Source organism: Streptomyces rapamycinicus NRRL 5491 (genome assembly GCF_024298965.1).
Taxonomy (GTDB): Bacteria; Actinomycetota; Actinomycetes; order Streptomycetales; family Streptomycetaceae; genus Streptomyces; species Streptomyces rapamycinicus.
Map to the genome: position 1 here is coordinate 3,028,932 of NZ_CP085193.1, position 115,343 is coordinate 3,144,274.

The 115,343-nt window shown below is 68.1% G+C and carries 91 protein-coding genes and 13 pseudogenes (2 of these 104 cut by a window edge); 46 read left to right on the forward strand and 58 right to left on the reverse strand.

Annotation, left to right across the window (positions count from 1 at the left end):
* The 7 genes and pseudogenes from LIV37_RS12100 to LIV37_RS12125 all read left to right on the forward strand — a co-directional run.
* On the forward strand, positions 1–544 hold the 3' portion of the coding sequence (locus LIV37_RS12100; RefSeq protein WP_020867402.1) for an enoyl-CoA hydratase/isomerase family protein. Its footprint begins 302 nt before the window's first position; only the last 544 of its 846 coding nucleotides appear in the window; its start codon lies off the left edge, out of view; its stop codon occupies positions 542–544.
* Positions 545–848: 304 nt separating this feature from the next.
* Positions 849–1,310, forward strand: a complete 462-nt coding sequence (locus LIV37_RS52530) for a site-specific integrase (protein ID WP_121826088.1) — start codon at positions 849–851, stop codon at positions 1,308–1,310.
* A 555-nt stretch (positions 1,311–1,865) separates the two neighbouring features.
* Positions 1,866–2,261, forward strand: a complete 396-nt coding sequence (locus LIV37_RS12105) for a flavin reductase family protein (RefSeq protein WP_121825567.1) — start codon at positions 1,866–1,868, stop codon at positions 2,259–2,261.
* Entirely contained in the window at positions 2,258–2,647 is a 390-nt protein-coding gene (locus LIV37_RS12110) for a VOC family protein (RefSeq protein WP_020867405.1), read from the forward strand. The genes LIV37_RS12105 and LIV37_RS12110 overlap by 4 nt, the downstream gene beginning before the upstream one ends.
* Before the next feature lie 544 nt (positions 2,648–3,191).
* A pseudogene (gene acs / locus LIV37_RS12115) lies at positions 3,192–5,148 on the forward strand (acetate--CoA ligase).
* 100 nt (positions 5,149–5,248) lie between these two features.
* Positions 5,249–5,784: pseudogene (locus tag LIV37_RS12120) on the forward strand (helix-turn-helix domain-containing protein); the annotation flags it as partial.
* A 105-nt stretch (positions 5,785–5,889) separates the two neighbouring features.
* Positions 5,890–6,111: pseudogene (locus LIV37_RS12125) on the forward strand (IS701 family transposase); the annotation flags it as partial.
* Here the strand turns inward: LIV37_RS12125 and LIV37_RS12130 are convergent.
* From LIV37_RS12130 to LIV37_RS12150, 6 genes and pseudogenes are all read right to left on the reverse strand, one after another.
* Positions 6,108–6,971: pseudogene (locus LIV37_RS12130) on the reverse strand (IS701 family transposase); the annotation flags it as partial. The pseudogenes LIV37_RS12125 and LIV37_RS12130 overlap by 4 nt on opposite strands.
* 167 nt (positions 6,972–7,138) lie before the next feature.
* The gene (locus tag LIV37_RS12135; protein ID WP_121825566.1) at positions 7,139–8,968 is read right to left on the reverse strand and encodes an AMP-dependent synthetase/ligase; all 1,830 of its coding nucleotides are present in this window, start codon (positions 8,966–8,968) and stop codon (positions 7,139–7,141) included.
* A 46-nt stretch (positions 8,969–9,014) separates the two neighbouring features.
* Positions 9,015–9,743, reverse strand: a complete 729-nt coding sequence (locus LIV37_RS12140) for a flavin reductase (protein WP_121825565.1) — start codon at positions 9,741–9,743, stop codon at positions 9,015–9,017.
* Between the two features lie 83 nt (positions 9,744–9,826).
* Positions 9,827–10,033: pseudogene (locus LIV37_RS52535) on the reverse strand (hypothetical protein); the annotation flags it as partial.
* A gap of 12 nt (positions 10,034–10,045) precedes the next feature.
* Complete coding sequence (locus tag LIV37_RS12145) at positions 10,046–10,864, reverse strand: enoyl-CoA hydratase/isomerase family protein (protein WP_020867412.1); 819 nt, start codon at positions 10,862–10,864, stop codon at positions 10,046–10,048.
* On the reverse strand, positions 10,861–12,039 hold the full coding sequence (locus tag LIV37_RS12150) for an LLM class flavin-dependent oxidoreductase (protein WP_121825554.1): 1,179 nt from the start codon (positions 12,037–12,039) through the stop codon (positions 10,861–10,863). The genes LIV37_RS12145 and LIV37_RS12150 overlap by 4 nt, the downstream gene beginning before the upstream one ends.
* 105 nt (positions 12,040–12,144) lie before the next feature.
* Between LIV37_RS12150 and LIV37_RS12155 the strand changes: the two are divergent.
* Positions 12,145–13,124, forward strand: a pseudogene (locus tag LIV37_RS12155) (IS701 family transposase); the annotation flags it as partial.
* Positions 13,125–13,146: 22 nt separating this feature from the next.
* On the opposite strand, the gene LIV37_RS12160 reads toward LIV37_RS12155, so the two are convergent.
* From LIV37_RS12160 to LIV37_RS12170, 3 genes are all read right to left on the reverse strand, one after another.
* A complete protein-coding gene (locus LIV37_RS12160) occupies positions 13,147–13,749 on the reverse strand; it encodes an IS3 family transposase (protein WP_148717852.1) in 603 nt (200 codons plus the stop codon).
* Positions 13,742–14,023, reverse strand: coding sequence for a transposase (locus tag LIV37_RS52540; protein WP_243146352.1), 282 nt, complete (start codon positions 14,021–14,023; stop codon positions 13,742–13,744). Before LIV37_RS52540 ends, LIV37_RS12160 begins: the two co-directional genes overlap by 8 nt.
* Before the next feature lie 368 nt (positions 14,024–14,391).
* On the reverse strand, positions 14,392–15,075 hold the full coding sequence (locus LIV37_RS12170; protein WP_020867416.1) for a TetR family transcriptional regulator: 684 nt from the start codon (positions 15,073–15,075) through the stop codon (positions 14,392–14,394).
* A 384-nt stretch (positions 15,076–15,459) separates the two neighbouring features.
* Here LIV37_RS12170 and LIV37_RS52545 point away from each other — a divergent pair, with 384 nt between their 5' ends.
* From LIV37_RS52545 to LIV37_RS12190, 5 genes are all read left to right on the forward strand, one after another.
* Complete coding sequence (locus tag LIV37_RS52545) at positions 15,460–15,804, forward strand: Zn-ribbon domain-containing OB-fold protein (RefSeq protein WP_373920771.1); 345 nt, start codon at positions 15,460–15,462, stop codon at positions 15,802–15,804.
* A 390-nt stretch (positions 15,805–16,194) separates the two neighbouring features.
* The gene (locus LIV37_RS12175; protein ID WP_121825563.1) at positions 16,195–17,799 is read left to right on the forward strand and encodes an acyl-CoA carboxylase subunit beta; all 1,605 of its coding nucleotides are present in this window, start codon (positions 16,195–16,197) and stop codon (positions 17,797–17,799) included.
* A gap of 57 nt (positions 17,800–17,856) precedes the next feature.
* Positions 17,857–18,063, forward strand: coding sequence for an acyl-CoA carboxylase epsilon subunit (locus LIV37_RS12180; RefSeq protein WP_121825562.1), 207 nt, complete (start codon positions 17,857–17,859; stop codon positions 18,061–18,063).
* 156 nt (positions 18,064–18,219) lie between these two features.
* Positions 18,220–18,633, forward strand: coding sequence for a cobalamin-dependent protein (locus tag LIV37_RS12185; protein ID WP_020867418.1), 414 nt, complete (start codon positions 18,220–18,222; stop codon positions 18,631–18,633).
* A complete protein-coding gene (locus LIV37_RS12190) occupies positions 18,630–20,378 on the forward strand; it encodes an acetyl/propionyl/methylcrotonyl-CoA carboxylase subunit alpha (RefSeq protein WP_121826087.1) in 1,749 nt (582 codons plus the stop codon). Before LIV37_RS12185 ends, LIV37_RS12190 begins: the two co-directional genes overlap by 4 nt.
* A gap of 152 nt (positions 20,379–20,530) precedes the next feature.
* Here the strand turns inward: LIV37_RS12190 and LIV37_RS12195 are convergent, their stop codons facing one another.
* A complete protein-coding gene (locus LIV37_RS12195) occupies positions 20,531–20,974 on the reverse strand; it encodes an ATP-binding protein (protein WP_121825561.1) in 444 nt (147 codons plus the stop codon).
* Between the two features lie 400 nt (positions 20,975–21,374).
* On the opposite strand from LIV37_RS12195, the gene LIV37_RS12200 reads away from it, so the two are divergent.
* From LIV37_RS12200 to LIV37_RS12215, 4 genes and pseudogenes are all read left to right on the forward strand, one after another.
* Positions 21,375–22,067, forward strand: coding sequence for a FadR/GntR family transcriptional regulator (locus LIV37_RS12200; protein WP_121825560.1), 693 nt, complete (start codon positions 21,375–21,377; stop codon positions 22,065–22,067).
* A complete protein-coding gene (locus LIV37_RS12205) occupies positions 22,064–23,338 on the forward strand; it encodes an MFS transporter (RefSeq protein WP_020867421.1) in 1,275 nt (424 codons plus the stop codon). The genes LIV37_RS12200 and LIV37_RS12205 overlap by 4 nt, the downstream gene beginning before the upstream one ends.
* A gap of 341 nt (positions 23,339–23,679) precedes the next feature.
* Positions 23,680–24,726, forward strand: coding sequence for a Mu transposase domain-containing protein (locus LIV37_RS12210; RefSeq protein ID WP_243146351.1), 1,047 nt, complete (start codon positions 23,680–23,682; stop codon positions 24,724–24,726).
* Between the two features lie 19 nt (positions 24,727–24,745).
* Positions 24,746–25,494, forward strand: a pseudogene (locus LIV37_RS12215) (ATP-binding protein).
* Positions 25,495–25,528: 34 nt separating this feature from the next.
* On the opposite strand, the pseudogene LIV37_RS12225 reads toward LIV37_RS12215, so the two are convergent.
* The 6 genes and pseudogenes from LIV37_RS12225 to LIV37_RS12250 form a co-directional block, all read right to left on the reverse strand.
* A pseudogene (locus LIV37_RS12225) lies at positions 25,529–26,011 on the reverse strand (MarR family transcriptional regulator); the annotation flags it as partial.
* A 434-nt stretch (positions 26,012–26,445) separates the two neighbouring features.
* A complete protein-coding gene (locus LIV37_RS12230) occupies positions 26,446–27,108 on the reverse strand; it encodes an adenylate kinase (protein ID WP_020867424.1) in 663 nt (220 codons plus the stop codon).
* Between the two features lie 468 nt (positions 27,109–27,576).
* The gene (locus LIV37_RS12235) at positions 27,577–29,919 is read right to left on the reverse strand and encodes a transketolase-like TK C-terminal-containing protein (protein WP_020867425.1); all 2,343 of its coding nucleotides are present in this window, start codon (positions 29,917–29,919) and stop codon (positions 27,577–27,579) included.
* 171 nt (positions 29,920–30,090) lie between these two features.
* Complete coding sequence (locus LIV37_RS12240; protein ID WP_121825559.1) at positions 30,091–30,645, reverse strand: NUDIX domain-containing protein; 555 nt, start codon at positions 30,643–30,645, stop codon at positions 30,091–30,093.
* 160 nt (positions 30,646–30,805) lie between these two features.
* Positions 30,806–32,371, reverse strand: a complete 1,566-nt coding sequence (locus LIV37_RS12245) for an AMP-binding protein (protein ID WP_167525888.1) — start codon at positions 32,369–32,371, stop codon at positions 30,806–30,808.
* Positions 32,372–32,471: 100 nt separating this feature from the next.
* The gene (locus LIV37_RS12250) at positions 32,472–33,653 is read right to left on the reverse strand and encodes an LLM class flavin-dependent oxidoreductase (protein ID WP_121825558.1); all 1,182 of its coding nucleotides are present in this window, start codon (positions 33,651–33,653) and stop codon (positions 32,472–32,474) included.
* 318 nt (positions 33,654–33,971) lie between these two features.
* Between LIV37_RS12250 and LIV37_RS12255 the strand changes: the two genes are divergently transcribed.
* The 3 genes from LIV37_RS12255 (at position 33,972) to LIV37_RS12265 (ending at position 35,112) form a co-directional block, all read left to right on the forward strand.
* Positions 33,972–34,142, forward strand: coding sequence for a hypothetical protein (locus LIV37_RS12255; RefSeq protein WP_020867429.1), 171 nt, complete (start codon positions 33,972–33,974; stop codon positions 34,140–34,142).
* Positions 34,135–34,635, forward strand: a complete 501-nt coding sequence (locus LIV37_RS12260; protein WP_020867430.1) for a flavin reductase family protein — start codon at positions 34,135–34,137, stop codon at positions 34,633–34,635. Before LIV37_RS12255 ends, LIV37_RS12260 begins: the two co-directional genes overlap by 8 nt.
* A 111-nt stretch (positions 34,636–34,746) precedes the next feature.
* Positions 34,747–35,112 carry a VOC family protein gene (locus LIV37_RS12265; protein ID WP_121825557.1) on the forward strand — a complete coding sequence of 122 codons (366 nt, stop codon included), beginning with the start codon at positions 34,747–34,749 and terminating at the stop codon, positions 35,110–35,112.
* A gap of 223 nt (positions 35,113–35,335) precedes the next feature.
* Here the strand turns inward: LIV37_RS12265 and LIV37_RS12270 are convergent, their stop codons facing one another.
* Positions 35,336–35,509 (reverse strand): hypothetical protein, encoded by a 174-nt coding sequence (locus LIV37_RS12270; RefSeq protein WP_158634919.1) that lies wholly within the window; start codon positions 35,507–35,509, stop codon positions 35,336–35,338.
* A gap of 187 nt (positions 35,510–35,696) precedes the next feature.
* Between LIV37_RS12270 and LIV37_RS12275 the strand changes: the two genes are divergently transcribed.
* Positions 35,697–37,355: a sodium:solute symporter family transporter gene (locus tag LIV37_RS12275; protein ID WP_020867433.1), complete on the forward strand. Its 1,659-nt coding sequence runs from the start codon at positions 35,697–35,699 to the stop codon at positions 37,353–37,355.
* Between the two features lie 93 nt (positions 37,356–37,448).
* Here the strand turns inward: LIV37_RS12275 and LIV37_RS12280 are convergent, their stop codons facing one another.
* The 5 genes and pseudogenes from LIV37_RS12280 to LIV37_RS12295 form a co-directional block, all read right to left on the reverse strand.
* The gene (locus tag LIV37_RS12280; RefSeq protein ID WP_020867434.1) at positions 37,449–38,747 is read right to left on the reverse strand and encodes an MFS transporter; all 1,299 of its coding nucleotides are present in this window, start codon (positions 38,745–38,747) and stop codon (positions 37,449–37,451) included.
* Positions 38,748–39,304: 557 nt separating this feature from the next.
* Positions 39,305–41,134: an AMP-dependent synthetase/ligase gene (locus tag LIV37_RS12285; protein WP_020867435.1), complete on the reverse strand. Its 1,830-nt coding sequence runs from the start codon at positions 41,132–41,134 to the stop codon at positions 39,305–39,307.
* A 233-nt stretch (positions 41,135–41,367) separates the two neighbouring features.
* Positions 41,368–41,517 (reverse strand): annotated as a pseudogene (locus LIV37_RS52550) (IS630 family transposase); the annotation flags it as partial.
* 18 nt (positions 41,518–41,535) lie between these two features.
* Positions 41,536–42,084 (reverse strand): TetR/AcrR family transcriptional regulator, encoded by a 549-nt coding sequence (locus LIV37_RS12290; RefSeq protein ID WP_020867436.1) that lies wholly within the window; start codon positions 42,082–42,084, stop codon positions 41,536–41,538.
* 68 nt (positions 42,085–42,152) lie between these two features.
* Positions 42,153–42,920: a creatininase family protein gene (locus LIV37_RS12295; protein WP_020867437.1), complete on the reverse strand. Its 768-nt coding sequence runs from the start codon at positions 42,918–42,920 to the stop codon at positions 42,153–42,155.
* A gap of 198 nt (positions 42,921–43,118) precedes the next feature.
* Here LIV37_RS12295 and LIV37_RS12300 point away from each other — a divergent pair, with 198 nt between their 5' ends.
* The 17 genes from LIV37_RS12300 (at position 43,119) to LIV37_RS12380 (ending at position 69,442) form a co-directional block, all read left to right on the forward strand.
* Positions 43,119–44,297 carry an LLM class flavin-dependent oxidoreductase gene (locus LIV37_RS12300; RefSeq protein ID WP_121825554.1) on the forward strand — a complete coding sequence of 393 codons (1,179 nt, stop codon included), beginning with the start codon at positions 43,119–43,121 and terminating at the stop codon, positions 44,295–44,297.
* A complete protein-coding gene (locus tag LIV37_RS12305; protein ID WP_020867439.1) occupies positions 44,294–45,112 on the forward strand; it encodes an enoyl-CoA hydratase/isomerase family protein in 819 nt (272 codons plus the stop codon). Before LIV37_RS12300 ends, LIV37_RS12305 begins: the two co-directional genes overlap by 4 nt.
* Before the next feature lie 48 nt (positions 45,113–45,160).
* Positions 45,161–45,904 carry an enoyl-CoA hydratase/isomerase family protein gene (locus tag LIV37_RS12310; protein WP_020867440.1) on the forward strand — a complete coding sequence of 248 codons (744 nt, stop codon included), beginning with the start codon at positions 45,161–45,163 and terminating at the stop codon, positions 45,902–45,904.
* Positions 45,897–46,397: a flavin reductase family protein gene (locus LIV37_RS12315; RefSeq protein ID WP_020867441.1), complete on the forward strand. Its 501-nt coding sequence runs from the start codon at positions 45,897–45,899 to the stop codon at positions 46,395–46,397. Before LIV37_RS12310 ends, LIV37_RS12315 begins: the two co-directional genes overlap by 8 nt.
* Before the next feature lie 46 nt (positions 46,398–46,443).
* Positions 46,444–48,273 carry an AMP-dependent synthetase/ligase gene (locus tag LIV37_RS12320; protein WP_020867442.1) on the forward strand — a complete coding sequence of 610 codons (1,830 nt, stop codon included), beginning with the start codon at positions 46,444–46,446 and terminating at the stop codon, positions 48,271–48,273.
* Between the two features lie 100 nt (positions 48,274–48,373).
* A complete protein-coding gene (locus LIV37_RS52555) occupies positions 48,374–48,556 on the forward strand; it encodes a hypothetical protein (RefSeq protein WP_020867443.1) in 183 nt (60 codons plus the stop codon).
* 39 nt (positions 48,557–48,595) lie between these two features.
* Complete coding sequence (locus LIV37_RS12330; protein ID WP_121825552.1) at positions 48,596–49,567, forward strand: LysR family transcriptional regulator; 972 nt, start codon at positions 48,596–48,598, stop codon at positions 49,565–49,567.
* A 682-nt stretch (positions 49,568–50,249) separates the two neighbouring features.
* Entirely contained in the window at positions 50,250–51,038 is a 789-nt protein-coding gene (locus tag LIV37_RS12335; protein ID WP_121825551.1) for a DeoR/GlpR family DNA-binding transcription regulator, read from the forward strand.
* Between the two features lie 418 nt (positions 51,039–51,456).
* Positions 51,457–54,471: a TIM-barrel domain-containing protein gene (locus LIV37_RS12340; protein ID WP_121825550.1), complete on the forward strand. Its 3,015-nt coding sequence runs from the start codon at positions 51,457–51,459 to the stop codon at positions 54,469–54,471.
* A gap of 113 nt (positions 54,472–54,584) precedes the next feature.
* A complete protein-coding gene (locus LIV37_RS12345; protein WP_020867447.1) occupies positions 54,585–56,453 on the forward strand; it encodes a DUF4091 domain-containing protein in 1,869 nt (622 codons plus the stop codon).
* Positions 56,450–60,088, forward strand: a complete 3,639-nt coding sequence (locus LIV37_RS12350; RefSeq protein WP_243146350.1) for a beta-galactosidase — start codon at positions 56,450–56,452, stop codon at positions 60,086–60,088. Before LIV37_RS12345 ends, LIV37_RS12350 begins: the two co-directional genes overlap by 4 nt.
* Before the next feature lie 8 nt (positions 60,089–60,096).
* Positions 60,097–60,855, forward strand: a complete 759-nt coding sequence (locus LIV37_RS12355) for an alpha-amylase family protein (RefSeq protein ID WP_243146349.1) — start codon at positions 60,097–60,099, stop codon at positions 60,853–60,855.
* A gap of 9 nt (positions 60,856–60,864) precedes the next feature.
* Complete coding sequence (locus tag LIV37_RS12360; RefSeq protein ID WP_121825549.1) at positions 60,865–63,021, forward strand: GDSL-type esterase/lipase family protein; 2,157 nt, start codon at positions 60,865–60,867, stop codon at positions 63,019–63,021.
* Between the two features lie 11 nt (positions 63,022–63,032).
* Positions 63,033–64,466 (forward strand): alpha-L-fucosidase, encoded by a 1,434-nt coding sequence (locus LIV37_RS12365; protein ID WP_020867451.1) that lies wholly within the window; start codon positions 63,033–63,035, stop codon positions 64,464–64,466.
* A 5-nt stretch (positions 64,467–64,471) separates the two neighbouring features.
* The gene (locus LIV37_RS12370; protein WP_020867452.1) at positions 64,472–65,416 is read left to right on the forward strand and encodes a hypothetical protein; all 945 of its coding nucleotides are present in this window, start codon (positions 64,472–64,474) and stop codon (positions 65,414–65,416) included.
* On the forward strand, positions 65,413–66,312 hold the full coding sequence (locus tag LIV37_RS12375; RefSeq protein ID WP_020867453.1) for a hypothetical protein: 900 nt from the start codon (positions 65,413–65,415) through the stop codon (positions 66,310–66,312). Before LIV37_RS12370 ends, LIV37_RS12375 begins: the two co-directional genes overlap by 4 nt.
* A gap of 10 nt (positions 66,313–66,322) precedes the next feature.
* Entirely contained in the window at positions 66,323–69,442 is a 3,120-nt protein-coding gene (locus LIV37_RS12380) for an alpha-N-acetylglucosaminidase (protein WP_020867454.1), read from the forward strand.
* A 732-nt stretch (positions 69,443–70,174) separates the two neighbouring features.
* Here the strand turns inward: LIV37_RS12380 and LIV37_RS12385 are convergent.
* From LIV37_RS12385 to LIV37_RS12395, 3 genes are all read right to left on the reverse strand, one after another.
* On the reverse strand, positions 70,175–70,756 hold the full coding sequence (locus tag LIV37_RS12385) for a carbonic anhydrase (protein ID WP_309471193.1): 582 nt from the start codon (positions 70,754–70,756) through the stop codon (positions 70,175–70,177).
* 111 nt (positions 70,757–70,867) lie between these two features.
* Complete coding sequence (locus LIV37_RS12390; protein ID WP_020867456.1) at positions 70,868–71,101, reverse strand: IS5/IS1182 family transposase; 234 nt, start codon at positions 71,099–71,101, stop codon at positions 70,868–70,870.
* A 109-nt stretch (positions 71,102–71,210) separates the two neighbouring features.
* Complete coding sequence (locus tag LIV37_RS12395; RefSeq protein WP_020867457.1) at positions 71,211–72,527, reverse strand: DUF1254 domain-containing protein; 1,317 nt, start codon at positions 72,525–72,527, stop codon at positions 71,211–71,213.
* A gap of 132 nt (positions 72,528–72,659) precedes the next feature.
* Here LIV37_RS12395 and LIV37_RS12400 point away from each other — a divergent pair, with 132 nt between their 5' ends.
* The 3 genes and pseudogenes from LIV37_RS12400 to LIV37_RS12410 all read left to right on the forward strand — a co-directional run bounded on the left by LIV37_RS12400 (position 72,660) and on the right by LIV37_RS12410 (position 76,323).
* Positions 72,660–74,024, forward strand: a complete 1,365-nt coding sequence (locus tag LIV37_RS12400; protein ID WP_020867458.1) for a DUF1254 domain-containing protein — start codon at positions 72,660–72,662, stop codon at positions 74,022–74,024.
* Positions 74,025–74,194: 170 nt separating this feature from the next.
* Positions 74,195–74,719 (forward strand): annotated as a pseudogene (locus tag LIV37_RS12405) (transposase).
* 227 nt (positions 74,720–74,946) lie between these two features.
* Positions 74,947–76,323, forward strand: a complete 1,377-nt coding sequence (locus tag LIV37_RS12410) for an MFS transporter (protein WP_202979647.1) — start codon at positions 74,947–74,949, stop codon at positions 76,321–76,323.
* A gap of 350 nt (positions 76,324–76,673) precedes the next feature.
* Here the strand turns inward: LIV37_RS12410 and LIV37_RS12415 are convergent, their stop codons facing one another.
* The 5 genes from LIV37_RS12415 to LIV37_RS12435 all read right to left on the reverse strand — a co-directional run bounded on the left by LIV37_RS12415 (position 76,674) and on the right by LIV37_RS12435 (position 79,860).
* Positions 76,674–76,913: a hypothetical protein gene (locus tag LIV37_RS12415; RefSeq protein ID WP_020867461.1), complete on the reverse strand. Its 240-nt coding sequence runs from the start codon at positions 76,911–76,913 to the stop codon at positions 76,674–76,676.
* Positions 76,910–77,773, reverse strand: coding sequence for a prolipoprotein diacylglyceryl transferase (lgt, locus tag LIV37_RS12420; RefSeq protein ID WP_121825544.1), 864 nt, complete (start codon positions 77,771–77,773; stop codon positions 76,910–76,912). Before lgt ends, LIV37_RS12415 begins: the two co-directional genes overlap by 4 nt.
* Positions 77,774–78,045: 272 nt before the next feature.
* Positions 78,046–78,954 carry a M56 family metallopeptidase gene (locus LIV37_RS12425; protein ID WP_020867463.1) on the reverse strand — a complete coding sequence of 303 codons (909 nt, stop codon included), beginning with the start codon at positions 78,952–78,954 and terminating at the stop codon, positions 78,046–78,048.
* Positions 78,951–79,319: a BlaI/MecI/CopY family transcriptional regulator gene (locus LIV37_RS12430; protein ID WP_020867464.1), complete on the reverse strand. Its 369-nt coding sequence runs from the start codon at positions 79,317–79,319 to the stop codon at positions 78,951–78,953. The genes LIV37_RS12425 and LIV37_RS12430 overlap by 4 nt, the downstream gene beginning before the upstream one ends.
* The gene (locus tag LIV37_RS12435) at positions 79,303–79,860 is read right to left on the reverse strand and encodes a hypothetical protein (protein ID WP_121825543.1); all 558 of its coding nucleotides are present in this window, start codon (positions 79,858–79,860) and stop codon (positions 79,303–79,305) included. Before LIV37_RS12435 ends, LIV37_RS12430 begins: the two co-directional genes overlap by 17 nt.
* Before the next feature lie 675 nt (positions 79,861–80,535).
* On the opposite strand from LIV37_RS12435, the gene LIV37_RS12440 reads away from it, so the two are divergent.
* From LIV37_RS12440 to LIV37_RS12450, 3 genes and pseudogenes are all read left to right on the forward strand, one after another.
* Positions 80,536–81,240 (forward strand): DUF305 domain-containing protein, encoded by a 705-nt coding sequence (locus LIV37_RS12440; RefSeq protein WP_020867466.1) that lies wholly within the window; start codon positions 80,536–80,538, stop codon positions 81,238–81,240.
* A gap of 123 nt (positions 81,241–81,363) precedes the next feature.
* Complete coding sequence (locus LIV37_RS12445) at positions 81,364–82,230, forward strand: F510_1955 family glycosylhydrolase (protein WP_020867467.1); 867 nt, start codon at positions 81,364–81,366, stop codon at positions 82,228–82,230.
* 256 nt (positions 82,231–82,486) lie between these two features.
* Positions 82,487–83,539: pseudogene (locus LIV37_RS12450) on the forward strand (HoxN/HupN/NixA family nickel/cobalt transporter).
* A gap of 210 nt (positions 83,540–83,749) precedes the next feature.
* Here LIV37_RS12450 and LIV37_RS12455 read toward each other — a convergent pair.
* The 24 genes and pseudogenes from LIV37_RS12455 to LIV37_RS12570 form a co-directional block, all read right to left on the reverse strand.
* Positions 83,750–84,505: a glucose 1-dehydrogenase gene (locus tag LIV37_RS12455; RefSeq protein ID WP_121826083.1), complete on the reverse strand. Its 756-nt coding sequence runs from the start codon at positions 84,503–84,505 to the stop codon at positions 83,750–83,752.
* A gap of 60 nt (positions 84,506–84,565) precedes the next feature.
* Positions 84,566–85,324 (reverse strand): enoyl-CoA hydratase/isomerase family protein, encoded by a 759-nt coding sequence (locus LIV37_RS12460; RefSeq protein WP_020867471.1) that lies wholly within the window; start codon positions 85,322–85,324, stop codon positions 84,566–84,568.
* A 12-nt stretch (positions 85,325–85,336) separates the two neighbouring features.
* Positions 85,337–88,207 carry an FAD-binding and (Fe-S)-binding domain-containing protein gene (locus LIV37_RS12465; RefSeq protein WP_020867472.1) on the reverse strand — a complete coding sequence of 957 codons (2,871 nt, stop codon included), beginning with the start codon at positions 88,205–88,207 and terminating at the stop codon, positions 85,337–85,339.
* Positions 88,204–89,130, reverse strand: a complete 927-nt coding sequence (locus LIV37_RS12470) for a zinc-binding dehydrogenase (RefSeq protein ID WP_202979646.1) — start codon at positions 89,128–89,130, stop codon at positions 88,204–88,206. The genes LIV37_RS12465 and LIV37_RS12470 overlap by 4 nt, the downstream gene beginning before the upstream one ends.
* Before the next feature lie 69 nt (positions 89,131–89,199).
* Entirely contained in the window at positions 89,200–90,066 is an 867-nt protein-coding gene (locus LIV37_RS12475) for an enoyl-CoA hydratase (protein ID WP_121826082.1), read from the reverse strand.
* Between the two features lie 32 nt (positions 90,067–90,098).
* Positions 90,099–91,307: an acetyl-CoA C-acetyltransferase gene (locus LIV37_RS12480; protein ID WP_020867475.1), complete on the reverse strand. Its 1,209-nt coding sequence runs from the start codon at positions 91,305–91,307 to the stop codon at positions 90,099–90,101.
* Positions 91,308–91,339: 32 nt separating this feature from the next.
* Positions 91,340–91,804, reverse strand: a complete 465-nt coding sequence (locus tag LIV37_RS12485) for a MaoC family dehydratase (protein ID WP_020867476.1) — start codon at positions 91,802–91,804, stop codon at positions 91,340–91,342.
* Complete coding sequence (locus LIV37_RS12490) at positions 91,801–92,700, reverse strand: SDR family NAD(P)-dependent oxidoreductase (protein WP_121825542.1); 900 nt, start codon at positions 92,698–92,700, stop codon at positions 91,801–91,803. Before LIV37_RS12490 ends, LIV37_RS12485 begins: the two co-directional genes overlap by 4 nt.
* Positions 92,697–94,322 (reverse strand): class I adenylate-forming enzyme family protein, encoded by a 1,626-nt coding sequence (locus LIV37_RS12495; protein WP_158634918.1) that lies wholly within the window; start codon positions 94,320–94,322, stop codon positions 92,697–92,699. The genes LIV37_RS12490 and LIV37_RS12495 overlap by 4 nt, the downstream gene beginning before the upstream one ends.
* Positions 94,312–95,091, reverse strand: coding sequence for an SDR family NAD(P)-dependent oxidoreductase (locus LIV37_RS12500; RefSeq protein ID WP_020867479.1), 780 nt, complete (start codon positions 95,089–95,091; stop codon positions 94,312–94,314). The genes LIV37_RS12495 and LIV37_RS12500 overlap by 11 nt, the downstream gene beginning before the upstream one ends.
* A complete protein-coding gene (locus LIV37_RS12505; RefSeq protein WP_020867480.1) occupies positions 95,088–95,819 on the reverse strand; it encodes an alpha/beta fold hydrolase in 732 nt (243 codons plus the stop codon). The genes LIV37_RS12500 and LIV37_RS12505 overlap by 4 nt, the downstream gene beginning before the upstream one ends.
* Positions 95,816–96,787, reverse strand: a complete 972-nt coding sequence (locus LIV37_RS12510; protein ID WP_020867481.1) for a phosphotransferase family protein — start codon at positions 96,785–96,787, stop codon at positions 95,816–95,818. The genes LIV37_RS12505 and LIV37_RS12510 overlap by 4 nt, the downstream gene beginning before the upstream one ends.
* On the reverse strand, positions 96,777–98,063 hold the full coding sequence (locus tag LIV37_RS12515) for an acyl-CoA dehydrogenase family protein (RefSeq protein WP_020867482.1): 1,287 nt from the start codon (positions 98,061–98,063) through the stop codon (positions 96,777–96,779). Before LIV37_RS12515 ends, LIV37_RS12510 begins: the two co-directional genes overlap by 11 nt.
* A 32-nt stretch (positions 98,064–98,095) precedes the next feature.
* Positions 98,096–98,893 (reverse strand): enoyl-CoA hydratase/isomerase family protein, encoded by a 798-nt coding sequence (locus LIV37_RS12520; RefSeq protein WP_158634917.1) that lies wholly within the window; start codon positions 98,891–98,893, stop codon positions 98,096–98,098.
* A gap of 87 nt (positions 98,894–98,980) precedes the next feature.
* Positions 98,981–99,982: an acyl-CoA dehydrogenase family protein gene (locus LIV37_RS12525; protein WP_158634916.1), complete on the reverse strand. Its 1,002-nt coding sequence runs from the start codon at positions 99,980–99,982 to the stop codon at positions 98,981–98,983.
* A 5-nt stretch (positions 99,983–99,987) separates the two neighbouring features.
* Entirely contained in the window at positions 99,988–101,142 is a 1,155-nt protein-coding gene (locus tag LIV37_RS12530; protein WP_020867485.1) for an acyl-CoA dehydrogenase family protein, read from the reverse strand.
* Positions 101,143–101,240: 98 nt separating this feature from the next.
* Positions 101,241–102,863 (reverse strand): thiamine pyrophosphate-binding protein, encoded by a 1,623-nt coding sequence (locus LIV37_RS12535; RefSeq protein ID WP_020867486.1) that lies wholly within the window; start codon positions 102,861–102,863, stop codon positions 101,241–101,243.
* Positions 102,864–102,889: 26 nt separating this feature from the next.
* Positions 102,890–104,587: an ABC transporter permease gene (locus LIV37_RS12540; RefSeq protein WP_202979645.1), complete on the reverse strand. Its 1,698-nt coding sequence runs from the start codon at positions 104,585–104,587 to the stop codon at positions 102,890–102,892.
* Complete coding sequence (locus LIV37_RS12545; RefSeq protein WP_020867488.1) at positions 104,584–105,735, reverse strand: ABC transporter ATP-binding protein; 1,152 nt, start codon at positions 105,733–105,735, stop codon at positions 104,584–104,586. Before LIV37_RS12545 ends, LIV37_RS12540 begins: the two co-directional genes overlap by 4 nt.
* A 90-nt stretch (positions 105,736–105,825) precedes the next feature.
* Positions 105,826–106,989 carry an extracellular solute-binding protein gene (locus LIV37_RS12550; RefSeq protein ID WP_121825538.1) on the reverse strand — a complete coding sequence of 388 codons (1,164 nt, stop codon included), beginning with the start codon at positions 106,987–106,989 and terminating at the stop codon, positions 105,826–105,828.
* A gap of 410 nt (positions 106,990–107,399) precedes the next feature.
* Entirely contained in the window at positions 107,400–108,062 is a 663-nt protein-coding gene (locus LIV37_RS12555) for a GntR family transcriptional regulator (RefSeq protein WP_020867490.1), read from the reverse strand.
* A 137-nt stretch (positions 108,063–108,199) separates the two neighbouring features.
* The gene (locus tag LIV37_RS12560) at positions 108,200–108,592 is read right to left on the reverse strand and encodes a nuclear transport factor 2 family protein (RefSeq protein ID WP_020867491.1); all 393 of its coding nucleotides are present in this window, start codon (positions 108,590–108,592) and stop codon (positions 108,200–108,202) included.
* Between the two features lie 104 nt (positions 108,593–108,696).
* A pseudogene (locus LIV37_RS12565) lies at positions 108,697–108,856 on the reverse strand (acetyl-CoA C-acetyltransferase); the annotation flags it as partial.
* Positions 108,857–109,089: 233 nt separating this feature from the next.
* Positions 109,090–109,249: pseudogene (locus LIV37_RS12570) on the reverse strand (DDE-type integrase/transposase/recombinase); the annotation flags it as partial.
* A gap of 70 nt (positions 109,250–109,319) precedes the next feature.
* On the opposite strand from LIV37_RS12570, the gene LIV37_RS12575 reads away from it, so the two are divergent.
* On the forward strand, positions 109,320–109,571 hold the full coding sequence (locus tag LIV37_RS12575; protein ID WP_202979644.1) for a site-specific integrase: 252 nt from the start codon (positions 109,320–109,322) through the stop codon (positions 109,569–109,571).
* A 450-nt stretch (positions 109,572–110,021) separates the two neighbouring features.
* Positions 110,022–110,150, forward strand: a complete 129-nt coding sequence (locus tag LIV37_RS51735; RefSeq protein WP_020867494.1) for a hypothetical protein — start codon at positions 110,022–110,024, stop codon at positions 110,148–110,150.
* 184 nt (positions 110,151–110,334) lie between these two features.
* Here the strand turns inward: LIV37_RS51735 and LIV37_RS12580 are convergent, their stop codons facing one another.
* The 4 genes from LIV37_RS12580 to LIV37_RS12595 all read right to left on the reverse strand — a co-directional run.
* On the reverse strand, positions 110,335–111,141 hold the full coding sequence (locus LIV37_RS12580; protein WP_020867495.1) for a hypothetical protein: 807 nt from the start codon (positions 111,139–111,141) through the stop codon (positions 110,335–110,337).
* Positions 111,142–111,468: 327 nt separating this feature from the next.
* A complete protein-coding gene (locus LIV37_RS12585) occupies positions 111,469–111,999 on the reverse strand; it encodes a hypothetical protein (protein ID WP_020867496.1) in 531 nt (176 codons plus the stop codon).
* A gap of 151 nt (positions 112,000–112,150) precedes the next feature.
* Positions 112,151–114,199, reverse strand: coding sequence for a hypothetical protein (locus LIV37_RS12590; protein WP_020867497.1), 2,049 nt, complete (start codon positions 114,197–114,199; stop codon positions 112,151–112,153).
* A protein-coding gene (locus tag LIV37_RS12595) for a 5'-methylthioadenosine/S-adenosylhomocysteine nucleosidase family protein (RefSeq protein ID WP_020867498.1) crosses the window boundary here: on the reverse strand, positions 114,196–115,343 show its 3' portion. It continues 46 nt past the right edge of the window; 1,148 of the gene's 1,194 nt are visible here — the last part of the coding sequence; its start codon lies off the right edge, out of view; it ends in the stop codon at positions 114,196–114,198. Before LIV37_RS12595 ends, LIV37_RS12590 begins: the two co-directional genes overlap by 4 nt.

Here is a 115,343-nt window from a genome sequence, read left to right on the forward strand (position 1 = left end):
CATCTTTCAGCAGACCATCGATGCGTGGAAGCTGATCGAGAACTTCGTCAACAACCTCGACATCCCGACGATCGCGGCGGTAAACGGTCCCGGGATCCACACCGAGTTCGCGCTACTCTGCGACATCACTCTGGCTGCGGAAGACGCAGACTTCATTGACCCGCACTTCATGGCGGGCACCGCGCCGGGAGACGGACTCTCGCTCGCCCTGCAGCACCTGATGGGCACGAAGCGGGCAGCCTACGACATCTACAGTGGCCGCTCCATCCCCGCGCGGAAAGCACTCGACTATGGGCTCGTCAGCGACGTACTTCCGCGTGAGGAGCTCCTGCCGAAGGCGTGGGGGATCGCAGGCGACATCATGAAGCGCCCGCGGTTCGCTCGCTGGGCAACCCACAACATCGTGTCTCGCCCCTGGCGCAAGCTCGTTGCCGAAGACTTCGGTTTCCACTTCTCGCAACAGATGCTTGCCACCGTCGCTGCCAAGCGACAGGTTCCCGACCCCGACCTCGTCGTCGAGGCGCGCTCACGCAAAACGTGGTGAGAACCTGAGGGACGAAGCAGGTTGTCGGCCGCCGTCACGGACGGCGCCCGACACTTTGTTTACTGATCTCTTCAGGGTGTTGCCGGATGGCGACTCAGTGTCAGGCAAGCGCCGGTGACTCACCGCGCGTGGCAGCCGCTCTCACACGCCGCGCAGCCGAAGCCCCGGATTCAGTGCTGTCTGACCGCACCTCGGATTCCCTTCACCGGACTGGTCTTCTGCCGACCCGACGGCCGCTCACTGCGACCTCAGACCGTCCTGGACCGCTTCCGCCGACACGCCAAGGAAGCAGGCGTCCCCCCGCATCACCCTGCACGACCTGCGACACCTCGCCGCCACCCTGTCCATCACCGCGGGCACCCCGCTCACCGTCGTCTCCAAAACCCTGCGGCACTCCACCCTCTCCACCACCGCCAACCTCTACAGCCACCTCACCCAGCAAGCCGCCCACGACGCCGTGGACGCCATCGACACCTCACTGCCCCAAGCCGACCCCACCGCCGATAGCCATCCACACTGGCCAGCCTGGCTGCGACCACACCGCGACCACTCGAACAGGCCCCGGACACGCCTCACACTGCCCTACTCCACCGCCCCAGCCGCCAGTTCACCCAGCGCCTCCACACCCCAAGGCGCGCATGCGACCACCATGCGACCACCACCCCGCACAACACGAAGAAGGCCGCCTTCTCATCTCTGGAAAAACGGCATCCGACCTGCGAAAACGCTGGTCGGGACGACAGGATTTGAACCTGCGACCCCTTGACTCTGCTTGGCAACAAGGAGACATAGCCGATCGGCATGATCGCTGTCGCCGGTCAGCGGCAGATGCGCTCCCCCGCTGCTCCATCACGCCCAGCGGCTAGACCGCCGTGCCCACACTTCGTCGCAACGTCCGCGATATCAGGCGAGGTCAGGCACTCAACTCTCAACCCGCCCACGTGGAGCGACATCTCCCTTGCCTTGATCGATATCGACGTGTTAACGCAGATTGTCCGCCACTCCTCGCGCCCTGCACGCGTCACAGAGAGGAGCGGACCCTTCAGTCGGTTACCGACCACTAACGAATCTGGCCTCACTCTCGGGCCTCGACCTCGCTCGGGCCACCCCATACGTTATTGCAGAATAACATTCGACGGAAGGGTAGGTCGGTATGGACTTCATCCTCGTGAACACCTGCAACGCCCCTGCCTCCCAAGCTGCCCGCGAGGTGTGGAATGACTGAGCAACTGCAAGGGGTGGACGCAGCTGCCTTCCGCTCGGCGCTGTCCCGCTTCCCCTCAGGCGTAACAATCGCGACGACTCGCAGTGCCGGGGCACGTTGCACGTATTCACCGCGAGCTCCTTCGCGGCGTTGTCGCTGGATCCGCCACTTGTTCTCGTGTGTCTGGACCAGGGAGCGGACTGCTTCGCTGCTTTCATAGCGGCTGAGCAGTTCGTCGTGAACATCGTTACGCCCGCACATGAGAAGTTGGCGAAGAAGTTCGCCACGAAGGGCGCGGACAAGTTCGCCCACGGAACCTTCGAGTCTGACGAGGGCGGCTACCCGGCCCCGCCCGACGCAGCAGCGGTCATCCGCTGCGAGCTGGAGCAGGCTGTGCCCGGCGGAGATCACGTAATTCTTATCGGCCGGGTCCACGACGCACAGATAGGCAGCGGCGAGCCGGTGACATGGCACAAGGGCGACTTCCTCCGCCTTGGGGAGAGTGCTACATGAAGTACACCGGGCAGTGCGACCCTCCGCTCGGTCCGGTGAATGATCCCGTGAAGATCGGGAACGTGCTGCGCCCGGTAGCCGACGTCGACGCCGCTATGCGCTTCTACATCGAAACGTTCGGACTCGCTATGAAGTTCGTTGATGGCGACCGCTACGCCGCACTCGACGCTGGCGGCACAACCTTGGCCCTGGCCGGCCCGACCGAGGACGTTACGGGCGGCATGCCCGCCGCATCATTCAAGGTTCCCAATGTGAACTCCGCGCTCGGCGCCCTCGTCCAGGGCGGCGGGGCCATTGTTCGAGAACTGGAGCAGGGCGCTCACGAGGTTCGGGCCGTGGCTCGAGACCCATGGGGCAACACCGTGGTGATCTACGGGCCGCGGTAGGCGGTCAGTTCCGGTCCCCGGGGCCCGAACGTGCAAAGCCCAACGCGCTCAGCATTTCGTCCTCATGCATCTTCCCTGCGCTGATCTACACCTTCTTCTGGCCGAGGTTCAATCGCAGAGGGCTTCTCTGGATCGGTCTATGGAGGGCTGGCACTGTGTCTCCTGTTCACGATTGGCTCACCGGCCGTCTCAGGGACTGAGAGTTCGCTATGGCCGACACTGGACCTCAACTGGTACCCCTATTACAACGCAGGATTGTTTTCCACGCCAGCGGCACTCTTTCTCGGATGCTCGGAACTCTCACCTCGTCGAGGCACAACGGAACAAAATCGCGTGAAGCGTATAGGGCAGAAAGGGGGGGGCGGGGTCCGCGGCCACGGCTAGGAACTATTGATTCAACTCCGGGCTTGCGCGGATACGCGCTGCCCCAAGCAGCAAGAAGATCACGCCCTACTAGAGGCCGAACACCCTCCCTCATTACGGGAGGGCAAGTTGGCCTGGTCATACGGGACAATTGTTGTCTGCATGTCGGGAGAGCCATAAAGTGAACGAGCATCCGTCAATCGCCAAACTCAAGGAAGAGCGCAGGTTCGCACCCCCCCGCCGACCTGGCCGCGGGCGCCAACGTCACCGCGGAGGCGTATGAACAGGCCAAGGCTGACAGGCTCGGCTTCTGGGCCGAGCAGGCCCGCCGGCTGACCTGGGCCAAAGAGCCTACCGAGACGCTGGACTGGTCGAACCCGCCGTTCGCGAAGTGGTTCAAGGACGGCGAGCTCAACGTCGCGTACAACTGCGTGGACCGGCATGTGGAGGCCGGACACGGCGACCGGGTCGCCATCCACTTCGAGGGCGCGCCCGGCGACAGCCGCGCGATCACCTACGCCGAGCTCAAGGACGAGGTCTGCAAGGCCGCCAACGCCCTGCTGGAGCTGGGTGTCCAGAAGGGCGACCGGGTCGCGGTCTACATGCCGATGATCCCGGAGACGGCGGTCGCGATGCTGGCCTGCGCGCGTATCGGCGCGGCGCACTCCGTCGTCTTCGGCGGCTTCTCGGCGGATGCTATCGCCACCCGGATCCAGGACGCGGACGCCAAGGTCGTCATCACTTCCGACGGCGGCTACCGACGCGGCAAGCCGACTGCGCTCAAGCCGGCCGTGGACGACGCGGTGGCGCGCGTGGAGAACGTCGAGCATGTACTCGTCGTCCGGCGCACCGGTCAGGACGTGGCCTGGGACGACAGCCGCGACGTGTGGTGGCACGAGATCGTCGAGCGGCAGAGCGCCGAGCACACGCCTGAGGCGTTCGAGGCGGAGCACCCGCTGTTCATCCTGTACACGTCCGGGACGACGGGTAAGCCGAAGGGCATCCTGCACACGTCCGGCGGCTACCTCACCCAGACCGCATATACCCACCACTCCGTCTTCGACCTCAAGCCGGAGACGGACGTCTACTGGTGCACCGTCGACGTCGGCTGGGTGACCGGGCACTCGTATGGCGTGTACGGGCCGCTGGCGAACGCCGCGACGCAGGTCATGTACGAGGGCACGCCGGACGCACCGCACCAGGGCCGGTTCTGGGAGATCGTGCAGAAGTACGGCGTGACGATCCTGTACACGGCGCCGACCGCGATCCGTACGTTCATGAAGTGGGGCGACGACATCCCCGCGAAGTTCGACCTCGGCAGCCTGCGGCTGCTGGGTTCCGCAGGTGAGCCGATCAACCCCGAGGCGTGGATCTGGTACCGCAAGAACATCGGCGCCGACCGCACCCCGGTCCTCGACACCTGGTGGCAGACCGAAACCGGCGCAATGATGATCTCGCCGCTGCCGGGCGTCACCGAGACCAAGCCCGGCTCCGCGCAGAACCCGCTGCCCGGCATTTCCGCGACCGTCGTCGACGACAAAGGCAACGAGGTGCCCGACGGTGACAGCGGCTACCTTGTGCTGACCGAGCCGTGGCCGTCGATGCTGCGCACCATCTGGGGCGACGACCAGCGGTTCCTGGACACGTACTGGTCGCGGTTCGAGGGCAAGTACTTCGCCGGTGACGGGGCGAAGAAGGATGACGACGGGGACATCTGGCTGCTGGGCCGGGTCGACGACGTCATGGTGGTGTCGGGGCACAACATCTCCACTACGGAGGTGGAGTCGGCGCTGACGTCGCACCCTTCGGTCGCCGAGGCGGCCGTCGTCGGCGCGACGGACGAAACGACCGGGCAGGCGATCGTCGCCTTCGTGATCCTGCGCAGTTCGGCCGCCGGGACAGAAGACCTGGTCGCCGACCTGCGCAAGCACGTCGGCGCCACCCTCGGCCCGATCGCCAAGCCGAAGCGGATCCTGCCGGTGGCCGAGCTGCCGAAGACCCGCTCCGGCAAGATCATGCGCCGGCTGCTGCGGGACGTCGCCGACAACCGCCAGCTCGGTGATGTCACCACGCTGACCGACTCGACCGTCATGGACCTCATCCAGGCGAAGCTCCCGGCGACGCCGAGCGAAGACTGAGCGAGGAACGCGTCCGGAGGGCACCCGGCGACCGCGCCAGGTGTCCTCCGCGAACGTATGGCGGAGCCCGCCGATATAACGAGTTGGTGCGTGATAGCGGGGGGCCAGAAGGCGGGCCGCGGGAGCCGGCGCCCGCCACCAGCTGGTCTTCGTCGACCGACTGGTGGCCACGCTGATCCATCTGCGGCACGACCTGCCGCACTCGGTACTGGGGCTGCTGTTCGGCGTCGTCCGCTCCACCACCACCCGTGCGATCGCAGAGATACGTACGCTCCTGGCCGAGCGGGGGCGTGCAGCCCCCGACCGCCCCGACGTGCGATTACGGACTATGGCCGACGTGTTCGCCTACGCCCAGACCGAAGGCATCGAGCTGCGGCTGGATGCCACCGAGATCCAGGTACGCCGGCCACCGGCCGGCCGCGGCAGACGGCGGGTCCGGGCGCACTGCCCGGCAGAGTCGAGCAGTGGGAACGCGACCGCCACGGGCACTCCTCCGACCGCATCACGGTCGAACACGCCCTGGCTGACCACAAACGCTGGAAACAACGAACGCGCTGGACCCACCGACGCGACCACCTGCCCTACACCTACCGCGCCATCGCCAGCCTCGTCTCCGACCGCACCATCACCGCCTAAAAACAGGCCACGACCAGGCCAGACACGCCTCACCCGCTATCACGCACCAACTCGTTAGTACTGCAACGGTGCTTGCCGTGACTGCTGACCAGGTCGGTAGTCGGTGTGGTTAAGGGTGGGGACCTTGCTGATGCCAGGTTGTGGGCGAGTGAGCTGGACGCGGTGCACGAGCGGTTCGTGCACCGTTTCGGCAGGTCGGAGCCGCGGGAGTCGGCGCTGGCCTATATGCGGGGTCTGATCGCTCCGCTGCAGCGCAAGAACGGCTGGACCTTGGCGGAGGAAGCCGGTCACGCGGGCCCTGACCGCATCCAGCGGATGCTGAACCGGCCCGCGAGGCTGACGTGCAGGAGAACGAAGTGCGAGCTCATCGCGGCTTTGGAGCCCTTGCGCCAGGTCAGGGTCCGGCCGTGGTGGCGTCCGGCGGCCAGCACATGGCCGCGTAGGGACAGCGGGCGGGTGCGGTAGCGGGGCAGCGGACGGGGCCCGAGACCGCCGTAGGCGGGCTGGTGGGGTTCGCAGCCTTCCGCATGAGCAGTCATCTCGCCCTTGGCCTGAAGGACATAGGCCAGCCCGCGGTCTTCCAGACCGTGCCGGAAGTCGGCGTTCGCGCCGTAGCCGGTGTCGGCGACCAGTGCGGCGGGCCGCAGGCCATGGCCGTCGAGTTCGTCGAGCATCTCCAGCGCGAGTTCCCATTTGGGGCGGTGGCGCTCGCCATCGGGGATCCGGCAGGCCCTGCGGCGTGCGGCTGCCTTGGGGGTGTCCCATGCGGTGGGCAGGAACAGCCGCCAGGACAGTGGGCACGAGGCGGTATCGGAAGCGGCGTGGACACTGACGCCGATCTGGCAGTTGCCGACCTTGCCCAAAGTGCCCGAATACTGGCGGGCCACCCCCGGCGAGGCGGTGCCGTCCTTGGGGAAACCGGTGTCGTCCACCACCCACACCTGCGGACGGACCACCCGCACGGCCCGCCACGCCAGCCTGGCCCGCACGTCCCCGACCGGCCAGGTCGAGGACGTCATGAACTGCTGCAACTGCTGATGATCGATGCCCAGGCGCTCTGCCATCGGCTGCATCGACTTACGCCGGCCCGCCAGCAGCAGCCCCCGCAGATAGAAGGCGCCCTTTTCACGCTGATCCCGCCGCACCAACGGCGCGAACAACTCGTAGGCGATGAGGAAAGGTCGGATTCAGCACCGCTTGCCGGGGTACGACGACCAGATCGTCGGGCCATAGAATAGCCATAGGCAGGCCGCTGGAAGGGTGTTCGGTTCTTTGCTTGCACATCGAAGTGGAACGCCCTCCTCCAACGCCTTCAAGATCGCCTCCAATCAAGCGACTTTCATGAATGAGCCAGCTAATTCGACTTTGAGCGCACGTGGTTCGCGATCGCCTCATCGTCGTTAGCGCCGTACATTTCGTCGATCAGTGCTGCGAAAGAGCGGACGGCGGCATTACGCTTGATCTTTCCGTTCGCAGTCCGCTCGCCATGCTCGACTTGCAGGGACCGTGGTAGAACGCGAAAGTCCTTCAACTGCTCGACACGCGAAAGGTCTGCGTTGACCCGAGCAACCTCTGCTCGCAGAAGCTCAGCCACCGCCTCTGTCGACTGGCCGCCTGCTGGTGTGTTCGGCTCAATTAGGACGGTGAGGTACTTACGGGCGTCTCCGACGACGATGGCTTCGTTGATGAGCGAACTTTCCCTCAACCGGGTTTCGATGGGCTGAGGATTGATCGTTTTGCCGCCCCGAGTGATGATTACGTCCTTCTTCCGGCCAATAAGCCGGATATCACCATTCGGTGCACGCTCTACCAGGTCACCGGTGCAGAACCAGTCATCTTGGAAGACCGCTTCGGTCTCCGTGGGGTGGCGCCAGTATCCGTCGAAGAGCAGCGGCGCTCGGAGCAGCATTTCTCCGTCTTCCGCGATCTTCACCTGGAAGCGCGGATCCGGGAAAATCCTGCCGATGAAGCCTGGCCGGGGGAACGGCTGGTTGAAATGCGCGATAGGGGCTCCGGTGGTCTCGGTGAGGCCATAACACTCACGCAGATCGAGCCCCCAGATCTGCCAAATCGCGATGACGCTTTCAGGCATTGCCGCAGATGCCGTGTAGGCCACGCGGATGCGATCCATCCCGACCTTTGCCCGCAGCGGCAGAAACACTCCACGAAGTGCGGCAGCGTATGCGATCCGCAGCAGCACTGAGGGCGTGCGACGAGACCAGCGGTCCTCAGCCACCCTGCGGCCAACCCACATGGCAGCGTCATAGACAGCGCGGCGAAGTCGTGGCCAAGTCTCCGTCTGTGCGATCAGTTCGCCGGCGAGCTTCTCGTAGAACCGCGGAGGCCATAGCACTGCCGTTGGCCGGACTGAGCGCAGCACTCTCTCGTAGTCACCGATGCTGCAGTATGTGACCACCAGACGTGAGAGCAGAGGCGCGAAGATCGACACAAGGGCCGGCGCTACATGGGACAACGGCAGGAAGCCCACAACATCGTGCTCCTGGCGGCGGCTCTGCGGGTAGAGACCGACAAAGGTCTGGACCGCGTGCTGGAGTGTTCGATGCGAATGCGTGACGCCCTTTGGTACTCCCGTGGACCCGGACGTGTAAAAGAGCACGGCGGCATCGTCGAGGGATCCCGCAGCGACCGACTGAGCGAGGAGACCTGAGCCGTCCTCATGGTGTCGGGCGCCTTCATCGGACAGGGTCTGCCACCGTGTTCCTTTGACACCCTTGGGCAGTGTCGGCGGATCGGCATCGATTCCGACCACAAGCCGCAGATCCGGGGTGCGAGTGGCGACCTCAGCTACCTTGTTGAGCTCCGTGGCCGTCTCACCGACGAAGGCCACCGCTTCGCTATGTACAAGGGTCTGCTCTATCTCGGCAGGCGAGTTGGTGGGATACACGCCGATTACGACACCGCCGACACTCTGAACGGCAAGCGCTGCGCACGCCCACTCTGGGCGCGCGCTGCTCATCACTGCTACGCGATCGCCGTGCTTGACACCCTGAGCCACGAGACCGAGTGCAACCTCGCGCATACGATTGGCGTACGCGCGCCACGTGATCGCCTGTACAGATCCATCACGCCAGTAGCGCAGCGCAACGGCATCGGGATCCTTGCGCGCGCGATCGAGGAGCAGTCCCGGTAGCGTCCGGGTCGGCTGGAAATTGATCAGATCCATGAGACGGCCTCTCTTCCAGAGCAGGCAAGCCCGTGCTCAATGAGACTCATGCAGCTCGCTCCCCAAGGGGAAGGAAGCCACCCCGGTACCACGTCACCGGCTTGCCGGCACCTGTCCGTGCATCGCGTACGCGACCGATGAGGATTACGTGATCTCCGCCGGGCACGGCCTGCTCCAGCTCGCAGCTGATGACTGCTGCCGCATCCGGCAACAGCGGATTGCCTGCCTCATCGAGTTCGAAATTGCCGTCCGCGAACTTGTTCTCACCCTTGGTGGCGAACTTCAGCGCCAAGTCGGCATGGGCGTCCGTCACAATGTTCACGACGAAATGCTTAGCCGCCATGAAGACGGGAAAGCAGTCCGCTCCTCGGTCCAGACATACCAAGATGAGCGGGGGATCGAGAGACAACGCGGCGAAGGAACTCGCGGTGAATCCGTGCAGTGTGCCTGCCTCGCTTCGCGTCGTCACGATCGTCACACCTGAAGGGAATTGAGCCAATGCCGAGCGGAAAGCGGCAGGGTCCAGTTCCTGAAATTGATCAACCATTGTACCCCTCGTGGGCAGCTCGGGCGGCAGGGTCGTTGAAGACCGTGCGCGCATCAGCCAGTGTGACGCGAAGCTGCTCTTCGTCCCATGTTTGATCTCAGGGAAGACGAAACGCGCTCCCATCGCCGCGTAGACCACGCCGGTGAACAGGGCCATCTCGATCCCGCCGCCGACGCACCACCCGTTGACCGCACACACCAGCGGCCGGGATAGTTCTCCAGTGCGCAAAGCAGCGCGTGAAAGCCTGCCATCCGCTCGACCATGTCATTGGCGTCGAAGTCGACGGCTTCCTTTATGTCACCACCTGCGCAGAAGAAACGCTCGCCAGCTCCCGTCAGGACCACTGCGGGAGCGTTAGAGCCGGTAGCGAGCGTGACCAGCTTCGCTGTCAGCTCGCTGACGAGAATGTTACTGAGCGTGTTGGCAGGCTGGTGGCTAAGGGTAAGTACAACCACCCCGTCCACTTCGTCTGATGCGTGGACGAGGCTTAGTGCTTTGTTGTGCGAACCTGCGGTCATGCTCGTCTCCGGTTACTTCGCGGGTGCGCCGGCGGTGCGAGCGGAGGGGAAGTCCACGGGGCGCTTCTCCCGGAAAGCCTGGCGCGCTTCGGCGTAGTCGGCGCTAGCGAAGTCGAGAACCTCGAGCGCTGTAGACAGCTCGTGCTGGGGCGCCGCATTGGTGAGCCAGGTGTTGAGAGCGCGCTTGGTGAATCGGAGCGCCTGCTGGGAACCGCGGGCCAGCTGGGACGCGACCTCGAGCGCGCGGGGCAGTACCTGCTCGCGGGGAACGGACAGACTGACGAGACCAATCCGCTCGGCTTCGGCGCCCGTCAGCTTCTCGGAGGTAAGGACGTAGTACTTGGTCTTGGCCATGCCGACGAGCAGCGGCCAGATAAGTGCGGCGTGGTCGCCGGCGGTCACGCCGACCTTGGTGTGCCCTTCGATCAGCACCGCGTCGTCCGCGGCGATGCTGATGTCGGCGAGAAGCGCGGTCGACAGCCCGTAACCGACCGCGGGCCCATTGATCGCGGAGATGATCGGCTTCTCGATCCGCAGGATCGTTGAAGTTCGCTTGCGTTCGGTCTCCATGATCGCAAGCGCGTCTTCGTGCGTGGGATCGGGCTGGGCAACGTCCATCCCGGTACAGAAGGCCTTGCCGGCCCCGGTGATGACGACGACCCGGGTCTGGTCGTCGCGTTCGACGTCGGCCCAGATCCGGTTCATCTCTTCGAACATCGGCAGGGTGAGAGAGTTGTACCGGTCGGGTCGATTGATCGTGATCTGGAGGACGCCGTTGTCCTTGCGTTCGACGAGGATGTCACCGGTGCCGTGCTGGTAGAGGTCGCTCATCGAACCGTCTCCTTCTGCGCGAGGTTGTGGGTGTCGTTGAACTGGCGGAGTGCTTCTTCGTGGGCGGGGCGGGCGGCTCGGATCTCGGCGAGTACGTCGTCGGCCGGGCGCACGACGTTGCGGGGGTGTTTGAAGCGGGGGATGACGTACTTGCCGAAGAGTTCGATCGAGCGCATCAGCTGGTCGTGGGGCAGGCTGTCGACACGCAGGACGAGTGCTTCGACGCCCATGTCCGCGTATCGCTGTACGTGTTCGATGCAGTGCTCGGGGTCGCCGACCATGAAGCCCTGGGAGTGTTCGAACATGTACTCTTCGTCGTTGAAGTCGATGTCCTTGACGGCGCCCATGTAGGCGTAGTCCTTCGACAGCTTCGACAGGCGCTCGTATGCGTCGGTGGACAGCTTGGCCATCTCGAACAGGGGCTTCGCCTCGAGGCGGGCCTGGGCAGTGGTCTCGGCGCAGTGCATACCACCGGCGACCGCGACCATCTTGCGCGGCGTGATCGGGTGGGGGTGGTTGGTGGCGGCGAGAGTGTCGTCGTAGAGCTTGACCATGTTCTCGACGAGGTCGAACCCGAGGTAGAGGCCGCCCATGATGGCGCCGATACCCATCGAGGCGGCCGTCTCGACCGAGCTCGGGCTGCCGGCGGCAGCCGAAAGGGGCGGGTAGGGGCCCTGCAGGGGCTTGGGGACCAGGCTGCGCGGCGGAATCTTGTAGTGCTCGCCCACGTACGAGAACACGTCGTTGAGGAACGCGCTGCGGATCAGCTCGATGCCCTCACGCCACTGGGCCTTGTTCTCGGACGGGTCCACCTCAAACGCGCGCAGGGCGAGCGTGGTGTTGCCGCGCCCGGTACCAAGCTCGACACGGCCGTTGGACAGGATGTCCTCGGTCGCCACACGCTCCGCGACGCGCAGCGCATGGTTCATCCGCGTCGGCAGCAGCGTCACCAGGTGGATGAACCGCATCCGGCTCGTCAGAGCCATCAGGTACGGGTAAAGCACTTCCGGAGCGGAGACCGAAGCCGTACCCAGAGCAACATGCTGCTCGGAACTACCGAAGGCATCGAAGCCAACCCGCTCCGCAAGCAGAACCTCCTCCACAAGCTCCCGGTAGCGGTGCTCATGCGTAAGCCCGACCGGGGTGTCCCCCTCAGACATGAGGATGAAGTCCATACCGACCCTTCCGTCAAATGTTAGTGGGCGATAACGTAGGGCGTGGCCCCAGCCCAGGTCAAGGCCCAAAATCTGTTAGGTATTGGTAACTTCGTGGGGTTGGCCAGGTGCGCACAGGCCAATGAGCAGAACCTGTAGCAGTTCGTGAACCAGTCGCCGTGGGATCCGGCACCGGTGCGGCGGCGGATCGCGGAGCGGATGGTGCCGCGGATCGTTCCGGATGCCTGGGCAGTGGACGATGTGTCCTTCCCCAAGGACGGACGGATGTCGGTCGGTGTCGGGCATCAGTACTGAGTGCGCTGGGCAAGCAGGCGAACTGCCAGGTCGCCATCAGCGTGCACGCGGTGTCCGACACGGTCTCGTGCCCGCTGAACTGGCGGCTGTTCCTGCCCCGGGAGTGGGCGGAGGACGCCGTCCGGCGCCGGCGGACCGGCGTCCCGGAGGACGTCGGGCACCGGGAGAAGTGGCGGCTGGCCTTGGACGCCTTGGACGCCTTGGAGGCCTTGGACGAACTGGCCGCATGGCGCCTTGTGCCGCCGGTCGTGGTGGCGGATGCCGGCTACGGACAGAACGCCGACTTCCGCACCGGCCTGGCCGAGCGGGAGATCCGTTACGTGGTCGGCATCCGTGGCGATATCACCGTCCAGCCGCACGAAGCGGTCCCCGACGCCCCCGCTTGGGCCGGCACCGGCCGTCGGCCGGTTCCCCGCTGCCGGCAGCCACCGGTGACGGTGGCGGAACTGGCCGCGGCCGCCGGACGGGACGCCTTCAGCGAGGTGACCTGGCGGGAAGGCTCTCGCGGACCGATGACTTCCCGCTTCCTCGCGATGCCCGTCCGGCCCGCCGGGGTGCGCTCACGCCGGCTGGCCCAGGCCGCCGCGGTGGCCGAGCACGGCCGGTGGGACGGCGTCCTGCCCCAGGTGCGGCTGCTGGCCGAATGGCCCGACGGCGAGGAGGAACCGACCCGGTTCTGGCTGTCCGACCTGCCCGAGGTTACCCCGATCGCCGAACTGGTCCGCCTGGCGAAGATCCGCTGGCGGATCGAGCACGACTACCGGGAACTCAAGCACGGTCTGGGCCTGGACCCAAGCCAAGTTCAAGACGGACCTAACGGAGTCCTACTAGTGCAGTGTGGGTGGCCGCGGCCATGTGGAGGGCGGCGACGACCAGGCCGGCGTCGTGATGCTCTCCCATTTCATAGCCGAGCAGGCGGCGGGAGAAGGGGCCGATAACCGTGGCCGGGTACAGCTTGCCCTCGCCGGTCTCGATCTCCGTCATGTCCCCGCACCAGACGAGATCGGGCCCCTCTGCGGTGAAGTCCCGCTTCACGTGATCCGGTGCGGCGGGCCGTTTGCCCGGCCGGGTCAGCCCCCTGCGTCTGCGGACCCTCCGGGCGACCAGGCCGAGTTCGGCCATGAGTTTGGCGATGGTGTTGACCGACACCCGCCAGCCCTGCCGCATCAGCGTGATCCAGATCTTCGGCGAGCCGTATGTGCCGCCGGGCTGGGTGAACACCTCTTTCACCGCCTCGGCCAGCTGCTGCCGGCGGACCTCACGCCCGGTGGGCTTCCGGCTGCGGTGCTTGTAGAACCACGACTCGCTCACGCCCAGGGCGCGGCAGGAGACGCGGTGCGGGATGCCGTGCATGGTCCTTTGGCCGCCGATCGCCCCGACGACGGACGCCGGGTCCGCCACGGCTACTTCACCCACAGGACCATGCAGCGTTTGAGGACATCACGCTCCATCGCGAGTTCCTTGTTGTCCCGTTTGAGCTGGGCATTCTCCCGCCGCAGCCGCTCCAGCTCGTCATTCCCGCCGCCCGGCGCGGTGCCCGCGCGACGGGCCCGCGATACCCAACTGGCCAGCGTGGTCTCGTTGATCCCAGATCCTTCGCGACCTCGGCGACGGTCTTGCCGGTCTCGGTGACGATCCGTACGGCCCCCTCGCGGAACTCCGCATCGAACTTCCGTCGCTTCTCTGCCATGACTCCCAACTTCCCCTGCAGCCACGGTCTCTACGCTACGAGGGGAGGGACAAAGAATCGGGTCACCACGCGGTGCGGTCCGGGGTGGCTGGGAGTGCCGTTGTCGGCGAGCGCGGGTGGGAGGGCGAAGCCGGCCCGGGCGAGAATCCGCAGCGCCGCGACCGGGAGTGGGGTGACTGCCCGCAGAGCGTTGTAGGGACGGAACAGGGTCGGGTCGAGCAGTACCAGCCTCCTGAGCTGGTCCCGGCGGTTCCGCTATGGAATGGGAATGTGTTCGGGACCGGGGAAGCCACGGCCGGAAGCTCACACGCCACAGCGCGCCCCGGTCTCCGCTGTGCGCGGCATCACTCGATCAAGCGGAGCGGGCTTCAGCGCTCGGCACCGCCCTCGACGAGACGCCTCAACGAGGGAAGCAGGGTGTCGATGTCCTGCCCGGTCCTGAACGCGACAACGGTGGTGCCACCGCCGGGCTCCGGTGAGGAACCGGGCGCCGGAAAGAGGGCGAGCACCTCACGCATCGCCTCGTCCACCTCGGCGACCGGGTCGGACGACTCGCCCCGAAGCCAGCGACGCAGCACGTGGTTGTGGGCGGCGACCACCGCGGCGGCCATGAGTTCGGCCCTCAGCGACGCCGGTTCCGTCGGGCCCCCCAGCCAGTCCGCGATGAACTCCCGGAACAGTCGCTGATAGCGGCCCACGCTGGCGATCTCCCGGTCACGCAGGGCAGCCACCTTGCTCGTGAGGGCGTATCGCCGCCTCGCCAGGTCGCCCTCATCCACGTAGTGCAGCAGTACGAGTCGGACCGCGTCCGACACGGCGACCAGAGCGGTGCCGTGGCTCGAGGTCGCCAGCCGATCTCTGATCAACTCCAGGAGCCGGTCGTGGTCCGGAAAGATGACGTCTTCCTTGGTGCGGTAGTACCGGAAGAACGTCGTGCGCCCGAGCCCCGCTCGCTCAGCGATGTCGTCGACGGTCGTCTGCTCGTATCCGCGCTCGTCGAAGAGCGCGAATGCGGCGTCTGCCAGTCGGATCCGTGCAGGTGGCTTGCTCATGACCGCTCATCCTTCCCCGTCTCACCGCGCAGACGCCACTTGCCTCATCTAGATGGGATCGAACACCGCATTTCGAGCATCGGGCGCCGAGTGACGCAGTGAGGCTTCTATCACAGGGAGTCGTTTGGGACTGAGTACTTTACTTCCGGAACTGGATCCCATAGCTTGTGAAACACGCCGCCACAGCGGTGCCGACGTGCTACAGCCGTGATCGGTGAGCCCTCGCCTCCCGTCGCGGGTCATTTCGGGACGGGGACGGAGAGGGACACCGTGCTCCATACAGCGATCGAAACCACCGATAGCGCCCCCGTCGAACGGGAGGTCGATCCAAGCGCGAGCCCACTCCCGGAGGCGGACTGCCCCACGCAGGTGCCGCTGGGCGGAGTGGGGGGTGGAGAGCTGTACTTCCAGCGTTGCCGCTGGTGTCGGACCGCAGTCTTCCGCCGTCTGTTGTGTCCCGTCTGCGCCTCCACCGATCTCGTCTGGGAGCTCAGTTGCGGCACCGGGGTCATCCGTCATGTCCTGGCCATGGGCCGGAGCCCCGGGAGACAGTGCGCACTCGCCACCATCAACATGAACGAGGGATTCTGGCTGTGCTCCAGGGTCATCGGCGTGCCGCCGCTCACCGTGCGGGTCGGGGCCCCGGTGTGTCTGACAGAAGGCATCGAGTCCGGCCCTCAGGCACTCCTCTTCCGCCTCTGCGAGCCGCCACAGCCTCCGTGGCGATGAAGGTCGAGGCAGCACGCCCACTCGCTCCAGCGACGTCGGGGGTGTGTACGTCCCCCACCGCACCTTCTGACCTTGAGCTCGGTCCCGCAGGCCATTGCCCATCACCTCTGGAGTGCCTCCGATGATCCCTGCCTGCCACCTGCCACGCCGCCCTCCGCTGCCGACCGATTCGTTCCTGCCAAGAACGTTGAGCCGCAATGACGTAACGGTGCCTCCAGGCGCCGGTCTGACGGCCCCGCTTCACCAACCGGCCACCCTCATTCCGGGTTCCCCGGTGCGGATGGCAGTGCCGTTCCCGCTCGGAAACTCATTCACAGCTGCTTCGGCAACCGGGTTCTTGCTCACCACCTGGCACGCCACCAGCGCCAACGCTCAGAAGGGAACCAAGCAGTGAGCACCGAGCCCGCGCAGCCGACCGCCCCCGAGATTCCAGACCGCCACACCACCGCGGGGAAGCTCGCGGACCTGCAGCGCCGCATCGAAGAAGCGACCCACGCCGGGTCCGCGCGCGCGGTGGAGAAGCAGCACGCCAAGGGCAAGCTGACCGCGCGCGAACGGATCGACCTCCTCCTGGACGAGGGGTCCTTCACCGAGCTCGACGAGTTCGCCCGGCACCGCTCGACCAACTTCGGCATCGACCAGAACCGGCCCTACGGGGACGGGGTCGTGACCGGTTACGGCACGGTCGACGGCCGCCCGGTGGCCGTGTTCTCCCAGGACTTCACGGTCTTCGGCGGGGCGCTCGGAGAGGTGTTCGGCGAGAAGATCGTCAAGGTCATGGACTTCGCGCTCAAGACCGGCTGCCCGGTCGTCGGCATCAACGACTCCGGTGGCGCCCGCATCCAGGAGGGTGTGGTCTCCCTCGGCATGTACGGCGAGATCTTCCGCCGCAACACCCACGCCTCGGGGGTGATCCCGCAGATCAGCCTGGTCGTGGGCCCGTGCGCGGGCGGGGCGGTCTACTCGCCGGCGATCACCGACTTCACGGTGATGGTCGACCAGACCTCGCACATGTTCATCACCGGGCCCGATGTGATCAAGACGGTCACGGGTGAGGACGTCGGCTTCGAGGCGCTGGGCGGCGCCCGGACCCACAACACCACCTCCGGTGTCGCGCACTACATGGCCGGGGACGAGAAGGACGGCATCGAGTACGTCAAGGCGCTGCTGTCCTACCTCCCCTCCAACAACCTCTCCGAGCCCCCGGCCTTCCCCGACGAGGCCGATCTGGAGGTCTCGGACGAGGACCGGGAGATGGACACCCTCATCCCGGACTCGGCGAACCAGCCGTACGACGTGCGCAAGGCCATCGAGCACGTGCTGGACGACAACGAGTTCATGGAGACGCAGGCGCTCTTCGCGCCCAACATCATCACCGGCTTCGGCCGGGTCGAGGGCCACCCGGTGGGCATCGTGGCCAACCAGCCGATGCAGTTCGCCGGGTGCCTGGACATCGACGCCTCCGAGAAGGCCGCGCGCTTCGTGCGCACCTGCGACGCGTTCAACCTGCCCGTCCTGACCTTCGTGGACGTGCCCGGCTTCCTGCCCGGCACCGACCAGGAGTACAACGGCATCATCCGGCGCGGCGCCAAGCTGATCTTCGCCTACGCGGAGGCCACCGTCCCGCTGATCACGGTCATCACCCGCAAGGCGTTCGGCGGCGCGTACGACGTGATGGGATCCAAGCACCTGGGCGCGGACCTCAACCTGGCCTGGCCGACCGCGCAGATCGCGGTCATGGGCGCCCAGGGCGCGGTCAACATCCTCCACCGGCGCACCATCGCCTCCTCCGACGACCCGGAGACCACCCGCACCGAACTGATCGCGGACTACGAGGACACCCTCCTCAATCCGTATATCGCGGCCGAGCGAGGCTACGTCGACGCGGTGATCATGCCCTCCGAGACCCGCCGCCACATCGTCCGCGGCCTGCGGACCTTGCGGAACAAGCGCGAGGCGCTGCCCCCGAAGAAGCACGGCAACATCCCCCTCTGACTCCTCTGACCCCACTGACCCCACTGACCTCACGGACTTCAGAAAGGGCGGCCAATAGTGTTCACGGTCGTACGCGGCAATCCCACTCCCGAAGAGCTGGCCGCCGCGCTCGTGGTGGTCCAAGCCCGCGCCGCAGCGGCCTCGGCTGTCCCTGCGGCGCCGCAGCACCTGGACGAGTGGACGGTCAAAACCCGCAACATCTCGTGCGGCGCCCCGCTCCAGCCGGGCCCGGCAGCGTGGCGCAGCTCCTACTGGCCACGCTGAGGAACCCACGGGGCCAGCATCCGCGACGTCGTCGCACGAGCACGGCGAACTCCCTGACCCTGGCGGCCGGTGGGGTCCTCCTGCCTCGCTGACCATTCGAACGGAGAGACCGTGGAGACGCCGCAACAGCGGACAGTTCGTGCCGGTGCCGCGCCGGTGCCGGGCACCCGTACCGTCAAGCCCTGGCTTGACGGCCACGACCGCGGCGCCAACGTCATCGCTCTGTTCCCGCGCGACACCGGCTACGAGGTCATCGGCACCGACCCGCACCAGGCCCCGGAACAGATCGTCGCCATCGTCGTCGCCGAGGATGCACCAGTCCTGGGTCTCTCCGTCCTTTCAGGTGCCCACCTGACGATCGCGCAGAAGGTGATCAACCTTTCCGCGCCGGAGGACGCGGTCGATGTCCGTGCCCTTGTCGGCGACATCATCCCCGACGTCGACATTCCCTCCCTGGAGGCCATGGGCATCCGCGCGGTCTCCACCCTCGGCGCGGACATGGGCCAGATCCTCGAAAACATTGACCGGCTCTACGCCGCCCCGAACCAGACCCTGGAGCCGACATGCTGATGAAGGTGCTTATAGCCAACCGTGGCGAGATCGCTGTCCGTGTTGCCCGTGCCTGCCGGGATGCCGGGATCGCGAGCGTAGCCGTCTACGCCGATCCGGACCGGGACGCATGTCATGTGCGCGCGGCTGATGAGGCCTATGCGCTGGGCGGTGACACCCCGGCGGCCAGCTATCTCGACCAGGCCAAGGTCCTGGCCGCGGCCGCCGAATCCGGCGCCGACGCCGTCCACCCCGGCTACGGATTCCTCTCCGAGAACGCCGAGTTCGCCCAGGCCGTCCTCGACGCCGGCCTGACCTGGATCGGCCCCCCGCCACACGCCATCCGCGACCTGGGCGACAAGGTCGCCGCCCGCCACATCGCCCAGCGCGCCGGCGCCCCCCTCGTCGCCGGCACCCCCGACCCCGTCTCCGGGGCCGAGGAGGTCGTGGCCTTCGCCGAACAGCACGGCCTGCCCATCGCCATCAAAGCCGCCTTCGGCGGCGGCGGCCGCGGCCTGAAAGTCGCCCGCACGATGGAAGAGGTCCCCGAGCTCTACGACTCCGCCGTCCGCGAAGCCGTGGCCGCCTTCGGCCGCGGCGAATGCTTCGTCGAGCGCTACCTGGACAAGCCCCGCCACGTCGAGACCCAGTGCCTGGCCGACACCCACGGCAACGTCGTCGTGGTCTCCACCCGCGACTGCTCCCTCCAGCGCCGCCACCAGAAACTCGTCGAAGAGGCCCCCGCCCCCTTCCTCACCGAGGACCAGAACACCCAGCTCTACACCGCCTCCAAAGCCATCCTCAAGGAGGCCGGATACGTCGGCGCGGGCACCGTCGAGTTCCTCGTCGGCAACGACGGCACCATCTCCTTCCTCGAGGTCAACACCCGGCTCCAGGTGGAACACCCGGTCACCGAGGAGGTCACCGGCATCGACCTGGTCCGCGAGATGTTCCGCATCGCCGACGGCGAGGCCATCGGCTACGACGACCCGCCGATGCGGGGGCACTCGTTCGAGTTCCGCATCAACGGCGAGGACCCGGGCCGCAACTTCCTGCCCGCCCCGGGAACCGTGACCTCCTTCGTCCCGCCGACCGGCCCCGGTGTCCGGCTGGACGCGGGCGTGGAGTCCGGCAGCGTCATCGGCCCCGCGTGGGACTCGCTGCTGGCCAAGCTGATCGTCACCGGCGCCACCCGGAAGCAGGCCCTCCAGCGCGCGGCCCGCGCCCTGGCCGAGTTCCAGGTCGAGGGCATGGCCACCGCGATCCCGTTCCACCAGGCGGTAGTGAAGGACCCGGCGTTCACCAACGAGCCGTTCACCATCCACACCCGCTGGATCGAGACCGAGTTCAACAACACCATCGCCCCGTTCACCCCCACCGGGGCCGACGAGACCGAGGAACCCACCGGCCGCGAGACGGTCGTGGTCGAGGTCGGCGGCAAGCGGCTGGAGGTCTCGCTGCCCGCTTCCCTGGGCGTGGCCACCGCCCCCGCGGGCGGCTCGAAGAAGCCGAAGCGCAAGGCGGTCAAGAAGTCCGGCTCCGCCGCCTCCGGCGACGCCCTGGCCTCCCCGATGCAGGGCACCATCGTCAAGGTCGCCGTGGGCGAGGGCGACACCGTGGCCGAGGGCGACCTCGTCGTGGTCCTGGAGGCCATGAAGATGGAACAGCCCATCAACGCCCACCGCGCGGGTACGGTCAAGGGTCTGGCCGCCGAGGTCGGCGCGTCCCTCACCTCGGGCGCGGTCATCTGCGAGATCAAGGACTGACAGGAATGATCGCCGTGGTTCCACTCGGAGGTAAGCCCCAGGATTGACTGGCGCTTCCCCTTGACCGCCTCCACCAGATGCAGGTGACACGTCTGCCGCGCGACCGCACGCTGCCGTGCGGGGTGGACGCCGGGGCCTGGTCAGGGCGTGGGCTATTGGATTTCCGCCCATCGAGTGGTTCCGCCCTGGTAGGTCGTGGTTCCGGAGCGGGCGGACAGTGCGGCGACGATGGCGCTCCCGCGGCCGCTCTCCTCGGGTTGCCGAGGAGAGCGGCCGTGGTGGGGCAGCAGCGCCGGGCCCGCGTCCGTGACCTCGATGCGGACAGCGCACGCAGCCCGGCCACCCTGCCGGGACAAGCACAGCGACGCAGGGGGAAGGGCGTGAACGACCGCATTGGTGATCAGTTCGGAGACGACCAGAAGCGCATCGTCCGCAAGGTCCGCGGGGATGCGCCACTGTTGCATGGCGCGGGCGGCGCGTCGGCGGACGGCGGCAAGACCTTCTGGAATGTGCGGCAGAGGGAAGACCACATCTGTCCGAGCGGATGAGACTGTCTCAAGGCTGTTGCCGAGCTTCACGGGCAGGTTGTGATTCATGGCGCTGTCCTGGGGGTGTTCCCGGTGGGGTGGGGGACGGCGAGGCCGGAGAGGAACGTCTCGGGCGCGGTACGGCGGCGCCGGGCCACCGGGGATCCGGCCGGGACGGCGGGACGGTCCGACGATGACGTCCGTACCGACCCTTCCGTCGTTATCAACGACTAACGTTATGGGTGATTCACATTCAACGTATGTCGTGGTACTAGCGGAGTCAAGACACGGACGAAAAGGAAAAAAGTTACCGACTGCTCACCTAGGCCAAGACGTCAAGACGCTGCCCATCCGTGCCACCGCGATCAACGCATTCGCCGCGTCGAAACCCATGCACGCCAGGCGGACCAAGGCGGTTGGCGACCTACGTCACGTACAGATGTCAGACATTCGGTGTTAGGGTCGCCTTATGAAAGATCTTCGTGCGCCGCGCCGCGTCGCGAGCTTGTCGGCGCAACTGGTGGACACCCTTCGTGAGCAGATCACATCCGGCGCATGGCCTGTAGGGACGCGGATTCCGCCCGAACATGATCTGGTCGAGCAACTCGGTGTCGGGCGTACGACGGTGCGCGAGGCGCTCGGCGCGCTGGTGCATCTGGGCCTGCTGGAGGCTCGGAAGGGCGACGGGACGTACGTCCGGACATCGAGCGAAATGCACTCGGTACTGATGAGACGTGCCAACACCTCGAGGTGGAGCGACGTGCTGGAACTGCGCGCGGTGCTGGAAGAGTACGCCTCGGGCTTGGCCGCGTTGCGGCGTACCGAAGACGACCTGAATCGCCTGCGGCACCTCCTCGACGAGGCCGAGGCGACAGCGGATTCACCGGAGATGGCCGCCATCGCGGAGCGCGATACCCGCTTCCACCAGGCCGTGGTGAGTGCCAGCGGGAACACCCTTCTCACCGAGGTGTACGACGTCCTCAGCATCGCGGTCGCCGAACAGATCGGCGGCATGCTCTGGCCCAGCGCGACGGCCGCGGAGCACTGCCTTCTGCACAGGCGTCTCGTTGAGGCGATCGCGGCGCAAGACGAGGTCGGTGCACGCTACTGCGCCACCGAGATCGTGAAGCTCACCGAGACCGGAACGGAACGACAGAAGTGACCACCTCGAGGAACTCCCGCGCCGGCCTCACCACGGCTACGAAGGCCGACCGGATCACAACCCCGAAGACGCCGGTTACCACGCCCGCCCTTTCGGCCGGCCTCTTGATCGCGATCCTTTTGGTGGCGGCCAACCTGCGCGTGACCTTGACGGGCGTGGGCACACTGCTGCCGGCCATCGAGCACGACACCGGGTTGACTGCGTCAGAGGGAGGCGTACTGAGCACCCTGCCGCTGTTTGTGTTTGCTGTGACTTCGCCCTTTGTCGGGCGCACCTCGCACCGGGTCGGCACCACCCGCCTCCTCGTGGCCGCCCTCGCAGTGCTGGCAGCGGGCACCGTGATCCGGTCCTTGCCTTCGCTTGCCTGTTTGTTCCTCGGAACCGTGATCCTCTCGGTGGCGATCGCAGTTGGCAACGTCCTGCTGCCTACGGTGATTCGCACCCACGTGCCCGGCCCGCGGGTTCATACCGTCAGCGCTCTCTACGTCACCGCTATGGGAATGGTCGCCGCTCTGTCGTCCGGCATCTCCGTCCCGCTTGCCGAGGTCCTGCCCGGAACCTGGCATTCCGCCCTGGCCTGGGGAGTGGTCGTCGCCGTCGCCGCTCTCGCCGTGTGGTTGCCTCGGCTACGCGACTCCCGCCCGGACGGCGGCGTGCGGTCTCATGGGACACACGCTCGAACCCCATGGCGATCCTGGCTGGCGTGGCAGGTGTCCTTCTTCATGGGCCTGCAATCCCTTGCCTTCTACACCGCCATCGCTTGGCTGCCCAGCATCCTCAGTCAGCAGGGCATGAGCACCACATCTGCCGGCTGGATGCTGTTCTACTACCAGCTCGTCGCACTGGTCACGAGCATGCTGCTGCCTTTGATCACTCGAGGCCGCCACGACCAGCGCTTCGCTGCTGCCACGGGCTCAGCGATCGTCGCCGCAGGCTTCGCGCTCCTGCTCCTCTTTCCAGCGCTCGCACTCGCGGCATGCACTCTTCTCGGGTTGGGCGCCGGTGTCTGTCTCGTGCTCGCCCTGAGCTTCCAAAGCCAACGTGCCACTGGTCCCAGCGAGACCACAGCCCTGGCCGGGATGGCTCAGTCCATCGGCTACCTCGTCGCCGCGACCGGCCCCCTCCTTCTCGGCGTCCTCCACGACACCACCGGCAGCTGGACCGGTGCTCTCCTTCTCCTCACCGCATTGAGCCTGGTCATGGCCGCCGCCGGTTATGGCGCCGGACGCGACCGCCACGTTCGCACCCGGCCCGACCGCGAGACAGACTGACGCCGTCCAGAACACACCGGACCACATGCAGAGAACGCGAAGTCAGCCCCCTGAACCGAGGGCGCCTCCTTCGGCGCCCCGGAGGCAAAGCTCGGCATCAAGGGCTCCCCGACCCGCGAGGGGTCGCTCGGGCGAAGGAACGCTGGCGGGCCGGCCACCGTCGTACTTACCGGCCGTGGATCACCGAGCCCGGTCTCTGGTTGCAGTTCGACTGGGGATGGGGCCCGAAAGTACCTGGTCCGGGCGGTGGAAGTGAGCGCGAGACGCTCCTGTTCTGCGCGTGGCCGGCCTGGTCCCGCTTCCGGGTGGTGATCCCGGTCTGGGACCGGACCCTGCCCACGGTGATCTCGTGCCTCGACTCCACTCTGCGGGCGATCGGCGGGGCACCGACCTATGTACTCACCGACAACGAGAAGACGATGACCATCGACCGGGTCGCCGGGATCGCGGTCCGTCATCCTCAAGTCGTCGCCGCGGGACGTCATTACGGCCTGCAAGTACACACGTGTGTCCCCTTCGATCCCGAGTCCAAAGGGGGCAGTGAGGCCACCGTCCGTATCGCGAAGGCGGACCAGATCCCCACCACCGCGAACCTGCGGGAGAAGTACGCCAGCTTCGCCGAACTCCGCGGAGCCTGTGCGGTCTTCTGCCAGCAGGTCAACACCCGCGTCCACCGGGAGACGAGCAGGACCCCCGCCTCCGCGCTGGACGTCGAACGCACCCGCCTGCACCCACTTCCCGTGGCCCCTCACACCCTCGCGCTCGGTGAGTCCCGTCAGGTGCTGAGGGACCAAACCGTCCGTTTCGGCTCGGTCCGGTACTCGACCCCGCCGGGCCTGGTCGGCCAGGAAGCCTGGGTCCGCGCGGACGGCGAGGAACTCGTCGTGGTGGTGGACCTGTCCCGGCTCGCGCACCGGCCGGAGTGGATGCAGGGTCCGGCCGGGCTGATGGAAGTCGCCCGGCATCCATTGTCCCTGCCCGGACGGCCCGTCATCGACCTGGCGCACTATCCGAACCATCCGCAGGAGACGGACGGCTCCCCGCGCCAGCCCAGACCCAAGCCCGTCAACGATGCCGAGGAAGCCTTCCTCCGGCTCGGCCCCGGAACGAAGTCCTGGCTGATCGAGGCCGGCGCCGCGGGCACCACCCGGATCCGGGTGAGGATGGCCGCCGCCGTCGAGCTCGCTGCCCTCATCGGTCCTGCGGAGGTCGACCTGGGCCTCGGTCTCGCCGCGACCGCCGGCCGATTCGCCGAGGACGACTTGATGTCCATCGTCCAACACCGTCGGCACGGCGCCCGCCCCGCCGATCTCGTCGTCGCGGACGAGACACACTCCGTCCAGCCCGGCACCTCCGCCTGGGCCGACTTCGGCCGCCCGGCTTCCTGATCCACCGGTCCCCGCCGAGCTGGAGACCGTCCTGAAGCGGATGAGGTTTCCGTACTTGCGCCGGGCGGCCCCCGAGGTCCTCGCCACCGCCCGCTCGCAACGCTGGGACCCGGCCGAGGTGATCCGGATTCTGCTGGAGGAAGAGATCAAGGGCCGGGATGAGGCCACTCGCCGCAACCACCGATGGCTCGCCCAACTTCCGTCCGGGAAAACCTTCGACTCCTGGCGGGAAACGGATTCCTCGATCCCGGCGCCGACCCAGCACGCGCTGATGACGCTGGAGTGGATCTCCCGCGCGGAGAACTTGGCGGTTGACCGGCCCTCCGGCACGGGGAAGAGCCACCTCGCCGAGGCCCTCGCGAACAAAGCGATCGATGAAGGCATGAAGGTCTGCTGGTTCACGCTGGAATCACTGACCGCTCGCCTGGGCCGGGCAACCGTCGCCAAGGCCGTCGCGAAGATCACCCGGTGCGACCTCATCATCATCGACGACATCGGCATGCTGCCCTCCGGGCAGGCCGCCGCAGAAGCGTTCTACCGAGTCATCGATGCCGCCTACGAACGCCGCTCGGTGATCGTCACCTCGAACCTGCACCCCTCAGCTTCGACTCGATCATGCCCAGGACACTGGCCACCGCCGCCGTCGACCGGCTCCTTCACCACGCGCACATCGTCCTCACCGAAGGCTCCAGCCTGCGGCTGACCCAGGCCACCACCGGCCAGGGCGTCGTCCCACTGAACCAGCCGGGCCAGAGCGTGTCTCCTTGACGGGTTCGTCGGCCGACCAAGAACCTTGGGAGTCCCCGTTGTCCTCGACGTTGGTGACCATCCTGCGCAGCACCTTCAGCGCGGCCACGTACTCTACGTCGCTGATGCCCTCGTGGACCACGGCGCGCAGCTCGGTCACCAGCTCGCGCAGCCGCACCCTGGCAGCCTCCCCGGCATCGGTGAGCTGCAGGCGCTGCCCGGCATCGGTCCGGAGCCAGCCGCGGTGGAACAGCTGGTCGATGACACGAGCGATCTCGTGCGGTCCGTCCACAAGCGGCGTCAATTGGATGACGACCTCCTCGCGGCTCGGCGCCACGGACCCGCCGTTCACCCGGTTGAGCACCCAGTACTGCGGCTGCGTGACGTCGACCCTGGCCATGGCGTCACGCAGATGCCGGGTGACGGCCGCGTGGGCGAGGCCACTCCAGTATCCAATGGGCTGAGTGGCCAGCATGTCGTCGGTGGCGGCCGGATCAGCTGGCGCCTGGTCGGTGGTGGTGTCAGTCAGCGGTCTCATCATCGCGACGCTATATCCCCCATCGCACCGCCATCGCAACGGGGCCCCAACGCTCACACGTCCCCATCCGAGGGACGAGTAGTCGTACCGGGCAGGGAGGTCAACTGTCCGCACACAAGGATCTGAGATGTCCGCTCGCCCGGACGGCCTGCTGTCCCCCGTCCGCCCCGCCTTCCGCCACTGCTCATGCTGACTCCGGCCCTGCAAACGGCCCGACGGGAACGCGGCCCCGGACGTCCCTCCGGACCCGAACAACCCGCCCACAGCGGCGCCCAGAAGCACGGCCATACCTGCGTCCATCCCCGCAGTCTGGCAGTGACCTGCTACCAGTCGGCCAAAAGCTGCAGAAGTCGGCCCCCCGGACGTCAAGGGGCACTCCGCCCCGGGCACACGCCCGCCGCCGCCATTTGTGTTGGCGGAAGACGTGCTGGCGGCTACTTGCCGTCGTCCTCGCGCTTGAGGGCTTCCAACGCCCGCCGCGTGACCTCGTCCACAGGTCCCAGGGAGGAGATCGTGACCGCGAGGCCCTGCGTCTTGTAGTACTCGATGACCGGCTCGGTCTGCGTGTAGTAGACCTCGAGCCGCTTGCGGACGGTCTCCTCGGAGTCGTCGTCGCGCTGGTAGAGCTCACCGCCGCAGACGTCGCACACGCCCTGTTTCTTCGGCGGGCTGTACGACACGTGGAACACGTGTGCCGACCGGCCGCGGCAGATGCGCCGGCCGGCGATGCGCTTGATGACCTCTCCCTCGGGGACTTCGAGGTCAAGAACCGCGTCCAGCTTGATGGCCTCGGTCCTCAGCAGCTCGTCGAGCGCCTCGGCCTGCGAGACGTTGCGCGGGAAACCGTCGAGCAGGAAGCCGTTCTCGGCATCCGGCTGTTGCATGCGGTCCTTCGCCATCGCGATGGTGAGCTCGTCGGGGACGAGGTTGCCGGCGTCCATGGAGACCTTCGCGAGTTTCCCGAGCTCGGTCTGCCGACTGATGTTGGCCCGGAACAGATCGCCCGTAGAGATGTGCGGGATCGACAGCTTCCCGGCCAGGCGTGTGGCCTGAGTGCCCTTACCAGCGCCCGGCGGCCCGACGAGGACGATGCGCATCGGCGGAGGAACTTCGGCATTGCGCTGCTGGAGTTCATCGGCGACGGAGGCGCTTGCGGACGGCTTGGAGACGACCTCGCCGATCCTGCCACCCACGGCCTGATACCGACGACTGGCTGATGGTGCGGCTGGTCGGGGGACGGCCGGAGCCCCGGACCATTTTCGTTCGATTCCGCTCAGAGCCTTCATCACATGTCCAATCGTCTGGGTGGAGTGTCTGCTCGGCTCGCCGTGGGAAGGGCGGACAGGTTGGTTGCGACCGTCCAGCGGCAGGGCGCGGCTTGTCAGGGCGGGTGCCGCGCCGTGCCGCCGGACGGAGTGGGTGGGGAGCTGTTGCCCCATGGAGGGTGGTGCGGGTCGGCTGCACCGGGACCGTCCGGCGGCACGTCTTTTCGGCAAGACAGGGGCGTGCCGCCGGACGGGGTATGAGAGGCGAAGCCCCTGCACGCGGAGGCTCCGGGTGCTCGCTCAATCGATGAGGTCGAGGGCGGTGGTGACGATGCTGTCCGTGTCGATGCGGTGGTAGCGGTAGACGTCCTCGATCGCCCCGGACTGGCCGAACCGGGTCACGCCGAGGGTGCTGACGGGAACGTTCTGGATCGTGCTCAGGAAAGCCAGGGTGTGGGGATGCCCGTCCAGGACGGTGACCAGCGGGGTGGCCCGGTCGAGGGGAAAGACCTGGTCGAGGATCCAGGCCGGGTCGTCCGACAGGCCGCGACGGGCCTGGAGTGCGCGGAAGAGTAGGTCCGGGCTGGTCACGCACACAACGTCGGCGCCATGCCCGAGGGCGGCGAGCCGGTCGGCGGCGGCCAGGGCCTCCGGGACCAAAGCGCCCATCGCGGCGAGTGTCACCACGGGCTTCTCGTACTGCCGCAGCCGGTAGGCCCCGGCGGTCACATGTCGGCGACGGCGTTCGCGAGCGGCCGGGTCGCTGGGCACCGCGGCTGTCGACTGGTCGATGGGTCGGGTCGACAGCCGCAGATAGGCCGACGTGCCCTCTGGGCTGGCCAAGTTGCCGAGTGCGGCGAGCAGGCACCATTCGGTGTCGATCGCGAACGCCGGCTCATAGGTGACGCAGCCGGGCTGTTCAATGCCCAGCGAGGGGGTGGTGATCGACTGGTGGGCGCCGCCCTCCGGGGCGAGGGTGACACCGGAGGGGGTGCCGACCAAGATCGATTGGCCACCGGCATAGATGCCGAACGACCAAGGCTCCAGGGCCCGGTTGACGAAGGGATCGTAGACGACGCCGATCGGCAGCAGCGGCTGGCCCCACCGACTCCAGGTGGCGCCCAGCTCGCCGAGGAGACCGACCAGGTTGGTCTCCGCGATGCCCAGCTCCACGTGCTGACCGGTCGGCTGCTCACGCCACTGCAGGATGGTCTCGGCGTCGTCGGCGAACCAGTTGGGGCGCTCGGCCGGGGACCACACACCGACCTTGTTGAGCCAGCCGCCGAGGTTGGTGGTGGAGCTGACGTCCGGGCTGACGGTCACGATCCGGGCGGCCGCCTCCGGCGCCCGCCGGGTGAGATCCAGCAGGACGCGGCCGAGAGCCTGCTGAGTGTTCCCGATGCCGGTAGGGGCCGGGCGCGCGAGGTCGGCGGGAACGGCAGGGGGCTTTTGGGGCGCCTGTTCGGGGCGGTGCAGCCGCTGGGCGGCCGCCGCGCACAGGGCCGCTTCCGCCGAACCCGCACCGAAACGCGTCCACGGGTCGTCGAGATCGGTTCCCAGGCGGTCAGCCAGTGCACTCATCTGGTCGGCAGTCAGGAGCGAGGAGTGGTTTTGCGGGTGGCCCTCGGTGGGCAGCCCGTAGCCCTTCACCGTGTACGCGAAGATCACGGTCGGGCGGGTGTCGTCGACACCGGCGAACGCATCCGACAGCGCGCCGATGTCGTGGCCGCCCAGGTTGCGCAGCGCCGCCAGGAGCGAGGCGTCGTCCAGGGGGGCGATGAGGTCGGCGATCGGCCCGGCGGTCGAGCCGGTGCCGGGCAAGCGCTCGCGCAGCTCGTCGGCGGAGCAGCGCAGCAGGCGCTGGTATTCGGGGTTGCCCATGGCATCGATACGAGCGCGCAGGGCCTCGCCGCCGGGCCGGGTGAACAACCCCTGCAGGAGATGCCCGTACTTGAGGGTGATGACCTGCCACCCGGCCGCGGCGAACATACCCTGCAGCTTGTCCGCGGCGATGCCGGGGATGACCCGGTCGAGGGACTGCCGGTTGAGGTCGACGACCCACACCGCTTCGCCCAGGCCCGGCACCATCGGATCCTGGATGGCTTCCCAGATCGCGCCTTCGTCCAGCTCGGCGTCGCCGAGCAGGGAGTACTGGCGCCCCCTCCCGGCACCGCCGAAGCGCCCCTCCACGTAACGCCGGGCGAGAGCGCCCCACAGGGGAGCGGTGGCGCCGATACCGACCGAACCGGTGGAGTAGTCGGCCGGGTCGGGGTCCTTGGAACGACTGGGGTAGCTCTGCAGGCCACCGAAGGCGCGCAGCGTGGTCAGGTAGGACTCGTCCAGCTCGCCCAGCAAGTAGTTGATCGCGTGCAACACCGGTGAGGCATGAGGCTTGACCGACACCCGGTCCTCGGCAGTCAGCGCGTGAAACCACAGCGCCGTCATGATCGAGGTCATCGAGGCACTGGATGCCTGGTGACCGCCCACCTTCAGCCCCGAAGGGTTCGGTCGCACCCGGTTGGCGTGATCGATGATCGCGGTGGACAGCCACAGCACCCGCTGTTCGACCGACTCCAGCGCAACAAGCTCCTCCGCCTGGGCAGGACCGCCGCTGCCGCCGGCCGACCTTGGTTCCGCCACCATCACAGACCACCTCCGCATTCGGCACCATGCCTTAGGGAATTCGCGTTATGCTCCGCCAGAAGGCGGGCAACTCCGCGACTGCACAGGATGTGCCTTTTAGATCGAGCATTCTGCTTGAATTCGGGCCACCTGATCGGCTGGCCCAGGGCGCTGGACCGGTTCGCACCGGCCTTAATACGCGGCCCTGTCACGTGCCTTGGCTGACGGCAGAGAGTCGACTGCTCGCAGGACATCCGTCAGCCATACGACCTGCCCGTCGAACTGTGACAGCTTCCAGGGCCATACCCACCGGTATGCCTTGTGCTCCCAGTTGAGAGTGAGCCGGCGTTGACTCGTGCAGGCCAAAAAAGTGTGCACGGTCCAGTCCGGCCCGCCACGAGGGTCGGCGAGACGCAGCGTGGGGCCCGCGGTCAGCTGCTCCAGAGCGCGGGCGGGCAGCAGAGTCTCCTCCCAGATCTCCTGGATGGCTTGCCGTACCGGGTCGCTGTCAGCGTCCAGATATCCGGTGATGCAGTGCCACAAGCCCGCATCATGCTGGACAGTTCCACTGCGCTTGAACAACCCGATGCGCCCTCGCCACATGAGGATGACGGCGACCACCTGCCGCTGAGACCTGGGGCGACCGGACGCATTCAGGGACTGTGCCCCTTGTGAAGCCTGGGAGACCACCCCGCGACCACCGCCTTCGGTACGGACCCCCGGGGAGGGCCCGACGCGCTTCTTCATCTGGTGCCTCCTTCATGCGACGGCCTGGACCCTGCAAAAGTCCCCTTGCGGGCAGGAGCTCTTCGCGTTTCTGATCACCACCGGACGCCGTGCCCCGTGAAAGCACGAGGTGTGACACGCTCTGAGGCAACCTCGCGTGCCGCCGGTCCGTTCACGTCGTTCACCGGATGCGGCTCTCGCTCCCGGCCCATGCCTTGTCCCGCAACACAAACTTCTGGGTCTTTCCGGTGGAGGTCTTCGGCAACTCGGTGAACGTGACCGTCTTCGGCGCTTTGAACCGGGCCAGCCTGCCCCGCACATGCTCGATGATCTCCGCCTCGGTGGCTGTAGCGCCTTCCCGCAGGCTCACATAGGCGGCAGGGACCTCACCCCAGCGCTCGTCCGGCACGGCGATCACCGCCACCTCCAGTACCGCCGGATGATCCATGATCGCCTGCTCCACCTCGACCGACGCGATGTTCTCCCCACCCGAGACGATCACGTCCTTCGAGCGGTCACGCAGCTCCACGTACCCGTCGGGGTGCAGGATCCCGATGTCCCCGGTCCGGAACCATCCGTCCGGCACCGCTGCCAGGGTGGCCTCCGGGTCGTCGAGGTAGCCGAGCATGAGGTTGTTGCCCCGCAACGCGATCTGCCCCGTGGTGACACCGTCCGCGGGGACGTCCGTGCCGTCGTCCGCGATAACCCGCGGCACACACGAGATCATGTTCCCGACGCCCTGGCGCGCCTTGAGCCGCGCTTGTGCCGCGGCGTCGCGGTCGTTCCACTCCGGGCGCCAGTCGCACAGCATCGCTGGGCCGTAAGTCTCGGTCAGCCCGTACAGGTGCGTGACCTCGAACCCCAGCGCCGCCATCCGCCGCAGGATCGCCGGCGACGGCGGCGCCCCACCGGTGGCGATCCGCACCGTGCGGTCCAGTGGCGCGGCCTCTTGGGCGTACGCGATCATCGACAGCACCGTCGGCGCCCCGTTGAGGTGCGTGACGCCCTCCTCCCGGAGCAGTCGCCAGATCTCCGCCGGATTCACCTTCGGCAGGCAGACGTGCGTCCCAGCCGCCGCGGTCACGGCCCACGGGAACGTCCATCCGTTGCAGTGGAACATCGGCAGCGTCCACAGGTGCACGCTCGACGGCGTCAGTCCGGTGTGTCCCACCATCGCCACGGCCTGGAGGAACGCGCCCCGGTGGTGGTACATCACGCCCTTCGGGCGGCCCGTGGTCCCCGAGGTGTAGTTGATCGACAGCAGCGCCCGTTCGTCGGTCGGGGTCAGGTGCAGCGGCTCCGCCGCGGCCAGCAGATCCTCGTATTCCCGCCCCGCCCTGATCCGGTGCGGTGGGGCGTCCAGCCGGGCGAGGGCCTCGTCCACCAACGCGTCGAACGACGGGTCGTGGACCAGCACTGACACCTTGGAGTGCTCCAGGATGTAGGCCACCTCGCCCGCCGACAGCCGGGTGTTCACCGCGACCAGCGGCACCCCCGCCCACACCACCCCGTAGTGCGCCTCCAGCGACACATGCGTGTTCGGTGCCAGCACCGCCACCGGACGTCCCCCGGCCAACGAGGCCAACCCGCCCGCCAACCGCTGACACCGATCACGCAGCTCCGCATAGGTCCACCGGGACGGCCCATCCACCACCGCGACCCGATCCCCATGCGCCGCCGCAGCACGATCCAGATACGACGTCGGGGTCAACGGCTCGAAGGACAAGGAGCCCAGGTCGCGGGTCATCGCACCGCTCCGTGTACCGGGCCGCCGGTCGTGATCTGGAGGATGCCGTTGTCGTGGCGTTCGGTGAGGACGTTGCCGGTGCCGTGGTTGTAGAGGTCGGTCATCGGCTGGTCTCCTTGTGGTGGCTGGGGTTGTGGGTGTCGTTGAACTGGCGGAGTGCTTCTTCGTGGGCGGGGCGGGCGGCTCGGATCTCGGCGAGTACGTCGTCGGCCGGGCGCACGACGTTGCGGGGGTGTTTGAAGCGGGGGATGACGTACTTGCCGAAGAGTTCGATCGAGCGCATCAGCTGGTCGTGGGGCAGGCTGTCGACACGCAGGACGAGTGCTTCGACGCCCATGTCCGCGTATCGCTGTACGTGTTCGATGCAGTGCTCGGGGTCGCCGACCATGAAGCCCTGGGAGTGTTCGAACATGTACTCTTCGTCGTTGAAGTCGATGTCCTTGACGGCGCCCATGTAGGCGTAGTCCTTCGACAGCTTCGACAGGCGCTCGTATGCGTCGGTGGACAGCTTGGCCATCTCGAACAGGGGCTTCGCCTCGAGGCGGGCCTGGGCAGTGGTCTCGGCGCAGTGCATACCACCGGCGACCGCGACCATCTTGCGCGGCGTGATCGGGTGGGGGTGGTTGGTGGCGGCGAGAGTGTCGTCGTAGAGCTTGACCATGTTCTCGACGAGGTCGAACCCGAGGTAGAGGCCGCCCATGATGGCGCCGATACCCATCGTGGCGGCCGTCTCGACCGAGCTCGGGCTGCCGGCGGCAGCCGAAAGGGGCGGGTAGGGGCCCTGCAGGGGCTTGGGGACCAGGCTGCGCGGCGGAATCTTGTAGTGCTCGCCCACGTACGAGAACACGTCGTTGAGGAACGCGCTGCGGATCAGCTCGATGCCCTCACGCCACTGGGCCTTGTTCTCGGACGGGTCCACCTCAAACGCGCGCAGGGCGAGCGTGGTGTTGCCGCGCCCGGTACCAAGCTCGACACGGCCGTTGGACAGGATGTCCTCGGTCGCCACACGCTCCGCGACGCGCAGCGCATGGTTCATCCGCGTCGGCAGCAGCGTCACCAGGTGGATGAACCGCATCCGGCTCGTCAGAGCCATCAGGTACGGGTAAAGCACTTCCGGAGCGGAGACCGAAGCCGTACCCAGAGCAACATGCTGCTCGGAACTACCGAAGGCATCGAAGCCAACCCGCTCCGCAAGCAGAACCTCCTCCACAAGCTCCCGGTAGCGGTGCTCATGCGTAAGCCCGACCGGGGTGTCCCCCTCAGACATGAGGATGAAGTCCATACCGACCCTTCCGTCAAATGTTAGTGGGCGATAACGTAGGGCGTAGCCCAGCCCAGGTCAAGGCCCCAGGAAGAGTGACGGGCGTTACCTTGTGATAACAACAGAGGTCGACCGGGCGCGCACGGGAGGGGCCGCGACCAGAGCGACCCCGGTCACATCGCGATCGACAGCCACACAGGGCCGCACAGGCGGCCGCGGACTGACGCGACTCCCGCTTCGTTACTGCACACTAACGGATTCACCTCTTCATCCGGGGACTTGACCGCACTCAGGCCACGTCATATGTTATTCGCCAATAACATTCGAGGAAGGATCGACATGGACGTCATCGTCATGACTGAGGGGGACATCCCGACCGGGCTCGCACGTGAGCACCGTTACCGAGGGCCGGTCGAGGAGGCGCCACTCGCGGCGCACGTCGACGTTGATGCCTTCGGCGGCTACCACGACCCCGCCGTCCGAGCTGTCCGCGAGGTGTGGAATGGCTGATCAAGTCCAGGGGCTGGACGCGGCTGCCTTCCGTTCGGCGTTGGCCCAATTCCCTGCCGGCGTGACGATCGTGACGACCCGAAGTGCCGGGGGCACCCCGCATGGGTTCACCGCGAGTTCCTTCGCGGCGCTGTCGCTCGATCCACCACTTGTTCTGGTGTGCCTGGACCAAGGAGCGGACTGCTTCCCAGCTTTCATAGCGGCTGAGCAGTTCGTCGTGAACATCGTGACGCCCGCGCATGCGAAGTTGGCCAAGAGGTTCGCCACGAAGGGCGAGGACAAGTTCGCACACGGAAGCTTCGAGTCCGACGAGGGCGGACACCCGATACTGCCCGACGCCGCGGCGGTCATCCGCTGCGAGCTGGAGCAAGCCATCCCCGGCGGAGATCACGTCATTCTCATCGGTCGCGTGCACGACGCGCGCGTAGGCAGCGGCAAGCCGGTGATGTGGTACCGCGGTGATTTCCTCCACCTCGGGCAGAGCGTCAAATGAATGACATCGGCCCCGGCTCATCAGCTCCGGTGGATCGCACGAGTGGTTCATCCACGCGCGGCGCGCGGTGTGGTGGAACCCTCCGCTCGGGCCGTACTGCGGGGCCGTCCGGTGAGTGATTCCGTGGAGATCGACCTCGTGAAGATCGGGAACGTGCTGCACCCGGTGGCCGACATCGACGCCGCCGTGCGCTTCTACACCGACACCTTCGGCCTGGCCACGAAGTTCGTCGACGGCGACCGCTACGCCGCCCTCGACGCCGGCAGCACCACGTTGGCCCTGACCGGCCCGGCCGAGGACGTCACCGGTGGGGTGCCCGCGGCGTCGTTCAAGGTCCCCGACGTGACCTCGGCGCTCACCGCCCTCGTACAAGGCGGCGGATCCGTCGTCCGGGAGCCCGAGCAGGGCCCGCACGAGGTCCGGGCCGTGGCCCGGGACCCATGGGGCAACACCGTAGTGATCTACGGGCCGCGGTAGCGGTCAGCCCGGTAGCGGGTCGGCCTCCGCCGTGCCCCGGACCGAGACGTCGGGTGCCATGGACATTCCTGTTCGTGTCCCTCCCCGGCCGTCGGCCAGATCCCAGATCCTTCGCGCGCCGGAACGACCTGCGCGTCCGAGGCACCAACGCCGGCCGACCGCGTCACCCGCCCTCCAAGCCCGGAAGGTTTCCGTGCACCCCGTCTTCCCCTCACCCTCACCCTCACCCGATCACCCGCCGGCACCGGACCCATCGCTCGATGCCCTCCAACTGCGGCACGGTGAAAGTCTCCGCGAAACCACGCGTCGTGCCCGGCGTGCATTCGTTGCCGCCAACACCGTCCCTCTTGCCGTCGGCATCGCGCTGTCCTTGCTGACCGCCGTTCCCGCGGTTCATGTGTACGGGCACATCACCTTCGGCCTCGTCTGGGGCGTCCTTCAATGCGGCCTCTTCGTCGCCACCGTGTGGGTGTACGAGGCGCGATGCACAGCCTGCGATCCCGTCGAGCGGGCCCGGACCTCCGGCATGCCCCAGGCCGAGACGTCGGGTGCGTCCGCCGTCGATGATCCCTGGCGGTGAAGCGGTGACCGTGCACATCGTGGGCGCAGCTGTACTCGATCCGATCGGTTCAGACGCCAGAGGCCCCGTGATCGTCGCCTTCCTGGTATTCATCGGGCTGTCTGTCCTGTGGCTTTTCACGCTTGCCTCGAGTCAGGAACACGAGCCGGAGAGGCTCTACCTCGCGGATCGGTCGCTCTCCCCGGTCTTCAACGGATTCGCCATGGCGGGCGAGCAGATCACGGTCGTCACCCTGTTGGTGACGTCCGGGTTTATCGCTCTGTACGGCTACGACGGATTCAGCATCGCCATCGACCTCATGCTCGCCCTCGGTGTACTGCTGCTCCTTGCTCAAAAAATACGCGACAGCGGGCCTTACACGCTCGGTGACCTCTTCTCCCTGCGTGCCGCGGGGCGCGCGTCGCGGACTGCCGCGGCTCTGGTGACGCTCGTGATCACCATTCCCCTTCTCATGGTCCAACTGCGGGCCACCGGCATCAGCGTGGCCCTCCTGATCGGCCGGTCGAACCATGGAACCCAAGTGGTCTGCACGGTGCTGATGGGGCTTCTCGTCGGCTTCTTCGCCGTCGTGGCAGATCTGCGAGGCACCAGTTTCATGCAGGTCGTCAAGGTGGTCGTCACCTTGATCACGCTTTCGCTGATCACGCTGCTGGCCCTCAGCAGATTCGAGTGGAACCCCGGGTATCTGCTCTCCGCGGCGGCGGAGAAGAGCGTGTCGCCGAGCGGATATCTGAGCCCCGGACTCTGGCCGCGCATCGCGAACCTCGGATCACTCAACGCGATCGGCGAACACATCGTCGTCATCCTCGGTACGGCCGTGCTGCCGAACCTGATCCTGCGGGTGAGCGCCTCCCGCACCGGGCGCTCGGCACGCCGGTCCATGAGCATTGCCTCGGGACTGGGTGCTGCCTTTGTCGTCCTCCTGAGCGCGGCGGGCTTCGCGGCCGCGGCCGTGGTGGGAGGCGACGTCATCCGAGCGGTTGACGACGTTGGGCAGGGGTCCCCGATTCTGCTGGCTTCGGAAGTACTCCCGCACGGCTCAGTGGCGCGCGTCGCGCTCATCACGGCCATGGCGTCCGTGGCCTTCCTCGCCGCGCTCACGACCGTGTCAAGTGTGGCCTTCGCTGCCGCTGTCACCTTCGCGCGTGATGTGTTCGCTCAGGGCAAGGGACCGCGCACCCGAACCGGAGAAGCGCGAGTACTGCGTCTGACCCTCGTCGTCCTGGTCGCCGTGAGCCTGTCGCTGTCCACAGCCATCAGCCGGTACCCGGTCGAGTCCCTGGTCATCTTCGCTCTCTGCGTTGCGGCGTCGGGTGTGTTCCCGGCGCTGATCTACACTTTCTTCTGGCCCAAGTTCAATCGCCGGGGGCTTCTCTGGTCCGTCTACGGGGGACTGCTGCTGTCCCTCCTGTTCACGGCCTCCTCACCCGTCGTCACCGGTGCCGAGAACTCACTGTGGCCGGAGTTGAGTTTCAACTGGTATCCGTACTACAACGCGGGCATGGTGTCCGTGCCGGCGGCATTCTTCCTCGGGTGGCTCGGCAGCCTCACCTCACCAGAGAGTTCTCAACCGGTCGCCGGTGCGGTGCGTACGACGGGAAAGGACGTCGGGCGGAGGAGCACAGCCCGCCCGCGGACAGCACGCGGTCGGCATGCGGGCTGATTCGCCGCGGTTGTGGTATCCGCAGGCCCGACGATCTCCTGCACCCGGGCGGCTTCCGCGCGGGTGCAGGAGATCGTGGATCTGGCTGTCCGCTTAGGCGGGTAGCGGCTTCGACGCGGTCTTCGGCAGTCGCGCGACGGTGATCACTCCGATGAGCGTTACGGCGAGGATCCAGTAGACGGGGCTGGTTCTGCTTCCGGTGCCGGCCACGAGGGCAGCGGCGACGAGTGGCGTGATGCCGCCGATGATCACGCCCAGGTTGTAGCCGATCGCGATGCCTGAGTAGCGCACGCTCGCCGGAAACAGCTCCGTGGCCAACGGCCACGTAGGTACCTGCGCCCACCCGGTGAAGAACATGAAGACCAGATAGACGGCCCCGACGGCCCAGAGGTTGGTTGCCGCGATGAGGACTGCGAAGACCGGCCAGGCGATGACGGCGAAGATGATGTAGGACGCCAGCAGGATGGGCTTGCGGTCGTAGCGATCCGTCAACTTGCCCGCCCATGGGTAGGTGAAGGTGGACAGGGCGATGCACAACGCCGATGTCCAGGCGACGCCTGTGGCGGAGAATCCTTCCTCCTGCAGGAAGATGGCGAAGTAGGCGACGCCGAAGTAGCCGGTGCCGTTGAACGCGATGGCCAGGCCCGCCACGCGGGCGACCGACAGCGGGTGGCTCCGCAGAGCGGCCAGCATCGGGCTGCGTACGATCGCGGCCTTCTCCTTCAGCTCTTGGAATTGCGGCGACTCCTCGACCCGCAGCCGAGCCCGCAGACACACCACAGTGAGGACCAGCGAGAGGAGGAACGGAATCCGCCAGCCCCACGTTGCCATCTGGTCGGCCGGAACCAGCAGCCGGACCAGCCCTACGACGCCGGCGGCCACGGCGAACCCGAGAGTGGACCCCATGGAAACCGTCGATCCGTAGAAGCCCCGCTTGCCGGGCGGCGCCAGTTCGGCGATGTAGGTGGCCGCGCCACCGATCTCACCACCGGCAGCGAACCCCTGGGCGAGTCGCACAACGACGATGGCGATCGTCCCGGCGACTCCGACCTGTCCGTAGGTGGGCAGCAGGCCCATCACGCCGCACGCCGCGCCCATCATCACGATCGTCGCGACGAGGGCTGTCCGGCGGCCGCGGCGGTCGCCGAGGCGACTGAAGAACCAGCCACCGAGCGGACGGATGAGGTAGGACGACGCGAACACCGCGAGCGCGGACAGGGTTGAGACCGTCGGATTGTCGCTGGGGAAGAACAACGGTCCGATGGTGAGCGTCAGAAACCCATAGACACTGAAGTCGTAGTACTCGATCAGTGTCCCGACGCCGCCCGCCAGCGATGCGCGCCGGGCGGACCTCAAGCTGATCGTCTTTTCGGAATGTTGTACCGTCGTCATTGACTCTCCTTGTCACCCAGGATGGGAGACGCGCCGTTCGGCCGCCCTCGCCGCGCGAGGTCGACGCCGTCACGTTGCTCGGCGCGATCAGGGGGTGGGTCCTGACCGGACCCTTCCGTCGGGTCAGGCTCCGAGGCACTGTGGCGAGGTCGGCAGTCGCCGGTGCCCGGTGCTGCCTCAGGGGGCTGAAGCCCCGATCTCTCTGGATTCGAGCGGCGCAGTCGTCAGGGCTACCTCGTCGGTGACTGCTGATTCGACGACTGCGGAACGGATGGCCATCGGATGATGGGGCGCATTGATGGAGCGCCGCCGATCGCATGCCATACCTCGTGGGTCAGCAGGAACTGCGTACGCACACACTCGATGCACTTCGCATGTGCTGACTCTGACCCGTCGTACACAGACGCGCAATGCACTGATACGACTGGACTAATTCAAATTCCACAAGTATGGATGCAGAAGAGACATGATCCGGGAGTGGCGCGCAAGAAAGGTCTGCGCCGCGGCATCGGCTTGCACTGCTCGGCGCTGTTGTCGTGTCAGATCGGGAGCCTTCACTAATGCGACCGCGGCCGTAGGTGGTTCGCGATCACCGTGTCGTCATTTCCGGAGTACATTTCATCGATCAGCGTAGCGAATGAATCCACTACCGCGTTCCGCTTGACCTTGCCATTCGCGGTCCGCTCGCCGCGTTCGGCCTCGAGGGGCCGAGGCAGCACACGGAAGTCCTTCAGCTGTTGCGCGCGTGCGAGGTCGGTGTTGACTCGCCCCAGCTCGGCCCACAGGCGTTCGGACAGCGCCGTCGCAGTCAGCGCCTTGGCCTGTGTGCTCGGTTCGAGCAGCACGGTGAGGCACTTGCGCGCGTCGCCCACGACGATCGCTTCGCTGATCAGCGAGCTCCCCTTCAGCCGGGTTTCGGTCGGCTGCGGATTGATCGTCTTGCCGCCGCTGGTGATGATCACGTCCTTCTTCCGGCCGATGAGGCGGATCTCACCGTGCGCGGTACGCTCGATCAGGTCGCCGGTACGGAACCAACCGTCCTGCAGAACGGCAGCTGTCTCCTCGGGGTTGCGCCAGTATTCGCGAAACAACAGTGGTGCGCGGACCACCATTTCACCATCATGCGCGACCTCGACCTGGAAGCGTGGGTCCGGGAATTTTCGACCAATATATCCCGGGCGCGGAAACGTCTGGTCGAAATGAGCAACGGGGCAGCCTGCTGTTTCGGTGAGGCCATAGCATTCGCGGAGATCCAGCCCCCAGATCTGCCACAGCGCGATGACGTTCTCGGGCATCGCGGCAGAGGCGGTGAAAGCGACGCGCAGGCGGTCCAATCCGACGCTTGCCCGCAACGGCAGGAAGACACGGTGAAGCACTGCGGTGTATGCGATCCGCAGCAATACCGAGGGATGACCACCGGACCAACGGCGATCGGCCATTCGGCGACCGACCCACATCGCGCCTTTGTAGGCGTACCGGCGCACCCGGGGCCAAGCCTGCGTTCGTGCGATCAGCTCGCCGGCGGCCTTCTCGTAGAAGCGCGGGGGCCACAGCAGCGCCGTTGGCCGCACGGTGCGCAACGCGTCCTCGTAGTCCTCGATGCGGCAGTACGTCACCACGAGATGTGAGAGCAGCGGAGTGAAGATCAGCAGCAGCGCCGGCGCCACGTGGGCCAGCGGCAGGAAGCCGACGATGTCGTGCTCACGGCTGTCGAGTTCCGGATAGAGGCCGACGACGGTCTGGACCGAGTGCTGAAGCGTACGGTGCGAGTGTGTGACGCCTTTCGGAGCTCCTGTGGAGCCCGACGTGTAGAAGAGAACGGCGGGGTCGTCGAGTGTCGTGGCAGCGACCATCTCGACCAGACGGTCGGATACGACGCTTGGATGTCGCGCTCCTTCTGTGCGCAGCTTCTCCCACGTTGTCCCAGTGATTTTCTCAGGTAGCGCCGACGGGGCGGTGTCCATGCCGACGACGAGCCGCAGCTTCGGTATGCGGGCCGCGATCTCCGCCACGTTGTTGAGCTCCGTGGTTGTCTCGCCCATAAAGGCCACTGCCTCGCTGTGCGCCAGGATCTGCTCGATCTCGGCGGGCGAGTTGGTCGGGTAGACGCCCACCACCACGCCGCCGACACTCTGCACGGCCAGCGCGGCGAAGGCCCATTCGGGGCGTGCGCTACTCATCACCGCGACGCGATCGCCGTGCCGCACACCGTGGTCGACAAGGCCGAGCGCGATCTCGCGTACCCGATCTCGGTACGTCCGCCACGTGATCGCGTGCACAACCCCATCGCGCCAGTGGCGCAGCGCGACGATGTCGGGGTCGGAGCGCGCACGATCAAGCAACAGCTGCGGATGCGTCCGGATCGGTTCAAAATTCATCAGATCCATCGCACGGCCTCTCCGCGGACCCACCAGAGCTGACGAGCCGGGCTCGATACGTTTCATGTAACACCCTGCTCCGAGGTGGAGGAAATCACCGCGGCACCACATCACCGGCTCGCAGCGCATGGCAGCGCATGACCGCTGCGGCGTCGAGGGAAGCGGGCCCATACGCGGCTCATGGCGAGCCCGACCGGGGCGCCGGTCAGTCTGAAGTGACGAAGGAGGGAGGCGATGGCGTGTAGTGCCCGATCGCCCCCCGCAGCGCACGACGTGGAGGGCGACGCTCGCCGCCAGCGGTTCGCCGACATCCGGGTCATCCCGAAGCGCCGGGTCACCTCACGGTCACCAACCCCGGCCTGGATCAGGTCAGCGGCTACGAGCCGCGCCCTTGAAGACCCCCACTCCTGTCAGATCGCGTCCGCGGGGACGAGTAGCGCGTTGATCGCGGCGGTGCGGATGGTCGTCGCGACGATGTCGGGATCGAGGCCGCTGTTGAACTGGGGCACCGCGTTGATCATCGAGAAGACGGCGTGTGTGAGAACGCGGGTCTGCGCGTCTGACAGGTCGGGCCGCAGCCGGGTGACCAGTCCGCTCCACTCTTCGGCGTAGAGGCGCATCATGCGCCGCATGCGATGGCGCTCGTCTTCCGGGACGTTGTGTTCGTTCTTCAGGAACACCAGCGTGGACGGAACGTTCTGGAGACTGCGTTTGACGTGGTAATCGATCATCTCCTCGAGTGCCTTGCGTGGATCCGTCACCTCGGCTGCCGTCTTGCGGGCATGAACCAGCAGTTCGTTGAGCGGATCCTCGAGCACCGCGATCAGCAACGCCTGCTTACTCGGGAAGTGCCGGTAGAGCGCGGGGCCGGTCACACCGGCACGCGCGCCGATCATCTCAGTGGTGACCGCATCGAAGGCACGCTCGTTGAACAACTCTCCGGCGACCTTGATCAGCACCTGCCGGCGGGTGGCGCGGGGAGACGCGGTACGGGGGGAAGGTGAGCTCGACACATGTAGAGTCTAGTCTAGGTGAGCGGTCGATAACGTGCCCTTGCGTGTTCCGCGAGCAGGTCGGCCACCGCGGTCAGACAGGCGAAGCCCAGCTCGGACGACATGCCGCGCGGATCACCGAGCACCCCGCTGGGTGCGACTGCCTTGACACCGTCAGTGAATACGCGGGCCAGCAACGCGTCATCCATGGACCCGGTGAAACCTGCGGCGGCACGATCGTTCCTCACGGCGTCCGGCCGCACGGCTAGCATGATCGAACTTTCGGCGACGTCGGCATGGCCTCCGACGTGGTCGGCGAGGCCGGCGACGCGTTGAGCGGCGTCGCGCCATGCGCGGAGGACCGCTGCCGAGTCTGCGAACGCGACGACATCCAGGTCGGAGGGAAGCCGCGCGGCGAGCTTCGGCTCGATGTCGCCGAGCACCGGGTAGTTGCCGATATGCGCCGAGAAGATCAGCACCCTGCGGAAGCCGTGCCCGGCAAGGCTCGCACAGCAGTCGGCGCAGATCGCTTCGAGCGTCTCGGCCCGCAGCGAGAGCGTTCCGGCGAAGCCGAGGTGGTGCGACGAGCAGCCGATCCGCACCGTCGGTAGCACGAGCGCGTCGCCAAGCCGCTCGGCGACAAGAACACCCAGTCGATCGGCGTGATCACTGTCGACCGACATCGGCAGATGCGCACCGTGCTGCTCCGTGGCGCCCAGCGGCAAGACCGCCGTACGCATACCGCTCGCGATGGCACTCGCGATGTCAGGCGAGGTCAAACGCTCAATCCGCAACTCGCTCATGTGTAGTCACTCCTCCTCCTGTGCCTGCTCGACCCGTACCTCGCGGATGCGTCACTACTCGACGGATGGGGAGAGGCCCGCAGTCGAGGCTTACACATGTTACTCATAATTAACACGTTCACCATCCCTCGGGGGCCTTGACCTGGGCTGGGCCACGCCCTACGTTATCGCCCACTAACATTTGACGGAAGGGTCGGTATGGACTTCATCCTCATGTCTGAGGGGGACACCCCGGTCGGGCTTACGCATGAGCACCGCTACCGGGAGCTTGTGGAGGAGGTTCTGCTTGCGGAGCGGGTTGGCTTCGATGCCTTCGGTAGTTCCGAGCAGCATGTTGCTCTGGGTACGGCTTCGGTCTCCGCTCCGGAAGTGCTTTACCCGTACCTGATGGCTCTGACGAGCCGGATGCGGTTCATCCACCTGGTGACGCTGCTGCCGACGCGGATGAACCATGCGCTGCGCGTCGCGGAGCGTGTGGCGACCGAGGACATCCTGTCCAACGGCCGTGTCGAGCTTGGTACCGGGCGCGGCAACACCACGCTCGCCCTGCGCGCGTTTGAGGTGGACCCGTCCGAGAACAAGGCCCAGTGGCGTGAGGGCATCGAGCTGATCCGCAGCGCGTTCCTCAACGACGTGTTCTCGTACGTGGGCGAGCACTACAAGATTCCGCCGCGCAGCCTGGTCCCCAAGCCCCTGCAGGGCCCCTACCCGCCCCTTTCGGCTGCCGCCGGCAGCCCGAGCTCGGTCGAGACGGCCGCCTCGATGGGTATCGGCGCCATCATGGGCGGCCTCTACCTCGGGTTCGACCTCGTCGAGAACATGGTCAAGCTCTACGACGACACTCTCGCCGCCACCAACCACCCCCACCCGATCACGCCGCGCAAGATGGTCGCGGTCGCCGGTGGTATGCACTGCGCCGAGACCACCGCCCAGGCCCGCCTCGAGGCGAAGCCCCTGTTCGAGATGGCCAAGCTGTCCACCGACGCATATGAGCGCCTGTCGAAGCTGTCGAAGGACTACGCCTACATGGGCGCCGTCAAGGACATCGACTTCAACGACGAAGAGTACATGTTCGAACACTCCCAGGGCTTCATGGTCGGCGACCCCGAGCACTGCATCGAACACGTACAGCGATACGCGGACATGGGCGTCGAAGCACTCGTCCTGCGTGTCGACAGCCTGCCCCACGACCAGCTGATGCGCTCGATCGAACTCTTCGGCAAGTACGTCATCCCCCGCTTCAAACACCCCCGCAACGTCGTGCGCCCGGCCGACGACGTACTCGCCGAGATCCGAGCCGCCCGCCCCGCCCACGAAGAAGCACTCCGCCAGTTCAACGACACCCACAACCTCGCGCAGAAGGAGACGGTTCGATGAGCGACCTCTACCAGCACGGCACCGGTGACATCCTCGTCGAACGCCACGACAACGGCGTCCTCCAGATCACGATCAATCGACCCGACCGGTACAACTCTCTCACCCTGCCGATGTTCGAGGAGATGAACCAGATCTGGGCCGACGTCGAACGCGACGACCAGACCCGGGTCGTCGTCATCACCGGGGCCGGCAAGGCCTTCTGTACCGGGATGGACGTCGCTCAGCCCGATCCCACGCCCCAGGATGCGCTCGCGATGCTGGAGACCGAACGCAAGCGGGTCGCGACGATGTTGCGCATCGAGAAGCCGATCATCTCCGCGATCAACGGCCCCGCGGTCGGCTACGGGCTGTCGACCGCGCTTCTCGCCGACATCAGCATCGCCGCGGACGACGCGGTGCTGATCGAAGGCCATACCAAGGTCGGCGTGACCGCCGGCGACCACGCCGCGCTCATCTGGCCGCTGCTCGTCGGCATGGCCAAGACCAAGTACTACGTGCTCACCTCCGAGAAGCTGACGGGCGCCGAAGCCGAGCGGATCGGGCTCGTGAGCCTGTCCGTTCCCCGCGAGCAGGTACTGCCCCGCGCGCTCGAGGTCGCGTCCCAGCTGGCCCGCGGTTCCCAGCAGGCGCTCCGATTCACCAAGCGCGCTCTCAACACCTGGCTCACCAACGCGATGCCCCAGCACGAGCTGTCCTCGGCACTCGAGATCCTCGACTTCGCCGGTGCCGACTACGCCGAAGCACGCCAGGCTTTCCGGGAGAAGCGCCCCGTGGACTTCCCCTCCGCTCGCACCGCCGGCGCACCCGCGAACTGAGGGAAGGCGAGCATGAGCATTGCCTCGCACAACACAGCGCCCAGCGCTGTGCACGCGTCCGACGAAGTGGACGGCGTGGTTGTACTCACCCTGAACCACCCGCCGGCCAACACGCTCAGCAACTCGCTCGTCAGCGAGCTGACAACGACGCTGGAAACCCTCGCCGACGGCCCCGACTCCCCCGCGGTGGTCTTGACGGGAGCTGGTGAGCGCTTCTTCTGCGCGGGTGGCGACATCAAGGAAGCCATCGGCTTCGGCGCCGATTCGATGGTCGAGCGGATGGCGTCGTTTCACGCGCTGCTCTGCGCTCTGGAGGACTTTCCCCGGCCGCTGGTGTGTGCGGTCAACGGCTGGTGCGTCGGTGGCGGCATCGAAATGGCCCTGTTCGCCGACACGGTGTACGCGTCGACTGAGGCGCGTTTCGTCTTCCCCGAGATCAACCACGGGATGCTGCCGGCCGTGAAGGGGATCACTCGGGTGCGCGGGGTCCTGGGCGACCGCGCGGCCCGGCGCCTCCTGCTGGGCGGAGAGCCCGTCGACGCGTTCGACGCGGAGCGGATGGGCATCGTCGACCAGGTGGTCGAGCAGGACGACCTGCTCGCGATCGCGATGGCGGACGCGCGGGCGGCAGCGGCGAAACCACCTGCCGTGTTCGCGGCGCTGAAACGGGCCCTGCACTCAGGAACTTCCCGTTGGCCGGTCGAAGAGCAACTCCGCGTCACGGTCGCCGACGCGCGCACGGTCTTCAACGACCCTGCCGCCCGAGCCGCCCGCGAGGGATTTCATGGTTGATCGATTTCAAGGGCTGGACCCGGACGCCTTCCGCTCGGCGTTGGCCCGCTTCCCCTCAGGCGTGACGATCGTGACGACGCGAAGCGCGTCAGGCACGCCGCACGGGTTCACCGCGAGTTCCTTCGCGGCGCTGTCGCTCGATCCGCCGCTCGTCCTGGTGTGCCTGGACCGAGGAGCGGACTGCTCCCCCGTCTTCATGGCGGGCGAGCGGTTCATCGTCAACATCGTGACTCCCGCGCACGCCGAGTTGGCGATCAAGTTCGCGACAAAGGGTGAAAACAAGTTCGCGAACGGAGCCTTCGAATTCGACGAAAGCGGTCAGCCGCTACTGCCCGATGCGGCGGCAGTCATCCGTTGCGAACTGGAGCAAGTCGTACCCGGCGGGGATCATGTGATCCTCATCGGCCGTGTACACGACGCGCGGACAGGTAGTGGCAAGCCGGTGACGTGGTACCGAGGTGGCTTCCTGCGCCTCGGGGAGAGTGCCGCATGAATCTCATCGGGCCCGGGCTTGTCGGCTCTGGAAGAGAGGCCGTGTCATGGATCTGACCAGTTTCGAGCCAACCCGGACGCTACCGGGGCTGCTGCTCGATCGCGCGAACAGGGAACCCGACGCCGTCGCGCTGCGCTACTGGCGTGACGGGGTGATGCAGACGATCACGTGGCGGACGTACCGGGATCGGGTGCAAGATCTCGCGCTCGGCCTTGTCGCGCAAGGTGTGCGGCACGGCGATCGCGTCGCGGTGATGAGCAGCGCACGCCCGGAGTGGGTGTTCGCCGCGCTGGCCGTGCAGAGTGTCGGCGGCGTCGTGATCGGCGTCTATCCGACCAACTCACCTGCCGAGATCGAGCAACTCCTCGTACACAGCGAGGCCGTCGCCTTCATCGGCGAGACGCCGACGGAGCTCAGCAAGGTGGCGAAGGTCGCCACACACACACCGAAGCTGCGGCTCGTGGTCGGAATCGACGCCACTCCGCCGGAGCTGCCCGAGGTGATCAGAGGGACACCGTGGGAAGCGCTGTGCGATGAAGGAACACAGTACGCCGACGACAGCGCCGATCCTCTGTCCGAGCTGGTCGCCGGCGGCTCCCTCGACGATGCCGCCGTGCTGTTCTACACGTCGGGATCCACGGGAGCTCCGAAAGGCGTCACCCATTCGCACCGCTCGCTTCAGCACGCGGTTCAGACGTTCGTCGGCCTCTACCCGCAGCTCCTCCGCCACGAGCACGATGCCGTGGGCTTCCTGCCGTTGGCCCACGTGGCGCCGGCGCTGGTGTCGGTGTTCGCGCCGCTGCTCTCACGGCTGGTGGTCACATACTGCCGCATTGGTGACTACGAAGACGTGTTGCGTTCGGTGCGGCCGACGGCAGTGCTCTGGCCGCCGCGGTTCTACGAGAAGATCGCCGGCGAACTGATCGCACAGACGGAGGTCTGGCCGCGACTTCGTCGCTACGCCTATGGCGCCGCCATGTGGGTCGGCCGCAGAGTAGCCGAACGCCGTTGGTCCCATCGCCGGCCCTCGGTACCGCTGCGGATCGCGTACGCTGCCGCACTTCGTTGGGTGTTCTTGCCACTGCGGGCAACCGTCGGAATGGATCGCATCCGGGTTGCCTACACCGCGTCTGCCGCGATGCCCGAAAGCGTCATCGCGATTTGGCAGATCTGGGGGCTCGATCTTCGCGAGAACTACGGTCTCACCGAGACCGCCGGGTGTCCCATAGCTCATTTCAACCATCCGTTCCCCCGTCCGGGCTCCATCGGCAGGGAATTCCCGGACCCACGGTTCCAGGTGAAAGTCGCGGACGATGGCGAAATGCTGCTCCGCGCGCCGTTGCTCTTCGACGGATACTGGCGCAACCCGGCGGAGACCGAGGCTGCTTACCAGGACGGTTGGTTCCGCACCGGTGACCTGATAGAGCGCATACCCCGCGGCGACATCCGGCTCATCGGCCGGAAGAAGGACGTGATCATCACCCGAGGCGGCAAAACGATCAATCCTCAGCCCATCGAAACCCGGTTGAAGGAGAGCTCACTGATCAACGAGGCGATCGTCGTCGGCGACGCCCGTAAGTACCTCACCGTCCTGTTCGAGCCGAGCACAACCGCAGCCGCCCGGTCGGCAGAGGTCCTGGCCGAACGCCTGCGGGCGGAGGTCGCTCGGGTCAACGCGGACCTCGCGCGGGTGGAGCAGTTGAAGGACTTTCGCGTTCTGCCGCGGTCCCTGGAAGTCGAGCGCGGCGAGCGGACTGCGAACGGCAAGATCAAGCGCAATGCCGTCGTGAGCTCGTTCGCAACGTTGATCGACGACATGTACGGCGCGAACGACGATGCGGCGATCGCAAACCATGTGCGCTCGAGGCCGAACTAGGTGGTTGATCGCGTGGAGATCGCGTGAGGTCAGATTGGTCCGCAGGCGTGGGAGGAGGGCGTTCAGCTTGATGTGTGAGCGAAGAACCGGACACCCTTCGATGGCACTCTACGTGCTGATCAACGACCAGGTGGTCGTATCCCGTGCCTGCCGTGGCCATCAGCCGTTGTTGTCCGCCACCCCTGTGCCCTGCGGCATGTCGCGGGAAACGGTCAAGCACTCGGAGTCGGCCGGGCACGCCGACAACGGCTACTACGCCGCCGGACCGCAGTTTCAGTCATGATTGCCACGTCCACCCGAGTATGCGGCAAGAGGTGGAGCCATGCCGGTCCCTGACCTGACGCTGCAGCAGCTTCGCGCAGTCCGGACACTCGCCGCATCCGGCAGTTTCACGAAAGCAGCAGCGGCAGAGCACATCTCTCAGTCAGTCCTCAGCAGAAGGATCAAGGAAGTCGAGCGTCTCCTGCGGGTGCGGTTGTTCGACCGCACCACTCGGCAGCTCGACATGACGGCCGCGGGTCATGCCTTTCTCCTCATGACGGGCGCCGTCCTCGACGACGTGGACACGCGACTGAGCCGCTTCATGTCGTATGTGGCGGCCCAGTCCGGAACCATCGCCCTGGCCGCGCTTCCGTCGCTCGCGGCGGCTGTGCTGCCGGGCGTGATGCGCGGCTTCATGCTGGATCACCCCGAGGTGGAGTTCGAGATCATCGACGGGGCCGCGGATGAAGTTGTCGAACGCCTCGAAGGTGGGACTGTCGAACTCGGCTTGACCGCCCACGGTGACCTGCCAGACGGCTTCTGCTTCACACCACTGCTGCGGGAACAGTTCTACGGGGTCGCGCACCACAGCCATCCTTGGTCGGCGCGGAGTTCCATCTCGTGGGCGGACTTCAATGGTGAGACCGTGGTCGCAACGCGGCCCGGAACCAGCATCCGAGCGATCACCGACGCCGCGTTCAGCAAGCACTCGATCTCGGTGAGCCACCACTTCAATGCCTGTAGCGCGGCGACCATCCGCGGGCTGCTACGGGCCGGCGTGGGCGTGGCAGCTCTGCCGGCCTTGGAGTTGCAGGGTTTCGGTCTGGATGATCTGGTCGCGGTACCCGTGGTTTCTCCGGGAGCAAGCAGGGTCACCGGCGTGCTGTACCGCTGCTCTCAGGACCTCTCGCCCGTCGCGGCTCGTTTTTTGGATTACATGCACGCGGCCGAGGTCGATCCCCATCGAGGAGTCTCCCGCGTTCACGAGGGCCACACCGGCGAGCCAGGACCACGGCAGCGGGCCTGGGGATGACGCGCGAGATGGCGACGCCGGTGCGAGCCGTCCCGTCGGGGAAGGTCAACCGCAGTCGCCAGCCGCGCAGGCCGATCGGTCCGCCGCAGGGCAGTAGCAGCATGCCGCGCCCCCCTGGCACTGACGGGCCGGGCGAGAACGTGCGGCGTCTCGGCACCGACGGGCAGCGGCACCAGGGTGCGGTGATCCTGGAGCGGGGCGGTGGGGTCGGGAGACGGGGGCTGGGTGACGGCTATGATGCCGCCTTCGCCGCCTCCGGCGCGGCGGGTGGCCTTGTGGGTGAACAAGCAGCGGTCCACCGCTGCCAGCAGCTGGTCGGTGAAGACGTGCTCCAGCCGCCGGGGCCGCGTTCGGCCGGCAGATGCTCGGCGGCGGCGAAGGTCAATGCGAAGGAGACACGGACCGGCAGCTCGTCGGCGAGCCGGTCCCGGAGGCGGGCGACGGCCCGGCGAAAACCGGCACTGGCGCTCACCTGCCAGGGAAGCCGGTGCGACGCCGACCGGGACCCGGGCAGCCTCCGCCACGGCCATGAGCGCGGGCCGCGCAGACGAGTTCGGCGGTGGGGATCAGGGGCATGGAGTGGCGGTGGCCTTTCCTCACGGCTGAAATGATCGTGGACGAAAACGCTTGTTCCGGCGAGCTAAAGTCTTGGGCCCGCACACCACGGAACAAGGGATGACACATGGGGGCACCGCAGGCCAGATGGAGCGCGTTGCTGGAGATACTGACGCGCGACGGACGGATCGAGGTCGAGGCCGCCGCTGACGCGATGCAGGTCTCCGCCGCCACGATCCGGCGTGATCTGGACGAGCTGGCGCGTCAGCAGATGGTCACCCGTACCCATGGCGGCGCCGTGATCAACGCGATCGCGTACGATCTGCCGCTCCGCTACAAAGCCGCGCGCAACGCTCCGGAGAAGGAGCGGATCGCCGACGCCGCGGCGGGCCTGGTGAAGGCGGGCGCCGTGGTGGGTCTGAACGGCGGCACCACGACCACCGCGGTCGCCCGTGCGCTGACCGCCCGGCCGGAGCTGGGCACAGAGGGCGCCGGGCCCTCGCTGACGGTGGTCACCAACGCGCTGAACATCGCCAACGAACTGGTTGTACGCCGCCATGTGAAACTCGTCGTCACCGGCGGCGTGGCCCGCCCTGCCTCGTACGAGCTCACCGGGCCGCTCGCCACCGAGGTGCTCACGCGGATCACCCTCGACCACGTCTTCATCGGCGTCGACGCGATCGACGTCAGATACGGTGCGACGGCCCAGGACGAGGGCGAGGCCGACATCAACCGGGCGCTGGCACTGCGCGCCGAACAGGTGGTCGTCGTCGCGGACTCCTCCAAGCTGGGCCGGCGGGCCTTCGCCCGGATCTGCCCGGTGGAGGACGTCCATGTGCTGGTGACCGACAAGGCGGCGGGCCCCGCGCTGACCGACCCGTTCGCGGCTGCGGGCGTGGAGATCGTCCGGGCCTGAGCGTCGCCCTTGTTGCAGAACAACAGCCATGCGCTGGAGTGCTTGATTCTGATCGAAACTGCCAGAATCAAGCATTCACATCCATCATGCGCACGGGATGGTCCAGGGGACGACCCCGAAGATGCGCGAGGCGGCGGGCGCCTTCGCGCCTGACCCGCGCTCAGGAAGCAGAACCGCATGAATCGGGCATGGTTCACCCAGAATTTACCGGTGTCTTCCCCTGGCTCGCGGCCTCCGGAGCCAGGGCGCCAACCAGGGAAATCCACCGTCACCAGGGACGTCGGGCCCGATAGTTGGGGTCAAGAAATCACGGCGATGAGTGTTGACAGTTGACGTTTATCGCAAGAATATGAACGCAAATAAGCATGATCTTGCAGTGCTGCTCAACGACACCATGCCGCCCCGCAGGAGGACGTGAGTGCGCACCCACCCCCGTAGATCGCGCGAAACCGCCAGATTCGGCATGTTCCTGGCCGCCGCGCTGGCCTTGACGCTCATACCGTCCGTGACCGACCCCCTCATCACACCGGCCTGGGCGGACACCGTCGCTCAGCCGAAGGTGGCCCGCAGCGCGGATGCCCTCACCGTGTCCGTGCCGGCCACCGGAAAGGCCCCCGGCTACACCGTCGACATCGCCACCGACGAACTCGCCGTCAGCACCGAGCGCGCCGGTAAAACCGTGCTCAGCACCGCGGGCGGCGACACGGGAGGCCTGCGATTCCGCTCCGGCGGCCAATGGCAGCACGCGACCGAGGTCACCCACTGGGCGTGGAAGGACGGCGTCCTCACCCTCACCGCGGACACCACGCTCGACAGTGCTACCGTCACGGCGCGGCTGACGCCCACCTCCGACCGTTACCAGCTGGACTGGGATGTCGAGGGCGGCAGCCCCGACCGACTCGGCCTCGCATATGACCTGTCATCGGCGGGCCACTGGTACGGCCACGGCGAGGCGGAGACCCCGCAGGGCGGCCCGGGTGTCGACCAACCCTGGCCGCTCGACACGGGAGAGGTCGAACACGGCACCTTCGGCCCGGCCTCCTACAACATGATTGACCCGTTCTGGTACACCTCCACCGCGACCGGTCTCCGGGTCGACACCGGGGACGTCATGGACGTGGCACTCAACGAGGGCAAGGACGGCCTCGGCGCCTTCACCGTCGAGTCGCCCGACACCTACAAGGCCACCGTGTTCGTCGAGTCGACCCCGCTCGAGGTCTACCGCGACTACATCGGCATCGTCGGGAAACCGGCCAAGAGCGATGCCACATACGAGCAGTACGCCAAGCCGCTGTGGAATTCCTGGGCACAGTTCTACACAAAGGTCGACCAGGAGAAACTGCTCGACTATGCCACCGACCTCCACGACAACGGTCTTGACGGGCACACCATCCAGCTCGACGACAAGTGGGAGTCGAACTACGGCAATCTGACCTGGGACTCCAAGACCTTTCCCGATCCCAAGGGCATGTCCAAGAAGATCCACGACATGGGGTTCGACTTCGGCCTCTGGGTCACCCTGTGGATCAACCTCGACTCGGGCAACTACCAGCACGCGCTCGACAACGGCTATCTCCTCATGGACGCCAAGGACACCAGCAAGCCCTGCGAAGTGACCTGGTGGAACGGCCAGGCCGGAATCATCGACCTGGCGAACCCCGACGCCAGGGCCTGGTACGAGGGCAACCTCAAGAAGCTCATGAGCGACTACGACATCGACGGGCTGAAGTTCGACACCCGCTTCTTCGACGAGAAGTGCGCGCCACGCGAAGGCCACCGGGCCACCGACTACCAGAAGCTCGGCACACAGCTCGCCGACGAGTACGACCTCCAGGGCGCGGGCATCCGGGTGCACTGGAACGAAACGGCCCACAAGGCCGGCTTCGTCACCCGCCAGGTCGACAAGGGCACCGGCTGGGACTCCCTGCGCGCCTCCGCCACTCAGAACCTGGCGATCTCCACCATCGGTTACCCGTTCGTCGAATCCGACATGATCGGCGGCTCCGGCGGCCAGCCCGCGCCGTCCAAGGACGTACTGGTGCGATGGGCGCAGTCCGCCTCGCTGATGCCGCTGATGTACGCCTCGACGTCACCGGTGGACACCAATGACACCACCACCGGGCAGAAGGTGGACTACGACCAGGAGACGGTCGATCTCTACCGGCAGGCGATCGAGACGCACAAGAAGCTCGCCCCCTACATCTGGGACCAGGTCCAGTCCACTCTGAAGACCGGCGACCCGATCATGCGGCCCCTGTTCTTCGACTTCCCGAAGGACAAGGAGAGCTACACCGTCACCGACGAATGGATGCTCGGCCCGGCCGTACTCGCCGCACCCAAGCTGAGCACCGGCGCCACCCGCACCGTCCATCTGCCACCCGGCACCTGGTACGACGTCAACCACGGCACGGTGATCCACGGCCCCAAGAACCTCAAGGGGTACGCGGCGCCGCTCGGCGTCACCCCGGCATTCGTCAACCTCAAGGCCAGGGGCGCCGCCAAGGCCATCAAGGCCCTGAAGCGCCACGACGGCCCGGCCGCCTCCGTCCTGATCAGCCCTGACGCCCCGTCCACCGGCTCCGGCACCCCCTTCGAGGTGACCACCGAGGCGACCAACTGGTCCACCCGGGCCATCAGAAACGTCCAAGCGGCGCTGGACCTCCCCGACGGCTGGACCGCCACGACGGCCGGCCCCACCACCGCTAAGTCCCTCAAGGCCGGCGGAACACTCACCACCACCTGGACGGTGACCCCGGCCGCCGACGCGCAATGGGGCGGTCACGATCTCACCGGGAGGGTGACGTACGACCGTGGCCAGAAGGTCTCCGACACCGTGCGGGCGGAGGTCAAGGCGGCCCCGGGCAGTGTGGCGGCCCCGTATCTGACGACCGCCACCACCGATGACGCCCGATACGCCCAGGGCGGTGACCAGTTCGCCATATGGGCCGGCGGTCAGGACCTGTCCGGGTGGAAGGACGAGAAGGGCGTCATTTACCTCGACGACGCGGCCGGTGAGAAGGCCACGGTGCAGGCTCAGCTGGTCTCCCAGGACAGCGCCTCGCCCTTCGGCAAGGCGGGGATCGCCCTCGCCAACGATCTGACCGCGCCCGGCAAGGGCGGTTACGCGGTGCTGGTCATGACCGAGCAGTACGGGCTGGAGTTCATGACCGACAGCGATGGGGACGGTGCGCTCGACACCTGGGCGGGCGGTGGCTCCACCTACCACCCGGCGTATCTGAAGCTGACCCGGGACGGCACCGCCTACACCGCGTATGCCAGTAAGGACGGCGAGACCTGGTCGCGGGTCGGCACCGCCGAGGTGCCGTCGGCCGTCGGCACCGGTGACGCCGGGATGGTCGCCAGCGCGGCCAACGTCAGCTACCCCGGCGAGAACATCGAGGCCGTCTTCAGCGGATTCTCCGTCGCCTCCTGACGCCACAGGGAGCAAGTGCACCGCCCGTTCCCGGCAGGCGCCGCCCCCTCCTCCCCAGGGGCCTGCCGGGGAGCCACGCCCGTGCACGTCCGTGAGGGAAGGAACACAGACCCATGGCACGTACGTCCGCAGCTGTCGCCGGCTTCGTCGCGGGTGTCGTGGTGGCCGCGAGCACCACCGCGATCGCCGTCACCGGTACGAACACCGTCACCGACACCGGTTCCAAGGCCACCACGACATGGCTGACCGCCAAGGTCGCCGACGCCATGGGTACCGGGGACACCATCACCTGGGTGCCCACCGGGTCCTTCGCCGACTCCGCGGAGGAGCGGGTCCCGCGCTACCCGATGACCGCCATCCGGGGCAAGGACACCAAGGAGCTGGCCCTTACCGCCGTGCGCAACGAGCAGGTCTCGGCGCAGTTGGCGATCGCGTCCGGCCAGGATCTCGACAACGTCAAGGCCGTGGCCGGCGATCTCACCGGACCCGGCGGGGCGAAGCTGTCCGGAGACGACACCCAGGTCCGGTTCGTGAAGTACGTACCCGTGCAGCGTTCCAAGAGCGAGGTCGACTGGTCCGCCACCATCGACCAGGTCAGCTCCGGCAAGGAGGTCTCCGGCGACCGTAACCCCGATGTGGTCGGCGACCCCCTCGAGGAGCGGTCCTCCGTGGACGTGCCCGCGTACGCGGCGCAGCCGCTGTGGTTCACCTTCCACATCCCCGAGAGGGCCAGGCCCGGCACCTACCGGGGCACGGTGAAGGTCGATGCCGACGGCCGCACCCAGGCCCGTTACCCGCTGACCATCGAGGTCGCGGCCACGAGCGCGCCCGACCCCGATGACTACGGCTTCTTTCTCGACGTATGGGCGCAGCCGGAGACCATCGCCCAGGCACACGGCGTGAAGCTCTGGTCCGACAAGCACTGGAAGCTGATCGGGGCCTACAGCCGCGACCTGGCTTCCCGCGGTCAGAAGGTCGTCAATACCACCATCGTCGACAACCCCTGGCACCACCAGTGGTCGCTGGGCACCCGGGAGTCGCAGACGGCCACGCCGTACTCCAGCATGGTCGGCTGGACCTGGGACGGGAAAACGTTCTCCTTCGACTTCGCCCGCTGGGACAAGTACGTCCGGACCGCCAGACGCGCCGGGCTCGGGCCCGACATCGGCGCCTTCTCCATGCTGGCGTTCCAGGACAAGGAGCACCTCACCTACACGGACAGCCGTACCGGCAGGACCGTCTACGAGAACGTCGATCTGGGCGGGGACCGCTGGCGGGAGGCGTGGGGGGCTTTTCTGCCCGCCTTCGAGAAGCATCTGAAGGCGAAGGGCTGGCTGGAGGACACCTGGCTGTCCTTCGACGAGCGCCCGATCAGCACCATGACGGTCGTCAAGGACTTCGTCCACGAGATCGCGCCGGCCTTCGACGACCGTATCTCCGTCGCCGGGTCGATCAGCACGGAGGGCGTCGCGTCGAACCTGTCCGTCGACTGGGGCGGCATCGACGCGATGACGAAGGAGAAGGTGGCGGAACGGCGCGCGGCCGGAAAGATCACCACCTTCTACGTGTACGGCTCACCGGCTCATCCGAACACCCTGTCGTACTCTCCCGCCGTCGAGTCACGCATGCTGCCGTGGATCTCCGCCCAGCGGAATCTCGATGGGTTTCTGCGCTGGTCGTACAACAGCTGGACCCGCGATCCCTTCGATCAGCCGGTGCACATCTTCACCCAGGGCGACGAATACCTGGTCTACCCCGGCAAGGACGGGCCGATGTCCAGCATCCGCTGGGAGCAGTTGAAGGAGGGCATCGAGGACTACGAGCTGATCGCCGAGCTGAGGAAGAAGGAGGGCGGCGTCGCCGACAGCGACGCCCTGTCCGAGGCCCTCGCCACGGCGACCCGGAATCTCGACGGCCGCACGAAGGACGTCACCGACATCGAGACCGCGCGGGCGGCCGTGGTGAAGGGGCTGACGTCATGAGAGGGCGATGGCGCTCCCTGTTGCTCGCCGCGCTGCTGGCCGTGCTTCCCCTGACCGGTCCGGCCGCCGCGACACCGGCTCAGGCGAAGCCGCGGACGCAGGAGCACACGGTCACCTACGACCAGTACTCCGTGAAGGTCGACGGCGAGCCCCTGTACATCTGGGGCGCCGAGTTCCACTACTTCCGGCTGCCCAGCCCCGACGCATGGCGTGACGTACTCCAGAAGATCAAGGCCGGCGGATTCAACGCGGTCTCGCTGTACTTCGACTGGGGTTACCACTCGGCCAAGCCGGGCTCGTACGACTTCACCGGCATCCGTGATGTGGAACGGCTGCTGGCCGAGGCCGAGCGCGCGGGTCTGTATGTGATCGCCCGCCCCGGCCCGTACATCAACGCCGAGATCTCCGGCGGCGGCTTCCCGGCCTGGCGGAAGACGCGAAAGGGCGTGAACCGCACCTCCGAGACCGACTACCTCGACGACGCGCGCGAGTGGATGAGCCGGATCAACCACATCATCGCCCGCCACCAGCTCACCCGAGGCACCGGCACGGTGATCCTCTACCAGGTCGAGAACGAGTACCAGGGCGGCCGCGCGGACGCCGACTACATGCAGACCCTCATCGACTGGGCGAAGAGCGACGGCATCGACGTGCCCACCTATCTCAACGACGGGGGTGCCAACAAGAACTGGGTGAGCGGCAAGGGCGCCCCCGACATCTACGGCTTCGACGCCTACCCGCAGGGCTTCGACTGCTCGAAACCCGACATCTGGAAGAACCTGCCGGACTATTCGTACGCGGGCGAGTGGAAGCCCGAGTCCCCGCTGATCATCCCGGAGGCACAGGGCGGCGCCTTCGACCCCATGGGCGGCACCGGATACAAGGATTGCGCGCAGCTCACCGGCACCGACTTCACCCGGGTCTTCAGCAAGATGAACATCGCCGCGGGGGTGAGTGGCCAGTCCTTCTACATGACATACGGCGGCACCAACTGGGGCTGGCTCGCCGATCCGAACGCGGTGTACACGTCGTACGACTACGGGGCTCCGATCAACGAGTCCCGTCAGCTGACCGACAAGTACCAGGAGTTCAAGCGCCTCGGGTACTTGGTCAACTCGGTCCGCTCGCTGGCGCGGACCGACAGGGCCGAGGCGCCCACTCCTTCCGATGAGGCACTCCGCGTCGACCGGCGGGTCAACCCCGACGACGGCACCCAGTTCTTCACCATCCGGCACGCCGACACCCGGGTGAAGGACAAGGATGAGACCACTCTGTCCCTGACCGGCGCGGACGGCGACTATCCGCGCGTGCCGCAGCAGGGCACGATCACGGTCGACGGCCGGGACGCCAAACTCCTCGTCGCGGGCTACGACCTGGGCGATCAGCGGCTCGTCTACTCCACCTCGGAGATCATGACGCACGCACGCGTCGGCGACCGTGACGTGGCGCTGCTGTACGGACGCGAGGGCGAGGCCGGTGAGACCGTCCTGCGGTACGCGAAGCGGCCGAAGGTCACCGTGCTCGACGGCGATGTCACCACCGCCTGGGACGCCGAACGTGGCGATCTGCGGCTGGACTACACCCACGACGGGCTGGCCCGAGTGCTGGTGAACGGCCTGGAACTGCTGATCGCCGACACCGCGGAGACCGCCCGCTGGTGGCGGCAGGACACCGCCGCGGGCCCGGTCCTCGTGCGTGGCCCGTCGCTCGTCCGTACTGCCGAACTGGACGACGGAACGCTGAAGCTGACCGGCGACTCCACCGACACCGCGAAGATCGAGGTCATCGCGGACGCCACCAAAGTGACGTGGAACGGCCGCGAGAACGCCGTCACATCGGCGCCTCGTCCCATCGAGCTGCCCGAGCTGACGACGTGGAAGTACAGGGAGGAAGCGCCGGAGTCCGCCCCGGGCTTCGACGACTCCGCCTGGACCACCGCCGCCAGGCTCAGCGCCAACAACGCCGAACTGGACGGATCGCTGCCCGTCCTCGCGATGGACGAGTACGGCTACCACCACGGCGATGTCTGGTACCGCGGCCGGTTCACGACCACGGGGAAGGCGACCGCGATCGCGCTGAACGCCAACACCGGACCGACCGGCCAGTACGCGGTGTGGCTCAACGGCGGCTACCTCGGCAGCTCCGGCGACGGCGCGCACACCTTCGACATCCCGACGGGGACGCTCGAGGCGGAAGGCGACAACGTCCTCTCCGTGCTCGTCGAGAACGCGGGCCACAACGAGGAATGGGGCCATGACTACTCCAAGGAACCGCGCGGCCTGCTCGGCGCCGAGGTGATCGGCGGGGCCACCACCCTCACCTGGAAGATCCAGGGCGGCCGGGGCGGCGAGAACCCGGTCGACACCGCACGGGGCCAGTACAACAACGGCGGGCTGTACGGGGAGCGGGCCGGTTGGTCGCTGCCGGGTTACCCCGACAGCGGCTGGAATCGCACCACTCTGTCCCGGCAGACCGGGAGGACCGGGCCCGGCGTGCGGTGGTACCGCACCACCGTCGGGCTCGACCTGCCGCGGGGCCAGGACAACGCGATCGCGTTGGATCTCGCCGAACCCAAGGGCGGAAACACCCACTATCGCGCGCAGATCTTCGTCAACGGCTGGCTGATCGGCCGCTACCTGGCCGACACCGGGCCCCAGACGCGCTTCGTCATCCCCAAGGGCATCCTGCACGAGCAGGGCGGCAACACCATCGCCCTGGCCGTCTGGTCCACCGAGAAGGCTTCTGGCCCCGGCTCCGCAACCCTCGTCGACCTCGGCTCGTCGGCGGGCGGGATCAAGGTCCGTACGGTGGACGCGCCCTCGTACGACGCCAGGACCTACGCCATGCCGGCGTCGGGCGCCCGGGTCACCGTCGGCGCCGAGCCGTTCCTTAAGCCCGGCACGGCCACCGAGGTCCCCGTCACGCTCACCCTGCCGAAGGGCGCGCCGACCGCCCGGAACGTCAAGCTGGCGCTGACCGTGCCGGACGGCTGGACCGCGACCACCGACGACACCACCCGCTTCGACCGGGTCCGGCCCGGCGACACGGTGACCGCGGCCTATACCGTCACCCCGCCCGGCGACCCGGTTCACTACGCCGTCCTGTCCGCGACCGCGGAGCTGACGCAGACCGGCCGTCCAGGCACCGTCACCGGCCGACGGGCGGTGCAGGTGCCGCCGCCGGGGCTGTCCGCCGACGCCTACGTGAGCGACCTGACGCTGGTCAAGTCGGTCAACGGCTGGGGCCCGGTCGAGAAGGACGCCTCCAACGGCGAGTCCGCGGCGGGCGACGGGCGGCCGCTGGCGATCGGCGGCACCACGTACGCCAAGGGCCTCGGCGTACATGCGAACAGCCGGATCCGGGTCTACCTCGGCGGCGGCTGCACCCGGTTCACCGCCACCGCCGGGGTGGACGACGAGGTCGGTGACAACGGCAGCGTCTCCTTCCAGGTGATCGCCGACGGCCGCTCCCTCTTCACCGGTCCGGTGCTGTACGGCTCCGGCGGCGGCGCCGCGATCGACGTGGACGTGACCGGTGCCCGCTGGCTGGACCTGCTGGTCGACGGGGGCGGCGATGTCTCCACCGACCACGCCGACTGGGCGGACGCCAAGCTGACCTGCGGCGGCGGTGCCTGATGTCCGGCGTGAGCCGAACCCTCCGCCGCTGCTCGGCGGCGCTGGCCCTGGCCGCCCCGCTGCTCGGCGCGGCCCCGGCAGCCGCCGCGACCGGGCCGATCACCCTCGCGACGCCGGGCTACGAACTGCGCATGGCGACGGACCGGTTGACCCTCACCACGGTACGGGCGGGCCGGACCGTCCTGGCCACGGCGGCGGTGGCGTTCCGGTTCCGGATCGGCGCTGACTGGCACCTCGCCGCGGCCCGCCGCCTCCACCGAAAGGCGGTCCTGGTCCGCTGGGCGCAGGCGGCTTCTCTGATGCCGCTGATGTACGCGTCGACCTCGCCCACCGGCGTACGGGACGCGACGAGCGGCGAGTGGGTCGGCTACGACCGGGAGACGGTCGGGCTCTACCCCGCGGCCATCGCCACGCACGACCGGCTGGCCCCGTACATCTGGGACCAGGTGCGGAACACCGTCAAGACCGGCGATCCGATCATGCGGCCGCTGTTCTTCGACTTCCCGGAGGACGAGCGGTCCTACACGGTCTCCGACGAGTGGATGCTCGGTCCGGCGGTGCTGGCCGCGCCCAAGCTCGACGAGGGCGCCACCCGGGACATCTTCCTGCCGTCCGGAGTGTGGCGGGACGTGGGCCGCGGCACGGTGATCCACGGCCCCGTGACACTCAAGGACTGCGCGGCACCTCTCGGGATCACCCCGGCGTTCGTGAACCTCAAGGCCAACGGCGCCGCCAAGGCGCTCAAGGCACTCCACCATGCTTCCTGAGGAGGACCCGTGCTTGGCGTGCCTGGTGTGTTCAGAAGGCTCGGACACCGCGGATTCGCCGCCTTGGCCGCGGGCTTGGCGGCCACCCTGGCGGCGCCGCTCATGGCGGCGCCGGCCGAGGCCGGGCAGCTGGCCTGGACGGGTACGTGGGCCACCGCGCAGCACGCCTCGTACGACCCCGGCACCTCGGAGGTCACCGTACGCATACCGGTGCGCGTCAGCGCCGGCGGGTCGAGCGTACGGATCCGGCTGGCCAACGGATTCACCGACCAGCCGGTGACGATCGGTCACGCCACCGTGGGGCGGCGCGACAGCGGTTCCGCCGTGGCGCACCCGTACGACCTGCGGTTCGGCGGGAAGCGGGAGGTGGCGATCGCGGCGGGCGGGCACGCGGTCAGTGACCCGGTCCGGCTCGCGGTGCCCGACCGTACCGACCTGGTGGTCAGCCTGTACTTCCCGGGTCGGCTCACTCACATCAGCCAGCACTGGATGGGGCTGCAGACCGTCTACTGGACCCCGGACGGCGGCGGTGACCACGCCGGGGACTCTGACGGGGGCGCCTTCACCACGACCGACTCCACCTTCCCGTTCCTGACCGGGGTGGACGTTCGGGGCGGCGATGCGAAGGGCGCCGTGGTGGCGCTCGGCGACTCCATCACCGACGGGGCGTCGTCCACGGCGAACGCGAACCGGCGCTGGCCCGACTACCTGGCCGCCCGGCTTTCGGCCTGCTCGTCCACCGCCGGGGTGCTCAACGAGGGCATCAGCGGCAACCGGATCACCGCCGGGACCGACGGCAACCCGTCGGCGCTGGACCGGCTGGAGCGCGACGTGCTGTCCCAGCCGAACGCCCGGACGGTGATCCTGTTCGAGGGCGTGAACGACCTCAGCTGGGGTGGCGCCACCGGCGACCAGGTGATCGACGGTATGCGGCAGATCGCGCGGCGGGCCCACGCCCGCGGGCTGCGGGTGATCGGCGCGACCGTGGTCCCGTACCGGGGATGGGGCGACTGGTGGACCGAGGACAAGGAGGCCGACCGGCACCGGGTCAACGCGTTCATCCGCGACTCCGGCGGCGTCTTCGACGGGTACGCCGACTTCGACAAGGCGGTACGGGATCCGGCCGACCCCACCCGGTACGCCGCCGCGTTCGACTCCGGTGACCATCTGCACCCCAACGACACCGGGATGAAAGCGTTCGCCGACGCGGTCGACCTGGCCGCCCTCGGCGTGGCCCGCGACTGCCCCTCGGCCCGCGTCCGGCTGACCCCTCACCAGCCGAGCCTGCGGGCCGGTCAGGCCACGCAGATGACAACAACCGTCACCAACACCGGCCCCACGGCCGTCAACCGTGTCAGCACCCGCCTGAAGCTGCCGCACGGCTGGTCCGCCGAGCCGGCGGGCAGCGCACGGATCCGCACCCTCGCCCCGGGCGAGCGCGCCGCCGTCACCTGGGCCGTCACCCCCGCGGCCGACGCCGCATGGGGCACCCACCCGATCAAAGTGAACGCCTCCTGGCGCCAGGGCGGCCGGCCACGGCACGACTCCGACGGCGTGGACGCCACCGTCGTGCCTGTCCCGTCCGGGGTGCGGGCGCCGTACCTGACGACCGCCACGGCCGAGGACGCCCAGTACGCCCGGAACAGCGGTCGAAGCGGTGGCCAGTTCGCCATCTGGGCGGGCGGCCGGGACCTGTCCGGCTGGAAGGACGAGAAGGCGGCCGTCTACCTCCCCGGCGCCGCGCCGCGCTCGGGCAGCGTCACCGCCCGGGTGGTCGGCCAGACGGGCAGCGGGCCGTCCGCCAAGGCCGGGATCGCCGTCGCGGGCGACCTGACCGCGCCGGAGAAGGGCGGCTACGCCGTGCTGACCATGTCGGCGCGGTACGGCGTGGAGTTCATGACCGACAGCGACGGCGACGGCCGACTGGACACCTGGGCCGGCGGCGGCGACTCCTACCACCCCGCCTGGCTGCGGCTGGTCCGCGACGGCACGACGTACACCGCGTACGCCAGTGCCGACGGCACCGTCTGGCAGCGGGTCGGCACCGCGACCGTGCCGTCGGCGAGCGGCAGCGGCGACGCCGGCCTGGTCGCCAGTGCCGTCAACCTCAACTATCCCGGCCAGACCACCACAGCTGTCTTCGACTCCTTCTCCGTCACCGAGTGAGAGGCACCTTCATGGCAGTCAGCCGCAGAGACCTCCTGACCACCGCGACCGCTCTCGGCGGGGCCGTGCTGCTCGGCCCGCCGGGGATCGCTCACGCCCTCGGCGGCAGGGCGCGCCCCGACTATGAGCCCACCAAGGCGTCGCTGGACACCCACCCGGTGCCGCGCTGGTACAAGGACGCCAAGTTCGGCATCTTCATCCATTGGGGCGTCTACTCGGTGCCCGGGGGCACCGGACGGCACAACGCGGGCGAGTGGTACCTGTGGTACCAGAGTTTCAAGGACACCGCCGAGTGGAAGTACCACCGGGACACCTACGGCCAGGACTTCGTCTACGACGACTTCATCCCGCGGTTCAAGGCCGAGAACTTCGACCCGGACTCCTGGATCAGGCTCTTCGAGCGGGCGGGCGCCCAGTACTTCGCGCTGACCAGCAAGCACCACGACGGCTTCGCCCTCTTCCCCAGTGAGGTCACCGACCGGCACTCGGTGAAGTACGGCCCCAAGCGCGACCTGGTCGGTGAGCTGATGACCGCCGCCCGCAAACGCGGCACCGTACGGCCGGGCCTCTACTACTCGCTGGGCGAGTTCTTCAACCCGGCCATCGGCCGGCCTATGAAGAACTTCTACACCGACGAGGAAATCCCGATGGTCGGCTACAAGCCGGTCCAGGACTACGTCGGCGACTACGAGCTGAAGCAGCTCTACGAGGTCATCGACCGGTACGACCCCGAGCTGCTGTGGGCGGACGGCCAGTGGTTCCGGCCCACCGGGGAGCCGCCGTGGCGCAGCGAAGAGCCCATGGCCCACTACTACAACAAGGCGAAGAACCGGGCGCGGCCCAAGGGCGTCGTGATCAACGACCGGTTCGACACCCACTTCGACTTCGCCACGTACGAGCAGCGCACCAACCCCACGATGGACCCGCAGAAGTGGGAGTGCTGCATCACCATGGGCTACTCCTGGGGCTACAACAAGCACGAGCTGGACGAGGACTACAAGACCTCCGAGTTCCTGATCCACCTGCTCGCCGACGTGGTCAGCAAGAACGGCAACCTGCTACTGAACATCGGCCCCAAGCCCGACGGCACCATCCCCGCCATCATGCGGGAGCGGCTGCGCGACATCGGCGCCTGGCTGGACGTCAACGGCCCGGCGATCTACGGCTCGACGCCGTGGGTGCGGGCGGAGGAGGAGGGCAGCCCACTCGGCATCCGCTACACGGTCACCCCCGGCAGGTTCAACATCATCGCGCTGGGTGCCCCCAGCGGAACCCTGTCCGTGCCCGCCGACATCCCGATCAGCTCCACTTCCAGGATCCGGCTGCTCGGCCACCAGGGCCCGCTGCGGTGGACCCACGAGGACGGCAAGATCCACGTCACGATCCCCTCCGCTCTCCCCAGCGACATCGCGAGTACCTTCACCGTGGACTGGGACCGGGGATGAGCGCGATGACCGGACGCGACGAAACCCGGTTCGACACCCTCGGACCCACCCTCACGGTGACCACGGTGCCCGCGGACCCGGCCGGCGGCGACACGGTGACGGCCACCGCGCACCTCACCAACGACTGCCCCTTCCCGCTCCGCGACGCCGTTCTCCACCTGATCGGCCCGGGTGCGACGACGGCCGCCAGGACCCTCCCCCTCGGCAACCTGCGGCGCGGCGCGAAGGTCACCCGCAGCTGGCGGACCGCGATGCCCGCCGACGTGGCGGGCGACGTATCGTTCACCGCGCACCTCGTCTTCGACGTCGACGGCCACAGCTCCGACTGCGCCCGCTCCGCCAGGACCGTCAGCGTCCCCTACGAGCCCAACGGGGTGCGGGAGCCGTACACCACCTTCGCCACCACCGGCGACGCCACGTTCGGCCAGTACGCCCCCGGCCAGTTGGTCATCTGGGCCGGTGGCCGGGACCTGTCCGGCGGCACCGACGAGAAGGGGGTCATCTACCTCCCCGGCGCCGCCGCCGAGTCCTGCGTGGTGCAGGTCAGGACGGCCGGCCTGACCGGCAGCGACAACCCCAGCGCCAAATCGGGGATCGCGATCGCAGGCGACCTGACCGCACCCGGCAAGGGCGGCTACGCGGTGCTGACCATGTCCGCCCGGTACGGCCTCGAATTCATGACGGACAGCGACGGAGACGGACACCTGGACACCTGGGCCGGAGGCGGCGGCTCCTACCACCCCGCCTGGCTGCGCCTGGTGCGCTCGGGCACCACCTGTACCGCGTACGCCACCGGCAACGGACTGGCGTGGGAGCGGGTCGGCACCGCCACCGTGCCGTCGGCGAGCGGCGCCGGAGACGCCGGAGTCATCGCCAGCGCCGTCAATGCCAACTACCCGGGCACCACCGTCCGGGCGGTCTTCGATCACTTCTCGGTGGAGGCGCCGTGAACGGCCACGCGTACCGGCCCGACGAGGACTTCCTCACCCCGCCCATCTCACTGACCGTGTCGCCGACGAGTCCGGAAGCGGGCTCGGCGGTGACGCTGACCGCCACCGTCACCAACACCGCCCCGATCGCGCTGCGTCACACGGTGCTCTACCTCGCCGTGGACGGCACCGGGCGGCCGTCCCGTCTCGGCAGCCTGGCGCCCGGTGCCACGGCCACCCGCGGCTGGCGGACCCGGCTCGCCGACGACGCGGAGGGCCTCGTCTCGTTCACCGCCCACGCGCTCTTCGACGTCCACCGCGACGGCTCCGACTGCGCCCGCGCCACCTCGTCGGTGCGGCTGCCGAACCGGTCGCTCGCCGGTGCCTTCGACAACGCGGGCATCGCCTCCGACGACGCCCTCACGGTCGCCGACATCGACGGATCGCGGTCCAGCCTGTCCGCGCAGGCGCTGGCCTCTGTCGGGCTGACGCCGGGGGCGGCGGTGACGTACCACGGGACAGCCTTCACCTGGCCGGACACCCGGCCGGGGAACAAGGACAACGTCGTCGCCTCCGGGCAGACCGTGCTGCTGTCCGGCTCGGGCTCCCGGCTGGCCTTCCTCGGCACCAGCACCTGGGGCGAGGGCAAGGGCGAGGGAGCCGTCGTCTACGCCGACGGCACGCGGCAGGCGTTCTCCGTCGCCGTCCCGGACTGGTACGGGGCGAACAGCTCCGCCTCAGTGGTGGTGCCGTACCGCCACATCTCCACCGGCCGGGACGACACCCCGGTCAGCCTCTACGTGTTCGGCGTCGAACTACAGGACAAGGAAGTGCGCGCCGTCGTGCTGCCGAAGGTCAGCGACGGCCTGCAGTCGGGCGTCCCCGCACTGCACATCTTCGCGATGACGGTCGCCTGAAAGGACATTCATGGACAACAACGAAGGTGTCAGCCGCAGACAGATGCTGACCGGAGCGGCCGCCGTGAGCGGCGCGCTGCTGCTGGCGAAGCCGCAGGCCGCCCGGGCGACCGCAACGAACGGGAGCGCCCGGCCGTTCGACACGGCACCAGCCGCCGTCGCGCTGCGGCGGCTGGTACCCGCCCACCACCAGCAGGTCACGCTGCGCGCGATGGCGGCCGGCGGCGGCGACCAGTTCAAGGTCACCGGCCGGGCCGGGAGCATCACGGTGGAGGGCACCAGCCCCGCCGTACTGCTCACCGGGTTCAACCGGTACCTCGCCGAGGCCGCGAAGGCCGACATCTCCTGGAATGGCGAGCAGCTGAACCTGCCCCGGCTGCTGCCCGCGCCCGGCGCGGAGATCACGGGAGCGGCGAACGTCGCCCACCGGTTCGCGTACAACGACACCAACGAGGGCTATACCGGCGCCTACCGGGGCTGGAAGGCCTGGGAGCGCGAGATCGACGTGCTCGCGCTGCACGGCATCAACGAGGTGCTCGTGTACATCGGTGCCGACGCCGTCTACTACGACACCTTCCGGGGCTTCGGCTACTCGGACGCCGAGCTGCGAGAGTGGATCCCCGCCCCTTCCCACCAGCCCTGGTGGCTGCTGCAGAACATGTCGGGGTTCGGCGGTCCGGTGTCCAAGCACCTCATCGACCAGCGGGCCGCCCTCGCCAAGAAGATCATCGCCCGGGTGCGGGAACTCGGCATGACCCCCGTGCTGCCGGGCTACTACGGCACCGTGCCGGACGACTTCCTGGCCAAGAACCCCGGCGCGTCGCTGGTCTCCCAAGGCACCTGGGGCGCCTTCAAGCGCCCCGACTGGCTCGATCCGCGCACGGACCTCTTCGCCGAGGTCGCCGCCGCCTTCTACCGGCACCAACGGGAACGCTACGGCGACAGCTCGATGTACAAGATGGACCTGCTGCACGAGGGCGGCAACCCCGGTGACGTGCCGGTCGGAGAGGCGGCCAAGGCCGTCGAGGCGGCTCTCCAGAAGGCACACCCCGGGGCGGTCTGGGCGATCCTGGGCTGGCAGACCAACCCCAGCCCGGAGATCCTCGGCGCGGTCGACAAGAGCACGATGCTCGTCGTCGACGGCCTGTCCGACCGCTACACCACCGTCACCGACCGGGAGAGCGACTGGGACGGCACCCCGTACGCCTTCGGCTCCATCTGGAACTTCGGCGGTCACACCCCGATCGGCGCCAACGCTCCCGACTGGGTGGAGCAGTACCCGAAGTGGCGGGACAAGTCGGGCAGCGCGCTCGCCGGGATCGCGATGATGCCGGAGGGCGCCGACAACAACCCCGCCGCCATGGCCCTGTTCACCGACCTGGCCTGGACGCCCGGCACCATCGGCCTCGATGACTGGTTCACCTCGTACGCCGTGTCCCGGTACGGCGGCGAGGACCCGCACGCCGTCGCCGCCTGGAAGGCGATCCGTGACACCGCGTACAACATGACCCGCGCGGACGCGTGGAGCGAGGCGCCCGACGGACTGTTCGGCGCCCGGCCGAGCCTGGACGCCAACAAGGCCGCCGCGTGGGGCCCGGAGGCCGACCGCTACGACACCACCGCCTTCGACACGGCGCTCACCGAACTGCTCCAGGTGGCGCCGGGGCTGCGCCACAGCTCGGCCTACGCGTACGACCTGGCCGACGTTGCCCGTCAGGTGCTGTCCAACCGCAGCCGGGTGCTGCTGCCCCAGATCAAGGCGGCGTACGAGGCCGGGGACCGCGGCCGCTTCGACCGGCTCACCACCACCTGGCTCAGCTGGATGAAGCTGATGGACAAGGTGTTGGCCACCAGCGGCCAGCACCTGCTCGGACGGTGGCTGGCCGACGCCCGTTCCTGGGGCGCCACCAAGGCGGAGAAGGACCGGCTGGAGTACGACGCACGGTCGATCATCACCACCTGGGGCGGCCGGGCGAGCAGCGACGAGGGCCTGCACGACTACGCCAACCGGGAATGGTCCGGACTGCTCAGCGGCCTCTACCACCTGCGCTGGAAGACATACTTCGACGAGTTGTCCACGGCGCTCGCGGCCGACCGGCAGCCCGCCGAGATCGACTGGTTCGCGCTGGAGGACCACTGGGCGCACCGGCACGACAGCTACCCGGTGCGGACGTCGGGCGACATCCACAAGCTGGCCCGGAAGGTGCGGGACACCCTGACCGCGGATCCCCACCAGGTGGCGCTGACCGCGTCCGCCGACCGGGCAGCGGTGGCCGAAGGACGCCCGGTCACGGTCACCGTGTCGTTCACCAACCGCAATGGATTCGGCCCCGCGACGGATGTGAGCCTCTCGGCCGACGCACCGGAGGGGATGACCGCCGAGCCGGCCGGCCCGACCACCGCGGCGTCCATCGCCCCGGGCGAGACATTCTCGGCGAGCTTCCGGGTCACCCTCACCGCGGCCGCCGGCGCGCTGGTCTCCCGGATGCCGGTGGGCGCGTCCTACCGGACCGGCGGCTCGCGGGGCTCGGCCTCGGCGGCGGTCCGCCTGATGGCGGGCACCGGGGTACAAGCGCCTTACCGAACGGCTTCCTTCAACGACGCCGTCTTCGGCCAGTCGGGAGACGGACTCGCCATCGAGGGCGGGGGCGCCGATCTGTGGGGTGGCACCAATGAGTTCGCCACGATCCACCGGGTCGCCGCCTTCGGCTCCGCCTCGGCCGCCACGGTCCAGGTCACCTCGCAGGACAACACCGGCGGCTGGGCCCGCGCCGGGCTGATGGTCCGTAACGACCTCTCCGCGAACGGCGACGGCTCGGCCGGGTACGTCAATCTGGCGGTGACACCGTCCAACGGATGCGCACTGTCCTGGGACGCCGACGGCAACGGAACATTCGACTCGATCGAACTGTCCGGGTCCTTCACCGCTCCGGTGCGTCTGCGGCTGACGCGCTCCGGCAACGCCTATACCGGCGAGTGCAGCGCTGACGGCGCCTCATGGACCACGGTCGGCACGGCCACTCCGGGCGGCGTCGCCGACGCCCAGGACATCGGAGTGTTCATGACGGCCGCCAACGGCTGGACCGACACCCGCGGGATCGCCGCCTTCCAGGACTTCTCCGTCACCTGAGCCGGCCGGGTCCGTGCGGTCTTGCTCAATCCCACGGCACCGGCCGCCGGTTCGGTCACAATGTGCGATCGTAGTGGCGCGCTCCGCAGTGGGCGAGGATGATGACCCTGGGCACCAAATGCCGGATCTTTCCCTGGGGTGCACAGTCAGTGCACATGGTTTCGATGGTCCGCACCGCGTGACAGACCGTCCGGGGGGGGTAACGCCATGCCCCCTTCCGTCCCACATCCCGCGGCACGGTGCAGGCCGCACTGGTGAACGGAGCCGGCGGCGCGGCCGGGGTACGGGGCGCGTCGGGGACGCTGGAAGCGCGGGCCGGAGGTGGCATCGGAGTGCGGAGTACGCGACAACGGCGACGAAAGGAAGACATGGGGGCCGGATAATAAGTTCACCTGCCCGGGTGGACTAGGGTCTGTTCGCGAGCGCAAGCCTGAACGCACACGATCTCCACGTGGGACCGACACGCACCATACGTACACGCCGGTGTTGCGGGGAGAGCTGCTTCTGCCGTAGTGGCCTACGGCCCGCTGCTGCCACATCCGCGTCCAGCGCGCGAACGGCCGGGGGTGAGCACCCGGAATCCGGTCGTCGGCAACGGCCTCACACACCCGCACGCCACGCTGCCCGCCTGCGCGGCAGGGCGGGCCGCGGTGATGGCGCTGTGCGGTGCACCGGGACTCGGTCACGTCGGTGTCGGCCAGCTGGGCCGACCCGCTGAGCGTCCGCGATCACTCACTGGACGACCGTGGTGACCTTCCCCGTGGCGAGATCATAGGCGTAGCCGCCGACTGCGATATTGCCGATGCCCGGCGCGAGCTCGGGCGTCGAGCGCAGCTTGGCGACGTCCTCCTGGACCGTTTTGGACGACAGGACGGCCATCTTCAAGGAGGTCTGCTCGTCCCAGCCGCCGCGTGCGGCGTAGCCGGCGCGCAGGTCATCGTCGGCGAGCAGTGCCGAGCCGCAGTCGGTGTGGTGGATGACAGCGATCTCGAACCAGTCCGCGTCGGGGGCTTTCTCCTCGTGCAGATGCACGATCCAGGCGAGGTCCTTGATGACCGCGGGGGTCACCCGACCGCCGAGGTTGCGCGCGACGATCGCCTCCCCGAGCCGGACGCCGAGGACGGCCGCGGGCTCCACGCGCGGGTCGATGCAGGTGATCAGGTACAGCTGTCCGAACGGGTGATGGGTGCGGTGCCTGGCTCGGTGGTGCCGGTGTGGCTGGAAAGACTCGACGCCGGCGTGCTGACGCCGGACTATCGGCGGATCATGGGCATCGTGGGCGGCCAGGGCGGGGAGGCGATGGCCTGCGGGCAGCTCGCTGCGGCACTCGGTCTGGCTGTAGTCCTGGCGAAAGTCGAGGTGTGCGGTCGAAGGTTAAGCCCCTGGCCGCGCGGGGCTGGCTGGTCGAGACGGTGCCGGGCAGGTTCAGCGACGCTGCCGGGCCAGGCGGCGGCTCATCACCATGCTCATCGACCGCCAGATCATCGCCTCCGCGCTGTCGGTGCGGCCCTCGTAGTCGCGGGCCACGCGGCAGGAGCGCATCAGCCACGCAAACGTGCGCTCGACCAGCCACCTCCTGGGCAGCACGGTGAACCTCGAGGCATCGTCACTGCGTTTGACCACCGTCAGCGACCCGCGGGCGATCGGCGAAGGCGTCACCGGGCGCGCCGCGCCGCATCCACGCGCAGTGGATGTAGGTGTTGTGGCCGCCACCGACGTAGCACTGCGGGACCTACTGCGCGGCCGCCGCGCCGAACGTGGGAACCGTTTACGAGACAGCCCTGTCTACGCGAATCACCGCTGGTGGATCCCAGGTCGTGCTCGCTGGCCGGTAGAGGCGGAGCATGAGGCGGAATGGACCGCTCGGCGCGGGTAGCCAGTTGACGTCGTGTGCCGGGCGGGAAGCCTGGATGCGGATGGTCAAAGAGCCGTCGTCACCCAGCCGCAGGTCTGATGTCCGGTCCCCGATGGCGTATCGATCGATCTCATTATCGACCAGGAGGCCCTGGGCGTGGTACATGGTGAGTGACCAGAAGGCATGGACCGGCGGGAGCGCGTCGGCGGTGAAGGTGATCTCGTAGTTCCAGCGCTCACCGTCGAGCGGCTCGCCTGCGCCGTCCACCTCGCAGACGGGATACAGGGCCTCGCTCACCGGGTTGATGAAGATCTGGGAATGGGCGACAGCGGCCCGTAGGAGGTGGTCGCCTCCGAAGGCTGTTCCGACGTCGTTGACCGCCCAACCGTTCGTCAGGCGACCGAACGAGCGAACATGTCGATCGATGTCGTCGTATCCCCGTCTCAGGCCCTCGGCAATCGCACGCGTGGCCGGGGATGACAGCTCGCCGATATCCTGTACCCGTGACTGGTCGATGTCGCGACGTAGGGCGTCAGTGACGGCGTCCGGGTCGGCGTCGTCGAGCACCTGGGCCAGTGCCATGGCGAAGGCTGTGGGATCGGTGATCTCCGCCTGCCGGGTGTAGCGCGCGAGTTCCGCGTCGCGGGGGGCCAGGACGGGTGGCGCGCCGCGCGGCGTGATCTTCAGTTCGATCGCGTCCTGGAGCTGGTGCGCGCGCTCCAAGTCGAGGTCGTCGGCCGCGTCCACCAGGATGCGTCCGACGACCATGACATACCGCCAGTTGGTGCGCAGCCTGACCTCATCGGTGTCCTCGTCCAGGCGTGCCGGCCCGTTGCCGATCCTGATGGTGGGCAGTGGTCCGCCCGACGTGGTCCGGCTGATCGCGATCGGTGACGTGGTATCCGGAAGGGCCAGCTGGAAGCTGGCGTAACGGCCACCGAAATCGGGCAAGCGCAGCTCGAACTCATTGTGCCGGACGTCCAGCCAGGCAACCGAGTACAGCGTGTCCACGTTGGGGGCGACCCCAACCGTCAGTGTCGGATCAGACAGCCGTCGCTGGTGGCCGAAGGCGTTCAGGGGCGCGCCCGCAGAGGTCGGCGGGCGCGGCGCGAATGGGTCGAGAGGTTGGACAAAGTTGAGTCGTACCCGCTGAGCGAAGATCAGTGGGTACGCCCACACCTGGACGTCTCGGGCGGCGGCCTCGAGGGTCGCCTCGGGTGCAGGTTGCACTCCCCAGCTCCTTGTTAAAGTAAATTCAGTTCAACTAACGTAGCATTGAAGTTGTGGCGATGCGCTAAAGGGAGGTGGCCGCCTGTGCCTCGGACGCGGGCTGGAGCCGAGCGCGAGACTGAGCAGGTGGGCATGGACTGGCGCGGCTACGACGCCTCTGGGATCGAGCAGCTCGGCAGGGCCGGGCACCCGGACATCGTGCCGGCGGAGGCGGCTTGGCGAAGGCGCTGGGTGGAGAGTCTGAGCCTCCAGGCAGTCGTGTACGGGTTGCCGGCAGCACTGCAGTACGCCCAGATGTGCGTGGACGCCCTGGCCCCGGGAGCCACCCCAGGCATAGCGAAGTTCCGGCACGAGCGCGCGCTGGCCGGACCAGGCTTCAGCGCGTTCCGTGCACCCAATGTCGACACTCTCTACTCCAGTGCATGGTTGGACCTGCGCGGGCAGGCCGTGGAGCTCCGGACACCAGACTTTGGAGATCGCTACTTCACGGTCCAGCTCGTTGACGCCTACAGCAACGCCCTCAACATCAGCAACCGCACAGTCGGCTCGGCTTCCGCTCGCTACTGGCTGGTCCCGGCGCAGTGGGCCGAGACGGCGCCGGAAGGCACGACGCTCGTGCGTGTCCCGACCGCCGTGACGTGGTTGCTGATGCGGATCCAAGTGATCGGCGGCGACGTGTCCACCGTGCACGAGCTTCAGAACGCCGTCACGATCGCACCGGCCAAAGGAGCCCGAAACGCGCTCGGGCCACTCGTCGATCCGCAGTCGGTCGAAGAGGACTGGCAGGCATACTTCCGTGCCCTCGACGCGGCGATACGGCTGAACATGTACCCACGCGAGGAGCACGCCCACGTGCACCAGTTCCGTGCGCTCGGCCTGCTGGGCCGCGAGCAGTGGGACCCTGGCGCCCTCGATCCGGTGACCGCCGACGGAATGGCGGCCGGCTTCGAGGCGGCGATGGCGATGCTGAAATCGGCCCGACGCCAGTTGGGGGCGGACACGGGCACCAGGTGGACACGCGTCCTGGACAAGGGAGCACACGGGCACAACTTTCTCGCCCGGGCGGTGATGAACCACGTCGGGCTCGGCGCCAACGTCACCGAGGAGAACGCCTCCTTCAACACCCACGTCGACGCGGAAGGAAACCAACTGGGGGGCCGTCACGGCGACTACAGCCTGACCTTCGACGTCCCACCACCGAACGGCGCATTCTGGAGCGTCACGCTCTACCACGTCGAGACCGGACGTGTCTTCGACAATCCACTCGGCCGACACTGCATCGGCAGCGCCAATCTGGAATCCGCCGGGCCGGCCGGGTCAGTCCGGCTCGTGATCGCCCGAAGCGATCCGAAGGTGCCGAACTGGCTCCCGTGCCCAGACGACGACTTCTACCTGATCCTGCGCATTTACTCCCCGGGCGATGCCGTGCCCCGCGGGGATTGGCTGCCGACGCCCGTCCGGCGGATGGCGGGCGCGGCGAGCCGAACGTGCCAGTAGGGCTACGTTAGGCGTATTTGCCGATTTTGTTCGGTTTCGGGCGCGGTGGATTGGTTGATACGCACCAGCTGGAGGATCTGCGGGCGAGGTCAACTGGGCCCGCGGCGGATGCGTTCGCGTCGGCGCCGCGGCACGACGAGCGAAGGGAATCTGTTACCTGGCGGGGGCTGATGCTGGACGGGCGGCGTAGGTCGGTCCAGCCGATGGCGGAGCGGCTGCCGGACGGCGATGAGCAGAACCTGGGGCAGTTCGTGAATCAGTCGCCGTGGGATCCCGGTGCCGATGCGGCGGCGGAACGCGGAGCTGATGGTGCCGCTGATCGACTCGGATGCCTGGGCGGGAAGATGTCGGTCGGGGTCGGACATCAGCACTGTGGCGCGCTGGGCAAGCAGGCGAATTGCCAGGTCGCGGTCACCATGCACGCCGTCAGCGAAGACCCGGGATCGCGCCTGTTGCAGTGGCGGCCGTTCCTGCCCAGGTAGTGGGCCCAGGAATCCGCGCGGCGGCGTGTGGCCGGGGCGTCACAGGAGGCGGGGCACCGAGGGAAGCGGCGGCTGGGGCTGGACGAGCTGGTCGGGTGGGGTCTGGTGCCACCGCTGGTGGTGGCCGACGCCGGCTACGCTCAGAACGCCGACTTCCGGCACGCGCCGGCCAAGGGGACATTCCCTGGATGGTCGGTGTCTGCGGCGATGTGACCGTCCAGCCGCACGAAGCGGCTCCCGCGGCCCTGGGCTGCTCCGGCAACGGCCGCAAACCTCTGCCCCGCTACCGGACCAGGCATCAATCAGCAAGACCCACATCAACCTAACCGAATCCTGCTGGATCTCGTGCCGCCTCAAGCTTTTCATGGCACCTGCACTCCGTGCATGCGAAAGCCCTTGAACTGATTTCAGTTTGTCTCTAGGGTGACGGCCGATTGGCCATGACGATTGTCCTGCCGGAGCGCAAGGGAGCGCCGATGTCGAAACAATCGCTGCCCGAACGGGAACGAGTGGCTCGTAGAGCGAGTCTGGCCGCAGCCGCCGGAACGGCGATCGAGTACTACGACTACGCGCTCTATGGCTATCTCGCAGTCGTGCTGGCCCGCCTGTTCTTTCCCAGCCACGACGGCCTGGTCGGGTTGCTCAGCACGCTTGGTGTGGTCGCGAGCGGATCCCTGGTCCGACCGCTCGGCGGACTGTTCTTCGGACGTCTGGGCGATCGCCGTGGCCGCAAGGTGGTCCTGATGGTAACGGTCACCCTGATGGGCACAGCGACCACGCTCACGGGCCTGCTGCCCACCTATGCGGCGGTCGGGCTCCTCGCACCGATTCTCCTGACGGTCCTGCGCCTCGTGCAGGGCTTCTCTGCCGGAGGCGAGGTCGGCGGAGCGGCGTCGCTGTCCACCGAGTCGGCCCCTGCCCGGCGGCGTGGCCTATTCGGCTCTGCGACCTCGATCGGGGTGTCCCTCGGGCTCGCCGGCGCAGCCGCAACGGTCGGGACACTGACCGACGTCACGTCCGCCGAACAGTTGAATAGCTGGGGCTGGCGGGTACCCTTCCTCATCGCCGGGCCCCTGCTGGCGGTTGCCCTTCTCTACCGGATGCGGGTGGAGGACTCCCCACTGTTCGTGGAGATGGTGAAGGAGGCGGCTCCTCCCAAGGCCCCGGTGACCGAGGTCCTCCAGGCCCACAGGGCTGCCGTCCTCCGGGTAATGGGCATCGCCTACTCGACCATGACCACCGGGGGGATCGCGTCGGTCTATATCGTCGTTCATCTGTCGGCGGTGCTGAAGTATCCGTTGGCCGGGGCCCTGTGGCTGGTCGTCCTGATCGCGCTGATGCCGCTGGCGATCATTCCGTGGGCAGGTTCCCTGAGCGATCGCTTCGGACGGCGCCGCATCTTGGCGGCCGGCATGGGGGGATTCCTCATCCTCGCCGTTCCCTGCTTCTGGATGATGCAGCAGGGATCTCTCGCACTCGCCGTCGTCGCCACACTGATCCTGAACATTCCCTTCGGCATCCAGCAGGGTGTGGTCTACACGATGTATTCGGAGCTGTTCCCGACGCGGGTCCGCTACACCGGCATCTCGCTCGGCTTCAACGTTGGCGGGATCATCGGCACGGGGGTCGTCTCACTGGTATCAACCTCGCTGGTCGCCGTCACCGACCTCACCATTGCCCCGGCGTTCTACATCATCTTCGCCGCGGTCGTGGGGCTGATCATCATTGGGACTATGCGCGAGAGCTCAAGCCACGACCCGGCAGCCGAGTCGCGAGCCAATGAGGCAGCCACGGTGGTCACCAAATCCGCGCAATGAGCCAGGCGCAGTGGGCGCGGCGTAGCGCAGCAGACGCTGCATCGGCCCGGCCGGGCGTGACCGGCCTGTCAAGTGTCCGAGGGGGGAGTTGGACCGATACCCCACGGATCACACCGATCGTGACTCAGCTGGAGCTTCACTCTTCGTGACCGGCGGCTGGAGCGCGAACTCCAGGTTGGGCGGAGGCACTCATACGCCCCTGGTCCGGATGAGAGCGCCCTCGACGATCGCGTTCGTCAGCTGGGCCAGGAGCCCACTCTCTCCTTCAGACGTAACGGCTACGGGGCCTGTCTGCGGCACTGTCCACCGAGCTGGGTTCCGCGAGCCACCCATGCGAGGTAGTCGCGACCCTAACTGGCGTCGAAGACACCGGCCCCCCACGCCCCGACGACGATGACCAAAATGCTTCCTGCCAGATAGAAGGGTGAATGGCCACCCGGGAGAATTGTCACGGCATCGGTGAACTCCTCGATCCAGTTGACCACCGACGTGATCAGGCTGAGCCCGAGAAGGGACCACCCGACAATCCGAGAGGCTCGGGAGCGGATGTGCAGTCGACCTACCTTGATCTTTTGCGCTTCCTTGGTCATGCCACGGTTCTCTCTTCTGGGTCTGAGCGTACGGATGCGGTGTCGGAGTCCGGCGGAGCCTCGCGCTCACCGCGCCTCGCCGAACGGATGAGGAAGACGGCAGCCACGGAGAAGACGGCGATCGAGGTCCAGTCGTTGAGGCGAAGCCCCGCGAAGTCATGGGCCTCGTCGATCCGCAGATACTCGATCCAGAAGCGGCCGACCGTGTACGCGGCGGCATAGAGGGCGAAGGTCTGGCCCCGCTTCAGGGCGGACCGCCGACCGGCCCACATCAGCAGGAAGGCGACGCCGATGTCCCACAGTGACTCGTAGAGGAATGTCGGGTGGTACGTCGCGATATCGGGGCTGCCCCCTGGACGGTGCACGGGATCGATCCTCAGCCCCCACGGAAGCGTGGTCGGTCGCCCGTACAGCTCCTGGTTGAACCAGTTGCCCCAGCGGCCGACGGCCTGGGCCAAGGCGAGGCCCGGTGCCACGGCGTCCGCGAAGTCGAGCAGCGAGATGCCTTGGCGTCGGCAGCCGATCCAGGCACCGAGCGCACCGAACATGACCGCGCCCCAGATACCTGGTCCGCCCTCCCAGATCCGCAAAGCCTTCCATGGATTGCCGCCTTCGCCGAAGTACGCGTCGGGGCTGGTGATCACGTGGTACAAACGGCCGCCGACGACGCCGAACGGCACGGCCCAGATCGCGATGTCGTCCACTTCGTGGCGGTCGTACCCGCGGGCGGCCCAACGTTGCCGGGTGAGCCAAACGGCCACGAAGATACCCAGGATGATGCAGAAGGCGTACGCCCTCAGAGGCAGTGGTCCCAGGTGTACGACTCCTTGTGCCGGACTGGGCAGGTAAGCGAGTTGCATCCCATCAGCATACGCTTATCTGCTAAGTTAATTAGCACAAGTTCGAACCGATCACATCGGGTAAGGCCCCCCGCCGCCGCCACTGCCCCGGGCAATCCCCTGCCGCGCCCACCACACCCCTCCGCTATTCGACTAAGTGGCATAGCGGTACCCTGTCGGCAGCACCTCGCGAACCGGGAGCCTCTGCCCGAGCGGCGCCCCTGGCGCAGGCAGGAAGGCGGGCCGGGGCTCCCGGGAGGTGTGGGGCAGGAAGTGGGGCAGGGTTGGTGTGATCAGGGTCCGCAGGCCACCAGCAGTGGCAGCAGCGGAGCTACGGTACTGGCCACCACGACACCCAGCCACGTCACACGGTGCGGCCGGGGGCGCGGTGCGAGGACGCGGCGCAGCCGGATGAGGGCACCCGGCCCGCCGACGCCCAGAGCTCCCCGTGGCGCCTGCCCCGCGGCTACCTCACACATGGCGGTCGCCAGTGCGTCCCTGGAGTGGCTTCGTAGGGCTCTGTCATCCGCGATCATCTCTACCAGCAGCGTGATCTGCTCCTTGGCGTGCCGGGCGAGCGGCAGGCCGGGGAAGGCGCGGGAGAACGCGTCGATGAGCAGGTGGAGCAGGTGGTGCCGGCCCTCGATGTGGGCGCGCTCATGCTCCAGCACGGCACGCATCTGTGCATCGGACAGGACGTCGAGTGCGGCCTGGGTGACAACGACGCGACGGCGACGTCCCGGAAGGCAGTACACGGCGGGTGCGCCATGGTCCACGACCGTGGCGTCGTATCCGGGGGCCGGCTCGCCGACCAGAGTGAGCATGTCGAGATGACGCTGCCGCGCTCGGCGCGCCCGCCATGTACAGAGGACGAACCAGCCGAAAGGCAGCAGCACGATCACGGCAGGGGCGCTGAGCGCCAGGACGTCCCCGAGGGTGGGCGCGGACTCGCTTACCGGGGCTTCGGCGGCCAGACCGCAGACGCCGAGCAGCCCGACAAGGCCCTCGTGCACATGCCGCTCGGTGAGGACCAAGTGGTACACCATGAGCGCGGTCGCGACGACGAACGTCGCCATGAGTCCCTGCCATGCGAGGACCGCTATGACCGGAGCGCGGTGGGGCCACCGTGCCCGGGACAGCAGAGCCGGAACCGCGGTGCCCACCAGGGCCGCGTAACCGCCCAGTGCCACAGCCGTGATCACGCATCGCTCCGCTTTTTGGCCGCTCGGAGGGCCGAGCGCAGGGCGTCCGCCTCTTCCGGTGTGATCTGTTCGATGAAACTGACCAGAGTTCCGACCGGATCCGGGTTACCGCCGAGGGCCTCCTGCATCTGCGACGCCGTGTACTGCTGCCGGGTGCACGTGGGCTCGTACACCCAGGCCCGCCCCTCCTTGTGCCGCTTCAGCATGCCCTTGCTGTACAGAATGTCCGCCACGGTCTTTACCGTGCTGTAGGCGATGGGCCGCTTCTTGCTGAGGTCCACCAGTACGTCACGTGCGGTCGCCGGCCGCCCCCAGGCCCACAGGCGGTGCATGATCTCCGCCTCGAGCTCACCCAGCTGACGCACGATCGCTCCCTTCGCCCCCGGAATGCGAAGCCTCCGGCACCGGTGACCGCTCATCGTAGTGGGCCGATTCCCGGAGCCCTGCGGAGCCTTGGCGAGGAGGCGAGGTCGGCACGGGGCAAGCGGCTGCCGCACGGAGCCGCCGCACCAGGGCGTGTGCGAGCAACACCAGCGAGACCACGGCCAGGACCGGCTGCGCGGGGGCCCAGTACGAGAGGGCTCCGCTCACCCCGAGGGCCAGCACCACCAGCTTGTTGCAGATCGGGCAGCCGACCGCGAACGCGGACAGCACACCCGCGAGCAGCGCCCGGCGCCCTCGCGGCCCATCGGTCCGCGCGGCCAAAGGCCCATGCACGTACGTCGCCACCAGCAGTCCCATGAGCAGCGATGACGCCACCCAGACCGGATAGTTCCACCACAGCACCGGGGTCATCCGGGTATAGAAGGGCGTGCGTACGACTCCGGTCGGCACACCGATCGCGGCTCCGGCGGTAAGGGCCACGGCCACCGCCACCACCCACTGACGTGGCGTCCACGTACGCATGCGCCCGCCTCTCTGCCGCCACCACTACTGCCAAACAACTTAGTAGATTACCCTCAACGTCCGACCCGCACGGCATGATCCGGTCCGCTTCGGTACTGTCGGAGGGCAGAGCGACCACAGACGGAGCCACGACGTGCATGTGAGCCGATATGTACGAGCAGGAGGTGCCCTCGGGCACCTCCTGCTCGTCGTCGTGCTCGCGATGGGCATTTTCGTGATGCACTCGATGGGCCATCCCGACAGCGCCGCCGACACGAGCATGGGAGCAGCTCACACATCGGCCACGACGACCGCCCACACAGGCGGCGGCATGTCCTCGCCGCAGGCCGTTGTCGTCACCTCGCACTCTTCGGATTCCCATCAGGACAGCAAGCGTCCTCCCATCCCCCGGCCATGGGGATGGACATGGCCTCCCTGTGCGTGGCCGTGCTCGGCACGTGGATTCTCGCCGGTCTTCTCCGCGCGGTTCTGAGCCACGAGACGGACTGGCCGGCACTGCTTCGCGATGGCGCCGTGGCGGCCCTGCGCCCCAATCCGCCTCCGCCCAGACCACCTGACCTCGCTCAACTGTCAGTCCTGCGGATCTAGGCCGAACGCCACCGTGGGCAGCTCTCGCTGCCCGCGCCACCCCGTTCGACAGCTTTTCCACAGCACAGACACCACGAGGTTTTCGACATGACCGCCATCAAGCGCAGCACGCTCCGTCCGCGCGTCCGCCGTATCGCTCTGGTCAGCACCGTCGCCGCCGCGGGCTTGGTCCTCGCCGCCTGTGGCAACGACGACGACATGAGCGGCATGGACCACGGGAGCAAGAGCTCCGCCTCGTCCAGCGCGGCCTCCGGGGAGAACCCCGCACCGGGCACGTTCAACGACGCGGACGTGAAATTCGCGCAGATGATGATCCCCCACCACGAGCAGGCCGTCGAGATGTCCGAGCTCGCCGACGAGCGGGCCGAGGACGCCAAGATCAAGACCCTCGCCGGGGACATCGAAAAGGCCCAGGATCCCGAGATCAAGAAGATGAAGTCCTGGCTCAAGGCATGGGGCAAGCCCGAGTCCGGCAACAGCATGCCCGGCATGGACCATGGCTCCGACAGCGGCATGCCCGGTATGGATCACGGCTCCAGCGGCTCCGACAACTCGGGTATGGCCGGGATGATGTCCGACAAGGACATGAAGGAGCTGAAGGCCGCAAAGGGCACGGACTTCGACAAGATGTTCGCGCAAATGATGATCGACCACCACAACGGGGCGATCGACATGGCCAAGGACGAGCAGAAGAGCGGCAAGAACGCCACCGCGAAGAAGCTCGCCGACGATGTGGTGAAGACCCAGACCACCGAGGTCAAGCAGCTCCAGGGCATCCTCGACAAGCTCTGATCCGATCACACACCGACCGCTCCGGGCTCAGCCGGTCACTCCGGGAGCCCGGGGCGATCCCCTCACTCCTACTGGGCCGCGCCCGGTCATGCCCCGGCCCGCCCCCACGATTCCCGAGGACCCATGAAAACGCACCGCGCCGTCCAGGCAGCCACCGCTGTCGGCCTCGGCCTCACGCTGGCCGCCTGCTCCAGCGGTGACGGCGACACGGACTCGTCCCCCGCCGTCACGACCGTCAGCCACATCCACGGACTTGGGCTGGACCCGTCCGATCAGCGCCTGTACGTCGCAACCCACGAAGGCATCTACACCCCCGATTCCAAGGGCAATCCGCAACTGGTGGGCGACAGCAAGGACGACTTCATGGGCTTCACGGTGGCCCAGGGCAAGACCTTCTACGCCAGCGGCCACCCCGCCTCCGGAACGGACGGTCCCGGCAACAAGGGACTGATCAAGAGCACCGACGCGGGCAGGACCTGGAAGTCGCTCTCCCTCTCGGGTAAGTCCGACTTCCACGCCCTGGACTACGCATACGGCACCGTCTACGGCTACGACTCCACCGGCGGCCTGCTCCGCACCAGCGAGAACGGCACCACCTGGAAGGACGGAGCGACCCTCCAAACGCTCGACATCGCGGTCGCCCCGGACAACGCCGGCCTCGTCCTCGCCACCACCGCGGAAGGAGTCGCCCGCAGTACCGACGGCGGCAAGACCTTCACCAAAGGCAAGCAGCCGGTGATGGCCTTCCTCTCCTGGAAGGCCAAGAACGCCCTCTACGGCGTCGACACCTCCGGCAAGCTGAACCACAGCGCCGACGGCGGCGCCACATGGAAGAAGCTCGCCACAGTCCCCGGCGGACAGCCCCAGGCTCTCACCGCCGTCGACACCGGGCACATCCTGGCCGCGACGCAGAACGGCGTGTACGAGTCGAGGGACGGCGGCAAGACCTTCACCAAGCGCCTCGCCGTCGAGTCGAGCGGCGGCCACTGACTTTCCCGCGAAACGGATGTTGGCCGCGCCGACAATCCTGCCGTGGGAGACGGGGCACGGGCTTGCTGCCGACGGGTCCACTTCCCGTGGATCTCTTCTCACCCCGGACAGACGACCCGCGCCCGCTTACTGCAAGAGGTTTGCACATAAGCTGTCATCGCAGGAAGCCACATCACGAGATCATTCCCGAGGGAAGCCATCCATGACCGCACGAGTTCGCCGCTTCGACCGAGGCGAGATACATCGACTCGCAGCGATGTACGGCGTGGTGGCGGCACTCCACATCGTGGGATTCGGACTGTTCGCGTACTACAACGCGCGCTACCACGGTCTCACCGACAGCCAGGGGCGGTTGCTGTACGCCGGGGCCGCGGGATTGGCCTACACGCTCGGTATGCGCCACGCCTTCGACGCCGACCACATCTCAGCCATCGACGACACCACCCGCTATCTGCTGCAAAAGGGCAAACGCCCGCTCGGACTGGGCCTGGCCTTCTCACTCGGCCATTCGTCCGTCGTGTTCGGCCTCTCCGTCGGCATCGCCTTCGCCGCTCAGGCCGCCAACCGCTTCCAGGCAGGCTTCGCGGAGATCGGCGGCGTCATCGGGACTCTGGTCTCCGGCGTCTTCCTCTACGCGATCGCCGCACTGAACCTGGCGGTGCTGCGTGGCATCGTCCGCACCTGGCGCGAGGCGAAAGCGGGCCGCCACGAACCGGAGGAACTGGAGCAATAGCTTGCCGACCGCGGGCTGATGAACCGGGTCTTCAAGGGCCGCTGTAACCGGTTCATCGAGCACAGCTGGCAGCTCTACTTCGTGGGCCTGCTCTTCGGCCTCGGATTCGACACCGCCACCCAGGTGGGCGCGCTGGGCCTGGCGGCGGGTTCGGCCGCGGACGGCACGCTGCCGCCACTCGCCATCATCGCCCTGCCGCTGATCTTCGCCGCCGGCATGAGCCTGATGGACACCACCGACGGGGTGTTCATGGCGAAAGCGTACGAGTGGTCGTTCTCCAACCCGGTCCGCAAGATCTACTACAACCTCACCATGACCGGCCTGTCGATCTTCGTCGCATTCATCGTCGGCACCGTGGAACTGGTTTCACTACTCGCGGAGCAGCTGGGCGCGGCCGACCATCGGCCCTGGTCGTGGCTCACCGGCGTCGACCTCAATGCGATCGGCATCGTCATCGTGGTGACATTCCTGGTGACCTGGATCGGCGCCGTGACGCTCTGGAAGGTGCGGCGCTTCGACGAGCGATATCCGCCACAGCGCACCCCTGCCGAGACGAGGCCCGATCCATCGCCCTGACCGGTAAAGGGCCGACGTACCGGCGGCCGAGCCGGGAACCCCGGCCAGGTCGCGACAGCCGTCGGGTGACTGGGCCCACGGATCACGTCGCTCACCACCGTGCTGGCTCTGGCCTAGCCGCGGTTCCGAACCCCTGACAGAGCCCTCAGCCCTGGCCGACCTCGGAGCGCCCGCACCCACAGCGTCGACCAGTGGCACACCGACGTCACCTCAAAGCGGCCTCTCAGGCGTGCGACGAGCGGCGCGGTGGCCGATGGTCTGGCCCCCGTCGATGAGGAACTCCCCGCCCGTGGTGTACGAGGCGTCGTCGCTCGCGAGGAAGAGCACCATGCGGGTGACCTCCTCGGGCTCCCCGATGCGGGGTACCGGCTGATGGGCGAAGAGGTCGGGGGAGGCCGCCTCGCCCATCGGTGTGCGGATGACGCCCGGGTGGACGGAGTTGACGCGCACCCCGGTGCCCGCCATGTCGAGCGCGGCGGCCTTGGTCATCCCCCGCACGCCCCACTTGCTCGCCACATAGCCGACGCTGCCGGCGAAGCCCGTCATACCGGTGGCGGAGGAGACGTTGACGACCGCGCCGTGGCCGCGCTCGCGCATACCGGGGAGGACCGTGTGCATACCGAGGAAGGCACCCACCAGGTTGACGTCGAGGATCTGCCGGAAGTGTTCGGGAGACTGCTCTTCCACACTGCCACGGTGGATGATCCCCGCGTTGTTGACCAGGACGTCCACCGGGCCGAGGGTGTCCTGGACCGCGCGGACGACGGACTGCCATCGCCTTTCGCCGGTGACGTCGAGGTGGCAGTACCGCGCCTGGGGGAGCTCGGCGGCCAGGGCCTCTCCCTCGTCGTCGAGGAGGTCGCAGATGGCGACCCGGGCGCCTTCCGCGGCCAGCCCACGGGCATGCGAGGCGCCCATGCCCCGGGCTCCGCCGGTGACGATCGCGACTTTTCCTTCGAAGCGCATGGTGAACTTCCCTTCCACTGCGACGAGTCGGACTCATCGGGGCGCTGAGCGGCACCCACCTCAAGGGCGGCCGAAGGACTCGATGATCGTGGCGGCTTCCGGCGTCATGACCGCCTCGGCGATCACTTGGGCCTCTTCCCAGCCTCTCCGCTCACGCGATGTGACCCAGCTGGTGCGCAGCAGGTGTTTGGTCCGCCCGAGGGCGAACGCCGGTCCCGCGGCGAGCCGTTCGCCGAGTTGGAGTGCCCGGTCGCCGAGCGCCGTGTCGTCGACCACTTCGTTGACCAGCCCCCAGGCCGAGGCTTCCTCGGCGGTCAGTGTCCGTCCCGTGAGGGCGAGTCCGAGTGCGCGCTGTTGTCCGATCGCGCGGGGCAGGAGGTACGAGACACCGCAGTCGGGTGTCAGTCCGGCGTCGGCGTAGGCCAGGAGGAACTTCGTCGACGCCGCCGAGACGATCACGTCGCAGCTCAGCATCAGCGCCAGACCGGCACCCGCCACGGCCCCCTGGACCGCGGCGACGACCGGCTTGTCCAGCGCCGCGAGCCGTTGCAGGGCGAGATCGAGGGTGATGGCCAGTTCCTCCAGGTAGGCCGCCCGGTCCGGCGCGGCGGCCATGGCGGTCACATCGCCCCCCGCGCAGAACCGCCGGCCCGCACCGCGGACGAGTACCGCTCGCACGGCGGGATCGGCCGCCCGGTCCACCGCCGCGGTGAAGGCACGCGCCGTGGACAGGTCCACGGCGTTCGCGTGAGCCGGCCTGGCCAGGGTGATACGGGCCACGTCTGCCGCGCAGTCATAGCGCACGAGGTCGTCTGTCATGTCAACGCACACTCACTCACGCTCGGAGGGACGGTCGTCGGAGGGTCGGAGGTGCTGGGCCAGCAACTGGGCGAGATGGGTGCCGCGGACCCCGGCGAGCTGGTCGAGTTGAGTCCGGCAGGAGAACCCGTCGGCCAGCACGACCGCGTCCGCCTCCGCCTTCCGCACGGCCGGCAGCAAAGCCGTCTCCGCCACGGCGACGGAGATCTCGTAGTGTCCCCGCTCGACGCCGAAGTTCCCGGCCAGCCCGCAACAGCCGCCGACGGTGCGTACGGTGGCGCCGGCGTGTCCGAGCAGTTCGGCGTCGGCGGTCCAGCCCATGACGGCGTGCTGGTGGCAGTGCGGCTGTGCGATGCCGCACACACCGTCGAGCCTCGGCGGTGTCCACGTGGCGGTGGCCGTCAGCAGTTCGGCCAGCGTGCGCGTCGCGGCTCGTACCGCTGTCGCACGCGGGTCGCCGGGCAGCAGTTCGGCCGCGTCCTTGCGCAGTACCGCGGTGCAGGACGGCTCCAGCCCGACGACGGGGATCCCTTCCTCCAGGGCGGGTTCGAGCGCGTCCAGGCTGCGCCGCAGTTGGGCGCGGGCTCCATCGAGCTGGCCGGTGGAGATCCAGGTGAGGCCGCAGCAGACGGGCCCGTCGGTGAGCCGCACGGCGTACCCGGCGTCCTCGAGCACCGCCACGGCCGCCTCCCCGACCTCCGGGCTGAAGTGGTCGGTGAACGTGTCGAACCACAGGAGCACCGGTGTCCCGGTGGCGGCGGATCGCCCGGCGAACCACTGCCGGAAGGTGGGGGTGGCGAACGCGGGCAGCTCCCGGCGGGCGTCGACACCTCCCAGCCGCTTGACGAGCGCCGCGGGCCACGGCCTGCTCAGCACGGCGTTGGCCACGCGGGGCAGGCGTGAGGCCAGGCGTGCCCAGCGGGGCAGCCATCCCAGGGCGTAGTGGGCGGCCGGTCTGATCCGGCGGCGGTAGCGCTGGTGGAGCGCCTCGGCCTTGTAGGTGGCCATGTCCACACCGGCCGGGCAGTCGGCCGAGCAGCCCTTGCAGGACAGGCACAGGTCCAGTGCCTGCGCCACGTCATCCGAGCGGAATCCTGTGATCAGCGAGCCGTTCGCGACCTCTTGGAGTACCCGGGCCCGGCCCCGGGTGGAGTCCTTCTCGTCCCGTGTGGCCAGATAGGACGGGCACATGACACCGCCCGCGTCCGTGGTGTCCGATCGGCACTTGCCGATCCCGACGCAGCGGTGCACCGCGTTCGCCAGATCACCTCGGTCGTGCGGGTAGGCGAAGCCGAGGCCGCCGGTCAGTGACCGGGCGGCGGGCGCCCGAAGGTCCGCGTCGAGCGGCGCCGGGTCGGTGAGGACACCGGGGTTGAGCAGGTTGTCCGGGTCGAATACGCGCTTGACCTGGCGGAACGCCTCGATGGCCGCGGCGGAGTACATATACGGCAGCAATTCGCCGCGCGCCCGGCCGTCGCCGTGCTCGCCGGACAGGGAGCCACCGTAGTGGCCGACCAGCCGGGCGGCGTCGACCACGAACTCGCGGTAGCGGTCCGGCGCCGTGGCGAGGGGGAAGTCGATCCTGGCGTGCACACATCCCTCGCCCAGGTGGCCGTACATCAGCCCGTCGACGCCGTGCTCCCGCATCAGCCGGCCGAACGCCCGCAGGTAGTCGCCGAGGCGGACCGGGGGCACCGCGGCGTCCTCCCAGCCGGGCCACGCGGGCTCACCGGCCGGGCTGCGGCCACCGAGCCCGACGCCGTCCTCACGGATCGCCCACAGCGCCCGCGCGGGCCCGCCCGTGACGACCGCGGAGTCGAGGCAGTCGGCGTCCGTGATGAGCTTCGCCGCGTTCGCCCGTGCCTCGGCTTCGGTGTCGCCCGGCGTTTCCACGAAGAGCCAGCCATCTCCCCGGGGGAGATCGGGCACCGCGCCGCCGCCGCGCCGGGAGCGGACGACCTCCACCAGGCGGGCGTCCATTCCCTCGATCGCCACGGGGTGGTGCGGCAGCAGAGCCGGTACCGCATCGGCGGCCGTGGGCATGTCGGGATAGCCCAGCACCGCCAGTGCCACGGCGGGGGGAGGTTCGACCAGCCTCACCACCGCGCCCAGCACCACACCGAGCGTGCCCTCGCTGCCGACGAGGAACTTCGCCAGATCCGCGCCGTTCTCCGGCAGCAGGTGCTCCAGCGAATAGCCCGACACCTGCCGACCGAACCGCCCGAACTCGGTGCGGATCACCGCCAGGTGCTCGCTGACGAGGTCTTCCAGCGCACGGCCCTTGTCACCCGCGGCGCGCAGGCCGGACCGGCCGAGGCGGCGGGCGTCCAGCCGCTCGCCGTCGGCGGTCAGGGCGGTGAGGGACACGACGTTGTCGGCGGTGCGGCCGTACCGGAGCGCCCGCGCGCCGCAGGCGTTGTTGCCCAGCGAACCGCCGATCGTGGCGCGGGCATGGGTCGAGGGATCGGGCCCGTACCGCAATCCGTACGGGGCCGCGGCGGCGCTGATGTGATCGAGGATCGCTCCCGGCTGGACGGTGGCCGTCCGCGCCTCGGCGTCCACCAAGAGCACCCGGTTCAGATGCCGGGAGAAGTCCAGGACGATACCGGTGCCCACCGCGTTGCCCGCGGTCGAGGTCCCGCCGCCCCGGCTGGTGACCGGAACCCCCGCGGAGCGCGCGACCGCGACGGCGGCCGCGACCTCGTCGGGGTGCCGGGGGAAGGCCACGACCGCGGGTACGACACGGTAGTTGGAGGCGTCCGACGCGTACTCCGCCCTGCGGCGGGCGCTGACATCGGCTTCTGCCAGTCCGGCACGGCGCAACGCGTGTGCCAGTTCCCGGCGCTCCGCCGGGCCGCCGTCCGGCGCTTTCCGTCCGCTCATGCCATGCTCACCGCGACCTTCAGGCGGCCTGTCGCCGGTACGTCGGCACACTCGTAGGCGGCCTGGACGTCGCCCACCTCGTAGGTGTGTGTCACATAGTGTTCCGCCAGGACCCGATGGGCCGCCAGGTACCGGCCGGCCGCCTGAAGGTAGCGGCGGCGCTCCAGCGTCGTACCGGCCTGCATCGTCAGTTGCTTGCGCAGGAACTTCCACATGTCCAGCGCATACGGGTGTTCCTCGGGGATGCCGAAGTAGTGGATCAGACCGGCCGGCGCCACAGCGTCGACCGCGTCGCCCAGTGTCGCGGTCTGGTGGCCGATCGCCTCCACGACCACACCCGGCCGCTGGTCGTCGTCCAGGTGCGCGGTCCAGCGCCCGGTCGCGCCGTGAACGGCCTCGTCCACCCCGAAGAGACCGGCGATGTCGCCGCGGTCGACGACATCCACCCCGGTGACCCGCCGCGCTCCTCGGTCCTTGATGACGTGGCTGAACAGGACTCCGATCGGCCCCTGGCCGAGGACGGCCACCTCGGCGCCGGTCAGGGACCCCAGCCGGTCGACGGCGGACAGCACGCAGGCCAGCGGTTGCAGCAGGACGGCGGTGGCCGGGGCCAGCGCCGCGTCGTACTCGGCCAGCCCCGCTCCCGCGGTGACCACGTATTCGGCGATGGCGTTGGCGGAGTCCGCCCATCCGACCACCCGTGTGCCGGGCGCGAGAGAGGCGTCCCGCGAAGCCACCACCTCTCCGACCACTTCGTGCATCGGGAAGCCCGGGAGGCCGGGAGCGCCGGGACCGTTGTCCCGCGCGACCAGCGGTGCCCGGAGGCCGCGGAAGTCCGGGGCGTCGCTGCCGCAGATGCCACCGGCGAGGGAACGCAGCAGCACCTGTCCGTCCCCCAGATCACCGGCTTGCGGCGCGGGCACATCAACCTTCTCGAACCGCCTCGGCGCGGCAAGCACATACGCCCACATCGTCGAACGCTCGCTTTCTCGTCAGCTCTCGTCACCGGTCGCGGAGCGCGCACCGGAGGCACCCATGGCGCGGGCGTCCAGGCCGCCCAGGGTGTCCCCCGCCACCTCCGCGTTGTGCGCGTGTGCGAAGTGGTGCAGGCCGAAGACGGAATCCATGCCGGCCCTCATGCCTTGCAGGTCCTCCGCCTGGTTGACCGCCTTCTTGGCCAGCGCGAGGCCGAACCGGGGCATCGCGCCGATGCGTTCGGCGATCTCCAGCGTGTCTTCGAGCAGTCGCTCACGCGGCACCACACGGTTCACCATTCCCAGCTCGTAACAGCGTTGAGCGCTGATCCTGTCGCCGGTGAACAACAGCTCCTTGGCTGCCCTGGGATTCATCACCCACGGATGTGCGAAGTACTCCACCCCGGGGATTCCCATCCGGACCACGGGGTCGGCGAAGAAGGCGTCGTCGGAGGCGATGACGAAGTCGCACGCCCATGCCAGCATCAGCCCGCCGGCGATACAGGCGCCGTGCACCATCGCGATCATCGGTTTCGGAATCTCACGCCAACGTCGGCACATTCCCAGGTACACCTCGGATTCGCGGGCGAAGCGCTGGTCGCCGCCCTGCTTGTCCGTGTGGTCCCACCAGAGCACGGCCTTGCGGTCGAAGGACCGGTCCGTGTCCCGGCCGGGGGTGCCGATGTCGTGCCCGGCGCAGAAGTGCGGCCCGTTTCCCCCGAGCACGATGACCTTGACCCGCTCGTCGTCGACGGCGCGGGTGTACGCGGCGTCGAGCGCGTAGGTCATGGCGGAGTTCTGCGCGTTGCGGTACTCGGGACGGTTGAGCCGGACGACCGCCACGTTTCCGACGCGCTCGTAGGTGACGACCGGGCCGTCGTTCATCGTCGCTCCGTCGGGCGTGTTCCAGGTGGCGGTCACGAAAGGCGTTCCAGGATCATGGCCATGCCCTGACCGCCGCCGACGCACATGCCGACCATCCCGACCTGCCGGTCGTTCCACTGGAGGGCGTTGATGAGCGTGGTGGTCATGCGGGCGCCGGTCATGCCGAACGGATGGCCGAGCGCGATGCCCCCGCCGTGCACATTCAGGCGTGCGGGGTCCACGCCGAGGTCCCGCGCGCTGGGGATGACCTGCGCGGCGAACGCCTCGTTCAGCTCGACCAGGTCGATGTCCCCGATCGACATACCGGCCCGTGCCATGGCCTGGCGGCAGGCGTCGACCGGCCCGAGGCCCATGATCTCGGGCGACAGGGCGCTCACTCCGGTGGAGACGATACGGGCCAACGGAGTCGCCCCGAGTTCGGCGGCCTTGCGGTCGGACATGATCACCAGGGCCGCCGCGCCGTCGTTGAGCGGGCAGCAGTTGCCCGCCGTGACGGTGCCGTCGGGCCGGAACACCGGCTCCAGCCCGCTCAGGCCCTCCATCGTCACACCGGGGCGGGGGCCGTCGTCCTGGGAGACGACGGTTCCGTCCGGGAGCGTGACCGGTGTGATATCGCGTTTCCAGAACCCGCTCGCGATCGACTCCTCGGCCCGGCTCTGGCTGCGCAGGGCGAACTCGTCCTGCTCCGTCCTCGACACCCCCCGCAGCTCGGCCACGTTCTCGGCGGTGTGTCCCATCGCGATGTAGACGTCCGGGAGGGTCCCCCGCTCCCGCGGGTCGCGCCAGGGGCGGTCGGCCCGTTCGGTGCGGGCCGTCGCCTCGGCGAACACGTCGTTCTTGGTGTCGGGCAGTCCGTCCGCCTTGCCCTGGCCGTAACGGCTGACGGTCTCGACACCGGCGGCCACGAAGGCCTCGCCCTCCCCCGCCCTGATCGCGTGGAAGGCCATTCGGGCGGTCTGGAGGCTGGAGGAGCAGTAGCGGTTCACGGTGGTGCCCGGAACCCGGTCCATACCGGCGAGCACACCGACCACCCGGGCGATGTTGTAGCCCTGCTCACCCGCGGGCTGCGCACACCCGATCATCAGGTCGTCCAGCTCGTGCGGATCCAGCTGCGGGACCTTGGCCAGCGCCTCCTTCACCATCAGGGCGGCGAGGTCGTCCGGGCGGGTGTCCCGGAGCGCCCCTTTACGGGCGCGGCCTATCGGGGAGCGTGCGGTCGCGACGACGACTGCCTCGGGCATGGTGACTCCTTCGGACTCGGTGGTGAGGGGGTTCAGGGGACGAGGAACCGTACGGTCTCGGCGACGCAGGCCGGCTTGGCCTCGCCCTGGATTTCGAGGGTGTACCGGATCACCGCCCGCACCCCGGCGTCCGTGTCCTCGATCCGCGCCAGCTCGGCGGTGGCCCGGATGCGGGAACCCGCCGTGACCGGATGGGGGAACCTCACCTTGTTCGTTCCGTAGTTGATCGCCATCCGCACTCCGTCGACCCGGAAGATCCGGCCGCCCAGCAGCGGGATGAGCGAGAGCGTGAGGTATCCGTGCGCGATCGTCGCCCCGTAGGGACCGGCCGCGGCCCTGACAGGGTCGACGTGGATCCACTGTGTGTCCCCGGTGACGTCCGCGAAGGCGTCGATCCGCTGCTGGGTGATCTCCAGCCAGTCGCCGACGCCGAGGAGTTGTCCCCGCGCGGCACGGAATTCCTCAAGGGTGCCGAAGACGCGCGTCGGGGCCGTCATGAGCGCGGCGCTCCGTCGATCCGGCTGTTGGGCCGGGCCTTCGCCACCAGCGCCGGCAGTGCGTCGTCCAGTTCCTCGGCCTCCCAGCGGCCCTGCTTGACCAGGGTGGGTCCCTTGACCCAGGTCTCGGCCACGCTGATCTCGCCGCCCTTGACGGTGATCACGCGGCCGGTGACGCCCTCGCTGTGCGGGCTCGCCAGCCATACGACGACGGGCGAGATGTTCGCCGGCGATCCGACGTCGAACCCGGTCCGGGCGCTCTCCTCCCGCACCTGGGCCGTATAGCTCGCCACATCCTCCGTCATACCGGTCAGCGCGGTCGGCGCGACCGCGTTCACACCGACGCCCAGACGGGCGAGTTCGTCCGCGGCGGTGACGGTGAACGCGGCGATTCCCGCCTTCGCGGCCGCGTAGTTCGTCTGGCCCACGTTGCCGAACAGGCCGGAGGGGGATGAGGTGTTCACGATCCGGGGATGCGGTGTCGGAGTCCCGGCCTTACTCCGTTCGCGCCAGTACGCCGCGGCGTGCCGGGCGACGCAGAACGTTCCGCGCAGATGGACCTCGATGACCGCGTCCCATTGCTCGGGGCCCATGGTGACCAGCATCTTGTCCCTCAGGATGCCCGCGTTGTTCACCACGGCGTGCAGGTCGCCGAACTCCTCGACCGCCGCCCTGACCAGCCGCAGGGCCGCGTCCCAGTCGGAGACGTCGCCCCGGTGGGCGATCGCCTCACCGCCCAGCTCGCGGATCTCCTGAACCACTCCGTCCGGGGATGCCACGTCGTTCACCACCACCGTGGCGCCCTGGCGGGCGAACTCCAGGGCGTGCTCCCGGCCAATCCCGGTCGCCGCTCCGGTGACGATCACCACCCGGCCCACGCACACTCCCCGTGTCATCCGTCGTTCACCTCACTCGGTGTGTCCAGGTCCGTCAGCAACTGCTTGACCATGGGCTTGTTGTGCTTGCCGAACTCGGTCTTCGGCAGCTCCGCCACCAGCACGATCCGCTCCGGGTGGGACTGACGCGGTACGTCGCGCTCCGCCAAGAGCCCAGTGAGGTCGGCCAGGGTCGGCTCGCTTCCGGGGCGGGGCACGACGACCGCGACCGCCTGCTCCCCGAGCCGGGGGTGCGGCATGCCCACGACGGTGATATCGACGACGTCAGGGTGCTGGACGAGGAGACGCTCGAGCTCCAGCGGGTCGATGTTGATACCGCCGCGCCGGATCACGTCCTTGAGCCGGCCCACGTAGCGCACGAACCCCAAGTCGTCGATGGACATGATGTCCCCCGTGCGCAGATATCCGTCACGGGTCACCGCCTCCGCGGTGAGATCGGGGCGCTGGAGGTAGCCCAGCATCAGGGACGGGCCTCGCACCAGGTATTCGCCCACGTCGCCACCGCCTTCGATGAAGCACTCGACGCCGTCGAAGGGGAGGCCGTCGCGCGCCATGCGGACGTCCTGAGCGGCGTCCGCCGGCATCACCGCGTGGCCCACGCATTCGGTGAGACCGTACATGCGCCGGATCCGGAGGCCGAGCCGCCGTTCGGCGGCCGCGTACCGCTCGTCGGAACCGGACCCCGCGCTCAGGCCGCGCACCGACGACCACAACGACACGTCCTCGTCGTCGAGTTGCAGCAGGTCGTAGATGTGGGTGCCGGACATCAGGCACCAGGTCACGCCGTGCCGGCTGACGGCGCGGCCGGTCTCGTGCACCTCCCAACGGGCGACGGGCAGCACCGAGGCACCGGCGATGATCGGCGCGAAGAGGGTGAAGATGGTCCCGCTCGCATGCCCGAAGGGACCGGTCGACAGGACCACGTCCGACGGGGACAGACCGCACCGCTCGACATACTGGGTGGCCGCGTAGACGGCGGCGTTCTCGGAGTGCATCACGACCTTGGACGGGCCCGTGGTGCCGCCGGTGGAGAGCAGAAGGAAGGGTGCGCCGGTGTCGGTGTCGGCTACCTCGGCCGGGTCGAAACCCGAGCCCGCAGAGGCCACATCGGGCAGTTCGGACGCCCAGGCCGGCGCGTGTGCGGCGTCCGTGAGGACGAGGGTGCGCAGGCTCGGCGCGTCCTTCGCCAGGTCCTCGGCCGTGCCTCTCCAGTCCCGCTTGGCCAGGACCCGGCCGGAGATCACCGCGACCTCCGCATGGGTCACGTCCAGCAGGCCCAGGAGCTGGGACCGGGTGGCCCGGCTCGGCAGCGGGGCCAGTGTAGCGCCGACGCACGAGGCGGCGGCCACGACCGCGGTCGCCTCCCATCCGCTGACGAGGGGAGCCACCACCGTATCCCCCGGGCCGACTCCGCGATCGAGCAGAAAGGCGGCGAAACGGCGGGCCGCGGTGGCGACTTCGGCGTACGTCCTGGCGTCGTCCCCCACATACAGCGGGGCGTCCGGGGTTCGCCGGGCCCGCTCGGCGAGGATCCGCATCAAACCGGTGTCCTGCCACAGGCCGAGGTTCCGGTACGACGCCTGGAGCTCCGCCGGCAGGAGCGGATGTGAGCTAGGACTCATGACCACCATCCACGAGGAGAGACATACCCGTCACGTAGGACGCCGCGTCGCTGGCGAGGAACCTGACCACGCGGGCGACCTCCTTGGCCTCCGCCCACCGGCCCATGGGAATCTGGGCGATCGACCGGTCACGGAATTCCCGCTGCTGCTGCGCCGCGGTCAGATCGGTTTCCACGAGATGGGGCGCGACCAGGTTGGCGCGCGCGCCGGACGGGGCGAGCTCACGTGCCAGGGTCTTGGTGAGCCCCACGAGCGCGTGCTTGCCCGACACGTACGCCGACAGCGCCGGCCGGCCGTGGAACGACGCGCTCGACCCCACGGTGACAATGTTCCTGCCGGTGCCGCCGGGAGCGGACCGCCAGTTCCGCATCACGGCCCGGGACGCCAGGAAGACGCTGGTCAGGTTCAGCTCGATGGTCTTGCGCCAGCCGTCGGCCCGGATGTCGGGGAGCGGCACCTTGAACGGCGCCCCGCCCACGTTGTTGACCAGGACGTCGACGCGACCGAACCGGTCCACCGCCCGCGCCACCATGGCCTCCGCGGCCTCCTCGTCGGTCATGTCGGCCACCACGCACTCGACGGCGCTCCCGAGCGCGGCGATGCCGTCCCGTGCGGCCTCGAGGGCCTCCGGCCGACGGGCGGCCAGGACGATCCCCTCGGCCCCGGCCTCGGCGGCCTCCACCGCGATTGCCTTTCCGATACCGCGGCTGGCGCCGGTGACCAGCACCACCTTTCCCTCCAGCCGGAAGGGCGTGTCCGAGGCGTTCACCCCTGGCCCCGCACGACGATCGCTCGCAGGTGTTCCAGCCACCGGACCACCTCCTCGGCATGGTCCACGAACGGCATGTGCGCCGCCGATCCGACGGGTACGAGCGCGCCCCCGGTCCGCTCCGTGAGGGCGATGTGGTCCCGGAGCGAGACCGACCGGTCGAAACCCCCGCGGAGCACGAGCGTCATCGGCTGGGCGACGGCCGGGTCGATCCGCGGCCGGTGGTCGCGGATGGCCCGCAGATGCCGGGCCATCGTGCCCGCCTCGCGCGATTCGAAGTCGGCCACCACGGCCCTGAGGTGCTCAGGTTCCGAGTCGGGGCCGACGCAGCGCCGCGCCGTCTCGGCGAACATGGCCGCGCCCTTGGTGTCAACACGCTTGATCAGCTCCTCGGAGACGGGGAATTCCCAGCCCGCGGCGAGCAGCATCAGACCTGCCACGGGCATACGCTGAGCGCATTCGAGCGCCACCAGCGCACCGAGGGAATTCCCGACCAGGACGCGCGGGGCCGGCATCAGCAGGAGCGACGCTTCGAGCGCGTCGGCCATCGCGGGGACGCTCTCGACGTCCGGCAGGGCCGACACCATGCCAGAGAAACGTTTCGCTACGGGCTGCCACAGCGTGGCGCCGCCGCCGGCGCCGGGCAGGAACGCCCAGGACACGGTGGCCCCCCGACCGTCTCGCGCGAGGCCGTCGTGGATGAGATCGGTCGCCTCGTCGATGCTCATGCCATCAGCTCCATCCCGACGTCGATGAGTCCGGGAATGGTTCTCGTCAGTCCCTCGTACACGGGGTCGATACGCCTTCCGCGTCGGTGCAGTCCCAGGTTGTAGCCGAGGATGGCCGCGTACTTGTGACACGTCGCGGCGAGGACGTACTCAAAGTGTGATTCGTCCGCCATCGCCACCATGTCCGCCAGGGGGATCGCGGCCGCCGCACCGCTGTAGCGCTCCCCGAACCGTTCGCGGATCGCGAGCAGGCACAGGCCGGCTTTGTCCGACGCCGTGACGCCCAGGTGCGCGATCTCCCAGTCGAGGACCGCGGCCACGGCGCCCCCGCGGAAGACCAGGTTGCCCGGGTGGTAGTCACCGTGCACGAGCCGGACCCGGCCGGGGGCGGGCGTACCCCCCAGCAGCTTCGCCTCCAGCTCCGGGGCGCGGTGCACCAGCTCGGCGGGGGCGCGCTCGCGCAGTGCCGCCCATCGGCGGACCTCGGCCGCGGGCTCCGTCACCGGTTCGTCGCCGATCCCGGTGGCCGGGGGTGGCACGGCGCCGATCAGGTCGATCGTCTCGAAGGCGGCGCGCATCAGAGCGTGCGGAGTCATCCTCTCCAGGGCCGTATTCAGATGATCTCCTTCGACCTTGGCCATGAGCACGAATGGCCGTCCGTCGATCACCGGGTCGGCGGAGAAGGCGAGGATCTCCGGCACGGGTACGGGGGTCGATGCCAGCGTGTCCATGATGCGGGCCTGCCGTGCCACATCGGCGGGACCGACCGGCCGGGCCCCCGACGGGGGCAGCCGCAGGACGGCCTCGGTCCGCCGGCCCTCCCGTTCGGCCTCGACCCAGTAGGTGAAGCCCGAATGGCTGTCCGGGATGGCCCGCAGCGACACGTCCCGTGCCCCGGGCCAGGCGGCCTCGAGTGCCGCGGCGAGCACCGGGAGGCCGGACGGCCTCGCCGTCGGTTCAGTCGTCATGGTCGCTCCGTGCCAGTACGTCGGCGGCGAAGTCCGCCGCAGCGGCGCGCCGGGTGGGCACGTGGTCGGACGGCCACGGCCCCTCCGGAGCCGTGTAGCCCTTGAGGACCTGCCGGGCGACGGCGGTCTTGTGGACCTCGTCCGCACCGTCCACGAAGCGGGCCGCGCGGGCGCGGCGGTACATGTGCTCCAGCGGCAGGTCACCGGAGAAGCCCAGCGCTCCGTTGGCCTGGATCGCCCGGTCGATGACGCGGTTCAGCACCTCGGCACCGAAGTATTTGATCATGGCGATGTCGGTCTTCGCCGCCGCCGCTCCTTGCGTGTCGATGACCCAGGCCGCCTTCAGGGTCATCAGCCGGGCGGCCGTCAGCTCCGCGGTGCTGTCGGCGATCCACGACCGGACCAGGTCGGATTCGGCGAGCGGACGGCCCCGGACCTCCCGTTGCAGCACGCGCTCACACATGATGTCCAGGGCACGCTGGGCCTGGCCCAGCCATCGCATGCAGTGATGGATCCGGCCGGGCCCGAGGCGCATCTGTGCGATCTTGAAACCGTCGCCCACGCCGCCGAGGATGTTGGCCGCGTCGATGCGGCAGTTGTCGTATCGCACCTCGGGATGGCCGAACCCCAGGCGCTCCGCACCGATCATGGTCGGGACGTTGCGGACCACATGGAGCCCCGGGGCGTCCTTCGGCACGATGAACATCGACGCCCGTCGGTGCGGTCGTTCGTCCGGGTCGGTGACGGCCATGACGATGAGGAAGTGCGCGGCCATCGCGTTGGAGCTGAACCACTTGTGCCCGTTGATCAGCCAGGTGCCTCCGTCACGGATGGCCGTGGTGCTCATCCGGGTGGGGTCCGACCCGGCGTTGTCCGGCTCGGTCATCGAGAACGCCGACCACATCCGGCCGTCGAGCAGCGGGTGGAGCCAGGTCTCCTTCTGCTCGGGCGTGCCGGCGAGGGCGAGGATCTCGGCATTGCCGGAGTCCGGGGCCTGACAGCCGAAGGCGTACGGGCCCCAGAACGACGTGCCGATGATCTCGTTGAGCTGTGCCAGCCTGACCTGGCCGAGCCCTTGCCCGCCGACCTCGGGCGGGAGGTGAGCCGCCCACAGGCCGCGCGACTTCACCTCCGCCTGAACCGCCCGCAGAACGGCCTCGAACTCCTCGTCCTCCACATCGAGGACTTCCAGCGGCCACACATGGGTCTTCATGAACTGCCGGACCCAGCTCAGCTCACGTTCGAACGCCGGATCCGCCGCGAACACCCCGGACATGTCGTGCACTCCTCCCGCGTGCCGGATGGGGGTCAGCGCCCTTCCCACTTCGGCTCACGCTTCTGGACGAAGGCGGTGGCGCCTTCCTTCGCGTCCTGGGTCTGGTGGTTGCTCATCACCATGAAGTGCTCCAGCAGGGCGATCGTCTCCCGGTCCGACTCCAGTCCACGGCCGACCGCGAGCTTGCACCACTCCATCGCGAGGGGGCTCTTGTTGATCAGCGGCGCGACGAACTCGTCGATGGCCTGCTCGAGCTCGTCCGCCGGCACGGACAAGTTGACCAGTCCCCACTCCTCGGCCTGCTTGCCGCTGAGGAGCTTGCCACTCCAGAACAGTTCCTTGGTCTTCCGCAGGCCGATGGACCGCGGAACCGCCCAGTACGGGCCGGCCCCGCCGAGCAGGCCGCGGTTGAGGTGGTAATCACCGATCTGCGCGTCGTCGGTGACGATGGCCAGGTCGCACCACATCATCATCTCGAAGCCACCGGCGACCGCGAACCCGTGCACGATGGCGATCGTCGGCTTGGAGATGTGCCAGTCGTTGCTGAGCGCGAGCAGCCCCGACGAGCGGACGATGCGCCAGCTCTCCGCCTGGTTGCCGAGCGCCTCACCCGACAGTTCCTTGAGGTCCCGCCCCGCGCAGAAGGCCCGGCCACGGCCGCGGATGAGGATCGCGCGGACCTCCTCGTCCGCGTCCGCCAGCTTCAGCGCTTCCTCCCGCTCCCGGGCGAGGGTGTTGTTGATCGCGTTCAGCGACTCCGGCCGGTTCAGCCAGATGGTCGCGACCTTGCCATCGTGCGACTTCTCGTACTCGAGGGTCTCGAAGGTCACCACAGGACTCTCTCCTTTTCGGATCTTTGATAAAAAATCTAATATCCAAAATACGGGCCAGCGGGGCTTCCCACAAGAGGGAAACCGTCAGGGGATGAACGTCTCGACCAGGGAGACCTCCCCGGTCGCGAACCTTCCGAGCGCCGCCTGGTGCGTGGCCGCACTCCCCCACCTGCTCTGGAGCTCATGGCCGTACAGCAGCCACCGGTGCAGCGGGTGCTCCCTGGTGAACCCCATGCCCCCGTGGATCTGCAGCGCGTGGTCATTGGCCAGCGCCCCGGCCCGGCTCGCCACGGCCTTCGCCACGGCGGCCGCCAGGCCGCTCCCGGGGTCGCCGGCGGCGAGCGCCCGCGCGGCGCTCCACGCCGTCGGCCGCGCCGACTCGAGCGCGGCCGCCATGTCCGCCAGCATGTGCTTGACCGCCTGGAAGCTCCCGATCGGGACCCCGAACTGTTCTCGCGTACGGGCCTGCGCCACGCTCAGCTCCAGCAGCCGCCGGGCGACGCCGCCCAGCAGTGCCGCCGTGACCCACGCGCCCCTGGTACGCAACTCGGGCACCGACGCCTCCGGCTCGCCGAGGGCCGACCCGGTCCACTCCGCGGACGGCTCTGTGCCGGCCCGCGCCACGCCGTCGGTGGCCGGCGCACCGGCCTCGGACACCCATATCCGGCCCTCGTGCTCGACGAGCACCAGGCCGGCGCCCCGGCGGGTGCCCGTCCCACCGCTCGGGCACAAGGTCGCCCCCAGGCTGTGTCCGGCCGCGAGCGCGGGCAACCAGCGCTCGCGCTGCTCGGCCGTTCCGTAGCGGGCCACCATCGGCGCCACCACGCCGACCGTCTCGGCGATGGGGACCGGCACATCGGCGTAGCCCGCCTCCTCGACGATCAGCACCACATCGGCCTCGGTCATGCCCGCGCCACCGGACTCCTCCGGAACCGCCAGCAGCGGCAGGCCGATTTCGGCGAACGTGGCGCGCGCCGCGGCCACATCCGCGTCCCCCGGCGCCGCCGCCCCGTCCGCCAGGGCGGCGAAGGCCTTCGCCGCCAGCCGGGCGAACTCGGTCTGCTCGTCGCTGAACGCATCGATCACGGCGCTCACCTCGGCATTCCGAGCACGCGCTCGGCGATGATGTTCTTCTGGATCTGGTTGGTCCCCGCGAAGATGCGGGCGGCGCGCGCGTACCAGTACTCGGCCATCCACTCCTCGGCCCGCTCCGTCGACGCCCCGTCGCGCAGATCGCCCGTCGCGCGCAGAACGCTCTCCCCGAGCTGGAACAGCCGCACCTGGAGCTCGGACCAGATGAGCTTGTTGTAGGCGGCGGTCGCCGTCGGGGGGTCGGCCGTGGCCTCGGCCGCCACCCGGGACGCGTAGTCCCGGTACATGAGCACCTGGGCCAGCACATCGCCGAACTCCAGCTCGACCGCCGGATCGAGTCGCACCCCCGCCGAGGCGACGGCCCGGCGCAGGGATTCGAGACGGTTCAGGTACTGGATGTAGCTGCGCCGTCCGACTCCTCGCTCAAAGCCGAGCGCGGTCATGGCGACGCGCCAGCCGTTGCCGATTCCGCCGACGACGTTGTCGAGGGGGACCCGTACGTCCTCGAAGAAGATCTCGGCGAACTCGGGCCGGTCGTTGAGTTGAGTGATGGGCCGGACGGTCACCCCGGGTGTGCGCAGGTCGATCATCACCCAGGTGATGCCACGGTGCTTGGGCCCGGCGCTGTCCGTGCGGACCAGGGCGAAGATCCAGTCGGCGTAGTGCGCTCCGGTGGTCCAGACCTTCTGCCCGTTGACGACCAGGTCGTCACCGCTCTGTTCGGCCCGGGTGCGCAGAGCGGCCAGGTCGCTCCCCGCGTCCGGCTCGCTGAACCCCTGGCACCACACCTCGTCCGCGCGCAGCATCGCCGGCAGCCAGCGGTGTCGCTGCCGTTCGGTGCCGAACGCCATGAGGGTCGGGCCCGCCAGCATCAAACCCTGGATGTTGATCCGCACCGGGCCGCGCGCCCGCTCGTACTCCTCCTGGAAGACAAGGCGCTCCCGTTCGCTCGCGCCGCGTCCGCCGTGCTCCACCGGCCAGTGCACGGCGGCGTACCCGGCATCGGCCAGCTTCCGCTCCCACGCCCGGTAGCCCGCCGAAGCGGCATGGCCGTCGAGCGGGGGAAGAGCCCGCGGCACATGTTCTCCGAGCCAGGCGCGCAGCTCCGCGCGCCAGTCGTCCAGGCTCCGCCCTCCGGCTACTGCCTGTGTCATCGTCACTCCTCGCAAGCCCCGCGATTCTGATTAAATATCATTGATATGGTCATAATGATCTCAGGATGAGAGGGAGCGATACTCCTCCATCGCCGCGCTCAGTAGTCCGGAGCCGGTACGGCATCGGGGTCGATCTTCACATCGATGAGCACGGGCCGGTCCCGGTGTTCGATCGCCGCCAGCGCCTCATCGAGTTCGGCCCGGTTCCGTACGGTGAGGCCCTGCCCGCCGAGAGCGGTGGCCACCGGCCCGAGATCCGGCCAGGTGAAGGTCGAGATCGCCGGGTCCATGCCCTTGTCGCGCAACTGGACGTGCTCCGCGCCGTAGGCCCCGTCGTTGAGGACCACCACGACCAGATCCAGTCCGTGCCGGACCGCGGAGCCGAACTCCGCGAGCCCGCCCAGCATGAAGCCGCCGTCTCCGGTCACCAGCAGCGTCGGCCGCCCTGGCGCGCCGAAAGCGGCGCCGACGGCGTTTCCCATGCCCAGCCCGATCGAGCCGAAGTTGACGGTGTGGACATACGCGCGGGGCTCCGGCACCTGCAGGATCCTGAAGGCGTGGTGGATGAACCGCCCGCCGTCGAAGACGAGCGTGCGCTCCTCCGGAAACCTCGACTCCAGCCGGATGAGCGCGGTGCGGATGTCCACCGTCGAGTCCGTACCACGGTCCGGGAACTCATGACGCTTCCGCGCGGCCAGCCGCTCGGCGAGCTTCGGCGAGGCAAATCCCGTGGGCTTGACCTCGGCCTCGTCGAGCCAGGCGACCAAGCCGTCGGCCACCGCCGTGGCATCGCCCACGACTCCCACGTGCACGGCCGAGTGCCGCAGCGGCGCACCGCGGTCGACGTCGACGTGGACGAGCTTCTTTCCCTCCAGCAACGAGCCTTCGGCCGTGGTCCACTTGTTCAGCGAGGCGCCGAACGCCACGACGCAGTCGCTCCGTGCGATGACGTCCAGGGCGCTCTGATGGGAGAGCGTCCCGAAGATCCCGAGGTCGTACGGCTCACCCCGGAAGAGGTCCCGCGCCCGCAGCGTCGTCGCGACCGGTGCCCCGATCCGGCTCGCCAGGCGCAGCAGCGCCTTGCGCGCGTCCGGTGTCACGGCTCCCTGCCCGGCGAGGACGATGGGACGCTCGGCCGAACCCACGACGCCCACGGTTCGGTCCATCACCTCCGGGTCCGGTGGCACGGCTTGCGAAGGCAGCCACCCCGGGGGAAGCGGCGCGTACGCCACCTCTTCCCACTGGAAGTCCACCGGCATGTTGAGCACCACGGGACGGCGCTCCAGAACGGCACGGCGGATCGCCGTCGTCAGGTCCTCGGCCACCGTGTGCGGGGTACGGACCTGTTCGAAACCGGCGCCGGTCGGCAGCACCACGTCCCGTTGGGAGATGTTCTGGAAGTTCTCCCGGTCCGCGACCGCGGTGTCACCGGCGATCAGCAGCACCGGGGTGCGGTCCCTGACGCCTTCCACCAGCGCGGTCACGGTGTTGGTCAGCGCGGGGCCGTGGGTGACGGTGGCGACGCCGAGACGGCCCGACGTCCGCGCGTACCCGTTCGCGGCCAGCACGGCGCCGGCCTCGTTCGCCATCGAGACGAAGGTCCCTCCCGCGTGGCGCTGAAAAGCGTCCATCACATAGAGGTTCGCGTCGCCCAGCACCCCGAACACGGTGGTGACACCGTGGTCGGACAGCGCCCGCGCGGTCGCTTCGTGGAACAACATGGCCACTCCGTTCAGCTCACGAGCCGTCACATCTTGCTCAGCGTGTCGGAGCCGCCGAGCAGCATCGCCAGGCCGACACCGGCGCCCGTCACGGCGGTCATCACCAGGGCGACGGCCGCCACCATCGGATAGCTGCCGTTGTTCCAGTAGTCGTACAGCAGCGTGCCCATGACCCGGGTGGTGGAGGACCGCACGAGGAGCGAGGCGGTGAACTCATGGGTCAGCAGCACGAACAGCAGGGCCGCCGATCCGGCCAGGCTCGAGCGCACGAGCGGCAGCACGATGGTCGCGTAGGTCCGGACGAGGCCCGCCCCGCTCGCCCGGGACGCCTCGATATAGCCCCGCCCCAGGGCGAGAAGGGTGGACAGCTGCATCCGGGTGGCGAACGGGATCATCAAGGTGACATAGGCGAGGATCATCACCCATGGCGTCCCGTACAGCACGAAGGGGCGCGAGGTGTAGGTGATCAGGAAGCCCGCACCGAAGATCACCGCGGGTATGCCCAGTGGCATCGACACCAGGAAGTCCAGGATGACGCGCATCACCCGGTAGCGCTGTCCACGGATCAGCACGCACGCCACCGCGAACCCGAGGGGCAGCGTGATCGCCATCGCCGCCACCGCGTAGGTGACGCTGTTGCCGATCGCCGAGACCGCCTCCGGCTGTGCGAACAGTTCGTTGAAGTTCTCCAGCGACAACTTGGCGAAGGACAGCTTTCCCGTCCAGTAGGGCGACAACGACACGAAGGCCAGGGCGCAGAGCGGCAGCACGCTCGAGATCGCGGCGTAGAACACGATGACGACGACCGCGAACACCGACGACCCTCCGCCCGTGCGCATGCCCTTTCCGGTGTGGGTGACGAACCGCGACTCGCCGCCCAGCAGCCGCTTCTGCGCCAGCACGACGATGATCCCGGCGATGAGCAGCGGAGAGCCGAGTGCGGCGGCCGGGCCGTACTCCACCGGGGTCGTCGAGACATGCCGGTACATCTCGGTCGTGAGGACCTGCACCCCGGCATTGCTCCCCAGCAGCAGAGGCGCCGTGAGCTGTCCGAGACTCAGCAGCAGTACGACACCGGCCGCGTAGACCAGGGAGGGACGCAACAGCGGAAGCGTGACGGTGAAGAACACCTTGATACGCCCGGACCCGCTCACCCGGGCCGCCTCCTGGAGGTCCTCACCGATGTTCCGCAGGCCGGACGTGACGAACACGTAGACGAAGGCGCTGAGGGAGATGCCGGTGATGAAGATGATCCACTCGATCGAGTTCACGTCGAGCGGCCCCTCGGACCGGCCGGACCAGAAAGGCAGCACGCGCAGCACGTTGTTCAGGTAGCCGGCGCTGGGCGACGCCAGGAAGGACCACCCCACCACGGAGGCCACCGCGGGGAGGACCAGCGGGAGCATCGGGAAGATCCGCAGAAACCGCAGCCGCCGGGGCAGCCTGCTGGCGGCCCATGCCAGCAGGGTGCCTGCCACGAGCGCCAGGGCGACCGACCCGAGGGCGAGCCAGATCGTGTTGAGAACGGTACGGCCGATACCAGTGGCCGAGAACGCCTGCCGGTATCCCTCCGCCCCGCCGCTGAACGCCCTGATCTGGAGGCTCACCAGCGGCGCGACGACCAGATATCCGATCACGACCACAAGGGCGGCCAGTCCGAGTCGCGCGGGAGCCGAACGAAGCACACTGGGCCCGGTCGCGGTGGTGAACGGCCTCCTGATCACGCGATCACCCCGACGGACGCCGGCTCGGCAACGTGGTGGGAGCCTTCGGAAGCGTCGAAGTAGCGGGCGGCCTCCGTGTCGAAGGCGAAGACGACCCGGTCTCCGCGCCCCAACGCCCCGAGGAAGTCGTCGGATCGCCGGATGTCGGCCCGTACGCTCAGCCGGAGCCCGCCACCGGTCTGGACGGTCACGTCGAGATGCCTGCCGCCGAACTCCACGTCCGCGACGACGACCGGAAGTCCCGCCTCATGGGGGGCGAGGGCATCGGGCCCGGTGGCCAGGCGCGCATCGTCCGGGCGCACCCGTACCACCGCGTCGCCCGCGGCATGTGGCGGCCGGAGCGCCGCGCCGAGGACCTCATCCGTACCCGACTTCCAGACACCATCGGTGAAGTGGGCGACGATCCGGTTCGACATACCGGTGAACGCCGCGACGTACTCCGTGGCGGGCTCCTCGAACACCTCCCGGGGAGAGCCCAGTTGCTCGATCGCCCCGGATCGCATGATGGCCATCCGGTCCCCGAGTGCGAGGGCCTCGCTCTGGTCATGCGTGACGAACACCGCCGTGAACGGCTTGCGTTGATGAAGCTCGTGGAGTTCCGCCCGTACCTGGTCACGCAACCGGGCGTCGAGGTTGCTCAGCGGTTCATCGAAGAGCACCAGGTCGGGCTGTGCGACAAGGCCTCGCGCCAGCGCCACACGTTGCTGCTGGCCGCCGCTGAGCTGGGACGGATAACGGTCGAGCAGATCCTGGCAGTCGACGAGCCCAGCGGTCCTCTCGACCTGACCGGACGCGAGAGCCTCTTTCATCTTCCGCGCCTTGAGGGGGTAGCAGATATTCTTGCGCACGGTCATATGCGGCCACAGGGCATACGACTGGAACACCATCCCGATGAAACGCCTGTTGGGCGGAAGATCGATTTTGCTCGCGTGGTCGAAGACGACCGAGTCACCCAGCCGGATCGTTCCCGCCCCGGGACTCTCCAGCCCGGCGAGACAGCGGAGGGTCGTGGTTTTCCCGCAGCCACTCGGGCCCAGGAGAACCAGGAATTCGCCGTCCTCGATCTCGAGATCGAGGTCCGCGACCGCGACCGTGGGTGGGTTCCCGTCGAAGCGACGGGTGAGTCCGCAGACCGACACGTGGGACATGACTTTCCTCTCGGCGATGAGCAGGCAGTGCGGTCTTGAGCAGGCCGGCAGGGGGAACGTCACCGCCATGTCGGCTCAGTCCCGGATCGGCTACCGGAACGTCTTGTTGAACTTGTCGACGAAGGCCCTGAAACGCTCAGGACTCGCGGTCATCACGCCACCCGTGGTGGTCTTGTCGGCGGTTGTCGCGACCCCGGGGATGTCGGGGAGCACCGATGCGATGCGGTGCGCGAGAATTTCCTGGCCCGCCGGCGAGAACATGTAGTTCATCAGCAGTTGTGCGGCGTTCGGATGCTTGGCGCCCTTCAGGACGCCTTCGTAGAACGACGCCGCCCAGGCCGGATGCGCGAGGCCGCCGTCGACCGGAGCGCCGGAGTCCTTGGCCTGGTAGAGCGCGACCTGGGCAACCTGCGTGGCGGCGGAGATCTCACCGGACGCCAACCCCTCGGACATCGCTGCGCCCGCCTGGTAGATGCGCGGCTTCTGCTGGGCGAGTTTCTCCAAGTAGTCGGCGCCGTATCGTTTCTCCAGATAGGTGTAGAAGTCCATGACAGACGGCGTGAAGGGAGCCAGAATTCCGATCTTGCCGCCGGACAGTTTCGGGTCCAGCAAGTCACGAAAGCCTTTGAGACCCTTGGGGTAGCGCTCGGTATTCCACGCGTAGCTCATCGTGGTAGCCGCCGATCGCACCACATGAGGGACCAGGGTATTCGCCTTCCGGTCGAATCCGGAAGCGTTGAGGGCCGGCCCCCGCGGAGCGATGAACGCGCCTTCCGCGGACTTCGTCTTGAGATAGTTCTCGTCGGACATGCCGACCATGTCGGCGACGCGGTTTCCGGTCTTGGCCTCGGCGTCGATCTTGGGCTCGAGGTCACTGTCGGCGGCCCGGAAGACGCGCACCTTGATCCCGTACTTCTTTTTGAAGGCCGTCGCCAGCTGGCTCATGGTGTCCTCGGCGTGGGCGGTATAAACGACCACCTCACCTTCCGATTTCGCGTCCCGGACGAGCTTCTGCCACGACGCGTCACCCTTGGGCCCCGTCCGCTCAGACAGCTTCCACTGCGGGGAAGCCTTTCCCGAACCGCATGCGGTCAGCGCGAGCCCCAGCACAAGGGCGATCACGGCGGGCCAGAGGCGTGAGAGTTGATCGAGCCGTTGGGACGCGGTCGCCCGCGCGCCCCAACGTGTACCTGGGAACGTCACCACGGCTAACCCCTTCAAATATTTCTGATAAAAGATCAGGATGCGGCTCATTAGATACCGCTGCGAGTTGGCCGGTCAAGGGGTGTGCACGCGTGAAAGGTGCGGCGATGGCCGACGCACGAAAGCCGCCCATACCGGGCATGCGGCGCCCTTGCCGTCGACCGGCCCGGCGGCATCCGACCGCCCCGCCGCCGCTGGTCAGGGTCCGTCGTCGAAGGGGGCGCCCGGCCGCGAGCCGAAGCGGCGCGCCAGTCAGGTGGCACTGCGGCACCCCGACGCGCCCACGGTCTCATGGACGCGCTGGTGGAGCGCGCGGGGGCGTCGGCGACGTGCGACCGTCGGCTGGAACCTCTCAGGGCCGACGGGCCACCCGCGATGCGCTGTTATTCACGTCCGCCGACGGCCGAAACCATACGGCGACGTCCGAGCCCACGCGGAGCCCGCCTTCACCGGCCGGTCGGTCAGCCCGCGGGCAACTCGGCGGTATGGCCGCCGTCGGCGTCGTCCGCAAGGGGAAGGAAACGCACCGCGTGCGTGCCTGTGCGGCGTACATGGTCCCGCATGGCCTCGCCGGCGGCCTGGGCGTCACCATGCTCGAGGTGCTCGATGATCGCGAGGTGATCGCGCACCGCGATCTCCCAGCCGGCGTCGTGGAACCCGACCGGGACGCTGCTCGCCAGAAGCCCGAGCAGCCACATCAGCCGGGGAGACCGGCTGGCCCGGTTGATGATGGCGTGGAAGTGGTCGTTGGCGGTTTCTCGCTGGGCCGGGTCCTTGTCGGAGGCCATCTCGTCCACCGCGGCCCGGAGTGAGGCGACCTCCTCCTTGGAGAGGTTGGCCGCGGCCCGCTCGGTCGCCAGTCCGGAGACCATGGCGTAGACCTCGTACTGATCGAGGATGTCCTGACGGCGGAAGTCCCAGACAAAGGATCCTCGCCGCGGAATGGTCTTGATGAGACCCTCCCGCTCAAGGGCGATCATGGCCTCGCGGATGGGCAGCCTGCTCAGCTCGAGCCGCTCGGCGAGCTCATCCTGGTTGATGCGCTCCCCCGGCTTGAGCTCCCCGGTAAAGATCGCCCGGCGAACCCACCGTGCGACTTCCTCCTGAAGGTTTGGCCGCGCCATCCCGCTCCCTCATTCATGGTTCGCGATGCACCCGCGAGGCCGTTTACAATATCAAAGATCCGCGATGCGCCTCGACGGCGGTTCACGCCCGTCGCCCATCGCGCTCCGGCCCCCGGTGACCGGCGCCCCGGAACCGGTCATGGCCCGTCCGACGCGGCCCAGACCGCCGGGCGGGAGGAGTAGGCGACATACTCCTCGAACTGCCCCAATTCACGGTCGAACAACGCGTGCGAGACGAACGAGCCGACGACCGCGCCACTCGGATCCTTGACCGTCCCGGAGATGAAACACCGGTCGCCACTGCGCGCCCGTCCGGTGACTTCATGGTGCGTCCGTCGCAGCCCCCGGCGCCGGAACAGGGCCAGCACGGCCGCACGCCCGTACACCTCGTGGCGCCCGGCCCCCGGCGGCTCCTCGACGTACGGGGGGTGCGAGTACCGCGCCGACTCACTGAAGCAGTTCGCCGCGCCGGCGAAGTCGCCGGACTCGAGGCACCGGAAGTACCTCTCGATGAGATCGAAGGCATCCACGGCATCCCTCCCAGATTTTATCTTTGATACATTATCCCATCCTCTCGCGCAGGGGCAAGCAGCGCTCCAGGAACGCCGACCGGGAGCAAGGTCGTCGCCAGGGGTCACCCACGTTCCACCACGGTCGCGTTGGCCATCCCGCCTCCCTCGCACATCGTCTGCAGCCCGTAGCAGCCTCCGGTCCGGTGGAGCTGGTGGACCAGCGTCGTCATCAGCCGGGCGCCGGTCGCGCCCAGCGGATGCCCTGAGCGCGATGGTGCCGCCGAAGGGAGAAGTACGAGTTCCCCGCGCGCTTTCAAGTTGCCGCGATCTCCTCCGTTATCATCTTGTGCTTCCTGGCCACCCTCTTGTCGTAGCGGTCAGGTGCCTGTCCGGAAACGCATGACACCTCAACATGGGCCTGACCTGGAATTCTGGGCATGCGTTATGCGGCTGACGTCAGCGTTGTTGATGTTGTTCGGGACGCGGTCTCGTGGGCGATCGGGCTGCGGTGCCCGGCTGGTGTACTGGGCGCCGAGGTCGGTGTGCACCGATCGCCGCGGCGAGGCCGCCGCGGGCGTGTTCGGCGGCGGCCAGGCCGCCGGTGACAAGTTCGGTGCGCATGTGATCCGCGATCTCCCAGCCGGTCAGGCGGCGCGAGGCGAGGTCGATCACGGTATAAGTTACGTGGAATCAGGCTGAAGGATGGACCAGCCGTCGAGGGCGGTACGTGGGCCCAGGTCTCGCGTTGAGCGTGTTCGTGACGGCGTTGTCGGAGAAGTGGCCGGTCCTGGAACGGCATGAGCGGGCGGCCGAGTGGCTGCAGATCGGGTTGGATCTGGGCCGGGCGCCCCGGACGATCGACGCGTACGCCCGTGGTCTGAGCGAGTTCTTGCTGGCGTGCGAGCGGGACGGGATCGATCCGGAGGGGGCCAACCGCAGTCATGTGGCCTCGTTTGTAGGTGAGTTGAGGACGCAATTGCCGCTGCCCGTAAGGTGATCGCCGCCTGCGACGCCAAGCTCGCCACCCACCGCGCCGCTCTCCAAGCGGGCGCGGACCCCGCCGTCGTCACCCAGTGGATCACCGAAACTCAGGCCCGCCGGGTGAGAGCCGGAGCTGAGCTGCGCGCCTCACCGAAGGGGGCGGGGCCCGGATGTCCCGCGACGAGATCGCCCGGCTCGTCCGCTCGATCAAGGACCTGGCCACCGTGGTGCGCCAGGCCGAGCCCGAGGACAAGGCCGAGATCTACCGACAGCTCGGGCTGCGGCTCACCTATGGTTCCGGGAAACACAAAGTGCTGGCCGAGATGAGACTCGACCAGCACTCGCGCGAAGCCCGTGGGCCATCAGCACGTGTCCGAGGCCCGACACGCACCATACGTACACGCCGGTGTTGCGGGGCGAGCTGCTCCTGCCGTAGTCCCCGGGTTCAAGCCGTCGGCGGCGCGCCGTGACATCGACGACACGCCGCCACCTCCTACGGCGCGGCGGAGATGAGATCGCCCAGGTCGTCCGCTCGATCAAGGACCTGGCCACCGTGGTGCGCCAGGCCGGGTCCGAGGACAGGGCCGAGATCTAGGGAACGTGGCCTATGGCCCGCGTCGATCTCGTGCTGCTTCACCAGTTCCGCAGCTGGGTGAAGCTCTTCCACGAGAAGCTCGGGGGGCCGTGCCGACACCAAGCCCTTGCCCATAACGATGGCAGCGGCTCTCGGGCGGCTCCAACCACGGGTGACGCAAGGCTGGCGCAGGCCGCCACACCGGTCAACGGTCGCGGTCACGATCGAGATGGAGACCATCGCCTTGGCGGCTGCGCGGCGGAGGGCAAGCTGCTTCCGACACGTCGTGGGACGACAGCACCCCCGGTCGACCCGGGGCCAGGGTTACGTCGAATCGCAGGCATGCCGCGACATGAGGGGAGTCGCCCAGCGGGGTGTTGGTGAACCTTTGGGTGATACTGACACTCTGCCGATGCCGTTCGACCAGGGCGTGGGGGCCAACGGCGTGTGCTATCTCGCTAGACGTCAACTCTCCGCCACCGGCATCGCTCGCCAACTGTTCCCGAGCTTTGAAAGCCTTCCGGTAGACAGTGTCTAGTTCCCGCTCTCTGAGGTCCAACCCCTGGCGGGGGCAAGCCTTCAGCAAGCGCGTCGTTACCGAGGCACCCAGGGCGCGCATGGGGGTGATGGTGTAGGAGTAGCAGCGAGTGACCTGTCCGCGTCCTCCCGCGATCGGGCTGCCGTCGTCGTAATGAGAGGTGAAGGCGGCCACGACCTCGGCTACGGTGTCGTGGACCGTGTAGGAGTCCAGGTTTGCGGTCCGCGAGACCTGCCACAGCGTGAAGTGAACGTGGGCGGACGAGGGGAACGGTGTGTTCCCACTCTGCCGGATGGCGCGGCCGAACGCATGGGCCAGGTCGGAGGACGCCTTGATGGCCGCCTGCTTGTTGTGGTGCGCCGTCCTTTCCTGCCCGATGTACACGCTGACGATGCCGACGAGTGCGAGGACGCAGACCGCACCGAGGGCCTTGGCCCACGGTGCGGTGCGTCCCCTTCCGGGATCACGCCTCAAGGGCGTTGCCTCCTGCTGTCCGGGGCGTCGTTCGCCTCGCGCAGACTTCCGGTCGCCTGCTGCGCAGCGCGTGAGTACGCGCGAGTTCCGGTCTTGTTGGGTGATAGCTCTTCCTGCTGATGCACCCGCTGTCCGTCGAGAGGCACGTGAAGTCCCCATCCCCGTTCTGCGCCTTGACGAGCTTGTTGACTCCCTCGGGAGCGGAACAGGCCCGTTTTCCGTCGTAGCTGCGGTCGGGATTGACATAGCCGATCTTCTTGTCGCCGAGCCTCCATCACCCCGGAACGCCTCAGAAAGAATTCTCAGTCCGTAGCGTCGGGCGGCATCTCACCTCTCGGCGTATTGCAGGAACAGCACACCCAGGACGACGAGTCCGGCGGCTTCCAGAATGGAGACCGCGACCAGAAGGGCGCTGTCCATGCTGTGGCACCAGAAGGTGATAAGCGCGGCAAAGGGAGTGACGAGGAAGGCCACCAGATCGACGACTGTCTGTGTGGTCTTGCGCGAGATCCGTCTGTCGTCGCTGCGATGGTAGGTCTCCCAGCCGAACAGCGGTTCCTCCACGTTTGTGGCCTCGGCGAGCCGGGACGCGAGCTCGGTGCGGACGTAGCGTCCGATGGCTGAGATCTTTTCGTCGTTGACCAGGTGCGTCCATCCGAGCACAAGACACACCACCGGAAGGGCCAGGATCAGCTGCGGGTAGTCCGTCTGCGCGGCGACAGCCGCGACGGCGGTCACCGCCGCGAGCGTCACGTACAGCAGGTTGTCCCGAAAGCCGATACGTGCCCGCTGCTCGTCCTTGATCTGTGCGTACTCGGCAAGGAGTAGGGCGCTAGTGCTCCGTTCGCTGTCCGTCATGACTGGCTGTCACCCTCGTTTTCGCGACACCGTGGCAGGGGGGTGGCTCGGTGGTATTCATACTCGGCCCGTGGTGCCTGGACCTTCAGGGAGCTGCCGTGCTCTCGGCAGCTCCCTGGCCGGTCGGCCTCCGGATCCGGTCCGGGAGGACTCAGTCGGTGCTGTTCGCGGGCGGTGGACTGTCGGCGTTGTTCCGCTCGACCCAGGCCTTCCCGTCGGCCGCGATGCCCTCCAGGAGACGAAAAGTATGGGCGAAGCCGGCCGCGTCGAGGTTGATCTGCGAGAGGTCCCGGGCGTTCTCGTACGGTTCGAGCTGGTGGCTGTCGGCGTCCTTGATCCGGATGGTTCTGGCCGGGCCGTTGGAGAGGAGCAGCGCCATCTCGTAGCCGATGCGGTCGTCCTCGGTGACCTGCACGGAGGAGAACGCGTCGAAGCGGTAGTTGGTGCGTTGTTCGCCCGGGCGAGTGGCACGGGCGAAGTCGACTACGGTGCTGATCTCGCGGATACCGTTCCGTGTGGCCAGGAACAGCCGGAGGGTGTATCGGGAGTAGCGCCAGGGGCCGCCTCGGCGCCGTGCTCGTCTGTAGGGGCGTGCCGGTGTCGTCAGGATCGTGTGGGCGATGATGTCGTACCAGGTGAGCTGGTGGTGACGGAGCACATCGGCGGTGAACAGGATCTTGTCGTGGCTGAGCCACGCCTCCATCTCGGCGTCGGAGGGCCGGATGGCTTCCAGTTGCTCCTTCCAGCGCTGGAACTCCTCCTCACGTGCGTACATCCGCAGGTGGTACTCCTGCGTCTCCTCGGCGAACCGCTGTTCCTCGCTGCGTATGTGCAGCCACACCGACGCTGCCCGGCGCCCGCTCCCGATGGCGCCGATGAACACGGCGAACGTCAGGAGCCCGTGGAGCGCACTCGCCGAACCTGTCGCGGCGGTGGCGGTGGCGGCCAGGGACGTGAGGCCCAGGACGGCGAGGGCGGGCACGCAGGCGAGTTTCGTCGTCACCGGAGTCCGGTACTGCTGTCGGTGGGCGAACAGCGTGCCGTTGTTGTGGCGGTCCTTGGCGTCCCGGGCCAGGTAGCGGATCAGCCAGTTGACCCGGTCGACGCTGATTCTGCTCTCCCGGTAGAGGAACGCGACCTCGGCGGCCAGAACGGCGCGGATGCCAGTGGTGTGGGCGAGCCACTCGGGCCGGTCGCACCCGTGCGGCACGTACGTGCCGAAGTAGTGCTCGAAGGACTTGCGGACGCCGCTGGTGAACCCGTCCGCCGCGAGGGTCCCGCCGCCCGCGGACGCGGGGGAGGGAACAGCCGGGGAGTGGGCCGGATCCGGTACCGGCTCCTGGTTCGACGCTTGGCCCAGCTCCTGCTCCTTGGACTGGAGCCGGTGCTTGTTGTGCCACCATCGCTGGCCGAACCTGGCGGCGAGGAATCCGGTGCCGAGCGCGATCAGCAGCTCGACGATCGCGGTCAGCGGCTCCGCGATCACTGCCGAGATCCCGAGGAATCCCGCAGTGACGACGAACAGACCGGTCCAGGCCGCCAGGCGAGGATGGTGACGGAAAGCGGTGCTCTCCTCGGGAGGCCGGGTCCGTGCCCCGATGGGATCGGGCTCGAAGTAGTACCGCACCCGCCGGGAGCGGTCACCACGGAACTGCCCGGCCTTGGCGAGCTCGCAGATCTCGGCCCACAGGGTGGCTTTTGTCCGGCTGGTGAGCACGAGGTCGAGGTGGTGGACGATCAGGTCACGCTGGGGCGGTGCCAGATCCCTCAGCCGCTTCAGCACGGCGGCGGTCTCACTGTCAGCTTTGCCGGGCAGTGCCAGCAGATCGAAGACGACCTGCAGACCGGGCTTCCAGTCCTTGTCCTCGGCGTAGCCCTGCATGACGTCCCGCGTCCGGTCCAGCTGACGGCGCTCCTCGGCACTGAGGTCGTGGTGGGCGCGTTTGCTGAGCATGGCGAGCGCCCAGTGGAAGCGGATCTGCGGGCCGTCGTGGTTGTGGGTGATCGCGTCCCAGATCAGTTCCCGCGCCCGGCCGGGTAAGCCTTCTTCCAGACAACGGACACCGACCTCGTACTTCTTCTGGGGCGAGGCGTCCGGCGGGACAATGTTGTTGATGGTGGAGTCGAATATGATCCCGGCCTGGGCGCCGACGAAGGAGTCGTGCGCCTCGTTGTGCGTGGAGGGGAAGCCCTCGGTCATGCCGGTTCACCCGCCGCCGCGATCAAGGACGCAAGACCGGAGGCCAGTTCCGGGTGGCCGTCGAGCAGGCCGCGTAACTTCCTGAGCGCCATAGCTGCCTTCTTCGGAGGCGCCGGGGCGTTCGCGGTGCACTTCTCCGCTGCGCGCCTCGCGATGCTCAGTTCGGCCTGTGCCTCATGGTGAATGTCCGCGTCGAGGGTCCCGTCGGCGTGGTGTCGTGCCAGGTGCTCCCGGAAGCGGTCCAGCTCCGCGACCAGTTCCGCCGGGGTGGATGCCTTCGGAGCTGCCCCGCTGACATGGACGGTGCTGCCGGTGACCTCTCCGGCCATGATTCCCACCGTGCTGGAAAAGGCCGTGTTGACGACGCTTCCGCCGCCCCTGCCAGTTCTGTCTTTCTGAGCCATGACAATCTGCTCCTCTTCCTCTGCTTCCACTGCCAGTTCTGCTTCCTTGATCAGTTCCGCAGCCAGCCGTACCGCGAAAGCCGCCGCGTTCGCCGCGGCGCGCGGTTGCCGATCGCGGTCCTCCGCGCCGTTCTTCGTGCCGTCCGCCCGGTCACTGATGCCACGGACGACGCCGACCGGCAGGCCGCTGAGATGGCCGGCCTGTGCCACGCCGGCGGCTTCCATGTCGATCGCGAACGCGTCGTTGTAGTGCTGCCGGAGCCATGCGGCCTCGGCGGAGTTCCGCGAGTTCTGCAGGACCTCACCGGCGGCTATCGGGCCGAAGTGCACCCGCGGCACTTCCCCGTTCTCCGGTGCGTGGCCGGCCCGGTCCGTCATCCGGGCCAGATGCTGGCCGAGCTGGATGATGGGGTGCGGCGCCTCCCACACCCGGGGCCGCGCCTTGAGCCCGTCGTCCTCGCTGGTCGCGCCGTGGTAGGCGTACACATGGGTGGCCATCACCACGTCGCCCAGCGCGATCGAGCTCCGCATGCGGCCGGCGACACCGACGAACAGCACGGCTGCCGGAGAGAAGTGCTCGATAGCGCGCTCCGCCAGCACTGCGGCCGAATGGTTCCCCTTGCTCGTCAGACCGAGTGCCACACGGCACGAGGTGCCCGGCACCGTCCCGACCTCGAACCGCGTGCCGGTCTTGTGCACGGTCACCTGCGGATCGGCCAGTTTCCGGTGCACGGCCTCGT

Coding starts and splice junctions, on each gene's coding strand:
- LIV37_RS12295 (WP_020867437.1), bottom strand. CDS start 42,920: ATGAGCGAGTTGCGGATTGAGCGTTTGACCTCGCCTGACATCGCGAGT.
- LIV37_RS12485 (WP_020867476.1), bottom strand. CDS start 91,804: ATGACGGCCCCGACGCGCGTCTTCGGCACCCTTGAGGAATTCCGTGCC.
- LIV37_RS12335 (WP_121825551.1), top strand. CDS start 50,250: ATGGGGGCACCGCAGGCCAGATGGAGCGCGTTGCTGGAGATACTGACG.
- LIV37_RS12515 (WP_020867482.1), bottom strand. CDS start 98,063: ATGTCCGGGGTGTTCGCGGCGGATCCGGCGTTCGAACGTGAGCTGAGC.
- LIV37_RS12240 (WP_121825559.1), bottom strand. CDS start 30,645: ATGAAGAAGCGCGTCGGGCCCTCCCCGGGGGTCCGTACCGAAGGCGGT.
- lgt (WP_121825544.1), bottom strand. CDS start 77,773: ATGCAACTCGCTTACCTGCCCAGTCCGGCACAAGGAGTCGTACACCTG.
- LIV37_RS12195 (WP_121825561.1), bottom strand. CDS start 20,974: ATGAATCACAACCTGCCCGTGAAGCTCGGCAACAGCCTTGAGACAGTC.
- LIV37_RS12330 (WP_121825552.1), top strand. CDS start 48,596: ATGCCGGTCCCTGACCTGACGCTGCAGCAGCTTCGCGCAGTCCGGACA.
- LIV37_RS12465 (WP_020867472.1), bottom strand. CDS start 88,207: ATGAGCGGACGGAAAGCGCCGGACGGCGGCCCGGCGGAGCGCCGGGAA.
- LIV37_RS12110 (WP_020867405.1), top strand. CDS start 2,258: ATGAAGTACACCGGGCAGTGCGACCCTCCGCTCGGTCCGGTGAATGAT.
- LIV37_RS12350 (WP_243146350.1), top strand. CDS start 56,450: ATGAGAGGGCGATGGCGCTCCCTGTTGCTCGCCGCGCTGCTGGCCGTG.
- LIV37_RS12495 (WP_158634918.1), bottom strand. CDS start 94,322: ATGAGTCCTAGCTCACATCCGCTCCTGCCGGCGGAGCTCCAGGCGTCG.
- LIV37_RS12150 (WP_121825554.1), bottom strand. CDS start 12,039: ATGGACTTCATCCTCATGTCTGAGGGGGACACCCCGGTCGGGCTTACG.
- LIV37_RS52555 (WP_020867443.1), top strand. CDS start 48,374: ATGGCACTCTACGTGCTGATCAACGACCAGGTGGTCGTATCCCGTGCC.
- LIV37_RS12415 (WP_020867461.1), bottom strand. CDS start 76,913: ATGACCAAGGAAGCGCAAAAGATCAAGGTAGGTCGACTGCACATCCGC.
- LIV37_RS12440 (WP_020867466.1), top strand. CDS start 80,536: ATGACCGCCATCAAGCGCAGCACGCTCCGTCCGCGCGTCCGCCGTATC.
- LIV37_RS12400 (WP_020867458.1), top strand. CDS start 72,660: ATGGACTGGCGCGGCTACGACGCCTCTGGGATCGAGCAGCTCGGCAGG.
- LIV37_RS12480 (WP_020867475.1), bottom strand. CDS start 91,307: ATGCCCGAGGCAGTCGTCGTCGCGACCGCACGCTCCCCGATAGGCCGC.
- LIV37_RS12510 (WP_020867481.1), bottom strand. CDS start 96,787: ATGACGACTGAACCGACGGCGAGGCCGTCCGGCCTCCCGGTGCTCGCC.
- LIV37_RS12200 (WP_121825560.1), top strand. CDS start 21,375: ATGAAAGATCTTCGTGCGCCGCGCCGCGTCGCGAGCTTGTCGGCGCAA.
- LIV37_RS12535 (WP_020867486.1), bottom strand. CDS start 102,863: ATGTTGTTCCACGAAGCGACCGCGCGGGCGCTGTCCGACCACGGTGTC.
- LIV37_RS12300 (WP_121825554.1), top strand. CDS start 43,119: ATGGACTTCATCCTCATGTCTGAGGGGGACACCCCGGTCGGGCTTACG.
- LIV37_RS12490 (WP_121825542.1), bottom strand. CDS start 92,700: ATGACACGGGGAGTGTGCGTGGGCCGGGTGGTGATCGTCACCGGAGCG.
- LIV37_RS12235 (WP_020867425.1), bottom strand. CDS start 29,919: ATGGTGGCGGAACCAAGGTCGGCCGGCGGCAGCGGCGGTCCTGCCCAG.
- LIV37_RS12285 (WP_020867435.1), bottom strand. CDS start 41,134: ATGGATCTGATGAATTTTGAACCGATCCGGACGCATCCGCAGCTGTTG.
- LIV37_RS12315 (WP_020867441.1), top strand. CDS start 45,897: ATGGTTGATCGATTTCAAGGGCTGGACCCGGACGCCTTCCGCTCGGCG.
- LIV37_RS12555 (WP_020867490.1), bottom strand. CDS start 108,062: ATGGCGCGGCCAAACCTTCAGGAGGAAGTCGCACGGTGGGTTCGCCGG.
- LIV37_RS12550 (WP_121825538.1), bottom strand. CDS start 106,989: ATGAGCCGCATCCTGATCTTTTATCAGAAATATTTGAAGGGGTTAGCC.
- LIV37_RS12320 (WP_020867442.1), top strand. CDS start 46,444: ATGGATCTGACCAGTTTCGAGCCAACCCGGACGCTACCGGGGCTGCTG.
- LIV37_RS12380 (WP_020867454.1), top strand. CDS start 66,323: ATGGACAACAACGAAGGTGTCAGCCGCAGACAGATGCTGACCGGAGCG.
- LIV37_RS52540 (WP_243146352.1), bottom strand. CDS start 14,023: ATGGCAGAGAAGCGACGGAAGTTCGATGCGGAGTTCCGCGAGGGGGCC.
- LIV37_RS12530 (WP_020867485.1), bottom strand. CDS start 101,142: ATGACACAGGCAGTAGCCGGAGGGCGGAGCCTGGACGACTGGCGCGCG.
- LIV37_RS12245 (WP_167525888.1), bottom strand. CDS start 32,371: ATGACCCGCGACCTGGGCTCCTTGTCCTTCGAGCCGTTGACCCCGACG.
- LIV37_RS12545 (WP_020867488.1), bottom strand. CDS start 105,735: ATGTCCCACGTGTCGGTCTGCGGACTCACCCGTCGCTTCGACGGGAAC.
- LIV37_RS12250 (WP_121825558.1), bottom strand. CDS start 33,653: ATGGACTTCATCCTCATGTCTGAGGGGGACACCCCGGTCGGGCTTACG.
- LIV37_RS12345 (WP_020867447.1), top strand. CDS start 54,585: ATGGCACGTACGTCCGCAGCTGTCGCCGGCTTCGTCGCGGGTGTCGTG.
- LIV37_RS12370 (WP_020867452.1), top strand. CDS start 64,472: ATGACCGGACGCGACGAAACCCGGTTCGACACCCTCGGACCCACCCTC.
- LIV37_RS12305 (WP_020867439.1), top strand. CDS start 44,294: ATGAGCGACCTCTACCAGCACGGCACCGGTGACATCCTCGTCGAACGC.
- LIV37_RS12170 (WP_020867416.1), bottom strand. CDS start 15,075: ATGAGCAAGCCACCTGCACGGATCCGACTGGCAGACGCCGCATTCGCG.
- LIV37_RS12455 (WP_121826083.1), bottom strand. CDS start 84,505: ATGCGCTTCGAAGGAAAAGTCGCGATCGTCACCGGCGGAGCCCGGGGC.
- LIV37_RS12445 (WP_020867467.1), top strand. CDS start 81,364: ATGAAAACGCACCGCGCCGTCCAGGCAGCCACCGCTGTCGGCCTCGGC.
- LIV37_RS12145 (WP_020867412.1), bottom strand. CDS start 10,864: ATGAGCGACCTCTACCAGCACGGCACCGGTGACATCCTCGTCGAACGC.
- LIV37_RS12280 (WP_020867434.1), bottom strand. CDS start 38,747: ATGACGACGGTACAACATTCCGAAAAGACGATCAGCTTGAGGTCCGCC.
- LIV37_RS12435 (WP_121825543.1), bottom strand. CDS start 79,860: ATGCGTACGTGGACGCCACGTCAGTGGGTGGTGGCGGTGGCCGTGGCC.
- LIV37_RS12505 (WP_020867480.1), bottom strand. CDS start 95,819: ATGAGCATCGACGAGGCGACCGATCTCATCCACGACGGCCTCGCGCGA.
- LIV37_RS12410 (WP_202979647.1), top strand. CDS start 74,947: ATGACGATTGTCCTGCCGGAGCGCAAGGGAGCGCCGATGTCGAAACAA.
- LIV37_RS12255 (WP_020867429.1), top strand. CDS start 33,972: ATGGACGTCATCGTCATGACTGAGGGGGACATCCCGACCGGGCTCGCA.
- LIV37_RS12260 (WP_020867430.1), top strand. CDS start 34,135: ATGGCTGATCAAGTCCAGGGGCTGGACGCGGCTGCCTTCCGTTCGGCG.
- LIV37_RS12475 (WP_121826082.1), bottom strand. CDS start 90,066: ATGAACGACGGCCCGGTCGTCACCTACGAGCGCGTCGGAAACGTGGCG.
- LIV37_RS12585 (WP_020867496.1), bottom strand. CDS start 111,999: ATGACGGACAGCGAACGGAGCACTAGCGCCCTACTCCTTGCCGAGTAC.
- LIV37_RS12230 (WP_020867424.1), bottom strand. CDS start 27,108: ATGCGCATCGTCCTCGTCGGGCCGCCGGGCGCTGGTAAGGGCACTCAG.
- LIV37_RS12590 (WP_020867497.1), bottom strand. CDS start 114,199: ATGACCGAGGGCTTCCCCTCCACGCACAACGAGGCGCACGACTCCTTC.
- LIV37_RS12365 (WP_020867451.1), top strand. CDS start 63,033: ATGGCAGTCAGCCGCAGAGACCTCCTGACCACCGCGACCGCTCTCGGC.
- LIV37_RS12135 (WP_121825566.1), bottom strand. CDS start 8,968: ATGGATCTGATCAATTTCCAGCCGACCCGGACGCTACCGGGACTGCTC.
- LIV37_RS12460 (WP_020867471.1), bottom strand. CDS start 85,324: ATGACAGACGACCTCGTGCGCTATGACTGCGCGGCAGACGTGGCCCGT.
- LIV37_RS12270 (WP_158634919.1), bottom strand. CDS start 35,509: ATGAACCGCGGGAACGGCGGTCAGCAAGGACAGCGCGATGCCGACGGC.